Raw genomic sequence first — 113,870 nt, forward strand, 5'->3', positions numbered from 1 at the left:
CCGACATAGGCCAGCCTGCGTTCCTCCTCGAGCCCCTTCACACCGCTTTCGTCCATGCTGCGCTGGGACGGAAACAAACCATCCTCCCAGCCAGGCAGGAATACGGCAGGAAATTCCAGACCCTTGGCGGCGTGCAGGGTCATGATGCTGACCTTCTCGCCCTCTTGTTCCGTCTCGTTGTCCATAATCAGCGCGACGTGTTCCAGGAACCCTTGAAGGTTCTCGAAATTGTCCAGCGCCTTGACCAGTTCTTTCAGGTTCTCAAGCCGGCCCGGTGCCTCTGGCGTCTTGTCGTTCTGCCACATGCCGGTGTAGCCGGATTCGTCTAGGATCATTTCGGCCAGCTCTTGATGCGTGTCGGCTTCCGCCCGCACCTGCCCGTGCCAACGGTCCAGGCCGTCAACCAGAATGGCCAGTTCCTTCAGCCCCTTACCGCCCAGAAGTTTGGCCTGCACGACAAGCCGCGCGCCTTCGACAAGGCTGACGCCGTTGGTCCGTGCGGCCTTTTGAATGGTCTGTACTGCCTTATCGCCAAGGCCACGCTTGGGCGTATTCACGATCCGCTCGAACGCCAGATCATCATCCTGCGAGACCGCAAGCCGGAAATAGGCCATCGCGTCGCGAATTTCCAAACGCTCGTAGAATCGGGGGCCGCCGATGACGCGGTAGGGCAGACCGATGGTCAGAAAGCGATCCTCGAAGGCGCGCATCTGGTGGCTGGCCCGCACCAAAATCGCCATATGGTCAAGGCTGACCTTGTCCAGACCGCGCGTGCCGCGTTGCAACGCCTCAATCTCTTCGCCGATCCAGCGGGCCTCTTCCTCACCGTCCCAGTGCCCGATCAGGCGCACCTTTTCGCCGCCCGATGCATCCGTGAACAAGGTCTTGCCCAGCCGCCCTTTGTTTCCGGCAATTACGCCAGAGGCTGCGGCCAGGATATGTTCCGTCGACCGGTAGTTTTGTTCCAGCTTGACGACCGTGGCACCGGGAAAGTCCTGTTCGAACCGCAGGATGTTCCCGACTTCCGCACCCCGCCAGCCATAGATCGACTGATCGTCGTCGCCTACGCAGCAGATATTCTTGTGCGCCGCCGCCAGCAGCCGCAGCCATAGGTATTGGGCCACGTTGGTATCCTGATACTCGTCGACTAAAATATAACGAAAGCGCCGCTGATACATTTCCAGCACATCGTTGTGCGTCTGGAAAATCGTGACCATATGCAGCAGCAGGTCGCCAAAGTCGCAGGTGTTCAGGTCCAGCAGACGGCGCTGATAGGCCGCGTAAAGGTCGACCGCCTTGTGGTCAAAGGCTGCGGCATCCGCCAGCGGCACCTTGTCCGGTGTCAGCGCCTTGTTTTTCCATCCGTCAATAATTCCAGCCAGCATCCGCGGCGGCCAACGTTTTTCATCGATTCCGGCAGCCACGATCAACTGCTTCATCAGCCGGATCTGGTCATCCGTATCCAGAATCGTAAAGTTCGATTTCAGCCCGATCAGTTCAGCATGGCGGCGCAGCAGTTTTACGCAAATCGCGTGAAAGGTGCCAAGCCACGGCATGCCTTCGACGGTCTCGCCCATCAGACGGCCGACGCGGTTCTTCATCTCTCTTGCGGCTTTGTTGGTGAATGTCACCGCCAGCACGTCCTGCGGACGGGCGGTGCCTGTCACCAAAAGATGCGCGATTCGCGATGTCAGCGCCTTGGTCTTGCCGGTGCCGGCCCCTGCCAGCATCAATACAGGACCGTTCAACGCCATCACAGCAGTGCGCTGCGCGTCGTTCAACCCTTCCAGATAAGGGCCGGCACTGCGCTGCGGCATGGCCCGCTGGCTTAGGGGGCGGGCGGCGGCCTCAAAGGCGTCGTCTTCGGAATAACTGCTCATGCCCTTAGGCATACGCCTGAACGCGGCGCAGATAAACCCCTGTTCACGATCCGTTCACATCGCCGCGCGATTGATGGCACAGCACAATGTATCGCGCGCACAGCAGCAGCCATGATCGCACGGCACCTACTGGACATCCTTTGCGGACCGCTTAACAATGCTGCAACTGCATAAGGGATGACCATGGCCGACTTTGAAAAAATTCTGATCGCAAACCGCGGTGAAATCGCCATTCGCGTCATGCGTGCTGCCAACGAAATGGGCAAGAAAACGGTTGCCGTTTACGCCGAAGAGGACAAGCTGTCGCTGCACCGCTTCAAGGCGGACGAAGCCTATCGCATCGGTGAAGGCATGGGCCCGGTCGCGGCCTATCTAAGCATCGAGGAAATTATCCGCGTTGCAAAGGATAGCGGCGCTGACGCGATCCACCCCGGCTATGGCTTGCTGTCCGAAAACCCTGATTTCGTTGATGCCTGCGCTGCGAATGGGATTACCTTTATCGGCCCCAAAGCCAAAACCATGAGAGAGCTTGGCGACAAGGCCTCTGCCCGGCAGGTGGCAATCGACGCGGGAGTGCCGGTCATTCCGGCCACGCCTGTGCTGGGCGACGACATGGCAGAGATCAAGAAGCAGGCGGCAGAGGTCGGCTATCCCCTGATGCTGAAAGCGTCCTGGGGCGGCGGCGGACGCGGTATGCGCCCGATCAATTCGGAAAAAGAGCTGGAAGAAAAAGTCCGCGAAGGCCGGCGCGAGGCCGAGGCCGCCTTTGGCAACGGCGAAGGTTATCTGGAAAAGATGATTATCAAGGCGCGCCACGTCGAGGTGCAGATCCTTGGCGACAATCAAGGCAATATCTATCACCTGTGGGAACGCGACTGTTCCGTGCAGCGCCGCAACCAAAAGGTCGTGGAACGGGCACCTGCCCCCTATCTGTCCAGCGCACAGCGCGAGAAGATCTGTAATCTGGGTAAAAAGATTTGCCAGCACGTCAATTATGAATGTGCGGGCACCGTCGAATTCTTGATGGATATGGAAACGGGCCAGTTCTACTTCATCGAAGTGAACCCCCGCGTGCAGGTAGAACATACCGTGACCGAGGAGGTCACCGGCATCGACATCGTCCGCGCGCAAATCCTGATCGCAGAAGGCAAATCGCTGGTCGAGGCGACGGGCTGCGCATCGCAATACGACGTCAAGCTGGACGGCCACGCGCTGCAATGCCGGGTCACGACAGAAGACCCGCAAAACAACTTTATCCCCGATTACGGGCGCATCCAGATGTATCGCAGCGCGACCGGTCCGGGCATCCGCCTTGATGGCGGCACCGCCTATTCCGGTGCTGTGATCACACGGTATTACGACAGCCTGCTGACTAAGGTTACGGCGCGTGCGCCGACACCTGAAATGGCGATTGCCCGTATGGACCGCGCCCTGCGCGAATTTCGTATTCGCGGTGTGTCGACGAATATTGCGTTCGTGGAAAACTTGCTGAAGCATCCGACGTTCCTGAACAACGAATACCACACCAAGTTCATCGACCAGACGCCAGAGCTGTTCGACTTCAAGGCACGCCGCGACCGGGCGACCAAGATCCTGACCTATGTTGCTGACATCACGGTAAACGGACACCCCGAAACCGCTGGCCGCCCGCGCCCGGCGGCGGATGTGAAACTGCCGAAAGCGCCGGTCAAATCGCTGGAAAAGATGATTCCCGGCACCCGCCAAATTTTGAACGAACAAGGCCCCAAAGCCGTCGCCCAGTGGATGAAAGACCAGCCGCAGCTGCTGATTACCGACACCACGATGCGTGACGGGCACCAATCCTTGCTGGCGACGCGGATGCGGTCCATCGACATGGTTACGGTCGCCCCGACCTATGCCGCCAAGATGCATCAGCTGTTTTCGGTCGAATGCTGGGGCGGCGCGACCTTTGACGTCGCCTACCGGTTCCTGCAGGAATGTCCGTGGCAGCGTCTGCGCGATATTCGCGAAAAGATGCCGAATGTCATGACGCAGATGCTGCTGCGTGCCTCGAACGGGGTGGGCTATACCAACTATCCCGATAACGTCGTGCAAAGCTTTGTCGCGCAGGCGGCAACATCTGGCGTTGACGTGTTCCGTGTATTCGACTCGCTTAACTGGGTCGAAAATATGCGCGTTGCCATGAATGCGGTGATCGAATCCAACAAGGTGCTGGAAGCGTCTATCTGCTATACCGGCGACATGCTGGACCCAACCCGCGCCAAGTATGACCTGAAATACTATATCGCGATGGCCAAAGAGCTGGAGGCTGCTGGCGCGCATGTGCTGGGCCTGAAGGACATGGCTGGCCTTTTGAAAGCGCCGGCTGCAACCCAGCTGTTCAAAGCCCTAAAAGAAGAAGTCGGCCTGCCGATCCACTTTCACACGCATGATACATCGGGCGCTGCAATTTCCACCGTGCTGGCGGCTTCGGCTGCGGGGGTCGATTGTATCGATGCCGCGATGGATAGCTTCTCAGGGAACACATCGCAGCCGACACTGGGATCGATCGTCGAGGCGCTGCGCGGAACTGATCGCGACACGGGCCTTGATATCAAGGCGATCCGCGAAATCAGCAACTATTGGGAACAGGTCCGCGCGCATTATCTGGCGTTCGAATCCGGCCTGCAGGCGCCTGCCTCAGAGGTTTATCTGCACGAAATGCCCGGTGGCCAGTTTACCAACCTCAAGGCGCAGGCCCGCAGCCTTGGCCTAGAGGACCGCTGGCACGAGGTCGCGCAGACCTATGCCGATGTGAACCAGATGTTCGGCGATATCGTCAAGGTTACGCCGTCGTCCAAGGTTGTCGGCGATATGGCCCTGATGATGGTGTCGCAGAACCTGACCCGTTCGCAGGTCGAGGACCCATCGGTTGACGTATCCTTCCCGGATTCAGTTATCGACATGATGAAAGGCAGCCTTGGCCAACCACCGGGCGGCTGGCCTGCAGGCATCCAGAAGAAAGTGCTGAAAGGCGAAAAGCCGAACCTTGACCGCCCCGGCAAGCACCTGAAGCCTGTCGATCTGGAAGCTGTGAAGGCTGAACTGACCCAGAAAGTCGGGCATGATGTCGATGGTGAGGATCTGAACGGGTATCTTATGTATCCCAAGGTCTTTACCGACTATGCCGCCCGCCATGAAACCTATGGCCCGGTGCGGACGCTGCCGACCAAGACCTTCTTTTACGGAATGGAACCCGGCGAGGAGATCAGCGCCGAAATCGATCCCGGAAAAACGCTGGAAGTGCGCATGCAAGCCGTGTCCGACATGAACGAGGACGGCGAGGTGAAGGTGTTCTTTGAACTGAACGGCCAGCCCCGCACGATCCGCGTGTTGAACCGTCTAGCCGCTGCCGACCGCGTGCAGAATCGCAAGGCAGAACTGGGCAACCCGAGCCATATCGGTGCGCCAATGCCCGGTGTGGTGGCCACTGTTGCTGCGGTGGCCGGTGCAAAGGTGAAAGAAGGCGATCTGCTGCTGACGATCGAAGCGATGAAGATGGAAACCGGCATCCATGCCGACCGCGACGCTGTGATCAAAGCCGTTTTGGTAAGTGCTGGTAGCCAGATCGACGCCAAGGATCTGCTGATCGAGCTGGAATAAGGTGATCCGCCCCCCTGCCGGGGGCGGATGCCTCCGGCGGGAGTTTGTTTGGCCAGATGAAGAGATCGGGCCGCGAAATAAAATACGCGCCGGGCATATTTTCCTCTTGCGGCGGACGTGCAGTGTTTATAAGTCACGCCTACCGACGGGATGCGGGCGTAGCTCAGGGGTAGAGCATAACCTTGCCAAGGTTAGGGTCGAGAGTTCGAATCTCTTCGCCCGCTCCAGTCGGTATAAACGAAAAGGGTCGCCTTGTTGGGCGGCCCTTTCGCGTTTCAGGGCTTTGAAAAATCTTGTGAATTTTTCTGCGATTGCCCCTTGCCCCTGACGCGCGGCTTTTGTAAATCCCCATTCACCGACGGACGCGGGCGTAGCTCAGGGGTAGAGCATAACCTTGCCAAGGTTAGGGTCGAGAGTTCGAATCTCTTCGCCCGCTCCATCGGTCAAACGAAAAGGGCCGCCCCGTTGGGCGGCCCTTTCGCGTTTCAGAAGGCTTTAAAAGTCAGCGTCGTCAGGGTGCGTTCGATTCCCTTGATGCCGGCAACGCTTTCGTTGATGAAATGGCCCACGTCGCGGTCGGTGGGCACATAGGCCTTCATTAGCAGGTCGAAATCGCCGCTGGTGGAATAAAGCTCTGAATGGATTTCGCGCAGGGCGATCGCATCGGCGACATCATAGGTGGTGCCGGGGGTGCAGCGAATCTGAACGAAGACGCAAGTGGTCATGGGCGTAGCCTTTCCTTGGAATTGCGCCGAACTTGCACCACAGGGACGCGGCGCGCAATCGGTGCCTTGGCGCAGGCCCCGCCCCTGCCTATAAGGCCCCAAGACACAAGGGAGACGCCGATGCGCACCGCCACCATTACCCGCCAGACGGCCGAGACGCAGATCAGCGTCACGCTGAACCTGGACGGCACCGGAGTTTACGACAACCAGACCGGCATTGGTTTTTTCGATCACATGCTGGATCAGTTGTCGCGCCACGCGCTGATTGACATGACGGTCCGCACAACGGGCGATCTGCACATCGACGACCACCACACGGTCGAGGATACGGGCATCGCCATCGGGCAGGCGCTGGTGCAGGCGCTGGGTGACAAGCGGGGCATCAACCGCTATGCCGATTGCCACCTTGCCATGGACGACGCGCAGGTGCGCTGTGCGCTGGATCTGTCGGGCCGGCCCTATTTGATCTGCAATCTGGATTTGCCGTTTGGCAAGATCGGGCCCAGCTTTGACACAGAGCTCGTGCGCGAATTCTTTCAGGCCTTGGCCACCCACGGCGGGATCACGCTGCACATCGACCGGTTGCATGGCTTTAACGCCCACCACATCACCGAGGCGGCGTTCAAATCCGTTGCCCGGGCCTTGCGCATGGCGATCGAGGTCGATCCGCGCAAGGCTGACGCCATTCCATCGACCAAGGGTAGCCTGTGACCACCACCGTTCTGATTGACTACGACAGCGGTAATCTGCATTCGGCGCAAAAGGCGTTCGAGCGGATGGCACGGGAAACGGACGCCGGGCAAATCGTGGTGACGGGCGATCCTGATGTTGTGGCATCGGCGGACCGCATTGTGCTGCCGGGCGACGGGGCCTTTCCGCATTGCCGCAATTCGCTGTTTGAACATGGTGCCTTGGCCCAGGCCTTGACCGAAGCGGTAGAGCAGCGCGGCGTGCCCTTTATGGGCATATGTGTCGGGATGCAGATGCTGGCGGGCACGGGTTTCGAATACGAAGCCGTGCAGGGGCTTGGCTGGATCCCCGGCGAGATCCGCCGCATTACGCCATCTGACCCCGCATTGAAAATTCCGCATATGGGCTGGAACGATCTGATTATCGACCAGCCGCATCCGGTGCTGGCGGGGCTGGCGACGGGGGATCATGCGTATTTCGTCCACTCCTATGCGATGCAGGTCGCAGAGCCTGCGCATTTGCTGGCGCATGTCGATTATGCAGGCGATGTGACGGCCATCGTCGGCCGCGACAACATCGTCGGCACGCAGTTCCACCCCGAGAAAAGCCAGAATGCCGGCCTGCGGCTCATCGCCAATTTTCTGAACTGGAAGCCCTGATCCAAAGGACCGCAGCCATGGATATCGCCGCGATACTGGACGACATCAGCGCGGCCATGGCGCGGGCACCCGACCGGGGCCGCGTGGCCAGCTATATTCCGGAACTGGCGCGCGTCGATCCCGGCCGCTTTGGCATGGCGGTCGCCCTGCCCGACGGGCAGGTGTTCAGCACCGGCGATGCTGCCTTGCCGTTTTCGATCCAAAGCATCAGCAAGGTCTTTACCCTTGCGCTGGCGCTGGGGCGCATGGGGGATCAATTCTGGTCCCGCGTCGGGCGCGAACCCTCTGGCCAGGCCTTTAACTCTATCCTGCAGCTGGAACATGAAGGCGGGATTCCCCGCAATCCGTTTATCAATGCCGGTGCCATCGCGACCACCGATGCTGCGCTGGCGGGGCACGCCCCGCGCGAATTTCTAGGCGAATTGCTGCGGTTCATCCGCACCGCAGCGGGCGACGAATCAATCCACATCAACGAAAAGGTCGCCGCATCAGAGCAGGCGACAGGGGATCTGAACCGGTCTTTGGCCTATTTCATGGCCGCCCACGGCAATATGGTAAACCCGGTCGAACAGACCTTGGGTGCCTATTTCCACCAATGCGCGGTCGAAATGTCCTGCAACCAACTGGCCAAAGCGGCGTTGTTTTTGTCCGGAACCGAAGGTGCACCGCGGCTTGTGTCCCCTGCCCGCCGCCGGCGGATCAACGCGATGATGATGCTGTGCGGTCACTACGATGCCTCTGGCGATTTTGCGTATCGCGTTGGTTTACCGGGCAAAAGCGGCGTCGGCGGCGGCATCATGGTTGTGGCTCCTGCCAAGGCGGGTATCGCGGTCTGGTCGCCCGGGCTGAATGCGCAGGGCAATTCCAAGCTGGGGACCGACGCGGTCGAAATGTTCGCCCGCGCCACCGGCTGGTCGGTTTTCGACTAAGCGTCAAACCGCCCCGCGAGCGGCGACAATCTGCCGACGGCTTATCGTTTTGTTTACCACTTATGCGGCAGCAGGCTAAGCCGTTCGGCAGGGACAACATCAACAGGCCGAAAAAATGCTGAAACTGCTGCGCGGAACATGCGCGATGATGACTTTGGTGGGCCTGTCGGCCTGCATGAACGCCACCGCGACACCGCCAGATGCCATGTCCTTTATCGGAAATGCGCCGCAGTCCACATCGACGATCCCGATGCACCCGAACGAGACACGCGAATTGCGTGCACTTATCCAGAAATACGCTGACATTTACGACATTCCCGAAAGCCTGCTGCACCGCGTCATCATCCGCGAAAGCACCCACAATCCGGGCGCGCACAATGGCCCCTATTACGGCCTGATGCAAATCCTGCCCGCAACGGCACGAACTATGGGTTTCAAGGGCAGCGACCGCGAACTGCTGGATGCGGAAACCAACCTGAAATACGCGGGCAAATATCTGCGCGGGGCATGGCTGCTTTCGGACGGGTCAGAGGCGACGGCGGTCAAGTGGTACAGCCAAGGCTACTATTACGAAGCAAAGCGTCGCGGCATGCTGGTTGAAACAGGTCTGCGCAAGGCCTGACCCACCGCAACGGACACAATAAACACGCCGGTACCCAATGTGCCGGCATGTTTCGTTTGACCTACTGGATGCGGGCCCAGTTCTGGCTTGCGCACAGCAGTCCACCGGCAACGCACCCCTGCAAACGCAGCGCATTACCGCTGACCTGCATCTTGCCGACATAAGTCTTTCCGTTGGACGGACGATAGACCTGCCCTGCATAGGTCCCGTCACCGTTCGGCGCCATGTTGATGACAATCTGCCGCCCGATGTTTTCCGACTGATAAGGCGTGCCATCAGCGTTATACGTGTTGGTGATGGTGCCGCATACAGCAGCGCCGCAGGGGGCGACGGTCACATAGGCAAATGCGCCGTCATCGACTTCGGTCTGCCAGACGCCGACGGCCGCATCCTGTGCGGATGCCGCCGTAGCGAAGGTTGCGGCCAAAACGGCAGCGATCAGGTGTTTCATATTGGGTCTCCTCCCCGATTGAACTGCGCTACTTTGCAGGGCGCGCGCGATTCCACGCAAGACTGACGCCACGTCGGTTGCCTTTTCACCAAGATAGCCGCAAAACGCAGCAACCTGATGCGCCTTAAGGAGCCTGCCATGATCCTCTATCCCGCGATTGACCTCAAAGACGGCCAGGCCGTACGCCTGGTACATGGCGAAATGGATCAGGCCACGGTGTTCAACGACGATCCCGCCGCGCAGGCGCAGGCCTTTGTCGATGCGGGCTGCCAATGGCTGCATCTGGTTGACCTGAACGGTGCCTTTGCCGGCACCCCGGTCAACGCCGCCCCGGTCGAGGCGATCCTGAAGCGCTGCAAGGTCCCTGCCCAGCTTGGCGGCGGGATTCGCGATATGGCGACGATTGAACGCTGGCTTGATCTGGGCCTCGCCCGCGTAATCCTTGGCACCGTCGCTGTCGAAAATCCCGATCTTGTGCGACAGGCCGCCAAAGCATTCCCTGGTAAAGTCGCCGTCGGCCTTGATGCCCGCAATGGCCGCGTCGCGACCCGGGGATGGGCCGAAGAAACCGACGTGATGGTGACAGATCTTGCAAAATCCTTCGAAGATGCCGGCATCGCTGCCATCATCTACACCGACATCCTGCGCGACGGCGCGATGAAGGGGCCGAATATCGACGCCACAGCCGATCTGGCGCGCGCCGTCGACATTCCGGTCATCGCCTCTGGCGGTGTTTCCTCGCTGGCCGATCTGGCCGCGCTGCGCGACACCGGCGTCATTTCAGGCGCAATTTCGGGCCGCGCGCTTTACGATGGGGCCATCGATCTGCGCGCAGCCATGGATCTACTGGCTTAATTCGCAGCCTTGTCGGTCAGCATATCCAGCGCACCGGCCATTTTCGCCAGGTAATCTGCGTCTTCGGGGATATCCAGACCCGCAAACATATCCGGCACCGCCTCATAAGCGATCAGCGTCTGGCCGTCTTGTTCATAAACCAGCACCTTCAGCGGCAGAACCAGACCGGCCAGACCATCCGCCTGCAATGCCGGTGTGCCAAGCTGGGGGTTGCCGAAAATCAGCAATTCCATCGGCATCAATTCCATATCGACGCTGGCCGCACCAGTTGCGTGGTCAACGCGAGCAAATACGGTGGCACCTGCGTCGGTCACTGCAGTTTCCAGCGCGTTCATGGCGTCATAGACCGTGCGCTCTGTCGGCTTGGTGACGACCTCGGCCAGCGCCGGAGCCGCCAAGGCGGGCAAGGCCAGCGCAGCGGCGGCAAGTGTTGTGCGAATCATGGATATGTCCTTTGTGATGTGACCCTAGCCTAACTTAACATATGCGCTCAGGTTCCCCTTCCCCTGCCCAGCCTTGCGCGGTATCACGCCCATATGCTGAAAACCCGGATCATCCCCTGCCTTGATGTCGCCAACGGACGTGTTGTCAAAGGTGTGAATTTCGTCGGTCTGCGCGATGCGGGCGACCCTGTCGATGCGGCCATCGCCTATAACGCGGCTGGCGCGGACGAGCTTTGCTTTCTCGATATCATGGCCACCGAGGAAAACCGCGGCACCATGTTCGAACTGGCGACCCGCACCGCCGAGGCATGCTTTATGCCGCTGACCATCGGCGGCGGCGTGCGGACCCACCACGACGTGCGCGCCCTGTTGCTGGCGGGGGCTGACAAGGTCAGCTTCAACTCTGCCGCCGTCGCCAACCCCGATGTCGTAACAGAAGCAGCGCTGCGCTTTGGCAGCCAATGCATCGTCGTTGCAATCGATGCCAAAACCGTGGCCCCCGGCCGGTGGGAAATCTTTACCCACGGCGGGCGGCGCGCAACCGGGATCGACGCTGTGGAATTCGCCCGCACCGTGGTGGCAAAAGGCGCCGGTGAAATCCTGCTGACCGCGATGGACAACGACGGCGTCAAGACCGGCTACAACATCCCCCTGACCCGCGCGGTCAGCGATGCGGTCAACGTGCCCGTCATCGCCTCTGGCGGCGCCGGCACGCTGGATCACCTTGTCGAGGGCGTCACCGAAGGCCACGCCAGCGCCGTGCTGGCGGCGTCAATCTTTCACTTCGGCACCTACACCATACCGCAGGCCAAACAGCATATGGCCGACGCGGGCATCCCCATGAGGCTGTCATGACCCTTGATGATCTGGCCGCCACGATTGCTGCCCGCAAAGGCGCGGACCCCGACACCAGCTGGACAGCAAAACTGCTGGCCAAAGGCCCCGCAAAATGCGCCGAAAAATTTGGCGAAGAATCCATAGAGGCCATCATCGAGGCCGTGCGCGGCGACAAGGCGGCGCTGACATCAGAGGCAGCAGATACCCTTTATCACCTGCTCGTCATGCTGACCGCCTGCGACGTGCCCCTGTCCGACGTTATGGATGAGCTCGCCCGCCGCCAAGGCACTTCCGGCATCGTTGAAAAAGCGGCACGCCAGCCTTAACGGCGGTCCCATTCTTCTGGTCTTAAATATCCCGGGGTCCGGGGCTGGCCCCGGTCAACATATCCGTTGGTGCCCACGCCGCGGCTTCTGGTTTCGCAAATTCTGACGATCAAACCTGCGGCATCGCCTGCCAAGGCGCAGCCCTGCGCGTGCAAAGGCACTTCATAGCCTGGACGAAATCACGCCCGTGTTGAATCCGCCCATCCGAAGTTCTCCGAAAAGGCGCTGATATTCGATTTTCGGACAACGGTCCTGCACCACGGTAACACCACGCGCCGCAGCAAAAGCAGCCGCTGCGTCATGGCGCACCCCTAGCTGTAACCAGATCACATCCAGCTGCGGCCAGCGGGCCAGTGCTGCGTCCACGACATCCGGCACGGCATCAGACCGGCGGAATACATCGACCATATCCACATCACCCGGTACATCGGCAAAGTTGGCGTAAACCGGCTCGCCCAGCAGGTCCTGCCCGGCAAGCCCTGGATTGACCGGCACGATCTTGTAGCCTTTCAGCTGCAGATACCGCGCAACGTAATAACTCGGCCGGACCGGGTTTGCGGACACACCCACGATTGCAATCCGCTTGATGCGCGTCAGGATGGATTTTAGCTCTGCATCTGTCATATCACCACCATCAGGGCAAAAAAACGCCCGGGTCAAGCCCGGGCGCATAGGTGTGGAACGAGGGACAGTCAAAGGCGCGGATCGGTTCCAGTGATCCGCTCTGATCCCTGATATGGGGATGATCACCGCCATCCCCACCCGTACTCTCCAAAGTGTGAACGCGCGTTAGCCAGCCTTGCTTGCGTAAAGGGCGACAGCGGCAGCATTGGACACATTCAGGGACCCAAAGCCACCAGCGGCACCGATACGCACCAGCGCATCGCAGGTTTCCATACTTTTCTCGCGCAGGCCCGGCCCTTCGGCCCCCATCACCAGCGCCACCGGGCGGTCGTGCTTGCCGACAAGCGCCTCGCCGATCGTCTGTTCGGCCTCTCCGTCCAGACCCAGCACGATATAGCCCATATCCTGCAGTTGCGTCATTGCATCCGCCAGATTGCGCACCCGCAAATAAGGCTGCCGTTCCAGCGCGCCAGAGGCAGTCTTGGCCAATGCGCCGGTTTCAGGTGCAGCATGGCGCTGCACGGCGACAACGGCGCGCGCGCCGAACACTTCGGCAGAGCGCAAAATTGCGCCGACGTTATGCGGGTCGGTCACCCGGTCTAAAAGCACGATGCGCGGCGGCTGTGGGCCGTCACCCAGCGCGATATCCTGCAAGCTGCCCCAATCCAGCGGCTTGACCTCCAGTGCGGCCCCTTGGTGCACGGACTGCGGATCAATGGGGGCGGCGAATTTACGCGGATCGCTAATCTCTGGCTCGATCCCCGCCTCGGCCACGGCGTCGGCCAACTTATCCAGCGCATTGCGCGTCACGACCAGACGCAGCTTTTCCCGCTTGGGGTTCAGCAACGCATCGCGCACGGCATGCAGGCCGAACAGCCAGATCGTCTCTGCTGCGGCCAGCCGCTTGGCCTGTTCTTTTTCGATTACCCACTTCGGCTTTTGCATCTTCACGCTCCTGACTGTTGGCCCTCCGATACAGGGAAACGCCGCCCGTGTGAAGCAACCGCAAAAAGGTGCTTTTTTGCAGTTGACGCCCCCGTGGGCCAAGGTTATCTCGACCCCCAGTGGGCGACAGGCCGCAAGGTGTGGCAGGAGACTGTAACTCTCTCGCGGAGACGCACGCCTGGTTCGATTCCAGGGTCGCCCACCACTTCACGCGAGACAGTATTAATTAATTTATGATTTTTCGCAGAAAAATCACACGTTTCAGTTCTTTCAACAAATTGTTGGGTTAGTCGATTTTTCGTCGAAAAATCGTATGCCCCGTTGGCGGTGTAAAAGGGCTGCGTGATGCAGCCCCTTTACCCTATTCGGCCGGTGCATCCTGTGGTTTGTTCACGTTCAGGCCGCGCATCAACAGCCGCGACGCCCTGCTGCGGCCACCGTCAATCACTGAAAACAATGACGGGATAAAAATCAGCGATAGCAACGTCGACAACAGCAATCCGCCAATCACTGCCACCGCCATAGGAGAGCGAAATTCACCCCCGGCCCCAAAGGCCAGCGCCGATGGCACCATGCCTGCTGCCATCGCAATTGTAGTCATCACGATTGGCCGCGCCCTCTTGTGACCTGCATCCAGCATACCTTCGGTGCGCGTTGCCCCGCTCTTCATTGCCTCTAGGGCGAATTCGACCAGCATGATGGCATTTTTCGTGACGATTCCCATCAGCATCAGAAAGCCGATGACAACCGACAGTCCAATCGCTGATCCGGTCAGATAAAGCGCCAGAATCGCCCCGCCAATCGCAAGGGGCAGCGACATCAGAATTGTGAAGGGCGTCACAAAGCTGCCAAACAGCAGCACCAGCACGACGTAAACGAGCATCACACCTGCCCCCATCGCGGTTCCGAAAGATGCGAAAACCTCGCCCTGTACCTCTGCGTCACCGGTGGACTGGACACGCACACCGGGCGGCAGATCGGACCCTGCGCCGGGCAGCGCGAAAATGCTGTTTGTGGCCTGCCCCAACACCGCACCATCGGCCAAATCGGCCTGCAAGGTAATACGCGTTTCGCGGTCGTAGCGTTCGATGGATGATGGCCCGTTCGCCAGCGTGACATCCGCGACGACCGACAAGGGCACGGGCGCCCCCGTCTGTGTGGGGATGCGCTGACTGGTCAGCAGTTCCAGATTGCGGCGACTGTCTTCGGCAATGCGCACGACAACCGGGATCTGGCGTCCGTCGATACTGAATTTCGCAAGATTGGCATCCGTATCGCCAATTGTCAGAACCCGAATCGTCGACGCAAGGTCGGATGCGGTCACCCCCAGCTCTGCCGCGATTTGCGGGCGCGGCGTAAGGCGCAGCTCTGGCCGTTCTAGGCTGGCGGCATTGGTGATATTCTTGATCGTTGCGACGCCGGACATCTGGGTTGCCAAATTCTGCGCCGCCTGCGTGACGATATCCAGATCGTCGCCCAGCACGGCGACGTTGACAGCGCGCTGACCGTTGGCGGCCAGCATGTTGATCCGGGCATCGGGAATATCGGCCAGACGGGCGACCAGATCATCCTCGATATCGAACTGGCTGCGCTCTCGGGTGTCTTTGGCCCCGAGCGTGACAGTGATGTTTGCCTTGGCGACATTGCCCCCTGCGCCCCCTTGCACCAACACATTCTGCACCTCTGCGATGTCTTTCGCGCGGGCTGCAATGTCGTTGGTGATAGTGCGGGTTTCGGCCAAGGTCGCGCCGGGCGGCAGCTCTACACTGACTTGCAGGCGGCCCTCATCGGCTTCGGGAATGAATTCGGACGGAAGCAGGGTCGCGGAATAGATCGAGCCGGCGAAAATCCCAAGGCCAAGGACCATCGTGATCAGACGATGATGCAGCGTCCAAGCCAGCAGGCGCATATAACCGCGCATGATAAAGCCGTCTTTTTCCGCGACGTGGTTGGGCGCATCCTTCAGGATATAGGCTGCCATCATCGGTGTGATCAGACGCGCAACCAGAAGCGAAAACAGAACCGCAACCGCGACGGTCAGGCCGAACTGTTTGAAATACTGCCCTGCAATGCCAGACATAAAGCTGACAGGTGCAAAGACGGCGACGATGGTAAAACTGATCGCAATTACGGTCAGGCCGATTTCGCCTGCCGCTTCCTCGGTCGCCTCATAGGCGGGTTTGCCCATGTGGATGTGGCGGACGATATTCTCGATCTCGACAATCGCGTCGTCCACCAAGATACCTGTCACCAGCGTAATCCCGAGCAAAGACACGGTGTTGAGCGAAAACCCCAGCATCTGCATGACAAAGAATGTCGGGATAATCGACAGTGGCAAGGCCACAGCGGTAATCAGGGTGGCGCGCCAGTTTTTCAGGAACAGAAACACCACGATGATCGCCAAAGCGGCCCCTTCATATAGCGTTTCCATCGCGGAATGATAATTGCCGGCGGTATATTCGGTGGCATCGTCGATCAGCGTGATCTCTACCCCCGGATAGGCGGCGCGCACCTCGTCCAGCCGTTCGATGACGCGTTCAGCTACAGACAGGTCTGACGCCCCCGTTGCGCGAAACACGCCAAAGGCCACGACGGGCTGGCCGTCAAGGGTGGCAAAGCTGCGCGCCTCTGACGGGCCGTCAATAACCTCGCCCACGTCGGACAGGCGGATCGTGCGGCCATCCGCCAGCGACAGCGGCGTTGCCGCGAGCTGTTCAATCGTATCCGCCCCGCCAAGGGCGCGGATGGAAAATTCTTGCCCCCCGATATCGCCGCGCCCGCCGCCAAGGTCGATATTCGTGGCCGATAACTGACGGCTGATCGACGCGGCAGAAATTCCAAAGGCCAGCAGGCGCTGGGGGTCCAGTTCGACCTTGATCTCTCGGTCCGCACCGCCAAGGCGGGTGATCTTGCCTAGCCCGGCGACGCCCTGCAATTCGCGGTTTAGAACCTCGTCCACGAAATAGGACAGGTCTTCGATACTGCGGCTGGGGTCGGCGACGGCATAGGTCATGATTGCCTGCCCCGTCACATCCAGCCGTTGCACCAGCGGCTCTGTTATGCTGTCAGGCAGTTCGGCCCGCACGCGTGTTATCGCGTCCTTGACGTCGTTCAGGGCGCGGTCGCTGTCGGTCGACAGTTCGAATTCCACGGTTGTCACGCTACTGCTGTCCGTCGCGACAGAGGTGATATGCTTGACGCCTGTAATCGACGAAATGCTGTCCTCTATCGGTTTGGTGACCTGCGTGATTAGCTCTGACGGGGCGGCACCAGCCTGACCGACAGTCACGTCAATAATTGGCACATCGATATTGGGAAACTGTGTGACCGGCAGCGTGCGGAACGCGAACAGACCGACGATAACAAGCACAAGAAAGGCCGCAATCGACGGAACCGGGTTCCGGATTGCCCAGGTCGACATATTCATTCGGACACCTCGGCCGTGTCTGTGTCGGTGGCTGCATCTTGCTCTGGTGCCACAGGCGTCACCTTGTCCCCGGTGCGGAAAAAGGCCCCCGCCCGCAGCAGGACATTTTCCCCTTCGGCCAGACCGGCCGTGATTTCCCGCATGCCGCCCGACACGACGCCCAGTGCGACGCTGGTTTGCGCAACGGTGTTATCCACGACCTTTTGCACGACGCTGTCGCCGCCGGTGGTTGTTACCGCAGACACGGGCACGGTCAGCGCCATGCGTTGGTCGGTCTGGATATCGGCGCTGGCAAAGATACCCGCCCGCAGACCGGTTTGATCGTCAATGGACACGCGCACCGTGCCAAGACGACTGACCGGATCGACTTGCGGGCTAATCCGGCGCACGATTCCGCTGCGCGGCGGCAGACCTGCCACCTTTACGCTGGCAGTATTGCCGATGCTGACCTTGACCAAATCCGTTTCGACAATCTGGAACTCTGCCTCGATCACGCCGTCGCGGATCATGTCGAACATGGCCGTACCGGCAGCGGATAGTTCCCCCAGCTTGGCAGAGCGATCCGCAATGATCCCGTCCACAGGCGCGGTCACAGTGGCCCAGGATAGGTTCAGCGCCGCGATATCGCGGGCTGCTTCGGCCTGCGCCATCTGCGCATTCCCTGCCGCGATCGCGGCCTGCGCCGTTTGCACGGTCGCATTGGCGCTGTCGGCGCTGGCCTGCGCCTGATCCAGTGCCGACTGCGACACCGCACCGTCGCGGCGCAGCTGGGTGTTACGTTCCAGCGCGGTGGCCGCCTGTCTTGCCGTCGCATTGGCAGAGGCAAGCTGCCCTTCGCCCTGCGCAATGGTGGCCTGCGCGGCGGCCAGATTGGCATCCGCCTGCGCCAGTTGCGCGCGCAGTGTCTGGTCGTTCAACCGGGCCAGAATGTCGCCCTTGCTGACCGTGTCGCCAACATCAGCCAGCAGTTCCGTAATCTCTGCCCCCGACACGCGGGCAGAAACGACGACATCTTCGCGTGCCAACAGGTTGCCGGATGCGCTGACGATCTGCGTCACTTGGGTTTGCCGCGCGGGCACAACCGTCACCGTCGGCGCGGCGACACTTGCGGCAGCGGCGGCCCCTTGATCGGTGGCTGCCGTATCTTGCGCCAATGCCGGCGCTGCGGGCATGCCAGCAAGGGCCGCGACCAGAACAAGGCCGATCCCCGCCGGCCGCAGGATAGCCAGCGCCTTTTTCACAGCATCATTTTCCATCGCGCAGGGCCTTTTCATCCGTCAGGGGCCGTCTGCCAATGCCAGCGAAGGTGCACAGGATCGCGCCCGAGTTCATTCTGTTTCATGAAAGATCTGACAACAGCGCGCGTCCAAAGCAAGTGGGTACAAAATCGCGCTCTGCCATCTGTGATAGATTTATGCGCAACAGGTCATTGTTTCAGCGCCGCCATCCGCAAGGATACGACAAGCCCCGGCGCATTGTCCGACAAGGTCAGCGTGGCGTCATGCAAATCGGCAATCACCGCAACCAGACTCAGCCCCAGACCGCTGCCCGGCGTGGCACGGCTGCGATCCAGCCGGTATAGCCGTTGCAGCACGCGGGCGCGTTCGCCTTGGGGAATCCCAGGCCCCTGGTCGGCAACCGAAAGGATGACATCCCCCCCGCCCGGTGCAGACCGATGGTAATCGGCGTGCCTGCGGGCGTATGACGCAAGGCGTTTTCAATCAGGTTCGCAGGAATTTGACCAAGCAGGTCCTTGTCACCCAGCACCATCGCCGGCGCCGTATCCATATCAAGGCGCAGATCGCGCCTGTCTTCGGTCGCTGCGGGATCGTAAAGTTCTGCAAAGGTGGCGGCCAAGGCAGCCAGATCGACGGGAGCAAAGCGGGATTTGGGTGTGCCAGCCTCGATCTGGGCGATTTGCAGCAGGGCGTGAAAGACCGACACCACCCCTTGAACTTCGGCTTGGGCCAGATCGACAAGCGCCGCGGCATCATCCGGCAGCGGCAGGCCGGACAAATCGTCCAGATGCACCGAAATACGCTGGATCGGCGTTTTCAGATCATGTGCCACGTCCGACGACACCTGCCGCAATGTATCGACCGACGCTTCTTGTGCTGCGGCCATCCGGTCAATGCGGGTGCCAATGCGGCGAAAATCGTCGGACCATTGCGCCGTCGGCTGCACCCGCGCGGCCAGATCACCGCTAGTCAGCTGGTCCAGCGTGCGTCCCAAGGCATTGACTTGCCGGGCTGAACGGCGCGCCATGATCAGCCCCGCGCCCAGCGCAATCACCAGCGTCGGCAGCAGCGACAGCAGAACGATGTTGCGAAACACGGTCCAAAGCTGGTCAATCTCTGCCCGGCTGCGCGCGATGCTTAGCTGTCCGCCGTAAAGCGTGGTTGTCAGCGCAAGGTATTCACCGCCAATGCGTGTCCCCTCGCCGTCCAGCGTCGTCAGGTAATACCCGTTCTGATCCTGTGCCAGCACGCCGTTACCATAGTGCCGCCCCCGCGGCGTGACATAAGACAGCACAATCCGCGCCGGATCGCTGACCCGCGCCTCTGCGGCGACAAGGGCAGCAAGCGCTGTGGCCGAAGGTGCGGCACGAAAGCCGGCGACATCCTGCGTCAGATCGCGGCGCATGGTGGCATCAAGCGAGGTGCGGCTTGCGGTATAGCTTGCCGTCAGGCTGGCAATACTAATGAGGGCAAAGACCGCGACAAGCCCCAGGGCCAGTCGCACCGGGCTGGCCCGCAGCAGAGCCGTCAGGCGGTGCACAAATGACGTCATCCTTCGATCCGGTAGCCCGCGCCGCGCACGGTTTTGATCAGGTCAGACCCAAAGGGCTTGTCCACCTTGGCCCGCAGGCGGCTGATATGGGTTTCGACAACATTGGTTTGCGGATCAAACGAAATGCCCCAGACATTTTCCAGCAGCATCGTGCGGGTCTGGATACGCCCCTTGCGACGCAGCAGGTGTTCAAGGATCGCAAATTCGCGCGGCAGCAGATCAATTTTCTGCCCCGCGCGGGTCACGTCTCGCGTGACCAGATCCATGACCAGATCACCGGCCGTCAATGTCACATCCTGCGCCAGCGTCCGCGGGCGACGGCCAAGGGCGTTGATCCGGGCCGACAATTCGCCAAAGGCAAAGGGTTTGACCAGATAGTCATCCGCCCCGGCGTTCAGTCCGCCAATGCGGTCATCCACCGATCCCATCGCGGTCAGCATCAGGACCGGCGTGCGGTTGTCTGCCCCGCGCAGGGATTTCACCAAGGTCAGCCCGTCGATTTCCGGCAGCATCCGGTCGATGATCATCACGTCATGCTCTGCGCTTGTCGCCTGCACAAGACCGTCGCGGCCATTGTCAACAAGGTCGACTGTATGCCCTTCTTCGCGCAGGCCGCGGGTGATGTATTGGCCGGTCGTCCGGTCGTCTTCGACCACGAGTATTTTCATCGTGTTTCCATGCGTCATGCCTGATCCTTTGACAGATGGGGCGCGCGGGCCCGCTTGGCAAGAAAAGACCCCGCCGTCCCAAAGGGGAACCGCGGGGCCAGAGCTCTGTTGGTGCATCAACCAGAGCCAAGGACAGCGGCCCGGTGCATCGGGCCGTGCCTATCTGAATGGCCTAGACGGACTTTTTGGCCAGATCGCCGACGGTCACATCGATCGACATCTCTCGCCCTTGCCGCCAGATGGTCGCGGCCGCATCACTGCCCGGCGTCACATCCGCCACGGCGCGGGTCAGATCGCCGACGTCACTGATATCCTTGCCAGCAAAGGTCAGGATAATGTCACCATCGCGAAGTCCGGCCTTGGCGGCGGGGCTGTTCGCTGCGACATCCTCGATCACGGCACCTTTGGGGGTGTCATAGCCCAGCACATTGGCGATTTCATCGCTCATCGGGCCGATCTGCACGCCAAGCCAGCCGCGGGCAATAGAGCCGTCGTCCTGCAAATCGGCGACGATTTTCTGCACCAAATCCGATGGCACAGCGAAGCCGATGCCGACCGATCCACCGCCCGGGCTGAAGATCATTGTGTTTACACCGATGACCTCACCATTTGCGTTGAACAGTGGACCGCCGGAATTGCCCTTGTTGATCGCGGCATCGGTCTGGATGTAGTCATCATAAGGCCCCGAATGGATATCGCGCGAGACGGCAGAGACGATGCCGGATGTCACAGTGCCACCAAGGCCAAAGGGATTGCCGATGGCCAGCGCCTCGTCACCCGGACGCACGGCGGTGCTGTCACCCCAGGGCACGGTTGGCAGGTCGGTGCCAGTGTCAATCTTGATCAAGGCGATATCGGTCAGCGGGTCCACACCAATGACCTCTGCGTCGTATTCCTTGTCATCGCTTAATGTTACCTTGACCGTCTGGGCCCCGTCGACGACGTGGTTGTTGGTGACGATATACCCGTCCGCCGACACGATAAAGCCGGAGCCAAGCGCCTGTGACGGCTGCGCTGAGCCGCCTTGCGGGGTCTGGAACATAGGACCGAAGCGGCGTTCAAGCTCTTCACGCGGAAAGCCGGGGGGCAAGGCATCCGCCAGCGACTGTGCATCCTGTGCTTTCTCCGTCACCTCGATGAAAACAACGGCGGGGGACAGGGTTTCAACCAGATCGCCATAGCCGCCGGCAGGAACTGCCAGCGCAGCGGTGGGGGCAAGTGTCATGGCGGTGGAGCCGGCCAAAGCAGCTAACATCGTCAGCGCGGCGGCAGAGCGGCGGATCGCGGGGGTCATGGGCAGCATCCTTTGGTTGCGTCTTGATGCAGCCTAGATGCGCCCCTGCCCTGACGATTGCCTGACGGGTGCTATACAGATTTGTAAGGATTGAAATGGCCGCGCCGGTGGAGCCTTGATCATGCCGGCGCGGGTTCGGCCAAGTCCGGTTTTGAGTTTATTTGGCCAGATGAATGACAAGCCCCGTTATGCAACGCCCGGAATTGCGACGCGGCGGGCGCTGTCCTGGAACTGGTGCATCGACATTGGCCAGACGGTGCCGGGCCAGCGGACTTCCATTTCGCGCAGTCTGGGGCGGTATACGGTTGTGTAGAGCGTACCAAAGCCCTGAGCAAAGGCCGTGGAGTAGAGCGGCGGTTTGAGAAAAGCGTCGATAAACACGTCTTGCGGGTCACGGTGCAGGGTCAGGCGCTGCAGCAAGAACCGTTCGCGTTCGACTGTGGCGGTAAAGCGGGCATGGCTGACCCATTCGACCTGTTCCTGATGGTTGGTCGCAACGGCGTTGCGGGTCAGCAGCGTCTTGCGGTCCGGCCCCATCATCGCCGTCAGATAGTTGCGGTGCTCGTCCAGCACCGTGACGTTGTAAGACATGTGGGTCGGGATACGCATCAGCACCTCGCCCGCCTGTTCTGCCGTGGTGCAGGTTTGCAGGATATAGCGCAGGATCAGGGGAACGCCGAACCCCTGCCCCACGATGCGCCGTCCGCCAAAGGTCAGCGAAACGGCCAATCCGGCATCATTAATCCCGTCGACCAGCCCCCAAAGGCCGTCGCTGATGCCCATCACGCGGCGGCCCAGCCAGTTGGTGTTTAGGATCAGGCTATCGAAGGCGTTCGGGTTGTAGTCGTAGTTGCGCACCAGCACGGGTTCAGTGCCGGGCCAGATCGCCTGGCTGCAGCCGGTCAGATAAGGCGGCGGGTTGTAAAAGGACAAGAAACGAGCCGCCATATCCCCGCCCCCAGCCAATTCGCACAAGGAATCGTAAAGCGGCACCAGCTCTGGCATATTGGATGCCAGGGCGCGGTGACATTCCAGATAGGTCGGGCGCGCGCTTTCGCCGTCCCGCAACCACCACTTGCGATAGGCGGGCCAGTATTCGGCAAACAGCCCGGCCCACCGAGGACCGGGCTGTTCCTCTGATAACGCGCGCCAGAGCATTTACATGATCTTGAAGGCAGGTTCGGCCAGCGCAGGCCCCGCGGACGCGACGGGGAGCGGTTTGCCCGAAACGTATTGCTTGATACCGTGAATCCACTTTGATGCGCGGTCATTCAACTGGAACGACTTGGTCATGGACCGCCCCCGCGTTACAAGGATACCGATATCGGCCCCTTCATAGCGGTAATCGCCGGGCTGCAGGATGCGCAGAAAGAAAGCTTCGTTTTCCGATTCCACCGCCCGGCGGTGATAGTCGAAGCGGTCAAAGACGACGCGGCCGTCTTCCAGCATTTTGTAGATGCCGGTTTCGGGTGCATCGGTGCAGATATCAACGGTATCAGCGGTATGCTTGATGACCATCTGCGACCAGCTGTCGATCATATCCGGGTTGGCCCAGCGGTTGTTCAGCTCGTCCACGTCCAGCTGGAACTTTTTGCGGCTGAATTCCAGCAGGTGAAACAGGAACAGCGGTGCGTCGGCATGCGCAAAGGCGGCATGGTTCGTCATGGATGAACAGCCGGTAATGCGCGGGTTCAATTCGCCCAGCCACAGATCGCCGGTCTTTTTGTCGATCAGGAAATCGAGCTCGAAATAGCCGCGGTAGCCTTCTTTACGCAGCTGTTCGCCGAACTTAAAGGTCATGTCGCGTGCTTTTTGCCGCACCTTGGGCGGAAAGGCAGTGGCCAGAATTTCGTTGCCGCACCATCCCCCACGATAAGGCGTCAGATCTTTGAAACCGACAAGTTCCGTCATCAACGGGCCAACGATCGTGCCTTGGGACGTGGCGCAAGCCTCGATCGCAGAGCCACGGCAGTCGATCCGCTTCATGATCTTGATCTCGCCCTCGCCGACGATTTCGTGTTCGTGGCGGCGGAAATCCTCTTCGGATTTGATAAAGAATGTGGTGTGCCCGCTGTCGCCAAAAGCCGATTGCAGCACCAGATCGTGACCGATCCCGGCCTTTTCAGTGATGCGGCGCAGGTCTTCGTAGGATTTCACCTCTGCCAGGGTGTTGGGCACAGAGGGCACACCTGCCTTGTTGCCGATGCGCACGGTTTCAATCTTGTTGTCCAGCGACTGGCGCAGCTTGGCCTTGGGGAACCAGACATCCGCACCCAGTTCCTTGGACAGACGTTCGGTTTCTTCGTCGAACATCAGGAACACGAACTTGGGCTTGCCGCCGCGGCGCTTGATGAAGTCGATGACTTCCTTGTGCTGCAGCAGATAGTTGTTGATGTCCTCTATGGACTGGAATTCTGCATGGGGCTGTTCGGACGGGCAGAACACATTGGGGTGTTTGCCGCCGTAACAATCGATGTAGCAGATATACTTGAAGTTTTTGACCCACTCATCAAGGCCGAGCAGATTGAAGTTGGTCGCAGAGATAAAATAGACGGGCTCTTCGTTACGGTGAAAGAACCGGCGAATTTCGGAGATATTCTTGAGAACTGTCGTGGTCATGAATCGTCCTTTGTTATTCTGCGGCGGTTTTCTTTGCGGTCAGTTTCTTGTTTGCTGTCAGTCGTTTCTGCGGAGTTTGCGCTGCCAGCGCCTCTGGCGTGAAGACGCGAAGCCCCAGATCGGCGCGGTAGCCGTGGATTTCATTCACGTCCAAGGCGCGCATAAAGGCAAGAATTTCAGACGATATCACCTGCCCGGGCACGAGGATTGGAAAGCCGGGAGGGTAAGGGATGATGAAACTGGCGCTGACCACTTCCTGGCCGGCGTCAAGCGCGTGCTGAAGCGATCCGTCCAGATCCATGTAATCGCAGTTGTTTTCGTCATAGGCCATGTAATAGGCCGTGCGGATATCGCCTTCTGACGTGACATTGTCGGCACGGAACGCATCATGGAAGCGGCTGAAGTCGGGCAGCGGCGGATACTTTTCCGTCAGGTTGGACACGCGGCGTTCAAAGCCGAGGCGTTCCATTTTGGACGCATCGTCCAGCAAATCGTCCAACCCGCGGGCAATTTCGACCAGCACTTCGATCAGATAAGCAACAGAGGACCGCGTGGTGCCGATGTTCGTCATGAACAGCACCGAATTGCGTGAGGTTTTGTTGATCTGGATGCCGTATTTATCCATCAATATCTGCGTCTTAAAGGTATCGCCGTCCCAGCCGGTGCCGCCGACACCCAGCGTCACGCGGGTGGCATCAAGGACGAATTCGTCATCCTCCCACGCCTCTAGCATGTCGATCCATCCGCGATCGGGGTCGTAATAGCTTTCGGTGCCGCTTTCGCGGTATTCGGACGGGATCATTTCCGCGAGGCTGAGCACCTTAAAGTATTTTTTAAGCAGCGGATGCGTAGATATGGCGCGGCGCATCGACATCGCCGCCTCTAACTGGCGCTGCACGAATTCGAACCCTTCCAGTTCGACCTGGCGGCGCCCCACATCAAGGGAGGCGATAATCTGATAATTCGGCGATGTTGACGTGTGGGTCATGTAGGCTTCGTGAAAGGCTTGTTCGACCTCGCCTTTGAAGTCCTGATCGTTGACGTGGATCATTGACCCCTGCCGCAGGGATGTCAGCGTTTTGTGCGTTGATTGCGTGGCATAAACGCGGATGCGCGCCTCTGGCGGGGCGATCAAACGGGTGTTGAGGATGGTTTCCGTGTCGGCGTTTTTCAGCATGTCCTGCTGCGCCGCATAGGCGGCGGCGTGTTCTTCGGTCTTGAACCGGGCACGCATCTTGTTGGCGGTCCGCATCGCGGTGCGTTTGCGGTAGGTCGGGTTGAAGCGGGCAAAGGCGAACCATGCCTCGTCCCACAGGAAAATCAGGTCGGGCTTGATGGCCAGGCACTCTTCCATGACGCGGTCGACGTTATAGACGATGCCGTCAAAGGTGCAGTTCGTCAGCAGCAGCATCCGCACGCGGTCCAGCTTGCCAGCGGCCTTCAGGTCCAGCAACTGCTGCTTCATCTCGCGCAGCGGCACCGCGCCGTACATGGAATATTCGTTCAGCGGATAGCTGTCGAGGTAGCAAACCTGCGCCCCTGCCAGCACCATGCCATAGTGGTGCGACTTGTGGCAATCGCGGTCGACCAGCACGATATCTCCTGGCCGAACAAGAGCTTGCACGACGATCTTGTTGCAGGTCGATGTGCCATTGGTTGCGAAAAACGTCTGCTTTGATCCAAAGGCGCGCGACGCAAGTTCCTGCGCCTCTTTGATGGGGCCGTGAGGTTCCAGCAGGGAATCCAGCCCGCCCGACGTGGCAGAGGTTTCAGCCAGAAAGATATTCGGCCCGTAAAACGCGCCCATATCCTGAATCCAGTGGCTGCGCGTGATCGATTTGCCTCGGGAAATCGGCATGGCATGAAACACACCGGTCGGCTGTTTGGAATAGTTGACCAACGCTGTAAAAAACGGGGTTTTATAACGGGACTGCACACCGCGCAGGATGTTCAGGTGCAGTTCCATGAAGTCTTCTTGGTTATAAAAGACACGGCGGCAAACACCAAGTTCGGTGCCGGCGATATCCTCGACCGACCGTTCGGTTACCAGATAGGCATCAAGTTCCGGCCGGACGTCATCGATCAGACGGCACAGCGCCGGGCCGAAATCCTTGGCTTCCAGATCGTTAAGGCGATCCGTGCCGGCGATCCCTTCCAGGAAGCGCGCCAGGATCGGGTGGTCGGATTTTGACCGCAGCGTCACGCCGGGGCGCACGACGATAGCCTGAATGTTGTGGTTGAACAGCACGGCGATCAGCGCATCCTCGACGGACGGCACGACCAAAGCCTCGTAGATAAACGGATCTTCGGCGCGACGCATGGCGTGGACATTGGCCTTGAGCCAGTGTTCTTGCGCATCCGACACCTCGTCCACGATCAGCACCTCGAAATAGGGCTTGGTCATGGCGCGCACTTCGGGGGACAGCAGCGCCTCGTCGTCGTGTTCTTCGCGGTCGTCGCTGTCGTGATCCAGCGGGATATGGCGCCGGCGGTAAGCACCGGTCGTCAGGGCACGGGCAACGCGGTGCACGCTATAGGACAGTTCGGTAAAGCTGTTGTGTTCGAACTGGCGGCGCATCTGGTCAAAGACCTGAAGCCCGGGAAAGGCCCAATAAGCCTCAATCTCTGCCAGACCGTCGAACAGTTCAGAGGCAAGACTGCGCAGCGTGGGATCGATCTTGGCTGGTGCCTCTCGGGCAAGCTGCGCCGTGACCTCTCGTAATTCGCTCCAGCGGTCGGCACGTAGCTGGGTCGCGGAATAATAGTCGGTCACGGAATGCATTACGGTCGGTCCTCGGCAGTGTTACGCGGGACGCCGATTGGGCAGACCGGCCCGGACTGATCCGGGCCGATGCCAAGATGGCGTTTAGATAACGTCAGTGTGGGGGACGATGGGTGGGACTGCAACAGTCCCGCCAGGAGTTTTGTATTCGATTTCCATCTCTGACTCCGCAGGGCCATCGACCATCAGACCAGCGCGTGTGCCTTGATGGGGGATTTCCAGCGGCCCAAGCGTTTTAAGAAAGCTGTCCACACCGCTGTTGCGGTCATAGACGGAAAAATCGACATCGCGGTCGCGGAAGGATTTCAGGACCTGCCCCAACCCCTTCATTCCGGTTTCACGCTGGCGACGGACCATATCCAGATCAATCTCGATCGGGAACATATCTTCCTGGCCCTGGCTTTGGTGCAGAACCATCGACGTCGGATCAACGACGCAGGACCGGCCGATTCCGCCAGATCCCAGACCGTTAATGTCGATCACATAGCACTGGAATTGCGCGGCGGTGGCGCGTGCGATGGCAAGTTCGGCATCGCGGTCGGTGGTGCCTGTCAGCACGGGATGCAGCAATACTTCAACGCCCTGCGCCGTCAGCTGGCGGGTCGTTTCCGGGAACCACATGTCATAACAGATCGACAGACCGAAACGGCCCACATCAGGCACGTCGAAAACGCAAAATTCCGTGCCTGCGGCGATGCCTGCCTCGTAGGGGCGGAACGGAAACATCTTGGCGTAGCGTTTGACAATATTGCCGTCGGGGTCGATTACAAAGGACGTGTTCAGGATACGACCGTCCGCGTGGCGGATAAACATGGATCCGGGGATCAGCCATACCTTGTGCTTGCGCGCGGCTTCGCAGAACCGGTCAAGGGTTTCGTTCTGCGGCTCTTGCGCGAACTTGTCGAGCGGACCAAACGGCGCAAGTTCCGAAAACAGCACCATCTGGGTCCAGGGAAAGCGCAGCATCAGCACATCTAGGCGCTGCAGCATGCCTTCGACATTGGGCACAAGCGGGTTCACATACATCTGAACGCCGGCGATTGCGAAGGGAGTCATTTCAGTTTCTTCCTCAGGGCCGGGAAAATCCGGTGGCCTTCTGTCTAGCAGCTTCGGTCTTGAAAGGGAAAGTCGTTCGCCGCCCCCTGCCAATCAATTGGAAAAATGGCGAACCGGACGGCCCGCCATTTCTAGATTTATCCGCTCGTTCAGGCTTGATGCTGCTCTGCCACGGCGGCGGTTAGGGCAGCTTCAAAGATGGCAAGGCCTTCGTCAATCACTGCGTCAGATGCGGTCAGCGGCACCATGATCCGCAGGGCATTGCCGTGCAAACCGCATGACAGCAGGATCAGGCCCCGCTGCAAGGCATGGGCCACGACACGTTTGGTCAGGTCCGCATCCGGTGCCGCGGTTGAAAAGTCGGTCACGAATTCAACGGCAACCATGCCGCCAAGGCCGCGAATATCCCACAAGCGGAACGGCGCAGCGCGGGCACCGATTTCGGAAAAGCGGGATTTGAAATGCTCGCCGATTTGCGTCGAACGTTCCAGCAGACCTTCTTCCTCGATGACGTCAATCGCGGCCAGCGCTGCGGCGCAGGCGACCGGGTTACCGCCATAGGTGCCACCAAGCCCGCCCGGGATCATCGCATCCATCACATCGGCGCGGCCGATGACGCCGGCGATGGGATAGCCGCCCGCCATGGATTTCGCGACGGTGATGAGATCGGGCACAACGCCGGAATGTTCGATCGCGAACCATTTGCCGGTGCGGCCGAATCCGGCCTGAATTTCATCCGCAATCAACAAGATGCCATGCTTGTCGCACAGCGCCCGCAAGGCTTGCATCATTTCGAACGGCACAGGGGTATAGCCCCCCTCTCCCAACACGGGTTCGATGATGATGGCAGCAATGCGCTCGGGCTGCGCATCGGTCAACATCAGGTTGTTCAGCGCTGTCAGGGCGTCCTGCACGGTGATGCCGTCGCGGGCATTTGGAAAGGGCGCGCGAAAGATGTCAGAGGGGAAAGGGCCGACGTCCTTTTTATAGGGGCTGATTTTGCCGGTCAGGCCCAGCGTCAGCAACGTGCGGCCATGGTAGCTGCCGGTAAAGGCGATCACGCCGGGGCGGCCTGTCGCGGCGCGGGCAATTTTCACTGCGTTTTCGACGGCTTCGGCACCGGTCGTGACCAGCAGTGTCTTTTTCGGGTGATCCCCGGGGGCCAGCGCGTTCAGACGTTCAGCCAGCGCAACATAGGGTTCATACTGCACAACCTGAAAAGAGGTGTGCGTATACAGATCCTCTTGCGCCTTGGCGGCGGCGACAACGCGGGGATGACGGTGGCCGGTGTTCAGCACGGCAATACCGCCGACGAAATCAATAAAGCGGTTTCCCTCGACGTCCCACAGCTCTGCGTTTTCGGCGTAGCTGGCAAAGATCGGCGCGGCAGAGGCAACGCCGCGCGGCACAGCCTGTGTGCGCCGGCGCAGCAGGGCCGCATTCGACTGCTCTTCGACGGGCAGATCGGGCACAACGGTCAGAGGGGTGCGCGGTGCTTCTGCAGCAGCGGTCGCGGGCTTGATCTTGGTCTTGGTGGTCTTGCTTTTCTGGGTCATGCGCGCGGTCCTTTGCGAGCCAAGGGGTGTATAAAAAATCAGTGCCTTGTGTTTAATATAATTGTCAAACGATGTTTTCGTTCCAATTTGCGTCACCTTTTGTCGCGCAGCGACCTTTCGTTGATTTTGCTTGAAACTTTGGCTCGCGATGCCGCTTAATGCCGTGCGGCCCCTGCAACGGCGGGCTGCAATCATAAAGGGGGATTGCGGTGGACATCGGGGAACGGCTGCGCAGCCTGCGCGAAGAACATGGGCTGTCACAGCGTGAACTTGCCGCTAGGGCAGGACTGACCAACGGCACGATCAGCCTGATCGAAAAGAACAAGACATCGCCTTCGGTCGCCTCGCTGAAGTCGCTGCTGGACGCGATCCCGATCAGCATGGCGGACTTTTTCACGCCCCCAGCAGGGGCAGAGGAAAAACCCGCATACTTTTTCAAATCGCACGAGTTTCACGAAATCGCGCCGCAGGACGCCGCCCCCCGGCCACATGTATCGCTTCGCCAGCTGGGCCGCGCATCGGAACATGCGCTGCAGTTGCTGCACGAATCCTATCCGCCCGGCGCGGACACCGGGCCGGAATTTCTAAGCCATAACGGCGAGGAGGCGGGCATCGTCGTAAAGGGCCGGATTGAGGTGACCGTAAACGGAGAAGTTTCCGTTCTGCATCCCGGTGACGGATATATCTTTGACAGCCGACTGCCGCACCGTTTCCGCAACGCCAGCGACGATGTTTGCGAAGTCATCAGTGCCTGCACGCCACCGACGTTCTAGACCGGCGGCAGCCTATGCGTCGCAAAGCTTGATCTGCGGATCAAGTGCGGCATAGCGGCGGGCCGTGATCTTGTGGATTTCGGTCGGGGGAATGAACTGCCATTCCTGCACAAACATGCGCTTGGCCGCACCGCGCAGGTAACGGGCCATTTGCTGATTGCCGATCGGTCCCTGGTTCACATTGGATCCATGGAAGCCGATTACCGCTGCCGGCCCGACGCAGGCGTTCGGCAAGGTCGTGAAGATGACGCAGGCTGACCTGCAAAAGCCGCGCACCTCTACCCGGCCGCCCCAGGCCAGTAGGTCGGCGCGGTCCGCCTCTGCACTGATCAACTGACCGCCGCCATCATTGACGATCATGTAGGGCTCTGCCGTGGGTGGCGGCCTGCGGTCAGTGCACAGGCCCATTTGACAAGCGATCGCGAACCAAAGCATAGGACGGCCTTTCAAAGAAGGTATGCCCTATCATTCCCTCCGGCTGGATGGCAGGCAAGAGGTATCAGCCGTGGCCGGCGGCTTGGCGCGCAGCACAAAGCAAAGCGCCGGAGGCATGACGAGATGCCTCCGGCGGGAGTTTAACTTGCCAGATGAAGGCGCGGAGGCAGTTACTGCGACTGGCTCCAGGCAATGGTGTATTTCGACAGGACTGCAGATATTTCGTCTGCGGTGGCGGTGCCCGCGATATGGGCGACGAGGCCGAGCTTTTTATCCTCGATCACGGATTCGACCTGCGCATTGACACCTTCGTCTTTGAGGGCCTTGTCGTAAACACGGGCAATGGCCTTTTTACGCAGGTCGGGTTTGAAGATCTTGCCGACGGCGGTTTTGGGCAGCTCGTCCATGACTTCCAGATACTTGGGGTGCGCTGCGCGTTCGTGGATATGCGCTTTGGCGTAGTCCAGAAGTTCTGCTTCGGTAATTTTGGCACCGTTAACAAGTTCGACGTAGACGCAAGGCAATTCCCCTGCGTGGGCATCGGGCTGGCCGATCGCACCGGCAAAGGCGACAGCGTCGTGACCGGCGAGGGCCTCTTCGATTTCGGCGGGGTCGATGTTGTGGCCGCCGCGAATAATCAGGTCCTTGGCGCGGCCGGTAATCCAGACATAACCGTCTTCGTCGATGCGGCCCAGATCGCCGGTGCGCAGGAATTGGGCGGCGTGATCGTCGCCGGCGTAGTAAAGGTTCTTGTTCTTGTCAGCCTCAGTGTAGGTATTGCCGTTGAAGATACCGGGCGAGGAGACGCAGATTTCCCCGATCTGGTTCACACCGCATTCGACATGGCTTTCGACGTCCATGATCTTGATCCGGGTATAGGGGAACGGAATGCCGATAGAGCCGACCTTTTTCTGACCGCTTGGTGGATTGATCGACACAAGGCAGGTCGCCTCTGTCAGGCCGTAGCCTTCGCAGATCGTCACGCCGGCGGCCTCTTCGAAGCGACGATAGAGTTCGAGCGGAAGCGGTGCGGAGCCGCAGAACACCAGCTTGAGCGAGGAGATATCGGCATTGACCGGGCGCTGCATCAGGGCGGACATGGCGGTCGGCACGGTGATGACGAATGTCACCTTGTGGCGTTCGATCAGTTTCCAGAAGTTGTCGAACACCCCTGCCCCGCGATAGCCCTGCGGTGTCGGGAACACGACATGCGCGCCCGACCCAAGCGAAGCGCCCAAGGAGACGATGGTTGCGAAGACGTGGAAAAGCGGCAGCGGGCAGATCTGCACATCTTGTTCGGTGAAGAGCAGACGCGCGCCAAGGAAGTTGTTGTAGATGATGCCGGAATACAGATGTTGCACCACCTTTGGCATGCCGGTCGTGCCGCCCGTATGGAAATAGGCCGCGACGCGGTCCACAGGGCTGTCAATGAACTGCAGGGTTGTTGACTGCTTTTTCACCGACTTGTCGAAGTCCAAGATCGTCGCCTTGTGGTTTGCCACGTTTTTGGGGCGGATCCACGGCACGATCAGCTTTTTCGCGCCGGTCAGATAGCGGTGAAGATCCACTTCGATCACATGCCCCACATTGGGGGCAAGCGCGACGGCGGCGGCGGCTTTTTGCGCCACATCGGATTTGGGGAAAGACTTCATCGTGACCAGGACTTTTGCCCCGGTTTCGCGCAGGATGGCTGCGATTTGCTCAGGTTCCAGCAGGGGGTTGATCGGGTTGACGATACCGGCGATCTGCCCGCCCAGATAGGTCAGCACTGCTTCGGTGCAGTTCGGCAACATGAAGGCGACCACATCGCCTTCGCGGATGCCAAGGCTGCGGAACAGGTTCGCGCTTTGCGCGCTGCGCGCCAGCAGTTGCGACCAGGTCAGTGTTTCGGCGGGGTCCTTGGGGCCGGATTCCAACTGGAACGTCACCGCGGGGCGGTCCGGGAATTTACCGGCGGTCTGTGTCAGCTGCGCAAAGGTCGTAACGGGCACGTCACGATCGGCCCAGGTTGTTTCCGCTTCGATGGCTGCGGCGTCAGCCCGGCCTGCATATCCCATGATGTCCCTCCCAGAACGTCTGTGGCCGCTCTACGGCCTGTCATTACCTGTTAACACTGACCGGAAAAGACGCAGCGTCGCAAGACTGACGCCACGATATTTCCTATTCCGCAGCGATACCGTCGGTGAATTGAAGTCGCGCCAGCTGCGCATAAAGCCCGCCTTCAGCGACCAGTTCGTCGTGGGTGCCGGTCGCCACGATGCGGCCGCCGTCAAAGACGACGATGCGGTTTGCCTTTTTCACTGTCGCCAGGCGGTGCGCCACGATCAGCGTGGTGCGACTGCGGGCCAGATCATCCACTGCGGCCTGAACAAGCCGTTCGCTTTGCGCATCCAGTGCGCTGGTGGCTTCGTCCAGCAGCAGGATCGGCGCGTCGCGCAGGATCGCACGCGCAATGGCGATCCGCTGTTTCTGCCCACCGGACAGCATAACGCCGCGTTCGCCGACATAGCTGTCGTAGCCGTCGGGCAGCGCCATCAGGAAATCATGGGCGGCAGCAGCCTTTGCCGCGGCTTCGACCTGAGCATCAGTTGCATCCGGGCGGCCAAAGCGAATGTTTTCCCGCGCTGTATCGCCGAATACGACAGGGTCCTGCGGAACAAGCGCGATCATCTTGCGAAAATCGGCGCGGTCCATGTCGCGCAGATCGACGCCGTCTAGACGGATCGCGCCTTCTGACGGGTCATAGAACCGTTGCAAAAGCTGGATGATCGTCGTTTTGCCCGCCCCGGACGGGCCAACCAGTGCGACCGTTTCGCCCGGCTGGACGGTCAGGTTCACATGGTCAAGCGCCGCAACGCCAAGGCGCGACGGATAGCGGAACGTCACATCATCAAAGCTGATCTGGCCCTGCGCGACATTGGGCAGGGCAGCAGGTGTCGCCGGATCGCGCACGGCGTCATCGGCATTCAGCAGCTCTACCAGGCGTTCGGTTGCACCCGCGGCGCGCTGCAACTCGCCCCACACCTCGGTCAGGGCTCCGACGGCACCGGCGACCATGACGGCATAGATGACGAATTGCACCAGTTCCCCGACGGTCATATTGCCCGCGCGCACGTCATGCGCCCCGATCCACATGACGCCCACGACGCCCGCAAAAATCAAAAAGATCACGATGGCGGTCATCCAGGCCCGCACAGCGATGCGGCTGCGGGCCGCGTCGTAGCTTTTTTCGGTCACGGTACGGAATTTTTCGCGGCTCAGATCCTCGTGGGTGAAAGCCTGCACGGTCTGGACGGACAAAAGCGCCTCTGACGCATTGCCAGAGGATTGGGCGATCCAGTCTTGGTTTTCGCGGCTCAGCACGCGCAGGCGGCGGCCCAGCACCACGATAGGTACGATCACGGCCGGCACAAGCAGCAACACCAGCGCCGTCAGTTTGAACGATGTGACCATCAGCAGAATCAGCCCGCCTGCAAAGATCAGGACATTGCGCAGGGCGATGCTGACCGAACTGCCGATCACCGACAGGATCAGCGTCGTGTCGGTCGTGATGCGCGACAGCACTTCGCCGGTCATGATGTTTTCAAAAAAGGCGGGCGACATGCCGATCATGCGATCAAAGACTGCCGTGCGGATATCAGCCACCACCCGTTCGCCAAGACGCGTGACAAGATAGTAGCGCAGGGCGGTGCCAACCGCGAGCAGCGCCGCGATGCCAAGGGCTGCGGCAAAGTAGCGATCCAGTAGTTGCCCGGCCTGCACGTCAAAATTGTCCACCACCCGGCGCACCGCCAGCGGCAGAATCAATGACACGCAGGCCGTCAACGTCAGCGCGCCCAACGCCAGAGCCATCATCCGTCGGTACGGCGCGATAAACGGCCAAAGCTGGCGCAGCGCGCCCATATTCTTTGATTTGGCGCGTTCTGCGTCGGTGACTGGGGGCGCGTCGGCCATATCATTCATCCTGATTAAGCTGGGTCGCACATAAAACTGTGACAGCCGAGGCACAAGCAAAAGGCGCTGCGGCACATTCGTTCAACCGCGCCGCCAGGCAGCAGGATTAGAAAGAGGGAAAGGCATGGAGCGGGCGACGGGAATCGAACCCGTATCTTCAGTTTGGAAAACTGAGGTCTTAACCATTACACAACGCCCGCGCGCTTTGCAGGTTAGGGTATAGCCCTGCCCAGCGTTCGGGTGCAAGCCCATTTTCGCGCATCATTTTGCCTTAGTCGCGCCACCTTTTCACAGCAAGACACGGGGAACTAATGTGCTAATCCGACCGGAGGACGAGCCAATGCGCAAATTGCTGATCCATTCTTGCCTGACCATATTCGCCCTGCTGGCCCCCATGAAGGCGGCGGCTATCGGTTGCGGTGATGTGACAAAAATCATGCGGATCGAGCCAACAGGCTATGTGCCGGACATCCACTATATTTGCAGTGGTCAGTCGGTCGCGATCTATAACCAGACCGGCTATTATGTGACGTTCTATTATACCGATGTTTACGGTAGGACGACGAAATATTCTGATCTGCGGTCCGGTTCGTGGATCTGGCTTTCATCGGCTGTGACGATTACCAATTCGACATACACCAAAAGCCGTTCGACGGTGAAACTTGCCAATGCCGCTGTCAAAGTCGGCGTTGCGCCCGACAGCTACTAGGCCGGGTCATTCGACCGGCGTCAGCAAGTCCGGCCCGCTTGCACGGTTTGAATTCACGCGCTGCGAAACCTTAGTAAACCGCAGCAGGTCATCGGGCGCGGGCCGCATCAGAACGGCTGCCCCGTGCCCCGCCTCGCCCAGCCAAAGCGGCCAGTCCTGCGGCCTGATGATCACCGGCAGACGGTCGTGGATCGGGGCCATGGCGGTATTTGCCGCACAGGTCACGACAGCGCAGGATTGCACCGGCGCATCGCCCCTGTCCCAGGACTGCCAGATTCCCGCCATCGCCATCGGCGCGCCATCGTTGCAGTCCACGAACCATGGCTGCGGCGTCTGCCCTTTTTCCCGTTTCCATTCATAAAAACCGCTGGCAACGATCAGGCAACGCCGCGCGCGGGCCGCATCGCGAAAGGCAGGCTTTTGTGCAATCGTCTCGGAACGTGCATTGATCAGCAGCGGACCGTTTGTAAGGGTATCGTACCAATGCGGCACGAATCCCCAGCGCATGCCCCGCAGCCGCCGGCTGCCCTGATCTGACGTCACCACATGCACCGGCATGGTTGGGCAAACATTGTAGTTGGGGATTTGGGGAAGGTCATTGGCCGGCGCAGCCGAAAAAACCTGCGCCATTGCGTCCTGCGGAAGGGTGATTGCCATGCGTCCACACATGGCGAAAACATAAGGCAGATTGCAGCCGCTGGCCAGATGCGGCGCAAGGTCTGCAGCGGGCCAAGCGGACATCTTTCGTCCGATCAGCCGCCTGACGCTAACCCTGTGATGGAATTCCCGGGTCGCTTGGCGCACCGCCCCGACGCTGGTTCGGGGCGGTGCAGTCGTTTTAGTTCATGTTGATGCGGCCATCGGTGTAAGGCGTATAGGTGCCAACCTCGGCGATATATTCGGCCACGACATCGGCCAGATCGGGGCCGTAGTCATAGGCATTGGCCGCCGATACGAACATGGCATAACCGTCGCCGCCATTGCGCACAAAGTTGTTGGACACAACGCCATAGGTTGCAGCCGGATCAAGCGGCGCGTCGCCGACCATAACATTGGACACGCGGCTGCCAGGCTCGTTCGCGGCCGTCACGTCGAACGTGATACCAGCAACCTGAGGGAAGCGGCCATCGCCTTCGCCCACGGCGCTGACGCCGTTTTCAAGCGCTTGCAGCAGCACATCGCCGGTGACTTCGAAAGTGGACAGCGTGTTCTGGAACGGCAGCACGGTCAGGACTTCGCCTTTGGTAATCTCGCCCGCGTCGATGCTGGCGCGGATGCCACCAGAGTTCGAGATTGCAACCTGAATCCCCTGATCGGCCACGCGGGCCAGCATGGCGTCGGAAATCAGGTTACCGCCGGAACATTCCATTTCGCGGCAGACGTCACGGTTGCCTTCGATCGCCTCGGCGGCATTGCCGACGATTTCGGACCGGATGGCTTCCAGCGGTTCTGCCAGTTCGGCAATGCGGTCAACGGTCGGCTGGTCTTCGGCAACGGAGCCGTCCATGACCAGCGGCTGGCCAGACGCTTCGGTGATGACACCAGCGTCGTCGAAGGTGACGTTCAACTCTCCCAAGTATTTGCCGTAAGCATAGGCCTGCACAATGGCGGTATCGCCGACCATGGTCGGATACTTGCCCTTGGCCCCTTCCATGTCACCCAACAGCGTGTTGTCGTGACCACCAACAATGACGTCAACACCGGTCGTATTCGCCGCGACATCCTGGTCCACCATATAGCCCGAATGGGACAGCACGATGATCTTGTTGACGCCTTCAGCCGTCAGCTTGTCCACTTCGCCCTGCACCGCGTCTGCCGGCTGGGTAAAGGTGATGTTCGGGCCGGGGCTGGCGATTTCCGGCGTGTTGACAGGGGTCAGGCCGATCAGGCCGATCTTTTCGCCGCCGCGTTCGATAATCGCGGATTTTGCGATCTTGTCAGACAGCAGCGCCTCGCCCGAAATATCGGCGTTCGACATCAGGATTGGGAAATCAACAGCATCAACAAAGGCACCCAGCACTTCGGGACCGTCGTCAAATTCGTGGTTGCCCACGGTCATCGCGTCATAGCCCAGCTTGTTCATGAACTCGGCCGTCATGGTGCCTTTGTACTGGGTGTAAAACAGGGTGCCCTGAAACTGGTCGCCGCCATCCACAAGGATAGAGTTGTTGGTTTTGGCGCGCGCCTCTTCCAGTGCGGTAACCAGACGGGCAGAGCCGCCAAAGCATTCGCCGGCGGTATTGTCTTCGGCAGCGCAAGGGCCGTCGTATTTGCTGATCGGCTCAAAGCGGTCATGAAAGTCGTTCGTGTGCAGAATGGTCAGGCTGTAATCCGCGCTTGCGGTGCCGGCCAGAAGGGCAAGCGCGCAAGAGGTTCCCAAAATGCGAAAGTTCATGAGGTATCCCTGTCTTATTTTTAAACTGATGGTCAAAGATTGGCCGCAACCCGCACACGAGTCAAATGAAGCTCCTATGACAAACCGTCAGTTGCCGTTGGGTCAGGCGAGCCATTTCAGCAACTGACTACAAAACGGGCATCCGCGCAGGCCCCCGCAGCCCAGGTGCTTGCCTTTGGCCCTGCCCTGCGTCATTCAGTGATCATGCTGATCTATAAAATCTTTCGCGGCCCCGAATGGGACGCCCTGCGTGCGGACGGATCAACGGCAGGTGCGCCTGTCGATCTGGCCGATGGTTTCATTCACTTTTCAACCGCAGCCCAGGTGCCAGAGACGGCGGCGCGGCATTTCGCCGATGTCGCGGGTTTGTGGCTGATTGCCGTTGATGCACAGGCCCTTGGCCCGGATCTGCGGTGGGAGCCGTCGCGCGGCGGCGATCTGTTCCCGCACCTGTATCGCCCCCTGCTGGATGATGACGTACGCTGGGCCAAACCATTGCCCATCAAGGACGGTCTGCATCAATTTCCCGAACTGGACTAAACGATGTTTCGCCACCTTGATGATCTGGCCCTGACCCTTTTGCAGCAGTTCGATCCCGAACGGGCGCACGGACTGGCGCTGACAGCGCTGAAAATGGGGCTTGGGCCCAGCGACGGGCCTGTCACCTCTGCCCGGTTGCGCACAACGGTTGCGGGACTTGCCTTGCCGAACCCCGTCGGCTTGGCGGCGGGTTTCGACAAAAACGCGACGGTGCTTGCGCCTTTGTCGCGCTGCGGTTTTGGCTTTATCGAGGTGGGAGCCGCAACGCCCCGCCCCCAACCCGGCAACGCCAAACCGCGCCTGTTTCGCCTGACGCAGGACAAGGCTGCCATCAACCGGTTCGGGTTCAATAACGATGGTATGGAAGCAATTGCAGCGCGTTTGAAAGGTCACAAAGGTATCGTCGGCCTGAACCTTGGCGCGAACAAGGACTCGGGCGATCGCGCCGGCGATTTCGCACAGGTGTTGACCGCCTGCGGTGATCACATCGACTTTGCCACCGTGAATGTATCCTCGCCCAACACGGAAAAGCTGCGCGATTTGCAAGGCAAGGCTGCTTTGTCGGCCCTGCTGGCCGGTGTGGTTGCTGCGAACGATGCGCTGGCGCGTCCGGTGCCTGTCTTTCTGAAAATCGCGCCGGATCTGTCGCTGGACGAGCTGGCAGAGGTTGCCGAGGTCGCCAATACCGCCGGCATTGCGGGCATCATCGCGACAAACACCACGTTAGATCGGGTTGGCCTGCATGGCCCGCATAGCGCCGAGGCCGGCGGTCTATCCGGTCAACCGTTGTTTGAAAAATCAACGCGGGTGCTGGCGCATCTGGCTGGATTGACCAAATTGCCGATCATCGGCGTCGGCGGCGTCGGGTCGGCCCAGCAGGCCTATGACAAGATTCGCGCAGGCGCGTCAGCCGTCCAGCTGTACACAGCATTGGTGTATGGCGGCATCCGGTTGGCCGAAGATATTGCAAAAGGGCTTGATGCCTTGCTGGAACGCGACGGCTTTGCCCAGGTTGCAGACGCTGTGGGCACCGGACGCGGCGACTGGACCTGACGATAGCCACCACCGCCTGCGCAATTCCGGTTTAACGCTAGCAAATTTGCTGCGTCATGCGGCAGGCGCTGCGGGGTCGCCGCCACGCCTGCGCACAAGGTCAAAGCCCCTTGGCGCGGTAGCTGTCCGCCACCTTGCGAATGGACACCAGATAGGCGGCAGTGCGCAAATCAGGGACATCATCGCGGCTATGCCATACCTCGCGCATGGCCTGATAAGCCGTCCGCATAGTGTCATCGAGGCCGGACCGCACCAATTCAAGTTCGTCCGCACCGCGCAGATACTTTTCCTTGAAGTTGGGTGTCATCGACCAGCGGTGTTCCAGCATGTCGTCCAGTCGCTCCAGCTCTGCCACGATCAGCTCATGACGCGCTTCTTCTGCGCGCCGCTGCATCCGGCCGAAACGGATGTGGGACAGGTTTTTGACCCATTCAAAATAGGACACCGTCACCCCGCCCGCGTTGGCATACATATCGGGAATGATCACGGCACCCTTACTGCGCAGTACTTCATCAGCGCCTGCGGTGGTCGGGCCATTCGCCGCCTCGATGATCAGCGGTGCCTTGATCCGGTCGGCATTGGTCATGTTGATGACCCCTTCCAACGCAGCAGGAATCAGGATGTCGCAGTCATGTTCCAGCAAGGCCGCGCCATTGGCGTCATGCGTGGCATGGGGGTAATTCGCAACGCCGCCATGGCTCATGATCCACTTTTTGACGTCTTCGACATCCAAACCGGCTTCGGCGTAAAGCGATCCGTCATGTTCGATGATGCCGGTGATAATGGCATCGTCTTCTTCACTTAAAAATTTGGCGGCATGATAGCCGACGTTGCCAAGACCTTGCACGATGACGCGCTTGCCGGCCAGCTTGCCTGACAGTTTCGCCTTTGCGACATCATCCGGGTGGCGGAAAAATTCACGCAGGGCGAACTGCACGCCGCGCCCCGTCGCTTCTGTCCGGCCCTGAATACCGCCCGCGTTGATTGGCTTGCCTGTCACACAGGCTGAACCGTTGATGTCGGTCGTATTCATCCGTTTGTACTGGTCGGCGATCCAGGCCATCTCACGCTCTCCCGTGCCCATATCGGGGGCGGGGACGTTTTGCGCCGGATTGATCAGGTCGCGTTTGATCAACTCATAGGCAAAGCGGCGGGTGATCTGTTCCAGCTCATGTTCGTCCCAAGCGCGCGGGTCGATACACAAACCGCCCTTGGACCCGCCGAAAGGCGCATCAACCAATGCGCATTTGTACGTCATCAAGGCCGCAAGCGCTTCAACCTCGTCCTGATGAACGCTGAGGGCGTAGCGAATCCCGCCCTTGACCGGTTCCATATGTTCGGAATGCACCGACCGGTATCCGGTGAACGTATGGATAGCACCGCGCAGGCGAACACCGAACCGGACGACATAGGTGGCGTTACAGATGCGAATTTTCTCTTCCAGGCCGGGGCTAAGGTCCATCAGCTTAACCGCACGGTTAAACATGATGTCGACGCTTTCGCGAAAACCGGGTTCTGGCGCAGTGGTCTGCTGGTCCATCGTCGTATCCTTTTTCAATACGCCGCCCTTCGGCGGCCCGCATGAGTACGGTGTAAGTCGAAGCCTAGCCCGATTCGCGATAAGGCCCAACACAACACGCGCTGTCACAACAGATAGTTAACGCAGGCTTTCAAACGCTTGCCAAACAATCCGCCTGTATCGCCGATTTCGATACAATCGCCTGCCCGATAGGTGACTGTCATCGCAAGACTGCAATTTGGCCAGTTCCGCGGCTCAGTTCTGCCGCAATTTTGCCACCCCATCGGTGTCTATGTCGGGTTGGCGAAGTGGGATTCCGCGCGCGCCTTGCCCAGATGGCAATTGAAGGAAAAAGAATGATGCAAAAGACTGACCCGTCCCATAGCCCACGGTTCAACCGGATCCGGAGCTGGCTGTTGCATCTTGCCCGGTCCGAGGATGGCAATCTTTTCATCGTCTTTCTGCCGATGCTGTTTATCATGATGGTATGGGGCGGCATTGCGGTCGATCTGATGCGATTTGAATCCCGCCGCGCCACATTGCAGGGCGTGACCGACCGCGCCACACTGGCGGCGGCCAACCTGGACCAATCGCTGGACCCGGCAAGCGTTGTGCAGGATTATTTCGTAAAATCCGGCCTAGAAGACAGCATGGACGGTGCGCCGATTGTAACTGAAGGCTACAAAAGGCGTGAAGTTTCGGTCAAGGGCCGTTACGATCTTGATACCTTTTTCATGCGTCATCTGAATAACGTTTTATACGCCACCAAGAGTGAAAACGATTTCAAAACGCTGTCAGCGATTGCAAATTCGACTGCAGTTCAGGGCGTTGGCGCTGTTGAAGTCTCTCTTGTTCTCGATTTATCGGGTTCGATGTATTATTACATCAACGGCACGACGACCCGCCGCATCGACAAGCTACGCACTGCGGCAGTCAAATTCATCGAGACTTTGCTGGTCCCAGAATACGAAGACCGGATTTCGATTTCGCTCGTCCCCTATTCAGAACATGTCAATATCGGGCCAAGTCTATTTAATGAACTGAAAGTCAACCAGAATCACAATTTCTCTCATTGTATCGAATTGCCGGCCAGTTCGTTTACGACGACGTCGTTCAGCACCAGTACGACATATGACCAAACCCAGAATATCCAGACCAACGCCTATGGATTCGGTAGCACATCCAAAGCCGCATCGGGATATACGCGAAACACAGCTAACCCGGCACTGGATCAACCCGTCTGCCCGAAAGAAACATTCGAACGGATCATCCCGATCAGCCAAGACAGCGATGAATTGACAACCGCCATCAAGAAATTCCAGCCGCGCGCCGGTACGTCTATTTTTCTTGGCCTGAAGTGGGGTGCGACGCTGCTGGACCCATCGTTCCAGACGACAATTGCCAAGTTGCCGTCAGATATGATCGACGACGCCTTTGCCGGGCGCCCGGAACCTTATGAGGCCGAAGCCGGTGCCAATAGCAAAGTCAAATCGCTGAAATATATCGTGCTGATGACTGACGGATATAACGACCGGTCCTATCGTATGAACGACAGCTTTTACGATGATCCCAGCGAGATTTATTATTGGGCACACCATAACCTTGCCTGGGCTATGCAGAGCAGTAACAATGGTCCCGACGTATCGCAGTGCACCTATCTGAATTGCTCCGAGTTCTATACCGCAGCGCAGGGCGTCGGATATATGCAAAGCATGTGCACCGCAGCTAAGAATAAAGGCATTATCATCTATGCCATTTCCATGTCTGGCGATGACAATGATTCCGATGCGGTCGCAGGCCGGACGGAAATGGCAAAATGCGCCAGCACCACAAACCACTTCTTTGCAACTTCCGGCGCGGAATTGGACGAAATCTTTGCGAATATCGCAGAGCAAATTACAGATCTGCGGTTGACCCAATGATGCGCCGCATTTCCAAGATACGCAGGGCCCGCCCCTTGTCCTTTTGCCGACGAATGCGCCGGTTCCGTGCGTCAGAAGCCGGATCGTCGACGGTCGAATTTGTTATTCTGTTTCCAGTCATCTGGATGATGTTCGGCATGACGATCGAGGCGGGCATGTATTCCATGCAGCAGGTTATGCTGGAACGTGGCCTGGACCTGACCGTGCGGGAAGTGCGCCTAGGCATCATGGATAATCCGACCCATGACAAACTGGTGACGAAAACCTGTGAAAACGCCTTGATCATGGTGGATTGTGAATCCAGCCTTCGGCTGGAGATGATTACCTCTGGCCCGACAACCTTTGTCGCGCCATCACGCAAGATCGCCTGCGTCGACAAGGCCGCGGCCACGCCCGCCACGGTCAACATTGTGAACGGCGCCAACAACGATCTGATGATGCTGCGCGTGTGTATGAAGATCAAGCCGCTGCTGCCTTTTGCTGGTTTGGGAAAGGCCCTGATCGAAGACTCGAACGACTCTTATTATTCGCTGACCGCAACCTCCGCCTATGTGATGGAGCCGTTCCAATGACGATGACAACTCGCCTGCGTTTGGCGCTGCACCGCCTGTGGCGGCAGGAAGACGGCACGCTGACAATCGAATTCCTGATCCTGGCACCGATCATGTTCTGGACGTTTCTGGCGACGCTGGCCTATTTCGACGCCTACCGCGCCGAGGCAATCAGTGAAAAGGCTGCCATGACCATTGCCGACGTCATGAGCCGGGAAACAAATGGCATTTCAGACACCTATCTAGACGGTGTCTATGGCTTGCTACAGTTTTTGACCTATAGCGATGCGAATCCGGAAATGCGTGTCAGCGTATTGCGATATCACGATAAAACCAGTCTGACACCCGATGGCACCGACGACCATTTTCACGTGGTCTGGTCAGAGGTTCGCAACGACGAAAGCACCGGGAAACAGGAAAAGCTACAGACGAGTGACGCCAAAACGATGACTGCAAAACTGCCAAAGATGGGGAACGAAGATCGGCTGATCCTGGTCGAAACCTGGACCCATTACGATTCCGCCTACAACTTGGGTATGCGGAACGTCTGGGGCGGTAATGACGGCGACGGCGAAATCAAGGACATCGTGATGCAGACCTATGTTTTCACCGCACCCCGTTTCGGTCAAACTTGTTTTGACAACACGCCGGCCACCGTCGACGACCGGATCTGCTAGGCAGACAGTGGCCTGCCGTGGCACTTGGCTCGTCCTGACGAACCGTTAGGCAGACTTTGCTGGGCGTCAGATGACGCCCGCGATATCGAGCGCGATCCGGTCGGCCAACGCCTTTGACACGCTCGGCGGCGTCAGACCGCCGACGCCAATCCGCCGGCCCATGCGCCAGTAAAGCCCCGGCTGCCATCCGCGTGGTTGCGCAGTTTTCATCCGCAACGTGAACCCGTTCGACGGCTTTAGAGCCATCGGGCTGCGATCAACGCCGATGATATCGCCGCGCGCGGCAATCAGGTGGCCTGCCGCATCCGTCAGCCCGTCCTGCGTCCAGATCAGACTGTCGTCCCGCCCCTGCCACATCGCATAGCCAAGCGCCAGCGCGGCCAATCCTGCGGCAATCATCAAAGCCTGCGCAATCGGGCCTTGCGAGACGGCCGAACGCAGCAGCAGGGCGGCAACCGCCAGCATGACGCCAATGCCCGTCGCTGTCCGGATGGCTGTCGGTGCAAGGGTCGGCGGCGCGGCTTGGGTCATGAGGGGATGCTCCGGTGCAGGTTCATCAAGATTACAATTGGCGGGTGCATGAATCGTCGGGGACGGATCGTGCGTCATCGTCATGACACGGGCTGCATTGCAAACTCAATCCAATCTCGCGCCGACCGACTGGCAGACCAGCTTACAGTAATTTGCCTCGATCTCGGGCACAGTCAGGCGGCCATCCGGGCGATACCAGTTTGTGATTCCCGTCAACAGTGCAATCAGGCCCAGCGTTGCGACGCGGCAATCGGAAATGCTGAAATCCCCTGATGCAACGCCGTCGCGCAGAATGCTTTCAAGGCGGTCTTCGTATATGCGGCGCAGATCGGCAATCTGGGCAAAGTTTTCATCCGTCAGGTTGCGTAGTTCCATATAGCTTAGAAATACGGTGTCCCGGCGGGGCAGGTGAAACCGGATATGGAACCGCGTGAAGGCATCCAACCGGGCCAAAGGCGTTCCGGTCAAACCCGCGTCGTCAAGTGCGGCAATCAGATCCGTCATATTCCCGCGCAAAAGGTCGAACAAAAGCGACTGCTTGTCGGCGGTGTAATTGTAAAGCGCGCCGGCTTGTACACCGACCTCTGCCGCAATCTGGCGCATAGACACAGCCGCATAGCCGTGCCGGGCGAACAGCCGCAGTGCGGCGTCCTGCACCTTTGGTCCGGTAATCCCGGCATGAGAGCCTTGCTTGCGCGCCATGCCCCCCATTAACTGAACATGCGTTCAGATGAAAAGCGGTTTCCCCCGCAGCCTGTCCTGCTATGTTGCCTGCGTGTCCCAAAGGTAGCACCCATGCCCCCTGCCCGTCCCTTGTTTCTGACGTTTCTGCTGCTGGCCGGCTGCGCCGATGCGCCATCGCTTGACGGTCGCGTTTCCGCTGCCGCCGCCGCGGCACCCTATCCGCAATTGCAGCCCTTGGCCCCGCTGTTGGCGCAGGCGGCGCAGCCCGGCCGGATTACAGCTACGTCGACTGCGCAGATGGATGGCAGCACTGCCGGTTTGCGCGCCCGCGCCGCCGCCTTGCGCGGCCCGGTGATCGACGCTGCGACACGCGCCCGGATGCAGCAGGGCATCGCACGGGCCGCGTTGCGGTAGCCCACGCTTTTCGCTAGTACCGCCACAACTTATCGCCGCAATATCGGAGCCCCCCTTATGTCAGACCCCCTTCGCCTTGGTATCGCGGGACTTGGCACCGTGGGTGTCGGCATCTTGCGGATCGTGCAAAACCATGGCGATCTGCTGGCGGCCCGCGCCGGGCGGCCCATCGTGATTACTGCGGTTTCTGCCCGGTCGCAAAAGGATCGCGGCGTCGATCTGTCCGGCTACGCATGGGAAGACGACCCTGTCGCCCTTGCCGCGCGGGACGACGTCGACGTTGTGATCGAAGTCATGGGCGGCCATGAAGGGCCTGCCAAACATACCACCGAAGCCGCCCTTGCCGCTGGCAAGGATGTTGTCAGTGCCAACAAGGCGCTGCTGGCGATCCACGGTCAAGCCTTGGCAGAAGCGGCTGAGGCCACGGGCCGCGTCATCCGCTTTGAAGCCGCCGTCGCGGGCGGCATTCCCGTCGTGAAGTCCCTGATCGAAGGACTGGCCGGTAACGAGATTACCCGCGTGCTGGGCGTGATGAACGGCAGCTGCAACTATATCCTGACCCGCATGGAAGACGCAGGTCTGACCTATGCCGAGGTTTTCGAGGAAGCCAACCAGCTTGGCTATCTGGAAGCAGACCCGGAACTTGACGTAGGCGGTATCGACGCAGGGCACAAACTGGCGCTGCTGGCCGCGATTGCCTTTGGCACGCAGGTCGATTTCAGCGGTGTCGCGCTTGAAGGTATCGGCGCGGTCACGATCGAAGATATCCGCCAGGCCGCTGACATGGGGTACCGTATCAAACTGCTGGGCGTGGCGCAGATGACCGGTCGCGGGTTGGAACAGCGCATGTCGCCTTGCCTTGTGCCCGCCACGTCGCCTTTGGCACAGCTGCAAGGCGGCACCAACATGGTCGTGCTGGAAGGCGATGCGGTCGGCCAGATCGTGCTGCGCGGCGCAGGTGCAGGCGAAGGCCCCACCGCCAGCGCCATTATGGCCGATGTCATGGATCTGGCGCGCGGCACCCGCTATGCCACCTTTGGCCAGCCGGCGCACACACTGCGCCGCGCCCGCGCCGCGACGGCCGCTATTCCGGCACCATATTACCTGCGCCTGCAATTGTTGGACAAACCCGGCGCGCTGGCCAAGGTCGCTGCCGCTTTGGGCGATGCGGGTGTCAGTATCGACCGGATGCGCCAATACGATCATAACGACACCGCGGCCCCCGTGCTGATCGTGACGCATAAGACGACACGCTCTGCCTTGGACGAAGCTCTGGCGCGTTTCACCCAGACCGGCGTTGTGACCACTGCCCCTGTCGCAATCCGTATCGAAGCGGTCTAGCGAAAAGCGCCCCGCAATATGCGGGGTGAAAATCGCAAATCCTGTTAGCGATCACATGCTTGTCATGCCGCCCGGTTAAACGCTAGGCCAAGGCAACATGCGAAGGAGCTACCATGTCTACGATTCCCGACTTCAACGATCGCAGCCTGTCACTTGGTCTGGCGCGGGTGTCCGAAGCCGCCGCCATCGCCTGCGCCCCGCTGATCGGGCGCGGTGATGAAAAGGCTGCCGATCAGGCCGCTGTCGATGCCATGCGCACCCAGCTGAACAAACTGGACATTGCCGGCGTCGTCGTGATTGGCGAAGGCGAGCGGGACGAAGCGCCGATGTTGTTCATTGGCGAGGAAGTCGGCACGGGAAACGGCCCGGGCGTCGATATCGCGCTTGATCCGCTCGAAGGCACAACATTGACCGCCAAGGACATGCCGAACGCTTTGGCCGTCATCGCCATGGGGCCGCGCGGGTCCATGCTGCATGCGCCCGATGTCTATATGGACAAGCTTGCCATCGGGCCGGGCTTTGCGCCGGGCGTCGTGACCCTGGACATGAGCCCCGCCGACCGCGTTAAGGCGCTGGCAGAGGCCAAAGGCTGCACCAGCCGCGATATCACGGTCTGCGTGCTTGAACGGCCGCGCCACGAGGATATGATTGCCGAAATCCGCGCCACCGGCGCCGCGATCCGGCTGATCACGGATGGCGATGTCGCCGGCGTCATGCATTGCGCCGACGCCGCGCGCACGGGCATTGATATGTATATGGGCTCTGGCGGCGCGCCAGAGGGTGTACTGGCCGCAGCCGCGCTGAAATGCATGGGCGGGCAAATCTTTGGTCGCCTGATGTTCCGCAACGACGACGAACGCCGCCGCGCCAGCAAGGCCGGAATCACGGATTTTGATCGCGTCTATACGCGCGATGATATGGTCACCGGCGATGTCATCTTTGCCGCGACCGGTGTGACCGACGGCAGCCTGCTGCCCGGCATCAAGCGCGAGCCGGGGTTTGTGACGGCGGAAACCATGCTGATGCGGTCCAAGACCGGCTCTGTGCGGCACATGCGCTATCGCAATCCGGTCGCATAAGGGGCATCTGGTGGCCCATGCCTTTTGCAAAGGCGGATATGACCACAAGACACAGGTGACACGATGACAGATCAAGCGGCGTATTTGGGTGTTGGGGCTTCTCTGACCGGACGCCGCTGGATCGGCCCCACCGCAGAAGAAGATCGTCTGGCCGAAGCGATGGCGCAGGACACGGCATTACCGCCCGCCTTATGCCGCACCCTTGTGAAACGCGGCGTTCGCGCCAGCGATGCAGCCGCGTTTCTGGCCCCTACCCTGCGTGACTTGCTGCCGGACCCCCGCAGCCTGCGTGATATGGAAAAGGCGGCGACCCGGTTCCTGGCTGCCGTCAAAGCACGCGAGCGGATCGCCGTCTTTGCCGATTATGACGTGGATGGCGGATCGTCGGCGGCGCTTTTGCTGGTCTGGCTGCGCGACATGGGCCTGCGCGCGACACTTTATGTGCCGGACCGTATCGACGAAGGTTACGGTCCCAATGACGCGGCAATGGCCGCGCTGGCAAAGGATCACGATCTGATCGTCTGCGTCGATTGCGGCACGGTTTCGCACGGCCCTATCGCGGCCGCCGCGGCTGCTGACGTGATTGTGCTGGACCACCATTTGGGCGCTGAAACTCTGCCACCTGCGCTGGCCGTGGTGAACCCGAACCGTCAGGATGAAAACGGCGATCTGGGGCATTTATGCGCGGCGGGTGTCGTATTCCTGATGCTGGTCGAAGCGAACCGCCAGATGAAGACTGCCGGCAATCAAGGGCCTGATCTGATGGCCCTGCTCGATCTGGTCGCGCTGGCCACCGTGGCCGATGTGGCCCCATTGGTGGGCGTGAATCGTGCGCTGGTGCGTCAGGGTCTGACCGTGATGGCGCGGCGGCAGCGCGCCGGGCTGGTGGCGCTGGCGGATGTGGCGGGCATGGATCAGGCCCCGACATCCTATCACCTTGGCTTTTTGCTGGGCCCGCGCGTGAACGCGGGCGGGCGCATCGGGGCCGCAGATCTGGGCGCACGCCTGCTGGCGACCGCTGACCCGGTCGAAGCGGGCGCACTGGCCGAACGCCTAGACCAGCTGAACACTGAACGCCGAGAGATCGAGAACCGCGTGCGCGAAGCCGCGCTGGAACAAGCGACCGCGCGCGGTCTTGACGCCCCCCTGGTCTGGGCCGCCGGCGCAGGCTGGCATCCCGGTGTCGTCGGCATTGTCGCCGCTCGCCTGAAAGAAGCCACCAATCGCCCTGCCATCGTCATCGGACTGGAGGACGGCACTGGCAAAGGTTCTGGCCGGTCCGTCAGCGGCATCGACCTTGGCGCGGTGATCCAGCGTGTCGCTGCCGAAGGATTGCTATTGAAAGGCGGCGGTCACAAAATGGCCGCCGGCCTGACTGTGGCAGAGGACATGCTCCCCGCCGCAATGGACCGTATCGCCGCCCTATTGGACAAACAGGGCGCAGGTGCCCTTGGGCCGTCGGATCTGCGAATCGATGCGTTGTTAATGCCGGGCGCGGCAACGGTCGAGCTGATCGAAAAAATTGCGGCGGCCGGTCCTTTTGGTGCCGGCGCCCCCGCCCCGCGATTCGCCTTTCCCGATTGCCAGATTCTTTTCGCAAAACAGGTCGGCACGGGGCATCTGAAGGTGACTTTTGGCGACGGTTTGGGGGCACGCATCGATGCAATCGCTTTTGGCGCGATGGATGGGCCGCTTGGCGCACGTCTGACGCAGCACGGCGGCGCGCGTTTTCACCTTGTTGGCCGGCTGGAGGTCAACACATGGCAAGGCCGGCAAAGCCCGCAGTTGCGACTTGAGGATGCCGCACCCGCTTAAATTGCGAAAAATGGGGGGCGGCAACTTTTTTCCAAACTTAGGTGAAAATGTTCTTGCACCCCCCCAGCGCATTACTTAGAAGCCCCCTTACCAACAGTGGCCCGTTCGTCTATCGGTTAGGACGTCAGGTTTTCAACCTGAAAAGAGGGGTTCGACTCCCCTACGGGCTGCCACGGTTTCATTTTAGTTCTTTCCTTTCAAGGGCTTAGAATTAGAATTGTCCAACCTATCTTTTAGGTTGGTCACGTTTACCTTCGCAAAACCACTGTCAGACAGCCGCCCGCGATTGGCCTTTTTGGTATACGTCGCCGCCTCTTTTGTGTCCGTGTGAGCAAGGTAAGAAGCGATCTCCCATTCACTCGCGCCAGCGTTCGCCAAGCGTGTCGCACCGGCCTTACGCAGCCCGTGTAGTGACCCCGGAACGTTGGCCTCAGTGCAGCGGTCACGGAACCAGTTTCCGAAACCAGCGGGCGTATATGGCTTGTCTCTGCCGTCATGCGTGATGAAAAGCATCCGATCCGCCGCGACGTGCCGTAGCTCCTCGGCCAGTTCGGGCAAGATCGGCATATCTGCTGCGACAGATGTTTTCCCGCGCCGATATGCGATCCGATCAACGCCGTCAGTGCGGCTTACAAGCTGCCGTCCAGCGCGGGTTAAATCTTGCCGCGCCATGCCTGTATTTAGCGCCAGCAACAGCACCAGACGCGCTTTAGTGCCGGGTCCGTGCGTATCTAAAAATCTGTCAACTTCATCGTCGGTCCAAGTGTGGTATCCGTCTGGATTGATTGTGCGGCGGTCGGCATGTCGTGCGGGATTGGATCCGGCATAGCCCATCTTTTGCGCTGCAAAGTTGAATAGCATCGAAAGGTTCTTTTTGACGGTATTTGCCGCAACTGGCCCTGTCTTTTTGCCCATCAGGGCTTCGACGTGCCGCACTTGCAAACTAGCATATTGATATTTTCCCGCGACGCCGCGCAGCCAATCCAATTCAAGCCGGATCGTCCGTTTGCGACTGTCCGAAAGGTTCTTGAACCGTAAGCTGCCAAGGTATTGCTCTATCAGCCATGTGATAGTGCCATGATCGGCACGGGACCGCACCGGCACCTTTGCCCCCTGCACTGCCGCCTCATATTCGGAACGGAATTGCTCTGACCCGTAGGCCCCGCCGATGTATGCAGATAACCCACGCGACCGATACCGCCACCGCACCTTGCCATGGCGATCCGTCACGCGTGTAACGCCGGGAAAGGGGTTCTTGCGCTTCATCCTAGCAACTCATCAGGGTTCGGCCCACGCTGTGATGCTGGGGTTTTTCCAGCGACGATTGAAACCGTCCCATCGGGCAACAGGTCAACGTGCCATTCAGCAACGCCCGCCGCCTGCATCGCCTTTGCGTAGCGGGTAAGGTCAGACTGCTTAAGTATGGCGGAACGTTTGCTCATTGCTCGGTGTTCTCGATTTCAAGCGTGATCAATGGTAGAGGCGCAGCGGCTGCGATTATGTGGGCAATGCCGGTCAGGTCGATCACAATAGCGCACGGCCTGCCACGCATCCCGCCGTCTAACTTCCGTAGATCATCAGTGCGCCCCATAATCGGCTGACTTGAGCCAATGACAGCGAACAACCAATTGTCATCGTCGGACACGCCTTTAACTAGCCCGCTTAAAGCGCGGCCTTTTTCTTCATCGCTAATTGGGTCGCCAGCAAAAACGGTTACGTCGTCCTTCCATCTGGCAAAATTTGCGATGACAGGGAGGATAGCCAATGATGCAAGGTCAAACGCTTGCGGCAAAGGAATGCCACCAGAGGTTAGCGCGTGAACGGTAGTTAGCTCGATCAGGTCATCTAGGCTAAATTTGGCCCGCCCGCCGCCTTGGATCTTGCCGATGAAGTTTCGTCGCCGCCAGTCGCGCTGTGTAGCGCCGGACACGCCCGATATTTCCTCAACCTCTTTGGCAGAAAAGGTCCGTGTCGTGGTTTTGCAAGTGTAAAGTGTCATATGGACCACCTCCGTTTCGTGAGACGTATCACGCATCTATTTGCGTGGCAAGTCTCACGTTACGGGAAAAGTGGAATTTTATCCGGCGTTGTTTCGTTCAACTGCCGCAGCCTCCTTTGCAAACATTTCATCGCGGCCCACCAATCGCCCCATCGCGTTTGAAATGGCGCAGATCGCATCCCGCCGCATGCGTTGGTGAACGCCCTTGATTGATTCTTGAGCATAATCCCAAGCCAAGATTTCGAGCGCACTCGCCAGCCCGGTCATGTCTGCCAAGATGCTGTCGGCCTCGTCCAAACGGTCGCGCAGGGGGTTCTTTTCCTCGGTCATGCTGCGGCCCCCTCTTTGCGGTCTAGCCCCTCAAGGTCGAGCGTGAGGCGGTCAGCTTTGCCAATCAGTTCATGCACAAGCGCGTAGGCTGCGTTCGATGCTGGCGACGAATTCGAGTTGCTTTCGCTGATTAGGATTTCCAGACCTTGCAGCAATCCGTGAAGGAATGTTGCATCAGTCGCGCATTGTTGGATCGTCTTGGGTGTTGCGGTCATTGTCTTTGGCTCCCAGTGTGTGTATCAACAATTAATGTTGCTAACCTAGGGCCGACCGCCCGTCAATAAGAATTGTTGATATGACCCCAGCCCAAAGCCGTGCAGCCCGTGGAATGATCGGACTCTCTCAAACCGCCTTAGCCGAAAGTTCCAGCTTGGGGCTTTCGACCGTGGTGGACTTTGAGCGCGAACGCAGGGTCGTGTCGGATCAGGCAATAGCTGCGATGAAAGCCGCCCTAGAAGCTGCTGGCGTTGTGTTTCTGCCTGCAAATGGCAATGGTCCAGGTGTGGCTCTGCAAAAGGATTGGACCAAATGAAAGTCCGCAAACCAACGGCACAAGAACGTGCAGTATTGGAAGCTTTTTCTGGAACGCCAGAACCTTGGGAGCGATTTTCTGGCGCGGGAACTGTCACTAAGCAGAGCCTCTTGCAGATGAATTGGATTCGACCCAATACCGACCCCGATTATGACTCAAGCTGGTTTGAAATAACACCGGAAGGCGAAGAGGCGCTATATTAGGCTGGCCCCATCGGATCCTACCCCGACGTGCCAGCCTTGCACCGCGCCTGTGAAAGGATCAGGCCGTGCCTTGTCGGCGGTTTACCCACTCACCGACTAACGGGGATCGTTCGCGCAGACGGTGCGCAGGTGATACCAACCTATCCTGAAACTTTGGTATGCCGTGACACGATGCCGGGGACTTCCTTGCGTAGCTGGCCCATGCCTTGCTGCACGCCGTTGCGAGTGACGCTCTGGACGAACGGCATAAGGTTGCCGTTATTGTCTGCCGACACGCCGACCGTGACTTGCATCGCCCCGCCGCTGTCCCTACCGCCGCCCAGCTTGTTGTTCGGGATAATCTTGCCGCCGCTTGGTGGCGTGAACAGTTCCGGCCCGCGTTCGCCTACAACGTAGGATTTGCCGCTAGAGACAGACCCGCCGTTAGCCCGAAAGCCGCCGAAAGCGTTCATTGCCGCCCCGGCCAAACCGCCCAAACCACCACCGCCACCGCCAATGTTGGCAAAGGTGCCAGTGCCGAAAATCGCGTATTCAATCGCCGCCCGTTTGATTGCGTCCTTAAACTGGTCAAACGCATCAGCGCCGCCCATCGCTGCGTCAATGATGCTGTCTTTCCACGACTCGTTTAGGCCCTCCAAAGCTGCGATCTGGTCTTGCGCAGCCTCATACTCGCCTGTCAGCCGACCAACCTCTGCCGCCTCTGCATTGATCCGCTGCGTTAGTTCGTCGGTTACAGCAATGCCGCGCTTTTTCGCCTCGTCTAACAGGTCGTAGCGGGCCTTCATCTCGGCAATCTCTGCCGATGTTTTGCCAATCGTTTCGATCTGTCGTTCCAGCGCCTGAATGTCGCGCTCTACGTCGGCATAGAAAGGCGTTTCCGTCTTTGTGCTGCCGGAACCCTTCGACTTAGACCCGCCGCCGCTTGCCTTCTTCGGTGCGCTTGGGTTGAGGTAAGACGATGACCGGGCGTTCGCCACGCCAAGGTTCTGTTGCCCGCGAAACTCGCCCGCGCTCTGCACTTGGTCTGTCTGCGTGCCGCGCTCGTCGTCGCCAAGCGGGGCCAGCTTTGCAGCCAGTGCCGCCTTGGCCTCGGCGTTCTGTGCCGCTGTGAAGGCCGCAGCCGCGTCCCATGCCGCCCCGGCGACTTCGCGCATACGGATAAGCAAGGTGTCAGCCGATGGAAGGGCGCTGTATATGCCCTCGCCAATTTCATACGCGGCTAATACCGCATCGAGGGTTGAATTGTGGACCTCGCCAATCGCTGCGTCCAATTCCGTCGCGACCCGCGCCGCGTTCGCCGCCGCCTCTGCCATTGCATCGAATTGAGGGGGGATCTCCCAGGCTGAACCATAGATCGCAATGAGCATGTCATTAAGACGGGTTGAAGCGTCAGCGATCTCGCCCGGCCCTCTTGCCGCCCCAATGCTGTCCAAGGCGTCACGCAAGGACAACGCTTGATCCTTTGACAGCCCAAATTCGTCCGTCATCCGCGCAATCGCGTTGCGCCCGTTGTGGCCCCCTTGGTCAATCGCTGTAAACAGACCGCCAAACTCGTCTGTCAGTGACGCTGCCGCCGTCTGTGCGTCCTGTAGCGCCGCTTTCATGGCGAGTATGCGCAGCAAGTCCAATTGGCCCTGCAATGCGCTTGCACCGTCGCCAAAGCGGGCTGTCAGGTCATCGGTGGACATTCCGGCAAGGTCCGCAGCGGCCTTGTATGCATCTAGGGACGCCTGCAATTCTTCGATTGCGTCGCCGTAGGTTTCCGCCGCATCGCCGCTGCTCATAAAGCTGGCAATGACTGGTGCGCCAACAGCCAAAATAGCGCCAGCGATTGCACCGTATGCGCCAAACACCCCTAGCATCTGCGTTCCCTGCTGTGTGAAGGCCGTGATAGCGGACGTGCCGCCTTGCACCTGCACCGCGAAGTCTCCCACCTGATAGCCAAGCTGCTGCGCTACGTTCTTATTGCGCTGCAGAACGTTGGTCAGCCCTGCGTTCGAGTTGGCGAAGGCGGTCGCCCCTGCCGTTGCCTGCTGATATTCCGCGTTTAGATTGTCCATCAGCTTTGCAGCGCGATCAGCGTCGATCTTGCCAGCGGCCAATGCCCGGTTCACCTGTAGCTGTTCACGCTCAAAGCGTTGCGCCGCCTTGGCCAACGGGTCAAAACGCTGTTCCATGCGCTGAATAGATTTCGCAGCGGATTGTGCTTTTTTCTCGAATTGATCGTTTTCGAGTTGTAGCAGAATAGCGATCCGCTCTGTTTCCGTGACCATTTCTAGACCCCTTCAAATGTGTAGGCAGGCGAAAAAATAGCCGCCGCCCCTACGGTGTGATCGGTGGCGACATCAGCGCCGCCACCGATCGGTCAAATTTAGGCCACGTTGCCAAAGTCGCCGTATGCCAGCGCGTCGGACTTCTTCACCGCCAATGCGATGCGCTCCTCTGCCCGGATCGTCACAAGGTTGCGGGTGAAGTCGTCATTCACGTAGCCAACCTCGACGCGCGGTTGCCAGCGGTCGTAAAGGGTTGCCGCTTCCGAAAAGCTGCCGACAAGAAACTTGTCGACCGGCATTGCCTTTGTGGGGATGACCGGCAAGCCAAACAGGCTCGGGACGACATCGCTTTGCGGATTGCCCAGGATATAGCGGCCATCAGCATCTTTCAGCATCCGCATGCGCCACCAATCGGACGGGTGAATGATGATGCCGTCCGGCGCATGGTCTGCCAAGCCGACCTGGAGGATCGCGCTACCGATCATGTCGATCATATCCGGGTCAGAAGCTGCCAGAGGGTCAGCAAAGGCCGCAGCGTTCGGTACAAGGCCCGTCAGGTTTGCCCCGGTGCCGTCACCAAACAGAAGCTGCGCCTCCTCGGCCAGCACCAGACCATAGCGCAATTCGCTGTCGATCAGGCCTTGGATCTGCGGTGCATCGGAAAGGATCTGAACGGACGCCTTGACCCAATGCGCGATGACCCGCGTGGGAATGTTCTTCAATTCCCATTCATAGTTGCTTTCAGGTTTCACGCCGCCTTCTGCAACGGTCGAAGGATTGTTATTGCGGGTCGTTTGGTCGGCATATTCGACCGTTCCGCTTTCCGTCTGAATGACTTGCAACAGCGACCGAACCATCATGCGCCGTTTAGGCAAGCCGACCGTCGCATCGCGCATAGGAACGTCGATAGCGCCGCCAGAGGATGCACTCGTGGTCAGATTGGCCTTCACGTCCATCTGAACCTTGCCGCCGTTGGAACGGGAAAGGTCGGACAGTTCAGACGTTTTCTTGCCGATAAATTCGCGGCCCCAGGACTGCATAGGCTCACCGCCAAAGGCGCGTTGATTGGCCGCAATCTTGAGTGATTTTACTTCGTCGAACATTTTCTCGCCCTCTTCATCGGCCTTTGCGATGTGGCCTTCCATATTGCTAAGTCGCTGCTCAATGCCGCCAATGGACTTCGCAGCGTTCAGCAGTTCCTTGGTGGCTTCTGCCACGTCGATGTCGTGTGTGTGGTTTGTCATTGCCTTAGACTTTCCATTTTGCGGCATGCTGAATTGCAAGTGCCGCCGATTTCAGTTCAGTGATGTCGGGTGTTGCTTTTGACAGCGCGGCCCAGCCGCCCTTGACGACAAGTTCAGCCGCCGCCTTTGACAGGCCGATGTCGCGCAATGCCGCTTTCAGTTCGCTGCGGCTCTCAAACGATTTGACCTCTGTCACGCCTGCCCTGTCAGCGGCAGGAACGGTCACGATGCTAATTTCTTTGAGCGTCACCTCTGTCAGCATCCGAACGCCACCGGGCAATCGCTTCTGGCCTGTCGGTGATACCATGTAGCCGATGGACATACCTTTGATGTCGCCAGCCTTAAGGTGCGCAAAGGCATTGCGGCCTTCAGGCGTATCTAGGTTCAGCTGACCTTTGACCATCAAGCCTGCCGGGGTTTCAGTGAAGGTGTGCCAATGCCCGATGACCTGTGAATGGTCGTGCTGCCAAAGCATCGGGATCGTATCCGCGCCACGCAGAGAAGCGGCAAAGGCCCCCGGCGCGACGACATCGCCGTGGTTGTCAGGATCGCCGCCATACGGTGAAGCCAAGCCCGTGATCGAACCTGCGTTGCCGCTGGAAAACTTCGTGCTGATTTGGAGTGTGTCGTGCATGTTTACCCCGTCAAAATACGTTCAGAACAGCCAAGGCCGCTCGTGTGTCGCATCCGCCCAGCAAGCGCCGGTGGGGTAATACGTTTGTCCCGGCAATCGCCGGTAACGTCTGCATATTTGCATCTGAATTGCTCATTGTCAACCTAACTGTTCATTTGCGAACGAACCGCTGCCAATATCGTGCTGGTGTCGCGGTCTAATTCGGGTTTTCTGGTGATCTGCTCGATGCGCCCGCATCGCTTTCTGCGCTATTTTGCAGATACTTGCGGGCGCTTGTGTTGCTTGTGTGCGCCTTCGCACCCGTACCCCCCGTTTCAGGCCCATAAAAGTGTGAAAGAACCGGGCAACGGGTGAACGGATAGACAGGCCCTGCTTAATAAACCTAGGCGGGTGTTATCAGTGCGCCGTGCTGTCGTCGGTCGGCTCGATCATCGCCATTGCACCAGCGTCCAGCAGGTCAGCATATGTTCGCAGCAACGTAGCCGCCTTGAACGATCCTGCTTCGCGCACCGATGCCACGCTTGCCGCCGTCAACAGCTTCTCGATCACCATTGCCATCGTGGCACCATCGGTCAGCATCTGTTCCATCGTGGCTAATATAGCCTTGGTGCATCCCGCTCTGATCTCGTCCTCTGTCGGCTCTTGATAAGGCTGATCGTCAGGGTCTGGCTTGCCCAGATAGTCGAAGGCCCCGGCCTCTACGTGCGCAATCATGTAGTGCATCATCGAAGCCGTCTTATCCGCCCCGATGTCCATGCATGCCTGCGCTGCCGCGAAGGTGAACATGCGATCAACCACCAACGTCATGTCGCCGGTGCGCTGCATCATGTGCGCGACTGCCTGTTCAATGGTCAGGTCGCAGAATTGCGATTGGTTCATGTTGGTCATTTGGTAGCCCCTTGGTTCTGTATTTTAATTGGATTGGAAATGGTCAGACCACCGTGACAAGCCGTGACACCCTTTAGGTGTGTGTCACGTCTGTCACGCCTGATTGGTCCCGGCTCATTCCGTGACACGTCACGCCCTGTCACGCTTTGTCACGCTTGCTATCGCTCTCGTCACAGCGCCAAGCGTGGTCATCTAGCACTCGGATTAGGCCACGCTCTTGAAGCCCCTTCCACGCCCGACCAAAGGCCTGACGCGCCGCACTAGCGCTCTCCCCATCAGTCAGCTTGTGACGGTCGCAGTATTCCCGCCAGTGATCTAAAGAGACGCACTGTCGGTTCGACGGGAAAGCCTCGCCAGATTTACTGACGCCGTGATCTGCCAGTGCGTCTCCAAAGGCCTGCATGGCTATTAAGGCCTGACCTTTAAGCCGGGGTGCGCGTTTAGCTGGCGCTTCGGTTGGCTCGATCACAGCGGACTCGACATTTTCGCCGTGCGTATTCAATCCAATGACAACGGTTTTCAGGGTGAAGGCAAAAACAGCCCCCCCAACCTTGTCCCTTTGTTTTTTGGTTTCCGCTAAGATCACGCTGCCATCGCGCGTCAGTTCAATCTCGGTGTCGGTTGCGGCACGCAAGCTGCCGCTGCCCCTAGCACCTTTGCTGGAGTCCTTACCCGAGTGGTGAATGACCATGATGTGGCACTCATTGTTCGCACGGAGGTAGTCGATATTTCGGACGAAAGCGCCCATATCGCGGGCGGTGTTTTCATCGCCGCCGCCAAACGCCCGCGCCAAGGTGTCGATCACGACAAGCGAAGGCGGCGTCTGCAAGCTATCAAGTGCCGCATTTAGGGCGATTGCATCGCCATCGCCGCAAAGATCCAGCGCGGTAGGCAAAAGAAGGAAGTCGCCATTTTGTTCGGTGTGTTCCATCAGGTGCGGCTTGGCCTGTCTGATAGCGTCGATCCGGTTGTTGATACCCCCGCCACCTTCGCCCGCGACGTAGACAACCGGACCTGCATATTCTTCATTCCCAGGCACCCTGTGGCCATGCCAATTCTGGCCAGCCGCGATGTGCATGGACAGGTCCAACGCAAAGAACGTCTTGCCCACGTTTGAATCGCCATACACTACCGAAAAGGAGCCCCGATCTAGCCATTTTGCCACTAGTTCGCAGGCATCGAGAACGGGCTTGATCGCGCTCAACGGCACCATCTGAAATGCAAGGTCAGCAGCGCGGCCAGTCAGTTGTATCTTTTTGATCTGTGTTTCAGCGCGTGGAAAGGCAGATAGATGTGCCGCGTCCTGTGCGCCCATGCTGTCAAAATCATAGCTATGGTGTGTCACGCTGCGTCCCTCCGCTGTATGTAGTGAATGAAGGCCGCCTGCCGTGCCGGGGCCATGCGGTTGAACGATGCCAGCGCATAGGCGTCCAGTTCCGCAGGCTCGGCCATGTCGGCCCAGAAAGCCGCCTGATCCATGTGATTGAAAAGCGGTGCGCCGGGCATACCCGCGCCACCGACAAAAGCGCCGGCCACCGTTGCTGCGTTGTCAGCGTCCATCGACCGCAGCGACATATAAGCCAGCATCCCGCGTTCGCGCTCGTCCAGCCGCGCCCGCAGGATGACAGGCAAGCCCTGCCATGAGTCGGGGTTTTCCAGCGTCAGCGCGTAGCAGATCGAACGTGCGACCGATTGGTGCGCGGGGTTCATATGATTGAGGTTCATGCCAGCGCCCCCCGCATGTTTGCGAAGGTCTGAAAAGAGTTGCTAGACCGGTCCCAGACGAACAATCCAGTTGCCCGCGACCGCCGCTTGTGGCAATGTTGCTCTAGAAGGTCCGCACCTTTTTTATTCCCAAGCGCCGTGACCTTGCCCGAGGTCGCGGCGTTTCTCGTTTTGGGGGGCGGATTTGGGTTGGACAAACTGCGATATTTGCCAAAGTTATCAATGGCCGGTTTTGCAGTGGTTGGACAATCTAAGTCATTGACTTTGTAGGGGTTATTTCGCCCCCCTACGGGCTGCCACGGTAACTTCCTGAAAATGTTGATAGAAACATCGCCGCTGGGGTCATGGGTCTATTCACGCCGCCTGCGGACGGCACTTTATCTGATCAATACGCCTCTCCGAAAATCGCGCGCCAGTTGCCGACAAATATGCGGCGGCGTGCCTGGTCCATTGCGACCAAAAGTGTGGGTGCAATGGGGATCGTGCGCTGGATGCTGTCTTGCAGGACGGTTTGGTCCGCCTCGGCCGATTGCACCAAACGGTTGCGGCGCAAGATCGCCTGCCCTGCCGGTGACAGGATGTAATCCAGCAGCAGCGCAGCCCCTTCGGGGTGCGGCGCTGATTTGGGAATCATATAGGCGCGAGACAGAACAAGGGTATAATCCTGCGGAAACATGACCCCGACCCGTCCGTTTGCCATTGCGTCCAGATAGGACCCCAGCACGTTGTAGGCGATCAGAAATCTGCCGCTTTCGACCGATGAAATAATCTCGGCCGAGCAACAGGTCGCGACGGCATCGACGCGAGCAAAACCTTCGAGCAGACCGCCAAAGGTCGTGGCTTGCTGGCTGTCCATGAAGGCGAACAGATAGCCTAGGCCAGACGCCTCTATATCGTAGGTGGCGATCTTGCCGCGATAGGTGTCCGGCTTGCGGCGCAGCAGATCAAGCAGGTCAAATCGGGTGCGCGGCACGTCGATTTCCGGAACCAGATCTATGTTATAGATCGTGACAGCCGCCTCTGCGGTAATGCCCCAGACTTCGTTGCGCCAGCGGCGCGCCTCGGGCAGCGCAAGGGTCCGGCCAGAGGTATAGGGCCGCGCGCAGGACCGGTTGACCAAATCGACGATCTGATGAACCCCGGACGAGATGATGGCGTCGGGCTGCCCGCCGTGTCCGCCGTCACAGGTGCGCAGCGCGGCGGCATAAAGCGCGTTGGACCCCCATTGTTCATAGGTCAGTGTGATGCCCGGATTGGCCGTGACAAAGGCGTCCAGTAGCGGTGCAAGGATTTCGGTATCTGTGGTGGACCGGACGACAAGTGGTGTCGTCACGGCCGCGCCGGGGGCGGTGTAGGTGCTGACCGCCTCTTGCGCATGAGCAGCGGTGGACAGCAGCAGACTAAGCGCGATGGGACGGATCACGGCGTGTCACTTTCCTGTTGCGGCAAGGCCAGGCTGACACGAAAGCCGCCCGGCACGTTTGCCATGATCATCTGCCCGCTAAAGGCGCGGGCGACCGCAGCAACGATGGACAGGCCCAGCCCGGCGCTGTTGCCTTTGGATGCGGCGCTGCGTTCGAAACGCTGACCAAGCGTGTCGCGGACATCGGGCGGCGGACCGCCCCCTGAATCCTGCACCCAGATTGCGGCGGTATCGCCTTCGACCGACACGCCGACCAGAACCGGCGCAGCGCCATGGCGCAGGGCATTGCCCAGCATGTTACGCACCGCTTCAGTCAGCGAAATCTCGTCTGCAAGCACCATCACGGCATCTTCGCCTATGTGCAGCTGCACATCCTTACCGGGGGCCAGCAGTTCGTGATCCCGGCTGTCCAGCACCGTCAGGGCAATGTCGCGCAGGTCAATGGGCGTTGGTGCCGCATTGTCGATGCGGTGAATGACCAGCGCCCGCGACAGCATCTGATCCAGCAACGTGCCAAGCGACCGCGTCCGCAGCACCAGCCGTTCCAGCCGCTGCGGGCGGTGCGTTTCGTCCTCTAGCGCAAGTTCCGCCTGCGCACGAATGGCCGCGACGGGGGTGCGCAGCTGGTGCGCGGTGTCGGAAATCAGGTTTTTCATCGCGCCGACCTGACGGTCAAGGCGGCCCATAAACCGGTTCATTGCGCCGACCATAACCGTCACCTCTGCCGGGCCGCCGGCCCGCATGGGTGTCAGATCGTAAGGGTCGCGGTGCATCAGATCGCGGGTCAGGACCGCCAGCGGCCGCATGGCGGACCGGATCACCACAAAGGCGCTGACGATCAAGGCAATGCCCCCCAGCGCCGTCAGCAACAAGGCGCGGCGGGTCAGGTCCAGCGCCATGGCGCGGCGGGCCTGCATGGTCTGACCGACGGTCACATATATGCGCCCTGAATAGGCCCGTTCGGAAAACAAGCGCGAAACGGTGACAAAACGTGCGGGATCCGCTTGCATATGGCCATCGCGATATCGGGTCAGCGCGGGATTGCCGCTTTGATCCGGCAGATCCTGACCGTCATAGCCCGTCAGCAATGCGCCGTCAGGGCCATGGATCGCGTAAAATATTCGGTCGTCGGGGGCGAGCGACAACAGGCCGAACGCCGACACCGGCAAATCGATCACCGGTGCGCCATCGCTGATCGAAATTGATTCCGCGATATCCTGCGCCGCGCCCACCAGCAGCGGGTCAAACGCCTGTCGCGCGGCGCTGCGGCCATAGGCAAAGGACGCCAGCGCAACCACGATCCCGCCAAGCGCCAGAAGCGACAGCACGCCCACCATGACACGGCTGACCAGTGTCCAGCGGTGGTGCGGCGATCCACTAGGCATGCAGCCCGATCCTGTAACCGATACCGCGCTGCGTTTCGATCCTGACCGGTGATGCCGCGATCCGCTTACGCAGGCGCGCGATATAAAGCTCTATCGCGTTCAGGCCGACATCGGCATCGTCAAAGGCGAACAGCCCTTCGTACAGGCGCTGTTTACTGATCGCCTGCCCTTGATAGCGCAGCAGCAAGCCCAGTAGGGCCGCTTCACGCCGGGTCAGATCCATTGCGGCCCCGTCCAGCGTGGCGGTTTGGGTAGCGGGGGAAAAGGCCAGCGGGCCAAGGGTCAGCGCGTCGCTTTTCTGCTCTGCATCGCGCCGCATAAGGGCCCGCAGGCGGGCATCAAGTTCACGCTGATCAAAGGGTTTCACCAGATAATCATCCGCCCCAAGGTTCAGCGCCGACACGCGGTCATCGACTGAAAACAGCGCCGTCAGCATCAGGACAGGTGTGCGGTCACCCCTTGCCCGCAGGTCTTTGAGCAGGTCCGTGCCATGACGATCCGGCAGGTTGATATCCAGCACCATCGCGTCATAGCGTTGCACGCGCAGAAAATCCTCGGCGTCTGCGACGCTGCCAGCCACATCGCAGGCCATGCCGGATTTACCCAGCCGCGCGGCAATCGCATCAGCGACATCCGCAGCATCTTCGACGATCAAAACGCGCATAGTCCCCCCTGCGGTGCCGTGTTGCCGTTCCCCGTGACAGGTTCGCGACAGCTTTTGCGCCTAACCTCTTATCAGCCAAACGCGAGGAGACCGCAATTCTTGCGGTGCGTTGGCGCGGGCTACCGGGCGGCCATAAGCCCCGGCAAAACGAATCTGGAGGGATTTTCACATGACTATCAAGGCAACACGCCTGACCATCGCCGCAGTTCTGCTGGGCGCATCCACCGTGGCCGCATCGGCGCAGGGCTTTACCCCCGAAAGCCCCGAATGCATCGCTCCCGCCAACCCCGGCGGCGGCTGGGACTTTACCTGCCGCCAGGTCGGCAAGCTGATGCAGGACGAAGGCCTGATCGAAAAGACTATGCAGGTCGTGAACCTGGCCGGCGGCGGCGGCGGTGTGGCTTTTGCCGAAGTCGTCAACAAGCGGTCTGACAGCAACGATCTGATCGTTGCCGCATCCTCTGCGACGACCACTCGTCTGGCGCAGGGTGCATATCCCGGCAACACGATGGATCAGGTGCGCTGGCTGGCGTCCATCGGCGCTGATTACGGCGTCATCGCCGTTGCGGCTGATTCCGAAATCGCCGACTTCCCCGCGCTGCTGGAGCAGATGAAGTCCGACCCTGCGTCGGTATCCGTGGCGGGCGGCTCTGCTGTCGGCGGCTGGGATCACCTGAAAGTGCTGATTGCCGCTGACGCCTACGGTATCGACGATGTGCGTTCGGTCAAATACATCGCCTTTGATGGCGGCGGAGAGGCTGTGACCCAGTTGCTGGCTGGTTCCGTGCAGGCCTTTACCGGTGATGCATCCGAAGCCAAAGGCTTTGTCGACAGCGGTGACATCCGCGTGCTGGCCGTGCTGGCACCAGAGCGTCTGGAAGGCGACTTTGCCGAATATCCAACCGCAAAAGAGCAAGGTGTCGATGCAATCGGTGCCAACTGGCGCGGCTTCTACGCACCCGGCGGCATGAGCGACGAAGCCTATGACGCATGGTCGTCCAAGATCGCCGACCTTTACGCCTCTGACGCGTGGAAAGAGGTCATGGCCAGCAATGGTCTGGCACCGCTTGACCTGCAGGGCGCGGAATTCGAAGCCTTCGTGGCCGACGATGTCGCGCGGATCAATGCGATTTCCAAAGAAATCGGCATCATCCAGTAACTGGCCCCGCGCCGATGAACATCAGGGGCGCTGCAACTGCGTTGCGGTGCCCCGACCGTTCCCCCCCCCTTCCCCACATACCTGTCAAAGGATCCCACCATGACCGATCGCATTTTTGGCGTCGTCGGGCTGCTTCTGGCGATTGGCTTTGCGCTGGCTGCAATGACAATCAAGGAAAGCTTTTTGTCTGATGCCGTCGGCCCCAAAGCCTTTCCGCTGATCATCGCCGCCGTTTTGGGCCTTAGCTCTGCCGTCATTGCGCTGCGCCCGGACGAATCCCCGCAGTGGCCAGCCCTTTCCCGCCTAGTCGAGATCTTTGCCGCCGCCGTTGTCATGGTGCTTTACGCACAATTGCTGCCCGCAGTCGGTTTTGTCATCGCGACCTTTTTTGCCTCGGCCTACCTGACATGGCGTCTGGGCTCCGGGCTGGTTGGTTCGCTGCTAACCGGCGTTGGTACATCGCTCGGCATCTATGTCGTCTTTCACCTCGTGCTGGGCCTGTCGCTCGCACGCGGCCCACTTGGTTTCTAAGGACGCATCACCATGGACACCCTTGTTTCCCTTGCCGATGGCTTTGCCATCGCGCTGACCTGGCAGAACATTCTGCTGGCCTTGCTGGGCTGTTTTCTGGGCACGATCATGGGCGCCCTGCCCGGTCTTGGCCCATCGAACGGCGTGGCGATCCTGATCCCGCTGGCCTTTACCCTTGGCCTTGGGCCGACGGCATCCTTGATCCTGCTGACATCCGTCTATTACGGCGCGATGTATGGCGGGCGGATTTCGTCAATCCTGCTGAACATTCCAGGCGACGAGCCTGCGATGATGACCTGCCTTGACGGCTATCCCATGGCACAAAAAGGCATGGCCGGTCAGGCGCTGTCGCTATCGGGTCTGGCGTCCTTTGTCGGCGCGTTCTTTGCCACCTGGGGCCTAATCTTTTTGGCCCCCCAACTGGTCAAGATTGCACTGCTGTTCGGCCCCGCTGAATACTTTGCCCTATTCGCGCTGGCCTTCATGACGCTGGGCGGCGTGTCGTCCACGAACCAGGCCAAATCGGCCTTTGCAGCCGCCCTTGGCCTTGGCCTTGCGATGATCGGTGTGGACACGCAAACCGGTGTGCCGCGCTTTACCTTTGGCGAAGTCCACCTTTACGACGGGCTTGATTTCCTTGTCGCCATCGTGGGCCTGTTCGCCCTGTCAGAAGTGTTCATCTTTCTGGAACACCGCCATGGCGGTGCCACCGGCAGCGCCGAGAAAATCAAGGTCGGCCGCCTGACGCCGCCTGCCGCGATGATCAAGCAAACCACCCCGACGATGATCCGTTCGACCGTTCTGGGCTTTCTGGCGGGCGTTCTGCCCGGTGCCGGCGCATCGCTGGGATCATTCATCGCCTATACCTTTGAAAAGAAACTGGTCGACCCCGAAGGCAAAACCTTTGGCAAAGGCGATCCCCGCGGTGTCGCCGCGCCAGAGGCCGGTAACAACGCCGCTGCCGGCGGTGCGCTGGTGCCGATGCTGGCGCTGGGTGTGCCCGGGTCGGGCACTACGGCTGTGCTACTGGCGGTGCTGCTGTCGCTTAACATCACCCCCGGCCCGCTGCTGTTCAGCCAGAACCCCGACGTCGTCTGGGGCCTGATCGCCGCGCTGTTTATCGCGAACTTCATGCTGCTGGCGATGAACATTCCGATGGTTGGCATCTTTACCCGCGTGCTGATGGTGCCGCCGCGCATCCTGATGCCCGTGGTCGCGATGGTGTCCTTTGTCGGTATTTACGGCATTTCCGGCTCTTCGTTTGACTTGCTGGTCATGGTCGGCTTTGGCGTGATGGGCTGGGTGCTGCGCAAGCTGGATGTGCCGCTGGTGCCCATCATTCTGGGCACGCTGCTGGGCAACGCGATGGAAAACAACCTGCGCCGCGCGATCACCATCGACAACGGCAACTGGTTCACCCTGATCGACAGTCCGCTGGCCATCGGCCTGTGGACCATCGCCATCATCGGTTTTGTCATCCCGCTGATCGTCGGTCGCCGGGTCAAGGCGCAGATGCACGCGCGCCGCGACGAAGAAGGGTCGCTGTCCGACTGAACTGGACGCCTGACCAACAAAAGGGGCGGCGCGCCATCGGCACGCCGCCCCTTTTCATGTCTGCCCCATTCCGGTGCTTACGGACGCGGTGGTCGGCCCATCGCAGAGGCATCGCAAACGGCATCTGGATCCTCTGAAGCACAGCCCGACTGCGCCTTCAGGCAGGACAGGATCGCGTTCCCGCCTGCCTCGCCTGCATGATAATGATAGCTCATACCATCAGCCACGTGACCGTTGCAGGCATCAAGTTCGCCGGGCGCCGTGCCATCCGCCAGCGCATGGGCGAAAATAGCGTAGCCATCCATCGCGATCCCGATTTGCGAGGCATGATTTGCCACGGATGGGCCATCGTTCAGGCAATCCGTGACAGCGTGATAGTGATAGCCGACATGGGTATTCACATGGCCGCCGCAATCATCGAACGGTGCAATTGTATGGGCTGCCAGAATATCCTGCACAGGTGCAGGTCCGTCCAGCCGCACCCCGTTATAAGCCACACCCGAACCGGACATTTGCGTCGGGCTATCGCTTGTCGCCGCCTGCGGCACGAGCGGAATAACATAGGTGACCGTCGCATCATCAGGAAGATATTCCGGCAAACACTGAACGCAGTAATTGTTGTATGCAGGGTCCACATCCGGCCGCGCGGCAGCTTCGCAGGCCTCTTGTGTATCGGTCACACGCACCTTGCCAGTGGCTTCATCGAACAACTGCCATTCAGGGTCGTCGTAAAAGGTCGAAAGGTTGGCGACAAAGGCCCCGTCCACATCGTTGACCTGGCCGTTTTCCAACCAAATCCCGCCCTTGTCCGCGCTGTCGTTGATCGAGGTCGGGCACCAGGGGCCAGGCGTATAGCTTTGCGGCTCTGGCTTGACCGTAATAGAGAAACAGGTCGTCTTGGCGCCGCCTGATAAGGTGCAATCGACCACCTCTGGCCCTGAAACAACTGTCGCCGCGTCAAAAAGATGCGTGATGTCGTGAAGAACGGCATCATCGGATTCATGGGCAAAGGCCGGGATCGCAGTGCAACAGATCAATGTTGTCAGGACAAATGTTCGCATTCAGGGGCTCCAACTCAGCACAGGGGACGCAGACGCGTATGCTGGTTATACGCAGCACCAACGTCATTCCGTCGCGTAAAGCGCAAAAGCCTTTACTAAAGTCATCGGCGATCAGAAGGTTGCAGGAATTCAGCGCCAAGCATTCCGCTAGAACATTAACCCCAAGGCAGGCACAAACCGGATTAGCAGTGCGCACCTGCAGGGTGACAAACGCTATCAATATCGGAAATCATTAAACGCAATATAGCGTCAAAAATGGTGCCCAGGGGCGGATTCGAACCACCGACACGAGGATTTTCAATCCACTGCTCTACCCCTGAGCTACCCGGGCACCGGGATGGCCAAGGCCATCGGGTAGCGGCGTTCTAGGTCAGGCGCGCGGGCGTGTCCAGAGCCTTTTTTACGAAATCAGTGAGGTTTTTCGTGGCCTTGAAAATCTTCGTCGTCGGCCTGCTCTTCCGGGGCTGCCGGAATGGCGTAAGAGCCGGTCAGCCACTTGGCCAGATCGACATCGGCGCAGCGTTTGGAACAGAACGGGCGGTATTGCGGATCGGTGGGACGTTCGCAGATCGGGCAGCTCATGCAGGCAGACCTTTCCACGGCAAACGCTCGCGTTTGCGCTGCAATTCGAACAGACCCATTGTGGTCCAGCCCACCAAGGACGTTTCGACCGCGTCAGCGCGAAAGGCCGCGCGCAGCGATTGTTCGACCTGTTTGCGATGCGCCTTGGACATCGGCGCAAAATCGACAGCGATCTGCCCGCCAAAGCCACGCAGACGCAGCGCACGGGGCAGCACGCGGGCGGCGGCAAGATTCACCTTCAGCGCCGCAGCAGGCGAGGTGTCGCCGCCCGTGTTCACATCGACAGCCACCAGCGCACGGGTGGCTTCGACGTACATCGTCCCCTCTGCCAGCGTGATTTTGGGCCGCGCGATATCGTCAATTTGATCCAGTACACCAAGGCGCGCAAAACCGCCTGGTTCTGTCACGACTTCTGCGGGGATGACCCATTCGCGCCAGGCCAGCGTATGCGGGCCGTCGCCGTCGGTCAGGGCCTCTGGCTCGGTGCCGTCGGCCTCTGCCATGATTGCGGCAGCTAGGTCCTGCATCGCGATGATATCTTCGGTGATGTCAACTTCTGACGCATAGGCGCAAGAAGAGCGCAGAATCAGGCCCGTCTCTCCGTCCGCCTCGAACGCCGCATTGGCGACGCCAAGCAACGCGTCGCGCTGTTCGTCGTCGGTGATCTGGCGGCTGATGTTCAGGCCGGGTTTGCCAGGCGTTACGATGGCATAGCGGCTTTTGAACAGCACGCGGTCGGTGACAGGCACCGCCTTGCCGTCATCGGCGTATCCTGTGACCTGCACCAGCATCGGCTGACCGGGGCGCAGACCCTTGGCGCTGCGCAAAAAGGCTGTGCCGCCCTCTGGCAGGCGCAGCATCATGCCCCCCTGCCCTTTAAGAGGACGATCGCAAATGCCGCGATAAATTGCGCCGGGGCGCGGCGCGTCGGCGGCATCCACAAGCAGATCGTCCAGCTGGCCATCAACCAACAAGGCGGCGGCTTCGATCCCGTTCAGATCGTCTAGGATAATCGTGCGGCCCTTCATGCGGGGACTCCGTAAATGGGATAGCCAGCGCTGGCCAATAGGGTTGCGGTTTCCGCCAGCGGCAAGCCGACGACACCGGTAAAACTGCCGTTGATCCATGGGACAAAGGCACCGGCAGGTCCTTGGATGGCATAGCCACCCGCCTTGCCGCGCCAGTCACCACTGGCGATGTAACTGTCTATTTCAGGCTGCGACAAACGCTTCATCATGACAGTGGTCTGCACGTCGCGCGCCCATGTCTTGTCGCCGCGTTTGACGACTACGGCGGTAATCACCTTGTGACGGCGGCCAGACAGCAGCGACAGGAATGCGCGCGCTTCTGCTTCATCCACCGGTTTGCCCATGATGCGACGGCCCAGCGCGACTGTGGTATCGGCAACCAGAACGATATCATCAGGTGCGGCAGCAACGGCCGCGCTTTTCTGCGCCGCGATGCGCTTGACGTAATCGCGCGGCAATTCGCCCTTGGTCGCATCTTCGTTAATATCGGGCGGCGATACGGCGTCAGGCACAACGCCGATCTGCGCAAGCAATTCCAACCGGCGCGGAGAGCCGGAACCGAGGATCAGTTTGATTTTGTCAGTCATATCAGCACCCCGGTGCATGCGCAGGGTGTCGGTCGCGGTCTGGCAAGCAAACCGCAGGCCCGCAAAGGCGCGACACCGCGCCCTTGTTTATTTGAAACGATAGTTAATCCGACCCTTGGTCAGATCATAGGGGGTCATTTCGACCTGTACCTTGTCGCCCGCGAGGACACGGATGCGATTTTTGCGCATCTTGCCAGCCGTATGTGCGATGATTTCATGGCCGTTTTCCAACTCGACCCGGAATGTCGCATTCGGCAGCAGTTCCTTCACGACGCCCGGAAATTCGAGAAGTTCATCCTTGGCCATGTGGTCTCCTGTCTGTAAACTTGCCGCGCAAAGGCGGCTGCGGCGTGTAAATGCGCCTCATTCCCAAGATTTTCAAGGGCAAATGTCGATCCCTGCCCTTCATATCCCGCAGGCTTTGCAAAAAACCAAAGGCAAAACGGGTTATCGTCTGGCCCGGATGACAATCCCGCCGTTACAGCCAGGCCAGAACCAGCCCCGCCAGCACCACATAACGCAAACCCTTGGCGCATGTTACCAGCAGCAAGAACGGCAAAAGCGGCTCTTTCATTACGCCGGCGACCAACGTCAGGGGATCACCGACAACAGGCAACCAGGACCCCAGCAACGTCCAGCGGCCATAGCGGCGATACCAACCCTGCGCACGGTCAAGCTGGTGACCACTTACAGGAAACCAGCGCGCGCTTTGCCAGCGCAACACGGATCGCCCCAGCCACCAGTTTACCAGCGATCCCAGCACATTGCCAAAGGTTGCGACAGCGATCAGCACGGCGGCAGAATGTTTCCCCGATATCAGCAAGGCGGTTAAAACCGCCTCGGACTGCGCAGGAAGCAGCGTTGCCGCTGTAAAGGCAGCAAGCCACAGACCAAGATATGAAATCATATCAGCGCGTTAGTCCGCAGGTGGCGGGCCAAAGCGGTCGGTCAGCCGGGCGATGATCTGATCGCGGGTCTGGCGATACAGCGCAAGGCGCGCGTCCCGCTGGTCGACCATGCCGGTGGGGTCCAGAATGGGCCAATATTCCACGTCCAAATGATAGAACTGCGTCAAATCCAGCGCGCGGCGCTGACTGGCGGGCGACAATGCTAGAACCAGATCGAATGACGACAGATCATCACCCCATTGTTCCATTTCGTCAAAGCTACGAGACCGGTGCCGTTCCAGTGCGACGCCGATTTCAGCGCAGACTGCGACGGCAAACCCGTCGATTTCCATATCGTTATTCACGCCGACGGATTGAATGTAGGACCGTGTGCCATACAGCTTTTTCATGATCCCTTCTGCCATGGGCGAACGGACGGCATTATGGTCGCAGCAAAACAGGACGGACTGCGGCAAATCCGTCGCGATATGTCCGCGGTCATCCGCCAAAATGCAGCACACAGATCAGGGTAAACAAGCGGCGCGCTGTATCAATATCAACCTCGGCCTTGCCGTCCAGCCGTTCCTGCAACACCCGCGCACCTTCGTTATGAATACCCCGACGTGCCATATCGATGGTTTCGATCTGGCTGGGCGGCATGGTTTTCACAGCATCGAAATAGCTTTCGCAGATCTGGAAATAGTCTTTCACAACCTGACGGAACGGGCCAAGCGATAAATGAAACGCCCCCGCCTCGCCCAACTCAGCGTCGGTAATGTCAAACACAAGCCGCCGCTCGCGAATCGACAGCTCCAGCCTGTAGGGGCCGGGCGGCACGTCGCGCCCATCCCGGGCGGGCAAGGCAAAGGTATTGTCTTCCAACAGGTCAAAGATCGCGACCCGGCGCTCTTGCTCGATCTCCGCACTCGGCGGCGGCAAACCGCTGTCATCCAGCGCAATATCGACGATGCGGCTCATGATCTGTTCAACCGATCAAGACGGGCTTGGACGGACAACCCATGCGCTTGCAGGCTTTCAGACTGTGCCAGACGCGCCGCCGCAGGTCCGATTGCAGCCAAAGCATCAGGCGTCATGCGGGCCAGTGTCGTGCGTTTAACGAAATCCATGACCGACAACCCGCTTGAAAAACGCGCCGACCGTGCGGTCGGCAGCACGTGATTTGGTCCGCCAATGTAGTCACCGATTGCCTCTGGCGTCCAGCTTCCAATGAAAATGGCCCCCGCATGGGTGATTTGCATGCTCAGCGCCTCGGCGTCGGCAACACAAAGCTCCAGATGCTCTGGCGCAATTCGGTCGGACAGCGCAACAGCGGTCGCCAGATCGGGCACAGTGATGACCGCCCCGAAATCGCGCCAGCTTGCTTTGGCGATGGCGCGCCGTTCCAGCGTTTCCAAACGCTTGTCCACAGCCGCCGCGACCGCCTGACCAAAGCCGGCATCCGTGGTGATCAGGATCGACTGGGCGCTTTCGTCATGCTCGGCCTGGCTCAGCAAATCCAGCGCGATCCAATCAGGATCATTGTCCGCATCCGCAATGACAAGAATTTCCGACGGCCCCGCAATCATGTCGATCCCAACCTTGCCAAACACCCGCCGCTTTGCCGCTGCAACAAAGGCGTTTCCCGGTCCGGTAATTTTGTCTACCGGCGCGATGGTGTCCGTTCCATAAGCGAGCGCCGCAATCGCCTGCGCGCCGCCTATGCGGTAAATCTCGTCCACACCCGCAACCCGCGCCGCCAGTAATACCAACGGGTTCAGCACACCGTCCGGTGTGGGCACAACCATCGCCAGCCGCCCCACGCCCGCCACCTTTGCCGGAATCGCGTTCATCAGCACCGACGATGGATAGCTTGCCAGCCCGCCCGGCACATAAAGTCCCGCTGCAGACACGGGCGTCCAGCGCCAACCAAGGCGTGCACCGGCATCATCAATCCAGGTCTGATCGTCCGGCATCTGCCGCGCATGATAGGCACGAATACGCTCCGCCGCGAGCTCCAGCGCCGCCCGATCCTCCGTGCTGACCTCGGCGCAGGCGGCGTCCACCTCTGCCGTCGAAATCCGCAGCTTGTCCGCTGTTAGCGTCAGGCGGTCGAACTTCGCGGTCAGATCGATCAGCGCCTGATCGCCCCGCTCCCGCACATCGGCAATGATCGCAGCGACCGCGTCATCGACATCGGGGCTATCCTCGCGTTTTGCACTCAGCAGCGCTTGAAATTGCGCTTCGAAATCTGCGCTTTGCGCATCCAGAAACTGTGGCATATCTCGGCATCCTTGGTGGGGTGGGCCTTCATCTGGCCAGATAAACTCCCGCCGGAGGCATATAAATCATGATTGCAATCAGGCAATCAGTCCGGATGTCGCGGGACCTTGCGCGATGGCGCGATATACGGCCGCGTCACGTCGCGCAGCACGATTTCCAGCGCTTCGACTGCGCAGGAAATCACCCCGTCGCCGGCGAGGGTCATCACGACCTCTCCGGTGCCGTCGACGCCGGGGCGAAACTCCAGCGCCAGCAGCGACAGGATCGTATCCGCGTCGCCCTTGGGCACACCCTGCGACCGCACCCCCATGACGTCTTCGATCAGCAGAACGCTTTGCACACGCTCGAAATCGCGGCGGCCATGGGCCTTGGCCGCATCTTCCCAGCGAAACCGGTTCAGCAGGATCGCAAAGCGGCGGTCAGTCGGCGTCCAGCGCATTTCGGATGCGGGAAACACCGCGTCCTGCGCCAGGGCAGAAATGACCTGCAAATCCTCGGCATCCCGCGCCATCAGGGCAAGGGGTTTGTCGACCCCGTCTTCAAAGCGTGCATCTTCGTTCATACGCCAGTGACCCGCTCGATCTGCGCCCCAACGCCGCCCAGCTTGTCCTCGACATGCTCATAACCGCGATCAAGGTGATAGACACGGTTCACAATCGTCTCACCCTCGGCGGCCAGACCGGCCAGAATCAGCGACACGCTGGCCCGCAGATCGGTCGCCATGACAGGGGCACCTTTCAGCTTTTCAACGCCGTGCACGGTGGCGTGGCCGCCGTGAACTTCGATATTCGCGCCCATACGCACCAGTTCGGGCGCATGCATGAAGCGATTCTCGAAAATCTTTTCTTCCAGCACCGATGTGCCTTCGGCCAAGCACAGCATGGCCATCATCTGCGCCTGCAAATCCGTCGGAAAGCCGGGGAACGGTTCAGTCACGACGTCAACCGCACGCGGCCGGTCGCCGCGGCGCTTTACCTTCAGACCGTTCGGCGTCTCGGTCACATCAACACCTGCCGCATCCAGCCGTTCGGCAAAGGATTCCACCAGATCCATCCGCCCGCCAAGGCATTCGACTTCACCGCCGCAAAACACCGGGGCCAGCATATAGGTGCCCAGCTCGATCCGGTCGGTGACAACAGGATGCGTCGCAGCGCCCAGACGGTCCACACCCTGGATTGTAATGGTAGAGGTGCCCTCGCCTTCGATCTGCGCGCCCATGCTGCGCAGGCAGCGGGCCAGATCGACGATTTCCGGCTCGCGCGCGGCGTTTTCAAGAATGGTCGTCCCCTTAGCCAGGGTCGCGGCCATCAGAATATTTTCAGTCGCGCCGACAGAGGCAAAGCGCAGCGGCACCCGCGCGCCCTTGAGCCCGCCGGGGGCCTTGGCGTGCAGATAGCCGTCGCGCAGTTCAATCTGCGCACCCATCGCTTCCAGCGCTGTGACGTGGATATCCATAGGCCGCGCACCAATGGCGCAGCCGCCCGGCAGCGACACAATCGCCTGATGATGCCGCGCCAGCAGCGGGCCCAGCACGAGGTTGGACGCCCGCATTTTGCGTACGATTTCATAATCGGCGGTGGTGGATGTCATGGCGTGGCTCGACAGCACCTGCACCTTGCCGTTCTGCATGGATGTCACTTCGACACCTAAGGACTGCAGCAAGGCGGTCATCGTCTTGATGTCCGACAGGCGCGGCGCATTGGTCAGCGTCAACGGCTCTTCTGACAGCAAAGTCGCGGGCATCAGCGCCAGCGCGGCGTTCTTGGCCCCCGCGATAGAGATCTGACCTTCAAGCGGGCGTCCACCCTTGACGACGATTGAATCCATGGACCTGACCTTCCTGCTGTCGGCGTTGGGTGCCGTGTTACAGCGACCCGCCTGCAAGGTCCAGCCGCGCTTGGCTTAGTCGGTGGTATCAGCGCTACGTGCCTTAGCCTGCGCCTTGCGCTTTGCCATGTTCGCCTTCAGCGCAGCCTTCAGCCTGTCCTCACGGGTTATTCCCTTGCTTGCTGGCTTGGTCCGGGCGGCGGCGGTATCGGGTGTGATTTTGTCTGTCATAAAATTCTTCTACCCGCTGTGCATTTTTTGGTCCAGACAGGGCTTGCACCCCGCGCAAACGTCCGCTAATTCCCCGCTCACGGATGCTGTGGTAGCTCAGTGGCAGAGCACACCCTTGGTAAGGGTGAGGTCGAGAGTTCAATCCTCTCTCACAGCACCATCTGAACCCCTTGATAACAAAGAATACCCTTGTATCCAAAGCGCTTCGGTCGTTTTGATGTTACAAAGAGCGTTACAAAATGGTGCGTGATGGCGGGTAAAAATTTACACTTTATGAATCGCGACGGGCGATATTTCACACGATACGTAATCCCCATAACTCTTCGGCCCTTCCTCGACGGCAAGACTGAAATCCGTGTAGCACTGGGCGGCGACCGTAGCGTTGCGCTCCGGAAGCATCCTGCTGCGCTGGCTGCTGTGCTGGAGAAAATCGGGGCAGCCGAACGCCAACTCGCACTAGCATCAGGTAAGCCTGTCGTTCCTGGAAGCTACCCGCTGACAGACGCGCAGATCGCCCGTCAGTTCTATGACTTAAGATTGGCGCTGGACGATGAGGCCCGCAATACGACGCGAGGCTACGGGCTAGTTGGTATCGACGATGGATTCGTGGCCGACCTCAAGCGCGGTCTTGCTGGTCAGGCGACGGACGACGTGCTCGACCGATTAGTGGGTTCAGAGATCGACCATTTTCGCCGGAAGGGAAACACGACAGCGACGCGGGGCACTCAAGAATGGCGCTCACTCGCGCGGGCGCTTTGCCAGGCTGGCCTAGAAGCGCTTGAGCGTGAGTTTGAACGCGATGAGGGGGACTTCACCGGCACACCGAAGGCACCCTTGCTCAAAGACCAGCCAGCCGCTGCGCCCGAAGACGCTCCCGTCTCGCTTATGGGCTTATTCGAAGATTACGTTCGTTCGCGGCAAAAGCTCGGCGGCGGCAAGGAGATCGGCAACCGTTGGCTACCTGCCTTTAAAAGCTTCGTTTTGCACCTGAAGCATGATAACGCAATAAAAGTGACCAAGCAGAATGTGATTGCATGGCGGGATGATCTGAGCTCGAAACTCGCCCCAAGCACCATTAGTAAGGTCCACCTCACCGCGCTAAAGACAGTGTTCGAGTGGGCCGTGCGCGAAGACCGCCTGCCCCAAAATCCTGCCAAAGATGTCAGGCAAGACTTAGCCAAGCAGTCTCGTGCACGCGAAAAGGGATTCACTCTATCGGAGGCGACGGCGATTCTACATCTCGCCGCTGGCTACGTGCCAGCACCTTACAATGGCGGTCCCTCGCGCGAACTGCAACAGACATCGGCTGCTAAGAGATGGGTGCCATTTCTCATGGCTTACAGCGGCGCTCGTGTGGCAGAGCTTACACAGCTTCGAAAGGAAGATGTCCGGCACGAAGGCGGTATCCATTACATGCGCATCACGCCAGACGCCGGCTCCGTCAAGACAAATGACTATCGTGATGTTCCAATCCACCCTGCCCTTATTGCAGCTGGCTTCGTTGCATTCGTTGCTGCGTGCCCAGATGGTCCACTTTTCTATTCAGCGATCGGTCGTGGTGACCAATTGAAGCGAGCCCAGACGGTTGGGAACCGCATTGCCGAATGGCTAAAGAATGCCAAACTTGTGCCCGCTGATGTGGCACCCAACCATGGGTGGCGTCATCGGTTCAAGACAGTTGCTTTAGAGGAGGGGCAGTTGGGACGTATCGTGGATGCAATCTGCGGACATGCCGGGCGGACTGCAGGTGACTCATATGGGGACGTAACCATCAAAGCCAAATACAAAGTGATTGCAGCGATGCCTGAATATGACTTGGGCACGCGCAGCGCCAGACGTTCTCTGTCCCCTTTGACCACCAGCGATGAAACAAAGCTTAGCTAAGCTCCGCCGCGAGTGCCTCTGCCTGACGTAGAACAGTCTTGATGGCGTCCTTGGCCAAGTCAGGCGGGTAGCCGTGATGTAGAAGTATTTTCTTTACGGCGACCCGCATCTTTGCCCGAACATTCTCTCGGCGCCACCAGTCCGTGCCGGAATTACTGCGAACCGTTTGAACAAGCTCGGTTGCAATGATCCTCAGGCTAGCTTTGCTCATGATATCGACCGCACTGCTGTTGTGCGCTAACGCGTCGTAAAATGCGCGCTCTGCAGCGGTTAGGCCATCCTCTGGCTCATTCCGCAGATCTTTTGCTATGTTGTCAGTTCCTGCAGAATCTGCAGCGCGTCAACGCTGTCGAGTTCGTCTCCGACCTCAGGGAGGCCTGCGTTACACCCCATGTCGCGTAGAAAATCACGATACTTAGCGATTGGCGGGCGCACGACCCGACATCAGGGTTCCGCCTTGTCGATCAAGCACCAAAAGCGGATCGAGGAAGCCTTCGGCTGGGCTAAAACAGTCGGCGGCATGGCGCAAACCGTCTATCGGAGCGTCGAACGGGTGCAATCCCGCTTCATTCTGACGATGGCCGCGAATAACCTGGCCCGACTGCCCAGATTCTTTGGGAAATTGAAGCGGAAGGTGACTGCATGGGGACCGAAAATCTCGAACCTTTGTTGACGAGCGAAGTGCGCAATCACCACACAAACAGAACAACATTCCGGCGCGTGGGCTAATTCAGCGGCCTGCTCGATGAGATACTTCCGAAAATGAAAGAGGCTATGGCGGATCACATTCGTGGCCGTCTATCGGCAGCCGACTTTGTGGCGAGATCAATCCAGCGTAGCAAGGTATTTACGATGCCGTAGCTCTGTTCCTGCCGACTGACACGACAATTATGGCAGGAGCAGTCCGCGATCTCGATACGATCGGGGCTTGGGACCACAAAAGATTGGCCCGGACAGCTTTACCACCGCTTTGCGGTCTGGATCCAATTGCCGAGAAGCGCAGTATGACTGCCATAAACACCGGGCTGTAGACTTGCATATTTTGCTGAGCCTAGCCCCCTTGGCGATGAGTTGAATTTTAGTTGTTCCAAAATGCAGTGAGTCACCAGCTCTCATTAATTTCAGCAATTTTTCATGATTCTATTGTAAGCCAGAGGGGGCAGCGCCTATTAGAAGAGTGGATCAATTCGACCTTTAAGCTAATCGTTATTTATATATTTTCCGCTAAATGGCTCATAAAATTTTGGGCTACTTCTGAATTTTCGACAGATGCGCTACTTGAAATGATGCTACGCAATTGCCTCTTAATTTCCTCCACATTGAAATCATACTCTGTTTCTGACATTTTTAGCTCGTTTTTCATCTGCCTTGAAAGACGGAACTGATTAATCATTTGATTAAGAGATTGCATTTCTAAAATCTCCCGCTGCGCTCTTAGCGCACTTAAAGCAGAGTCTTCAAACTCCTTAACTAGTAGGCTTCCAAATAGTGCCGTGATTGCACCGAAAATCCATTTTGTTGGATCTGTATTTGACCAGTTACTAATGGTATAGCCTGATATACCAAGAATAATTGTTATGAGTATTAGTAAAGATAGTTCTGGCTTGGGCAACTGGTTGAGGTAGCAGAAATTTCGGCGAAATCGCACCGGCGGTTGTATTTCATCGCCATCAACTAAATCGCTTTCAATTACCACGACAAATGCCGCAGATTTCTGAGTTCCCAGCAAGTCTGATATATCTTTATTGAACTGGTGGTCCCGCGTAGCGAGCCCAAGACTATTTTTGACTCCAAGTCTAGCATTGTAGATAACAAGCTTTCCAGCAAAGCAATCTTCATCGCCTCTTTTGAAATTACGATCCAGAGTTATGGCACCATATGTGAGCGGATACAACGCAGATAGCACCCAACGATCAAAAGGAGAAACCAAAATTCTGCTAGTAGCGCGAAAAATTATTCCCCAAATCGTTCCACCCATCACAAGTCTCTCCCGTAAATATTTTTTGTAGCAGCGTCGCCATATTTTTCTTTGGTGTCTGATTTTTCACTCTGGTTAGGTCGGTATGCTTCAATTCTTGAGTCGACGCTCCGTAGGTTGAAAAATGCCTCAATCGCAACGCCGCAATGCGATACGCCTAGGCTCGGTTTAGGTTTGTGGATAGCATTGGCGTAATTTGGCACGTTCGGTTTCACCTGTGAGAAAGTAAATCGACCAAGTCCTGAAACAATTGCTGTGTGTTCAGACGCATTTATAAACCTCGGCAGGCCGATGCCCGCATTTTCCGAAAGTGACAAAGAATTTGTTGTGGATTCATTGAGCGTCGCCCATTTAATGGCAATGTCATCCCACGTGCTCTCAGGGAATTCTCCCTTGTCTAGCTCCTTCAACGCTGATTGAAATGACTGGGCGAAACCAACGCCGTGATCTATAATCAAAACAGTTGCAGTGAACGAAGTTCTAACGCAACTAACCTGGCCGACCTTGACGCCAGAGTGTTCAACGGAATTTCTCATTATCTCCAAGATTGCATCCCCGAATGCTTTCTGAACTGCACGAGGACGATCTTTCGCAATTGCACTCGTCAACTCCTCTGCAATTTCAGTGTAATTTTGAAAGCAGAAGTCTCGAGCTATGTAAGTATGAAATTCATTATTTCCGTTTTCCCCATGATAGTCGATATTTTTTCGAAACGATTCCCTTATGGCGCTCCCGCCCTGCAACGCTCCGCGCGCACTCTGCAGATGCATCCAGGCAGAGGTCGCAATCACGCCATAATTGTCAGTGGGGTTAGGTTCTGAAAAGTAATCGAGTATGTCTAGTATCACCGAGGGGGATCCTTTGCAGGTCTAGGTTAAATCAAATTTAGCTATAATGCCCGATGCAATAAGTTACAACTTGCCCTCACTTTCGCATTAAGCAATATTATCGAAGTGTTCTCAGCCTTTGTTAGTCCACATCTGTCAAAAGGCGCTAAATCCTAGTCAGTTTTGCTTTAGCCGAACGCCGCTACATATAGGGTTAGGCCCGTCGTCGGCACCGTTGCAGGCTATTCACTCATATTCTTTCGACGACGCACTTCTAATTTAAACTTACGGAGGGGCTTTGCATGATTTTGGTGAATTTTGATATCAGTTATATTTTCACTTGATAATAATTGACTCGTCCCAATCAGTGGATTCTTAGAAAAAAGTCCGGCGAATGCTGGGTCTGAGTAATAAACCGGTTTTCGAGCAATTACCGGCTCGTCCCCGTAGACGGAAAGTAGCATTTCGTCTTTCTCCAGATCAAGCACAGTTGAGGCCGGAACCATGAAGATATCCTCCATGGCCTTTGCCATCATCGGCGTCGCACAGCCAAATGCCTGAAACACCTTACAGTTATTGATAATCGTCGGCCATACGTCAGGATAAGCGGCTTGAAGTTGGGATAAGTCCTGCCAAAATGACCACACCTGCACCCCGTAACCTCGGAGTAGCGTTTTCGCCGCTACAAATTCATCAACATGACCAAGTTGAGCAACTTCATCCATTAAAAACAGCGTCGACTTCGCCGGCCGTGTTTTTCTGGTGACCAAAATATTGATCAGGCCTTTAAAAAGTGTTGATAGCAATTGAGAATGGGTCACCAAGCGGTGTGGGGGGAACACCAAGTAGATTGATGTTCCCTCCCCGTCCCTGAATTTTTTTAAGTTAAGACTGGATTGAGAGATCGATCGGCGAATGCCAGCGGAGTTCAGATAGCTTAGCCCATTGTGAAGGACTGTTATCATGCTCCCCCAAGTTTTGTCCGGCGTGCTAGCGATCATCGCCGAGACTCGCATTGGCAAGTCTCGGCGCGAACTCATCATGCGCAATATCGCCACTGGATAGGAGATATCATAGGTTTCGCCGGCTGATAGAAAGCGTCTTATCCTCGCTTGGACAGCGGTTTGGTCATCAATTGCCACAAAAGACGATTCTGCCGCTTCAAGTAATAATTTAAGTGTTCGATCATCTGGTTCCGCACCACTGAAAGACCGAATAGCAGTGCTAAAATCACGATTAGCGATTTCTACTTCCTTGTCGGAGAAGGGAAAAAGCGAATCCATTTCGTTATCAGACATCAGCCTTTGCTGTTCAATTGTCAAAATACGAGAAGTCGTTCTTTTGCCTCTTTGTAAGTCCCGATGTTCGCGGTAGGCTTCTTCAACTTGCCAAGGGTAGATTGAAAATCGCTCTAAAATGCTATTAAGCTTAGAGTCCTCTTTCAGTTTTATCTCTAAAGGAGTTTTCTGGGGGGTTATCCTATTGCGTTCGCTAGGAAATCGAAATAGATCACTTAAAAGATCCTCGACTGAGCCTCCGTCAGAATCATTCGCAAAAAAGTCGATGAGGCCGGCAAGAATGCTAGCCGCCGACATATCCCAAAACGGATCGGCATTTTTGCCTTTAGATGTCTGTAAAAGCATTCCGGCCAGCGCTTGCGCTGCAGTCGACTTACCATCGGCAAGATAGGGGAGGAGATCGAATACATTTATTCCCCCTGCTTCGACGCCATCAACGGTATTCGAATTGGTCACATTAAATGGATCAATCAGGCAGATATCTTGCCCAAGTGCGATGCGCCGGCCGGAAGTAACCGCAAAATTCTCTCCCTTTGGATCGACGACGACTAGGTCACCCTGATGCCTAAGTGCGGCTGGGATAACGCTTGCAACCCCTTTACCCGCTCCCGTAGGTGCGATGGTGATAAGGTGACCTTCACCATGAAATAGATAGGGGTCAAAATATCCGGTTTGGGGAGTAAAATCCTTATTCCCAAAGCTAAATCCAAACGGGACCTTCGCATGCTCATTTTCCAATGAGTAGCCAACAAGGAGGCCCGGTTCATCGATTTTTGGCGGTAGGCGGTTCGTTCGCATAATTTATCACTTCACTACGCGCAGTAGCGGCGGACAACCAAACCACTGTATCTGCAATTTTGTTAATTTCGGAGATTTCGTAGATTTCGACTCTGAACTGACTATGGTTCCAGTTAGGCGAACCCGGAAAAACAGGAATTGTTAAACCTTATCAAAATGGGTAAAGCCACCACCCACAGAAAACCACAAACAACCTTACTTCGAAACCCTAATCCTCTTTAATTTTAACTATTTTTCATGAAGTTGTCTGAATGATCCGTCGATGACCGTCAAGTCATCGACATGACATTTTTACCTGCTTTGTGAAGTCAGTATCTAAAATCCATTCACAACTCGATAAGAGCCCCCCCTTCCCAAACTAGAGCTAAGGTGTCTCGGGAAACGCTGATGGGCGAGGATTCCGCGCCGGACTTACAAACCAATTTCTCCGGCATCCGAAGATGACTAATCAACAAATATAGGCGCTGACTAGTGGTGCTCCGGCACCAAAACGTCCTGTTGTATCGGAGTGGAGATTCGACATATCAATTGGATCGCCATTCTAGGCAAGGATAGGGCTTTGCTGCACAAATCTGTAGAGGGATTCATATCGTAAATCCGGTGTATTAGCTGGGTCGCATGAGAAAACCGACACCTCCGATCTACAAAACTACGAACTGGGCTGATTACAATGCGGCGCTGAAGCGACGCGGATCACTGACGATCTGGTTCGATCCCGAGATGAACTGGGATGCCCCCCCCCCCCCCCGCACCTTGAACGAGCGGCGAATGGCAGTAGTGGGCAGCAAGCGACTGGCTTGATTTCCGTTTATGCTGGAAATGGTGCAGTAATGTTTGGCAAAGGTCGGCGTGAGAAAAACCCACATTGCAGCTCACACTCGGTCATATCTGGGCTGTTCTCCTCTATGGCTCGTGTTCGATCGCGTCTTCTCCACGATCTAGCTTAGACGGGCAGAATTAAGTGTCCCCGCTTGCTCGGCACCCTAAAGCATCCCCATCAGCATAGGTGCATCTTCTAGGACTTCGATGTGTTACCCGCCCCATTCCTTTCCGCGTATTTGACTTGGAGGGTGGTCGCGAAACTTATAGAACGTAGGCAACAGCTTCATAAGGCGGCATCAGTGTCGCGAAGCAAACGCTGCAGGCCTTGCGTGGTCTTGAGAGTTAAGATTGGTAGGGAGCCTCCGCTGGCGGCACGCAGCACCTCAATCCAGCGCCATTCCTCTTCGCTCAATGGGCCGCGGTCAGACAGGGTAAAGCAATGTCCTTTACGACCGATCATTTTGAAAAAATTCCACGGAGCGCCGAACGGCTGCGTGTCGTCAGCGCGGGGTCTGCTCCGCCGGACGCATCACGCAGTTCTTTAAGCCAGATGGTCTCGTTCGTGGTGACGATCGTTCCGAAGATCTGCGCTATAGCCGCCGACTCCGTTTCATACCCCGCCTGCCCCATTGCGAGGAGAAAGAGATGACGCGGGTCACATTCTAGCGCGTTCGCCAGCCCGAGAACGCGGTCGAGTGGAAGCTTCGTCGCGCCGCTTTTGATCATCGACAACACGTTGGCGTTTACGAAACCCGCTTCGCCCGCGATGTCGATCTGAGACTTCGGCCGCAGCTGCAACGTGCGTTTGGTGACGTAGGCCGCAAGGGCGCTGTTAACGTAGGGTCGCTTCATCTTGATTATTCCATAAGATCACGCAGCTGATTGCTGCACTTTCTTTATAGCGTCGCGCAGGTAGGGGCTGATTGGGAACTGCTAGTGTTGAAGCTCCGTAAGTCACACAAAAGCCTGTCGCTTAGTTTGATCAGGTCACATAATTGACCAAGTTGGCCAGCACACCTTAACGTTGTGTTAACCCCTAAGGAGGAACTGTCTTGTTCGCCCGTCAGATTTGCGCATTTGCATTTATACTCGCTTTCCCGACGGCTGCATTGGCGGACTTCGTTAAACCCGGCGACTGCGCGATCATCGTTGCATCACGCCAGTCAGTGCCAGAAGCCCTTAACTACATCCGCGACAACGCTATAAACGCGGATACGATTTTTGCCTCTCGCAACGGGTGGTATGCGATTTCCGTAGGGACGATCCCGAATGCGGGATCGAGCGATTTCGTAGCCTCCTTGGCAGCGCGTGCTACCATTCCTCCAGATAGCTACTGTTCTACTGGTGAGGCCTATGTCAGCGTTGCGTGGAGCCGACCTGTCAGCTCAGCCATACCAAGCACATCTGGCACAAATACTAGCCTTGATGCGCCCTTTGATGCTCGTCCGCTGACGACACAGGAGAAGCGATACCTACAAGCCGGACTGACGCTACAGGGCACCTACAGCGGGCTGACAGACGGTGAATGGGGCCGTGGCAGCCAGACGGCATATGAAGCCTTCCTCACGGAAGAAGGCTGGATGGACACCAACCGTAGCGCCGCCATCCTTGCAATCCTTACAGCCGACGTCATCGAGGAGGACCGCTGGACCAATCTCTACATGCCGGCGATAAATGCCAGCCTTTATTATCCGGCAGCCACCATGTCTGCGCTTGATAACACCGAGACCCGAACAACAGAAATCGATAGCTACGATGGGTCTATCGCAACGCGTTTTTATGTTGGCAACCAGACGGATGTAGTGGACTTCCATCTCAACATCCGACGTAACTCCGACAACTGGGGGCCGCTCTATGAAAGCCAGTCTGACGGGCTGATCGTCACCGGAACAAAGTCCGGCAGCTTTTACGCCTATGCTCGCTCCCTACGCGATCCGGCGGATGGGCTGTGGTCGACGGTTTACATCGTGAACCAGCTTGAGGATAAAAGTAACCGCCCTGCCCTAATGGCTTCTGGCTTTCAGATCGGCAGAGCTCCATCGCTAGACGTTTCGAATAGCGGCTACCTCATGAAGCTAGTTGAAGCCGCGGTTTCAGAATATGAAGCTGGTCGCAGCGCTGATGTCGCTGCCACGACCAACCCGCCACCTGTGGCACCACCCCCACCTGCTGCAGCGCCATCGCCGACAGAACGTTTCTCTGCGACCGGGTCCGGCTTCTATATCAATGCCGATGCGGCGATCATGACGAATGCCCACGTCATTAAAGATTGCGACACGCTGACGGTCGAAGGAGAGGCCCTGCGCGTGATCGCTGCGTCAGATACCTTCGACTTGGCCCTACTTGCTCCTGTGGTTCCTCATCAAACTGAACACTTCTTGTCATTTGCAGCGAAGCCCGCTCGGCTCAACAGCGACATCACTATTGCAGGTTTTCCCCTTCAAGGGATCCTAAACGGACTGAACATTACCCGCGGCAGTGTTTCATCAATGGAAGGGCTGGAAGATGCCACCCGTATGCAGATCTCTGCGCCCGTGCAGCCTGGAAATTCTGGCGGGCCTATTGTCGACCGCTACGGCCGGGTGGTGGGCATTGTGGTTGCTAGACTAAACTACGAATACACCAAGGAGCGATCCGGTGCAGAGCCCCAGAATATCAACTTCGGGATCCGAGGCGCTATGGGTGCGATGTTCGCTGGCCTGAACGACGTCGTCATCAGAACGACAGAACTGTCAGAGGAGATTACACCAGAAGACCTAGCGGACCAATTACGCGATGCGACGGTGCTGATCCAATGCGAGGGTTCAAATTAGCCTTGCGACCTGATTTTCAGAAGCATCTTTACTTGGGGCTAGTTCGGCAAAGAAATGTTCGACTAGGTGTGGCTGTCCAACATATCTGCAAGCGAGGGCCGGATGGGCGGGAAGCGGTCGTTCGCTGCGCAGGCCCCTAGCGACCGCAATGCGAAGCGGAGCAGTTAGGTCTTCTTGAAGAGATCACGTCAGTCGCCGCGGTGTCGGCCGGGCGGTTATTTCCTTTAATCGGCGGGTCCGGCAATGAAAACTGCCTGCAGGACGCCTGTTCTTAACATGCGGTTTTAGGCTACAACCTTTCGGACAAGGCAATTCAGATAGACTGCCTTAAAGGCAATTTGAGTCGGGTGTGAAGCACTGAACTTGGGAGTAAAGATGGCTTTCTTGGCAAAAGATACAAAACTTCTGTGGGGACGAGCCGCTGGCATATGTAGCAATCCCGAATGTCGCGCAAAATTGACCGCAACCGGGGCCGATCGGAAGAGCTTCTTGACCGGCGAAATGGCACATCAAATTGCACAAAGCCCTGACGGGCCGCGTGGCACCGATGGTGGCGGGGACGACACTTATGACAATCTGATACTTCTTTGTCCAACGTGCCATCGCACTATCGACAAGGCACCAGAAGGGACATTCTCTGTAGAAGCCCTGAGAAGTTGGAAAAAGAACCACGAAGACTGGGTTGATGGGTGGGCAACAGAAGGCAAGTATTCAACGGCATTGGAAGTCGCACAGGAGGTGCAGCGCCTTTTGCTCGAGAACCGCACGCACTTTGAAGAGTATGGCCCCAAATCTAAAACGGCTACGGAAAATCCCGCGTCCACTGCCCAAGCGATATGGAAGGCTCGAAAGCTGGACACCCTTCTTCCCAACAACCGAAGGATCATATCTTTGATGGAGCGGCACTCAAAACTTATCCCCGCTTCGGCAGCCCCCAGCTTTCCGAGATTCAAAATGCACGCTGAAGCTTTCGAAGGAAATCAGTATGATAGAGTCGAACATTACCCGCTATTTCCGGAGAAGTTTTCCGAAGATATTGAGGGGATGACAAGATGACAAACGGTTCAAACGACTTCGGCGTGACGCTTCCTCAAATAAGTTTCCTTTTACAAATTCTTGACAGCCACAAATCCGTTGAGAGTGTTGAGCGTAAAAAGGATATTCAGTTCGATATAGCAACAAGTTTGGGTGACAAGTTGCGAGTCGTTTGTATAAACGAATACACTTGTGGGTTGGCAAAGGTTCTGGAGGTCTTGGAGACCTTCCCGGGGACAAACATTATTTATGTAGGCGGTGCGTGGAACGGATACACAATGGAAGCTAAGGAATACTGCATTGAATCAGGTATCGGTCTTTTTAACTCAACCGAAATTAGCGGAGCGCTTTTCCGCGAAGACTACTGGAGATATCACAAGAGGGATAAAGAGGGAAACCCGCTGTATTCAACGAGAAGTTCCTGAGGTCCTTGGCATTTACGGATTTGGGTCCTTCTTTAGGGGGCAAGAATTCAATGATATCGATATTCTATTTGTGCTTCGCTGTGAGTTTGGAAGAATTCTTCCAGCTTCAAAGAAGTTGATGGGGATGACTTTATATCTATCAGAGGTTTTTGGTGAAACATTTCATCCTTTAGTTTTGACAGAGGGAGAATTTGAAGAACGCCCTCTGCGAGACATGCATGAACTCATTCGGATAAGTTGAGCATTGAATAGCTGCTTTGGAGAAGTGAACTGATGTCGGCAACTAATTTTTAGCCTACTTGGGCGCCGGGAGCGGTCATCCTGCGCCTAACGTTCATATGGCCGTTAGGTGCCGTTAGGTTTCGCGATACCTCGCAAAGATCGTGAGGGCTGAACCAACAACGAAGAAGGTTCCGAAGACGTAACTGAGAAAGCTGGATTGTCTGTCTAGGGTGTGAAGTCTGCTTATAGCTTCATCATAATAGGTTGGTCCATTTTCAGCCAATCTCGTTGTATCAATTTCTTGACCAACGTTTTCAGCTAAAGCGCCCTCGTAGATGGCAGTGTAAATTCGCGCTTGGTTCTCCATAATGTCTATTGTGAAGGAAAGTCGTTTATCTTCGGCCATAGGCGTCAGCAAAAAGAACTGGCAAACAAAGCCTAAGGCCATGAGAATAGAGCCCAACATCTCAATCTTCTTGTATTTGGTCATATAACTGCCTTTTGGCTTTTCTAAGGAGCGTGACTGGATCACGGAAATCGATTGCAACCGCCATACGGGTTCTGGTGAGTGCCCTCAAGAATGACGGCCTTGGTCAACCGGGCACCTAAATGACAGCTTTTCGCGATCCACTACAATTTGAAAGCTTAATCTGGATGTCTCCTTTGGGCCGGATGAAGCGAGTAAGAACTCTTTGGCTGTGGGAGAAAATATTTTCTTGCCCGCCTGCCTACCTTACCACAGGCAAATCGCTCATACGCGTTGTGTAGCGCGGACTACGGTGATCGGCCCGCAACTGCCATGATTTCGTCATCCCCTCACTGGCCAAAACCATTGTCTTCTTCCCAAACCGCCCGTTCACCTCATCCAAAGCATGCATCAGCGCTGGCGAACCCTCCCGATAAACATCGAATAAGGTCAGCGGCCGCTGCTCATAGGGCAGCAAATCGTCGAGCATGACGCCCGCCTTAGTGAACCCGTAGGACGTCGCGCCAATTTTCGGCCACGCCGCCAAGGCACACCGCTTCGCCGCCCCGACAAGATCGAACGTGTCCGACGACATCGGCGTCAATCGTGTCGATCGTGAGCCAGCATACTGCGGACGATCCTGAAGGTGGCGGTTTGTGTGGAAAAACACTGTGAGTGTTCCCGCCACCAGGCCATGCTGCCTTAACTTCTCTGCAGCACGGGTCACATGCGCAGTGATTGCCTGAAACAGCGTATTGAAGTCCGTCATCGGCGTGCCTGAAGACCGCGTGACAGCCATACCCTTGCGCTGTGGCTCCACGTCATCGAAAGCGATGCAGGGTTCCCCTTGTAGCTCCAACACAGTGCGCTCCAATACGACGGTGCCAAGTGCGCGGGCTTGCCGCAGCGGCATGTCTCGCAACTCAGCGGCCGTGCCGATGCCGAGGCCTTGTAACTTGGCTTGCGTCTTGCGGCCGATGCCCCAAATGTCACCGACAGGCACAAGTGGTAGCAACCAATCAGCCAGCGATTGATCCATCATGTCGAGCACACCCGCAAAGATGGGGTTCTTCTTTGCAATGTCGTTGGCGCATTTCGCCAAGGTCTTTGTTGGTGCGATACCCACACGCACCGGCACCCCTACCCTGCGTAGCACATCTCGACGGAGTGCCTTGGCGTGAGCAGTGCGATCCTTAAACCCGGTAAAATCCAGAAAGCATTCATCGATCGAGTAGACCTCCACGGTCGGTGTATAGTCCTCGTAAACCTCTACCACCCTTCTGCTGATATCGCCGTAGAGAGTGTAGTTTGACGAGAAAACGCGGATACCATGGGCCTTAACCTTGTCACGGATCAGGTGCAGCGGCTCCCCCATCTTGATGCCAAGGGCCTTTGCTTCATCGCTGCGGGCCACGGCGCAGCCATCGTTGTTAGACAGAACAATGACGGGAACGTTCTTCAGCGTGGGGTCGAAGATCCGCTCGGCACTCACATAAAAATTCGCACTGTCACTGATTGCAATGGGCCGCGTCACGCCAAATCATATCGCCGCACAATGCCGGCAATGACTCCCCAAATCTCGCTATCCTCAGTCAGCTCGATGTCCGGATAGGACTCCCGACTGTTGGCCGGTGCTAGGTAGAACCTGCCATCCCGTTTGCGCAGGATCTTCGCTGTCACCGCACCCTCGACCACAGCGAGAACAGCACGACCAAGCCGCCGCTTGCCTGCGCGATCGACAGCAATAATGTCACCGTCGCGGATGCCGACATCCCAAAGGCAATCACCTTCCACGCGCCACCAGAACGTAGAGGCGGGGTGACGCACAACCCAAGCGATAGGATCAATCTCGTCTTCGAGATCATCACCTGCGGGGGACGGAAACCCTGCACTAACACGCATGGCAGGCATGCCAATGATGTGTCGGTCTGCCAAAATGGGGGCTTCGATGGGATGGAGGGGCATCCACGACTCCTGCGTTGTTCTTGTTATGTTCCGCCTCTATCTGATACCCGTGTGTTACCTGTCAAGCTACACCAGTGAAACGATCTTGGCTTTTTCTGTGCCCAGCCATCCGACATGTCGCATTGTCTGCCGGGTCCCAAAAAGCTAAGATGAACACTCTCGTCCGGAGCCTCTCATGACACAGCATTCACGCGGCCAGGCGCGCGGCATCGAGCGGCTCTACTTGGATTTCGACAGCTTCTTTGCCTCTGCCGAACAGCATTTCAATCCAGATCTCCGCGGCCGCCCAGTTGGTGTTGTGCCCTTAGATTCGCCTCACACCGGCTGCATTGCGGTTAGCCGGCAGGCCAAGGCACATGGCGTAAAATCAAATACGCCAATCTCAAAGGCCCGTGAGATTATTCCGGACATGATCTTCGTTGTCGCACGCCATGACGTCTATGTCCGCCTACACAAACGCATTTTGGATGTGATCGAAACAGTCGTGCCCGTCGCTCACGTTAGATCGATTGACGAGGTAGTCTGCAACCTACTGCCGTCGGAAGGAGCGCGCGCTGAGGATCTTGCCCAGCAATTGAAGACCGCTCTCTCCACCGCGTTCAGCGACGTGCTGACCTGCTCAATCGGCATGGCACCGACCGAACTTCTGGCCAAAATTGCGGCTGAATTGCATAAGCCGGACGGTTTCAAGCTTATCGAGGCCGAGGATCTGCCGCAGGCTCTGTCCGACATAGACCTTGGTGATCTACCGGGCATCTCGAAAGGCATGCGCGCGCGTCTTGAGGCAGCCAAGGTTCACAATTTTAATGACCTTTGGGCGTTGGCCCCCAAACAAGCGCGGGCCATCTGGGGCAGCGTAGAGGGCGAAAGGTTCTGGAACGGCCTCCACGGCTACCATACCGAGCGCCCAGCCACGACGAAGAGCATGTTCGGTCATAGCCGGATGCTGCCGCGTGACTGGCGAAATCCGGAGAAAGTAAAGATCTGCGCAAGGCTCCTGACAGAGAGTGCCGCTCGCCGTGTGCGCCGCGCCGATGTCCGCGCAACCAAGCTAACGCTGAGCTTCAGAGGTGGCGGAGCTCGTAACTCATCTGGCCGGCGATCGGACGACAAGCACTGGAGTTGGGAAGGATCATTTGCACCGGCTCGCGACGACCACACGTTCATGACTGCTCTCGACGCAGGACTCAAAGAGGCCGAGCGCAGGCTGCCCTTTCAGCCACGCTCTGTGAGCGTGATGATCCACGGCCTGATTGGCACCACCGAGGTGATGGGCGACCTTTTTGCGGCGTCACTGGGCGTATCTGGTGGCGCATCGGAGACGGCAGATCGCGCCAAATGGGAGAAGGTCAGCGATCTGATGGATGGGTTGCGCGCAAAGCTTGGACCGCAGGCACTATCGTTGGGACCACAGACAGAAGTGCCCGGTGGCTATGTCGGTGCCAAGATTGCCTTCGGGAGGATTCCGGACAAGGAGGACTTCAGTGGGCCGCCAGTCGCTGATGAAGACACCCACTTCGTCACGTTTTGAACAATAGTCAGAAAACACTATAATTAAACATCAAGTCGCATTCGATAAAGAATGTTCAGCATTACTCACGCCTACGATTGGAGATAACCTATTCGGAAAGATGGCGAACCTTTACTAGGACTAGGCTATCGGCTTGTTCCTGAATGGCGACCCTACAAAAGAGTCCCCGGCAAATCTGGCGACCTTCGAACGAAAATACTGAGCGCGCAAGCGGGCCGATCTGGGGCCGGACCTTGCCGCATAGACCTATTCGCCGACACCATCAAAGGCCCGATCTTAGCTTAGTCTTTGCTTCATTTTTAAGCTAAGAGTTTGAGTAGATGAATAAGGCCCTTTTCCCGCACGTCAGGCGCAGGATCCCAATTACCGCCACCCCTCTTAAAGATTTATACGAAGCGCTTCAGTAGGCCCTTCCAGGGCCTCTGAGACCCACTCTAAAGATGCAGCCCCCTTTGAAGGATAAAGTCGAAGGGACCTTGCCAGAATTTGTAATATATCAACCAAAGCCGCCTGCGTTATCCCAATCGTCCAACTCCAACTGTTCTTGTAAGTGCTGCCGGTAACGCTGTCGCAAACGGCCGACAGACCGTTCGGTCCACGGCTCTTGACGATCAAACTGATCTACGATGTTGAAGTTGCCGGAAATGTTCAAGGCCTGCGCCAGATCCTTTCTGCTGGCGTCCAGAAGAACGGGGTTTACGTCAAAAATGCCGAACATTTTCATATCGCGTTCTTCAGCACGACCCGCGTTTATCAAGGTCCCACGCCGGCGAGCGTGCGGAAGATTAGGAACGGATTTCTTACGCTCCGCCGGGCTTTTCTTCACATTCGCCGCAATTGCTTGGAGCGCCCTCCGAGCCAACCAATCACGCGCGGCACGCAAACGTGCCTTTAGTTCAGAACGGTCAATTTTGCCCTCGCCAACCACCCACACCGGAATTCCTCGCTCAACCAAGATATCGTAAACCCGCAGATCCCGGCCTAACCGGCAAACACTTGTAACAAGGATGGCGCACTTCAGATGCTCGGCATTTTTCAAAGCATCACGCAGGTCTGGCCGCAACATAGGATTCCCTGCGCCACTTTTGATATCCTCGTGCAAGGAGATCAGGCCTTTGCCTCCAACCCGTGCATACGATCTGATCGCGTCCTGCTGCCCATCGAGGCTAAGACCTTTGTAAGATTGCTGCAAAGTAGACACGCGCGAGTAGCCAACGAAAGATGGAAGTTGAGGGCGTCTGGGCACGGTGGAGGCCTTTCATGCTGAGATCGAGTTTCAGGGAACAAAACGTCTTGTTTAAAAATGAGGCAAGACGGTCGTTTTTTCTATAAGTCCCAGGCGTCTGGTGTGGGTTATGACATGTGACCAATGGCTCGTGTGAGCGCAGTCAAAAGACCGCCGCAAGCGCTCATGCGCCGATCGTGCGCTCCCGCTGGTAAATAATAGTGGCTCTCTCTCAAATGGTCGGACAAGTCGGACAGCTTGTGCGGATTTGGCTGTCCGATCTGTCCGAGTTGTCCGACCGCTTTTTGTTTTAGGATCCGAGTATAGACTTGTTCACGACATACAGGCGCGGGCGACCGGGAATAGCTATGGGCGCTTTCGATTTGAGATTTGATCCATCTGTGCCTGTAAGAATACCATAGCCTCGTGCGGCTCTTGCCACAGCTTTCAGATCCAAGCCTTCATGAATCTCCGCCCATCCCTGGTCGTCGAACATCATCCGGATTGCATCCTGCCACCCGACTTGATCGGGCACATGCGAGCCGCCAACCCACTGAAGCCGCGCGGCCTCGCTAGACACAAAGCCTTTTAAACGACGAACAATTTCATCTTGAGAATAGGGATCCAATTGCCCAATTTTCCACTGTTTGAAAAGCTCCGCAGCCGCTTGCATTGCTGTGCCAGCACTCCATCCTGTAAGGCCACACTTCGTCGCCATCTCGCCTGCCAATGCAATTAGTGCGAACTGCGTAGCGACCCGAATTGAGAGCTCAGTTTGGGGCCCGCCTTCTGACTTCAGGAGGTGATCTTTAATTCTTTCAAGAACTTTTTCACGGTTCTTGTGCTGGTCTGCGGTTGAGGCAATCAGCTTTTCAACGAATGCAGATCCTGCAGTGCCACATGTGTTTGCGCAGCATTTTTTCAGCCGATTGGAGAAATCGGCCGCACAAGGTTCTCCGTGCAGATCGTCGAAAATGCCATGATTGCGGCCATCCACCGTAATGTCCATCACCCTGACAATTTGCCCACCCATTGGAGTAATGCCGGCTTCGCCCAGCTTTTCTGCAATGCTTACTTCTCCGGTCGACAAAAACACCATTCGCCATTCAGGCAATGTAGCTGCCGCGCCGCGAGACGTAGCGCGCCCTTTACCTTGACCATTTGCGAGCATGTATGCCGCTAATGAGGCATCCTTCGCAGAAATTTCGCCCAGCTCGTCTAAGGCTAAGAAGCTATCGTCCGCTGACACTGCTGCACCTTCAAGAGCATTCGCGGTGGTGCGGCACGTTTGGATCAGACTGCGACCCCCCCATACAGAAGTTGCAACGTGAAGTGCCGTCGTTTTGCCAGTAGAGGACTGACCTTTAAAGTGCAGCCCGAAGCCGTCACGGCCCATAATACGAAGGAGTGGTCCACTAAAGGCGAGCGAGATCGCTACTACTAAAACAGGATTGTTTTCGGCCCGCTGCGCTACCTCTTTTGTCCAATCGCTAGGGGTGCCATTTTGAATTATCGGCCGTGGCTGAAACAACGATTGCCGCGGCGCATAGATTGCTTCCATTTGGCCAAGCGCTGTGCCGTCGCGTAGAATAAAGGTGCGGAAGCTCGCATCCGCCCAGCCTACCTTCTCTGTTAAGAGGGTGGCTTTTGCTGGTTTCCAGTCAAGAAGAAAAGTCGACAGGACTTTTTGTGCAGAGCGATCACGGCTGACTTCGATGCCTCGGTGGAGCAATTCCTTAAAAACCAACTTAAAATCAGAGATTTCGACGGCGCTCATGATCCATGTATGAGAATTGCCTAAGGCATCTGTTGCCACAAGCTTTCGTCCCCAGCGCTGGTTACCTAAATCATGGGTTACTGCCTCCACTCGAATAGGTCCGCAGAGCCACATGGGAGCACCGTTAATATTGTCTGCTTCGGGTAGCATGAATATCCCATCGTCCCGGACTTCAAACCCGTCTGGCAAATCGGAAAGATTGGTATTACTCGCATTCATCATCGTTGGTCTCCATACAAGGGGGGGGCAGTCCGGCACCACGCTATGAAAGCGAAGGCTGCCGGCTAGGGTTGGTTTGGGCGAAATTATGTGCAGGAAGGCGCTAAGCTCGCCGAAATTAATTATCTCAGCGAGGGAAAGCCGCTTTTGCTTAGCGGGTAATGTTGGAGATTAAGTTACTAACCGGTAGAAAGTGCTGTCTGCCAATTAGGCACTGTCCAACGGACACTATGTTGTAGATCCTCGCGCATCTTTACTAAATTCGCCAATTGTTGAGCAATTGTAGGTGCCGCCGAGGGATTGAGAACAAGCTCCTTTTCGAAATCCTTAATGCGAGCATCAATCTCACGAAGTTTGTGCCGCCGAACCATCTCCGCCAAGGTCGTAGCGGCATCGAGAAGACACCCTACCATCACTTCGGCACGACCGAGCGAACCATGTGCTCCATCGTATGGATCAGCGTTATCGCCGGCGTCTTCCACAAGTCCAAACATACTCTTTGGCCCGCTATCGTCTTTAAAGTCAGGGGCATCGATGCACATAATGTCGAAATATAGATGAAAGTCGCTCAGATTTCCGTCGTCCTGAAAGCTTTTAAAAAAGGGGGTGCGATTTACAGTTTCACCGAAGAATTGGTCAGCAGTTTTTAGCTCCTCAGCACGCTTCGCGCGCTGCCGCTCCCGATAACGGCGCTGCTTTTCAGTGTTAGAAAGTGCCATTCAAACCTCCAGCTATGGTTACTGGTTACTAATACCCATAACCAAACCAAAATGTCAACAAAATTTGTTTTTGGAGCGACAGAAAGCAGATGAGACGACTGGTCCGTCATCGAGCGCTGACAGTCCGAGGTGACCAAGATCCCGCCCTTGTTTGGAAAGGGCCATCTGATAGATACAAAGATGACTTCCCACATGAGCAAAAAAGGCTCGAAGGGGCGAGTCGACATTTTCGACTGATTTGGACGTTGAAGCGGCACCCATCGTATCTGGGCTGAACGGTTGGGCCCGTGGGCATGTTTGGTCCGAGCCCCAGTTGTTTGAAGATTGAGCGACGCAGACTAATGTTGCCTTTCAGGTTCTGTATCCCAGTTCATCATTGGCAAATCGAGATGTCATGACGCGGTGCAATACATGTGCCTGCTTCATATAGGGACCTAGGCAATCCAAGCTTCGTTTGCCCTAGTGCCCCCCGGTGCGCTGGACCCCAACTAAAACGGCTAGGCCTACAAGCGGTTCCCCGCAGGTCAGTTAACCTATTCGCAACAGCGCGTTCTCTGTGTTGTCTGCGTCAGATGCGATCTCAATAGACGGATAGCATCTGGTGAGCTTCACAGTGTGCAGGCGGGGTGTCTGTGGTGTATTCCGGATCTTCTGATCTGCTTTATGTCAGCCTGCCTGAGACAGCCGGATCCCGACTAGCATGGCAATGCGCAACCTTGTCGAACCTTTACATTTTGGCAAAAAACGCCTTTCGCCTTGCATGCAAGGTTGGATCGATCAATAGCCTTATTTTGTTGGTGATTTAAAAAATCGTCAGGTTGGCATTGGTTGCTTGCGCAAGGCTGAACGTTTACATTTCTGGTAACAGACGCGTGAAGTGTAAAGGTTACGCAAGGCGCATGCAGGGCAGAGCGCAGCCCTAGAAGCGCCCCCACAGCGGGTTGTCCTTCATGAGTTCATGCTCGGCCATGGCTTCAATCTCCGCAGCATCAAGACTGCCGGGTGTATCGCATAAGGCGTCCACATCACCTACTGCTTGCCCTTCAGAGTCGATAAGAGAGCCGTAGGACGCTGAGGTCTGAGCCCCCTTCGCGTTACCCATCAAGATAGCTCTTGCTGCTCCTAGGGGCTTCGTAATGCTTCCTTTGGTCCATGGCTTTGGGCGTTCATTTGTGCTTCGTGCCGGATGAATTCCTACTGCTGTAAACATTTCCCCGATCTGCATTCGGCTGAGCAGATCTTGGTTAGGCACAATCGCGAGATAGTCGGCCATCCGCTCTACAAGCGACCTGCTTTTCTTCGATCGAACAAGAGCTGACGCTTCATTCCCGGCCTTACCACCATCTGCCGGACCAAATTCCTGACCAGCGCGTTTCAACTTGTCGATCGCGGACTTTGTGCCAATTCCAACTAACGTCCGAAAGTGTTCATGATGCTCAGCTACTTCGATCCACCATGGCTGGCCTTCATAGGCTGAAAGGCAGTCATCGAACACAAACATGTCGGGATACGCATCATGAAGTTGTTTGGCGTGTTTGCCGTTGCGAGAAATACGTGATGGATCTGCAGCCAGTATTTTGTAGCCGTTCTCTTTGGCCCGCCGAAGGCAGCTATGCAGAACGGGGCGATCATCTGCTGACGACAAAGTGCCCTGCTGCACTTCTGTCTCGAACGGCAGCAACGTGTAACCATCTTTGGCAGCCAAGATCGCAAGACGCTCCCATTGGCGTCCGAGTTCACCTTCTTGTCCAAGCGTAGAAACCCGGCCGTAGGGGATGGCTATCTTAATTGCTGAAGTGGCTAGGTCGCGTGCGGTCGTCATTGGCTTGTGGCTCTTGTGTTGGGGTCAGATGGACTGACTGGCTTAGGGATTAACCAGGTGTATAGGGGGTGTGTGTAGTTACTGAGGGCAACGGGTAAGCCCCTGTCTATTAAAGAGAAAAAAATTTAGATAATAGCATAAAATGCGGCCAAATGGCGTCTAGCGAGCCTTACGCGGTGCGCTTGTTCAAGTTGATAGACATGCCGCCTCTAAGATTCCTGCACTTATTGCTCGTTGTGCTTTCGTTATAGCCAGCCTCCGGATCAGATGCGAAAAACTTCGGACATATTTCCCGTCGGCAAACAGTATGACTGCCTATCAAACAACGAATGGCGGAATGAACTCTTACCATTCTAGATTATTAGGCTCACCGCCTAGATCAAGCTCAGCCACCAGCTTTCTAAAACTCAGTGGCAGTGCTGACAGCGCACTATCGTCGATAGCTAAGCCCTAAGTTCCGCACCGCGATGCTCACAACAAGGCGGCCTTGCTGTTCATTACGCCGCCGCTTTGCAAGATCACTTGTTGCAAGGGTCTGGACTTACGTCAAAGTTGAGTTTGAGCCCTACTAGCGATTCCATGCCGGTGGCGGCTATCACATTGGGATAAGGATTATCATGACTGCTGCAGAGTTCGAAGCGATTTTGGAAATAGTGGCCGAACGCCTGAACCGAGACGTGACCACAGATAATTCGATGCACAAGCCAGCAATCTTTGAAGCGCAAGTCAGGCACCGGATCTCTGAGCGCCTGGTCGAACTGGGCCTTGACCCGGCCCGGGATGAGCAAGTCCAGGCGTTCCCTGATATTGTGATCGGGAATTTTGGTGTTGAGGTCAAAGCCACCGAAAGCGACAGCTGGCGTTGCATCGCAAATAGTGTATCCGAAGGAAAGCGCAGCGCAGCCGTCGACAACATATATATCATGTATGGAAAAATGGGCGGCACGCCGCAGGTTATGTTTGCAGACTACGGCAACAGCATCATCCACGTTCGCACGTCCCATGTTCCTCGTTTCGAGATCGAGATCGGGTCTGAACGTTCTCTATTTGATCAGATTGGCACGACTTACGAAGATTTCCGCAAGCTCGACATGCACGATAAGATGACGCACATTAGGGAATATGCACGAGGTAGGCTAAACGAGGGGGAGCGGCTGTGGTGGCTTGAAGACAAGCCAGAGGATGAGCAAACCCATACACTCTCCATGGAGATCCGGCTCTACATGGACCTGCCTCAAGATGAAAAGCGTGCGATCCGCGCAGAAGCGGTTCTACTTTGCCCCCAGGTCTGCGGCGGCGGTCGGCAACGCCGGAAATATACCGACCCGGTTTCATACATGATGTCTTACCGAGGCGTCCTTTGCCCTCAAGCGCGTGACCTGTTTTCTGCCGGCAGTGTCGCCGGGCCGGCACGCGGCGGGCATTATGTCGAGCGTTCAATCATGGCGATACAAGATGAAATGCGGGAGGCGGCAGCCTATCTCGAGCCGGCACTGTTCGTCGAATATTGGGGGTCCGACGTTCCGCAAGATCAACGTATTATTGAATGGCTGAAGCGCGCGGATGGTTACGCCGTAGACTTTACACCGTCACAAAACTTGTTTTTAACGGAACAGAGACTAGAACAGTCAAAGAACGTTTTTGGGGTTTAAGATGAAAAAGCATACCGTCGTATCGATGTTTAGCGGATGCGGCGGCATGGACCTTGGCTTCTTGGGTGGCTTCGACGCCAGTGGGAAGCACTACGCCAAGAACCCTTTCGAAATTGTATGGGCAAATGATCTAAACCCGAATGCATGCCGAACATACGAAGCCAATCTGGGTCATCAGATCCACGTTGGAAGTGTCTGGGATCACATCGACAGCATGCCTGAAAGCTGTGACGTCGTGATCGGCGGTTTCCCGTGCCAGGATATCAGTATTAATGGAAAGCGGGCCGGCGTGGCCGGTGCACGGTCAGGCCTTTACAAAGCCATGGTCGATGCAGTTGAAAAGATGCGGCCTCGTATCTTTGTCGCTGAGAATGTCCGAGGCCTACTTTACGCATATAACAAAGACTCGCTTGCGAAAGTTCTGAGCGACTTCAAGGCCATTGGCTACGAGGTCAGCATCAAGCTTTACCATGCAGCTGCATACGGCGTTCCGCAGAAGCGCGAGCGTGTGATGATTGTTGGCGTGTTGAACGGATCGGTGCCGTTCGAGCACCCTACCCCGCTGCTTGAAAAGCCTGACTGGATCTCTTCTCGGGCGGCAATTGAAGATCTTGAAGGCGCAGAACAAGATCTCGAATTCAGTCACGTCTGGAGCCTCGCCCGGGCGTCAAGCGATCAAGGCAGCCGCGTTCTGAACCCTGACGTTCCAGCACACACTATCCGTGCGGAATGCCACGGGAACAACCAGTTTCATTACAAGCTGCCACGTCGGATCTCGATGCGTGAAGCCGCCCGCTTTCAGACCTTCCCGGACGAATTCATATTTCACGCAAAGTTGCGTGAGACTGAGCGCATGATCGGAAACGCCGTGCCACCCGTGCTGGGCTGGCATGTTGCCGGTGCCGTTCTTGAATGCCTCACGAAGGCGGATGGAGCCGCGTCGATCGCTGCGGAATAACGCTGCCCTCCGTCAGTTTCGAAGCCAAGCCGGCTTAGAAAGAGCGCGATTTCAGGACCTATTCCTTGCAAAATCATGACATTCGATTAATAAACAGAAAATTATTATACTTATATAGAACCGCCAGCTTTTGCCGGCGGGCCTGTGACTGATAACATTGCTAAAACCGCAAGGTTCAGACTGCGGGGGTTTTTATCATGCTCAGCACTCACTGCTTATATGCGTAGCACCAAGGTGCGACCCGGGGAACGAGAGCATGCAGGTTGCTAACCAAACCTTCATACAAAATAATGTATTGTTCATATGATGGAGCCTAAAAATTCACGACTAATCACGAAATGGGGAAACTTGACACCGGGCCGGACGTAAATACCGATCATCTAGCCGTCAGTGTATGCCGCATTGCAGATCTCGAGAATACAGTGCGGCCGCAACTCGTCGATCGACGGCTGACGCGTCGCGGTTACGCGCTCACGCATGAAGCAATTCCGGACGAAAGGAATGTCAGGCTCACGGTCGAAGTCACGAATGACGAATTCTAAGTTCCCGTTGTAGCGGATGAGGAAATTGAGCAAATGCTACCGGCGCACCTTAAGCACCTCAGCAGCGGCCTAAGCGGCTTCATGAAGCGTCGCATGGAAGTCATAGACCGCGTTGCCGCGCAAGACGAAGACGATGACGATGACGATGACGATGACGATCTTACGCGACCTTTCGTAGTCGTCAGGCAATTCGGCGAAGAACTTTACCCCGTTGCTCATGGTCAGTATTTATAATAGCCTTTAACAAGAATGCGGCTCTCTTCGATCATCGCAAAACTCTTGTTCTGTTCATCAAGCAACGCCGCGCCTAATGCAGTAATTTAGTAGCCACCGGGATTCTCAGCGACGTTGACGCCGATATGCCCTGTCCCGAGTGCGAGAGCGGCACCGCAGTTGACAGAGGCCAGACTGGTCGTTCGGTCCTTCTTGCGAAATGGGTAAGGCCGCCTGTTAGGGTAGTCAGCCACACCGCGGCTCTCGAACTTCATCGACCCGCCGTAGCTGTGACGGGCTTCCAGTTCTGCTTTAAGAAGGAGGGTGTATCGATCACGCACATCTACAAAATCGCGGATGCTGTCACCGTCGAGAGATGTATATGCGCTCATTTTGCCAATTTAGGTTTAATATCGAACGAGTATTGGCAAAACACTAATAAATCAGGCCATTAGCTTGCAATAACTCCTCGTAGCCCGCGAATGTGCGGGCTATTGCACCCGAGTCGCGTTCACTACAGGATCAGACGTGACGTGCACCAACATGGCGGATCAAAAGCAAGGCTCAAGAAAGAAATTTCGGTCAGAAACAGGTCCGTTACAACGTTACAAATCCATGCGTAAGTCATTGTTTTATATAGACCATACGAGAGTTCAATCCTCTCTCACAGCACCATCCGAAACCCCTGAAATGGTTATCCTTCTCGCGCGGCTGCGCTTCAGAATTTGTTGACAGGAATTTTCAGGTATGCCGCACCGTCTCCCTCGGGCAGGGGCAGTTGTCCGGCGCGCAGGTTAATTTGCAGGGCCGCCAGCATGCGCTGCGGCAGGGGCAAGGTCGCGTCCCGGTCCTGACGGGTCTTGATATAGTCGGCCCGGGACGTGCCATCACGGACATGGATGTTGTGTGCCTTATGCTCTGCCACCGTCGCTTCCCATTCGGGGGCGTCGCGTCCAGCCGCACCGTAATCATGCCCTACGAAAAGGCGGGTATCGGCGGGCAGAGCCAGAATGGCCTGCAGCGATTCCCACAGATCGGCAGCGCTGCCACCGGGAAAATCGGCGCGCGCCGTGCCACTGTCGGGCTGCATGAAAGTGTCGTGAACAAAAGCTGCGTTGCCGCAAAGATATGTTACCGAGCCAAGCGTATGCCCGGCAGACAGCATCACCTGCACCGTCAGGTTGCCTAAGGCAAATTGATCGCCGTCCGCAAACAGATGGTCAAAATCTGCTTCAGGGTCAAATGAATCTGGCATATTATAAATGTCACGCCAAAGTTGCGCGATATCCCGCACTTTTTCGCCAATGCCGTTGGGTGTCCCGGTGCGGGCCTTTAGCAGGGTAGACGCCATAACGTGATCCGCATGCGGATGGGTATCGAGGATACGATCAACCACAAGCCCGTTCTTTTTCACAAGGTCCAGGACCTGATCGATACTGTCTGTGCCTGTCGCGAAGCTGGCGGGGTCAAAGTTCCGGACCACATCGATCAGCGCCGCCTTTTTTGTTGCCGGATCAGCGCAGATATACTGGATTGATCCGGTATCGGGCTCGTATATGCCCCAGACGTCAGGCTTGTCTGCTCCGGTGGACGGCGAATGCCGCACGACAGCTTTTTTCAGCATACTGGTTTCGGGCATTTGCAGATCCTTCGCGGCATGGGGATTTCGACGTGGGCCTTGTCGGTATCTGAAAGATAGGTCTGTCTTTCGCTGCGGCAAAGCCGCTGTATGCACCGGCCGCTTTTCGAGGTTGGCCGTCCAGACCCCCTGCCCCCGCACATACATAAGCTAGTAGCGCCGCGTCAGCCGCCAAGCTGGGTGCGCATAGCCTGATAAACGACAGCCGTCGCGACGTTGGCAAGGTTCAGCGACCGCACAAGCGGATTGCGCATCGGCAGACTGAAAACCCGGTCATCCATGCCCGCCAGTATTGCAGGTGATAGGCCAGCGGATTCGCAGCCAAAGACCAGATAGGCATCCGGCTGATAGACCGGATCAAAGACGCTTTGCGCGCCGTGTTCTTCAAAGAAATACAAGCTGCCGCGCGGCGGCTGGCGTGCGTCCAGAAAGCCCTGCCAGTTTTCGTATTCGGTCAGATGGACATGTTTCCAATAGTCGGTTCCGGCGCGGCGCACGGATTTTTCATCCAGCGAAAAGCCATAGGGCTTGATCAGGATCAGTTCCATATTCAGTGCAACACAGGTGCGGCCGATGGCTCCGGTGTTGAACGGAATCTCGGGCGTGACCAGAACCACCTTCATACTTGGATTGGGCATAGGGCTATCAGCTTTCGATTTTATGCCGGCTTTGATGCGCGCAACGGCCTTGCTTTACCGCTGCGTCAGAAATGCTGTTGCCTGCACAATGGCATCGGTCAGTCCGTGGAAGAAACCGGGGTGCGTGACATCCACCAGTCCGGCGGGACGATCGGCGTCAGCGGCATTTTCCATAGGTATTGCCATATCCGGCGCAGACCGCAGAACGATCAACGGCGACGGATCTTTGACCAGCGCGCGATAGCTGTCTCCCTTGCCGTGTTTGAGCACATTTACCGCCAGATAGTATAAATTGATACGGTCGGCCAAATCATCCTCTCCGGCTTCGATCAGCAGCGCCTTTAGCTTGCGGGAAAACGGGCCGCGCCGGAAGTGGTGCTGCATCCGTGCCTCGAAGGCGGTATAGATGTCGATCGCTTCGCGTTCGAGCGTGACAATCGCCGCGTGCAGCGCCTGCGCCTGATCGTCGCCAGCGGCCGCGCCGCCACCGCGCGTGATTTCGTCAATCGTATTCTGCGCCGCCAGCGCATTTGCACGTGCGGCAGCGACCAGTTCGGTCACGGTCGTGGACGAGGTCATCATTCACCCTCCATAGGTTGCCGCAGCCATAAGCGATCTGGCCCCGAATGGGAGGGGCAGAATCGCAATTGCGCCTATGAAAGTGCCCCGCGCCACGGCGATCTGGCCCTGATCCAGCTCTGTTCGCGTCTGGTCAGCCTGATGCGCAGCCGTTATGGTCCGCCCAAAGGCCAGATAGGACGCGACAACCATGGTAGGGATGCAAGCGGGCGGACAGCCCTTCAACATCATGATCGTGGGGCAAGGCGGACGCCTTCAGTACGAAGCTCTGGTCTTCGTGGCCTCGCTACGCCAGATGTCGCCGCAGTTTGCCGGTGGTGTTTTTGTCGTTGAACCCCAGCCTGGTCCGAAATGGGACAATGATCCCCGGATGAGCCAAGACATACGTGACGCCCTGCTGGAACTTGGCGCGCAGGTCGTGCCGTTCGACAGCCAAGTTTTTGGCAGCAGCTATCCATATGGCAACAAGATCGAGGGGCTGGCCGCCCTGCCTGCGGGCGAGCCGTTCATGTTCTTTGACACCGACACATTGATTACCGGCGAACTGTCGGACCTGCCATTGGATTTCAACCGCCCCGCCGCCTCCATGCGCCGCGAAGGCACCTGGCCGCAGGAAGAGCTGTATTGGCCGGGCTACACGGCCGTCTGGAAATCGCTCTATGACCGTTTCGGGCTGGATTTTGCCTCCAGCCTCGATTTGTCACATCCCGATGACTATTGGCAGCGGTACCTTTATTTTAACGCAGGCTGGTTTTTCGGTGCGGATCCGGCCGCCTTTGGCCAGCGGTTTGTGGACTATGCCAAGGCCGTGCGCGACGATGCGCCAGAGGAGTTGGTGATCCAGCCACTTGACCCGTGGCTTGACCAGATCGTCCTGCCACTGGTGATCCACAGCTTCGGCGGCGGTCGTCCTGGGCCGGAACTGAAGGGTCTGGACGGCGATGTGACCTGTCACTACCGCCTGCTGCCGCTGCTGTATGCCCGCGAAAGCGATCATGCTGTACAGGTCATGGAAGCCGTGACCGCCCCCAACAAGATTAAAAAACTGCTGAAGGGTCACGAAGCCTTTAAGCGGATGGTCTATCAGGGGCGCGGGCAAAAGGTGCGGGCGATGTTTGATCGCAATGATCTGCCAAGCCGCGAACAGCAGATCCGCAATCAGATCAAGGCCAAGGGATTCTGGATACGCTAGGGCCAGCGCCTGTGTGAGGGCGCTTCCGATTTTTCGAAGAAAAATCGGATGTTGGGGCGCTGCCCCAAACCCCGGGATATTTATAACCAGAAGAAGAGGACCGGGTTATCTGGCGAAGATGTCCGCATCAGCGGCGAGGCCTTTGACTTCAATCGGATTGCCCGAGGGATCGCGAAAGAACATGGTCCACTGCTCTCCCGGCTCGCCTTTGAAGCGGACGGAGGGGGCGAGGATAAAGTCGGTCTGACGCTCTTCCAGACGGCCTGCGAGTTTGTTCCATTCATCCAGAGGCAAGATGATGCCGAAATGCGGCATGGGCACCATATGATCGCCAACCTTGCCCGTTGCGGCATGGGCGAAAGGCGTACCCAGATGCAGCGATAATTGGTGGCCGTAGAAATCGAAATCGACCCAGGTGTCCGTCGAGCGCCCCTCTACCGCGCCCAGCGCGCCGGTATAGAAGTCGCGTGCTTCGTCCAGATCGGTGACATGATAGGCGAAATGGAACGGATAAGGCATTGGCGGCTTCCTTGGTCGTTGAGTGGTGGGTTGAAACCTCCTAAACCTGAAGCAAGGCATTGCAAAGGGAGAGAGACATGTCCGGCGAACCGACCTACGGTTTTGATACGCTACAGATTCACGCGGGCGCACGGCCCGATCCGGCCACGGGTGCGCGGCAGGTGCCGATTTATCAGACGACGGCCTATGTGTTCCGCGATGCGGACCACGCCGCAGCATTGTTTAACCTGCAAGAGGTTGGTTACATCTATTCGCGCCTGACCAACCCGACAGTTGCAGCCCTGCAAGAACGTATCGCAACGCTTGAAGGCGGTGCGGGCGGTGTGTGCTGTGCGTCCGGTCATGCGGCGCAATTGATGGCGCTGTTTCCGCTGATGGCCCCGGGCAAGAACATCGTCGCAAGCACGCGGCTTTATGGCGGCACGGTCACGCAATTCACCCAGACGATTAAGCGTTTCGGCTGGTCCGCGACCTTTGTCGATTTTGACGATCTGGACGCGGTAAAAGCCGCGATCAATGACGACACGCAGGCCATTTTCGGCGAGGCAATTGCCAACCCCGGCGGCTATATCATGGACGTACGCGCGATTGCCGATATTGCCGATGACGCAGGAATCCCCCTGATCATCGACAACACTACCGCCACGCCATATCTGTGCCGCCCAATCGAGCTTGGTGCGACACTTGTCGTTCATTCCACCACGAAATACCTGACCGGCAATGGCACTGTCACCGGTGGCTGCGTTGTGGATTCGGGCAAATTTGACTGGGCCGCCTCGGGCAAATTCCCGTCCCTGACAGAGCCCGAGCCTGCCTATCACGGCCTTAAGTTCGCCGAGACCTTTGGCCCGCTGGCGTTCACCTTTCACGGGATCGCTATTGGTCTGCGCGATCTGGGTATGACCATGAACCCACAGGGCGCCCACTATACCCTGATGGGGATTGAAACGCTGTCCCTGCGTATGGAACGCCATGTACAGAACGCGCAAAAGATTGCAAAATGGCTAGAGGACGACCCCCGCGTTGACTACGTCACCTATGCTGGTTTGAAGAGCAGCAAGTACTTTGACCGCGTCGAAAAAGTCTGTCCCAAAGGCGCGGGCGGCTTGTTCACCTTTGCGGTCAAGGGTGGCTATGAGGCCTGCATCAAATTGATCGACAACCTAGAAATATTTAGCCATGTGGCAAACCTTGGCGATACGCGCAGCCTGATCATTCACCCTGCATCCACTACCCACCGCCAGTTGGACGAAAACCAGCAACGCGCGGCGGGTGCAGCACCGGAAATCGTGCGCGTGTCCATCGGGATAGAGGATGCAGATGATCTGATTGCCGATCTGGATCAGGCATTGGCCAAGGCAACCGCCTAGGTATCATGGGCGGGGTTTCGGCCCCGCCCCGATCGCGTTACTCGGCAAAACCCCAAGTGACGGTGACATCGGCGTTGACTGTGATCTGGCCTGCCGCCACGGGCACCTTTTCGGCGCTATCCATTGCCATACGCATATAGGGTTGCGGCGCGCCGCCAGATGCGCCGCCTTCGGTCAGCGACTGCACCGGCCCCAAGGCCACGCCTGCAGCTTGTGCGTAAAGCTCTGCCTTGTTCATTGCATCCGCGACAGCAGCGCGGCGGGCATCGGCAAGTGCGGGCTGCCGGTCCTGCAGATCGAACGTAAGCCCATTCATCTGGTTCGCGCCCTCTTGGACGACGGCGTCCAGCGTTTGCCCGAGATTGGCCAGATCAAGCACCTGCACATTGACGTCGGTTGCGGCAATATAGCCAGTAATGCGGGATGACTTCGTCGCCTCGTCATAGGTCTGCTGCACATCGACGCGCAGCCCACTGGTCTGGATATCCTCTGGCGCAATTCCGGCAGCTGTCAGGCTGGCCATGACCTTGTCCATATCCGCGCTCATGTCGCGGACAGCCTGTGCTGCGGTCGGGGCCTGCGCCAAAACGCCAAGTGACAGGCTGGCCATATCGGGGCTAACCATCACCTGCCCTGTTCCGGTTACGGTCAAACCGGCATCTTGCGCTACGGCTGGCATGGCCGCACTGCAAAGCAGCAGGCTTGCGATCTTCAAAGATTTTCTCATGACCCAACTCTTTCCAAATGATTTACAACAGGCGAGTGCACGCCAACGCCGTGTCGAACGCCTTGGCCCCGGCCCGGTTCTGCGTTAGCCTGCGCACAAGAATACCGAACATTTCCAGTATTGCGCACGGACGTATGGCCAATCGATGACACCTAATTTCGCACTCTCGCTTTCATTCGACGGTATCGCCCTTCTGCAGCAGGTGCCAGACGGCTGGCACCTGGTGGGCGAGGTGCCGCTTGAGACAGCAGATCTGCCTGCCGCGTTGTCGGACCTGCGGGATCAGGCCCTTATGCTGGACCCGTCCGGGCTGCGCACGAAACTGGTCATCCCTAGCGATCAGATCCGGTACATGACGTTGCAGGGCGAAGATACGACAACGGACGATGTGCATCACGCGTTGGAAGGTACGACACCCTATGCGTTGAACGAGCTGGTGATCGACACGGTGCGCGCAAACGGCAACACCTATATTGCTGCGGTTGCGCAGGAAACGCTGGTGGAGGCGACAGCCTTTGCCACAGATCACCTGTTTAATCCCGTTGCCTGCGCCGCCCTGCCGGAACCGGGTACCTTTGACGCCGAAGTCTTCTTTGGTGCCCTGCCTGCTGGCCGGAAAATGGATATTGTCCGGGCGGACAAACCCACTATGCAAACCGGCGTCGTCGTTTTGCCGCAACGTGAAGTGCTAGCAGATAACGCCCCAGCCTCTGCCGCCGACGCCCAACCAGCCGACGTGCCCGTCAATAAGGCCGCATCAGAAGACCCGGCCGCGCCTGCCGCCGATACAGAATTAGAGGTCATTTCGGAAACGGATGCTGTTGCTGAAGCGCCGCCATCCGATGATGCCCAGCCTGACCTTGCGGAGCCAAACCTTTCCGAGCAAGCCAATACAGCAGCGCAAGATGCAAAAGTATCTTTGCCGGAAAATGATCTGCCTGCCGCGACGGCAGCGCCGGATGCGGCCCGCGATGAACCGGAATTCGCGTCGCGCAGCAAAATTGTACCGCCGACGATCAATGCGGCCACCAAGTCCGCGCCATCGGTGCAACCGTCTGACAACGCTATTGCATCGGCATTGGCAGCCCGCCGCGCCCCGGCCGAACCCGCTGCGGATGGCGGCGCGCGACCGGCGGCACAAAGCCCGCGCATCGCACAGCCCATCGCCGGACATGCGCCTGCAATCCAAGGCAGCACCGCCCGCGCCGGTGTGACAGCCACGCCTTTGGCAGCCCCGGCGCAGGAACCGTTGTTCACCCGCCGTAAAGAGCCGCCCGCCCCCGTGGCAGGAACCGCCCGCCCGAAAGAGCCGGTATCCGCGCTTGCCGCCGCCATTGCGGCCCAGTCCGGCCGGCAGATCATTGACGACCGGCCCGCGGCGCAGCAATCGACGGCACAGCCCGGCGCAGCGGCGACAGCCACACCCGCAGCGGGCCGCGTGCGAGAGCGGGGAAAGATCCCGTTTTTGGGGCTGATTCTGACGGCAGTCCTGCTTTTGGTCATGTTGCTGGTCGGCCTGTGGTCCCTGACCCTGCCAAGCGGCACCGTCAGCGGCTGGTTCTCTGGCGCGGATACAGAAGACACGGAGCTTGCCGCGCTGCTGCAAGAGCCTGCGCCAGCAGCACCTGTCGAAGATGCGGTCTCGCAAGACAGCCCTGCGCAAAATGACGAACTGGTCGCAGCGCCAGATGTCACCTTGGAAGAGCTGCCGGCAGCAGAGGTCAATGACATATCAGAGCCCGCCCCTTCGGCAATCGTGCCGCAGACGGTATCAGCTGTCGCGCCGCCTGCCCCCATCGTCCGCGCCCCTGCGGGACGTGTGCTGTCACCCGATGAAGCGGATCGCATCTATGCCGCGACCGGCGTTTATCAACGCGCGCCCCGCATCGCGGCAACGCCGGTCAGCACCGCGCTGGAAGGGGTTGATCCCGTCGCCACTGTCGATGTGCCAGAGGCGCTGGACCAGCCGGACATGCCCGCCCAGGACGCAGCCGCGCCCGATGCGGTCATCGCAGAGCAGCCGGTTCCACCCGCTGCGGATGTTGTCTTTGACCGCGACGCGCGCGGGAATATCGCCGCCACGACAGAAGGCGTTGTGACGCCGCAAGGTGCCTTGGTGATCGCCGGCGCACCAGAGCTGCGCCCGATCCTGCGTCCCGGCACGCCGCGTGTTGAAATCGCACCGGTGGCACCGATTGCGCGACCTGGCGATTTAGTGGATGCGGCAGAAGACGCCCAAACCACCCAGCCGGCAGGCAATCCCGCCTTTGTTGCCGGGCCCCCGCCGCTGCGCCCGGTTCTTCGGCCCGGTGACGCCGCGGCCTTGACCTTGCCATCCACCGATGTGGCAGAGGCCCCTGACCTGCCTGTATCCCCGCCCTATACCGGCGTCCGGCCGCGTCTGCGGCCCGGCGGCCTGATTGCAACTGCAGCCACGCCGGACGAAGCCGAAACCGTTATTGCCGCCTATACCGGATCGCGTCCCGTCCTGCGCCCCGCTGGCATCGCCCCTGACGTCGAAGCAGAGGCAGAGGACACAACGCCGGCAGAAGAAGAAGCTGTCGTTACCGCCGATATTAACGCTGTCGCTGCGGCCATTGCCGCCGCTGCCCCCGCGTCGTCCTTTAGCAATCGCACCGCGCTTGCGGTCAGTGTCGCCCGCCGCCCCGATGCGCGTCCTAACAATTTTGCACAGGTCGTCGCCCGCTCTCGGCAGGCGGCAGCGCCGCCGCCCGCGGCTGCCGCACCTGCACCCACACGCACGGCAGCAGTCGCAGCCACCCCTGCCCCGCCAACCATCGTCGCCCCCAGCGGCAATGTCCCCGGGGGCGTGGCGCAGGCCGCCACAGTCGATAATGCGATGAACCTGCGGCAAATGAACCTTGTGGGCGTTTACGGTAAACCCAACGCCCGCCGCGCCTTGGTGCGTCTGGGCAACGGTCGCTTCGTCAAGGTCGAGGTCGGCAGCGCACTTGACGGCGGTCAGGTCACCGCAATCGGCGACACGGCCCTGAACTTCGTCAAGCGGGGCAAAACCTATGCCCTTGTGTTGCCAGGCTAAGGCATTTGCCGCGGATTTGTGTCGGCTTCGAAACCTTGTGTGATTGCGCCGCCATTGCGTAACGCCATTCGCCTTGTATGACAGGCGCATGGAAACATTTCTTCTTCAGGCTACAATCTATCTGGGCGCTGCTGTCATCGCGGTGCCTTTTGCCGCCCGCCTTGGTCTTGGCAGCGTGCTTGGCTATCTGGCTGCCGGCATTGTCATCGGCCCCCTGACAGGACTGGTCGGGACAGAGGCGAAAGACATCCAACATTTTGCCGAATTTGGCGTCGTGATGATGCTGTTCCTGATCGGTCTGGAGCTGGAACCCCGCGCCTTGTGGGATATGCGCGGACGCCTGATCGGTCTTGGCGGCTTGCAGATCACCCTGACCACGGCCATCGTCACCGGCGCAGGCATGTTTCTGGGCTATCCCATCCAGACATCGTTGGCGATCGGTCTGATCATGGCGCTGTCATCCACCGCTATCGTACTGCAAACCCTGTCGGAAAAAGGTCTGATGCAAACGGGGGGCGGGCGATCCGTCTTTTCGGTCCTTCTGACGCAGGATATCGCCGTAATTCCAATGCTGGCGCTACTGCCGCTTCTGGCAGTTGCCGGCAACAAACTAAGCATCGCGCCCGATGGATCGCTGGTGCGCAATCTGACCGAGGATCACCACGCCACCCTATCCCTGGTCGATGGCCTGCCCGGCTGGGGCGTCACGCTGGTGACCATTGCCGCCGTGGCCGCCGTGATACTGACCGGTGTCTACCTGACGCGCCCCGTCTTTCGCTACATCCACCACGCCAAGTTAAGAGAGATGTACACCGCCCTTGCCCTGCTGATGGTGACAGCCATCGCGGTGCTGATGGGAACGGTCGGACTGTCGCCTGCGCTGGGCACCTTTCTTGCGGGGGTCGTGCTGGCAAACTCCGAATTCCGGCACGAGCTGGAAAGCGATCTGGAACCCTTTAAGGGTCTGCTGCTTGGCCTGTTTTTCATTACCGTGGGGGCAGGCATCAACTTTGCGCTGCTTGCGTCGCAGCCCGCGCGGGTCGCCAGTTATGTCATCGGTATCATCGTCATCAAAGGCGCTGTGCTTTATGCCCTATCCTACCTGTTTAAGATGCGTGGCAAGGATCGCTGGCTGTTCACGCTCGGCCTTGCGCAGGCCGGGGAATTTGGCTTTGTGCTCATCTCCTTTTCTGACCAGCAGGGCGTGTTGCCGGGCAATCTGTCGGAAATGCTGCTATTGGTGATCGCCCTTTCGATGCTGGTCACGCCGGCGCTGTTTATCGGCTACGACTGGCTGTCCCGCCGCATGGACGACAGCGAAGAGCATGAACACGACGAAGTCAACGAACAGGGCGCGGTCATCATCGCGGGGATCGGCCGCTTTGGCCAAATGGCGAACCGGCTGATCCAGTCCGCCGGCTTTTCAACCGTTGTGATCGACAACGACCTGCCCGCGGTCCAGATGATGCGCAAGTTCGGCTATCGGGGTTTCTTTGGCGATCCGACCCGCCCCGATCTGCTGGCCGCAGCCGGGATCGACGACGCGCGTGTCATGCTCGTCGCCATTGACGACAAGGATATGGCCACGCGCCTTGTGGCCTATGCCCGCAAAGTGCGCCCCGATCTGCACATCATCGCCCGTGCCCGCGACCGGGTGCATACCTACGAACTTTATGCCGCCGGTGCCGACGATATCGTCCGCGAAATGTTCGACAGCTCCCTTCGGGCCGGCCGCTATGCGCTAGAAAATCTGGGCCTGACAGAGTTCGAAGCGGCAGAGGCGGAAACCCTGTTCTATCATTCCGATCGCAAGATGGTCCGCGATCTGGCGAAACTCTGGAAACCCGGTGTGCCGATCGCCGACAATGCCGACTATGTCACCCGGGCGCGGCAGTTGAACAACGACCTAGAAACCGCATTTGCATCCCGCGCTCAAAACCGAGAAGCGGAAGAAAAAGAACGTCTTCAGCCCCGCCGCCCCGGCGACACCTCTGCAAGCAACAACAACTAGCTTGCGCTGACTGCCGCTTCGGCAAAGGTCGCCATATCCGAATGACAGGCGGCAGCAGCCTTGACGATGCCGATAGCCAGGGCCGCCCCGGATCCTTCGCCCAAACGCAGGCCAAGCTGCAACAGCGGCGGCTTGCCCAAACGGTCCAGCAGGGCGGCATGGGCCGCCTCGGCACTTTGATGCCCTGCCACCGCATGATCCAGCGCACCAGGCACCGCAGCGGCAAGCGTGGCAGCAGCCGCGCAGCAGATAAACCCGTCAAGGATCACCGGAACGCCGTCCACCCGCGCCCGCGCAATGGCCCCCGCCATGGCAGCGACTTCGCGTCCGCCAAGGCATCGCAGCGCCTGTAGCGCGTCCGTGCCCGCCTCTGGATTGGCACCAAGGCCGCGGGCAACAACATCGGTCTTATGCGCCAGTCCCGCATCGTCAACGCCTGTCCCGCGCCCGGTCCAGTCACCGGGATTGCCACCATAAAGAGCATGGGCAATCGCCGCCGCAGAGGTCGTATTACCGATCCCCATCTCGCCCACCACCAGCAGATCCGTGGCCGTATCGACCGCGGTCCAACCGGCAGCCAGGGCTGCGACAACTTCGGCTTCACTCATGGCAGGGCCTTGGGTGAAATCTTGCGTCGGGGCATCAAGGTCCAGCGGCACGACATCCAGACGCGCGCCGTTGACTTTGGCAAGCTGATTGATCGCCGCGCCGCCGCCTTGAAAATTACCAACCATCTGCGCCGTCACCTCTGCCGGAAAGGCGGAAACACCCTGCGCACAAATGCCGTGATTGCCGGCAAAGATCACGATCTGGGGCGCAGCAATGCGCGGGCGGTCCGTACCTTGCCATCCCGCCAGCCAAAGCGCCAGTTCCTCTAGCCGGCCAAGGGCACCGGGTGGTTTGGTCAGTTGACCGTTTCGCGCCGCTGCTTTGCCGATCGCGACCTGATCGGCAGAAATTGCAGCACAAAGGCAGCTGCGGAATTCTTCAAGCGTCTGAAACGGAAGGGTCATGGTCGTCCTCGTTGCGGTTCGGTTCCGACCTGTCTAACCATAAGCCGACGAAAGAAAACCCATCTAATTGGACAGGCCCTTGCCCCGCACAACTGCCCTTATGACCCTTGGCGATCTGCCTGCTGCCTTTGGCCTGCTGACCCGCCTACCTGTGCGCGTCGATACAGCCCATGCCATGGCCCGCGGCGCGCGGGCCGCATGGGCTTGGCCGCTGGCCGGACTGGCGATCAATGCCCTGGCTGCCGGCGTTGCTATGGCAGCAATATGGTGTGGTCTGCCCGCCCCAATCTGCGCCCTGCTTCTAATCACCGTCCAGATGATCATAACCGGCGCGATGCACGAAGACGGGCTGGCCGACAGTATCGACGGGCTTTGGGGCGGCTGGGACAAGAACCGCCGCCTTACCATCATGAAAGACAGCCAAATCGGCACCTACGGCGTGCTGGCCCTGCTTATATCGGTCCTGCTGCGCTGGATGCTTTGGATCACGCTTCTGGATACCGCGCTTTGGCCTGCCGCACTTGCGATCGGCGCTTTATCCCGCCTGCCCATGATCGCCCTTGCCACAGCCCTGCCCCATGCCCGCAGCAACGGGTTAAGCCATGCCGTTGGCCGCCCGCCCCTGCCGACATGCCTGCTTGCCGCCGGCATTTCGCTTGGTCTCGCACTCTTCTGCCTTGGCTGGATGATCTTGCCAGTCATCACCGTC

At 58.2% G+C, this 113,870-nt stretch carries 105 protein-coding genes, 7 tRNA genes and 2 pseudogenes (2 of these 114 cut by a window edge); 43 read left to right on the forward strand and 71 right to left on the reverse strand.

The window, feature by feature from the left end; genetic code table 11:
* A protein-coding gene (locus SJY10_RS12025) for an ATP-dependent helicase (protein WP_386682891.1) crosses the window boundary here: on the reverse strand, nucleotides 1-1,880 show its 5' portion. It extends 517 nt beyond the left edge of the window; 1,880 of the gene's 2,397 nt are visible here — the first part of the coding sequence; its start codon is at nucleotides 1,878-1,880; the stop codon falls past the left edge of the window.
* Nucleotides 1,881-2,063: 183 nt separating this feature from the next.
* Between SJY10_RS12025 and pyc the strand changes: the two genes are divergently transcribed.
* The 3 genes from pyc (at nucleotide 2,064) to SJY10_RS12040 (ending at nucleotide 5,943) form a co-directional block, all read left to right on the forward strand.
* A complete protein-coding gene (pyc, locus tag SJY10_RS12030) occupies nucleotides 2,064-5,504 on the forward strand; it encodes a pyruvate carboxylase (protein ID WP_386682893.1) in 3,441 nt (1,146 codons plus the stop codon).
* Nucleotides 5,505-5,656: 152 nt separating this feature from the next.
* Nucleotides 5,657-5,731: transfer RNA gene (locus SJY10_RS12035), tRNA-Gly, on the forward strand.
* 137 nt (nucleotides 5,732-5,868) lie between these two features.
* Nucleotides 5,869-5,943 (forward strand) — tRNA-Gly (locus tag SJY10_RS12040).
* 46 nt (nucleotides 5,944-5,989) lie between these two features.
* Here the strand turns inward: SJY10_RS12040 and SJY10_RS12045 are convergent.
* Complete coding sequence (locus SJY10_RS12045; RefSeq protein WP_090184460.1) at nucleotides 5,990-6,229, reverse strand: Lrp/AsnC ligand binding domain-containing protein; 240 nt, start codon at nucleotides 6,227-6,229, stop codon at nucleotides 5,990-5,992.
* Nucleotides 6,230-6,349: 120 nt separating this feature from the next.
* Between SJY10_RS12045 and hisB the strand changes: the two genes are divergently transcribed.
* From hisB to SJY10_RS12065, 4 genes are all read left to right on the forward strand, one after another.
* Nucleotides 6,350-6,940: an imidazoleglycerol-phosphate dehydratase HisB gene (gene hisB, locus SJY10_RS12050; RefSeq protein WP_386682896.1), complete on the forward strand. Its 591-nt coding sequence runs from the start codon at nucleotides 6,350-6,352 to the stop codon at nucleotides 6,938-6,940.
* Nucleotides 6,937-7,578: an imidazole glycerol phosphate synthase subunit HisH gene (hisH, locus tag SJY10_RS12055; protein WP_386682898.1), complete on the forward strand. Its 642-nt coding sequence runs from the start codon at nucleotides 6,937-6,939 to the stop codon at nucleotides 7,576-7,578. Before hisB ends, hisH begins: the two co-directional genes overlap by 4 nt.
* Nucleotides 7,579-7,595: 17 nt before the next feature.
* The gene (locus SJY10_RS12060; RefSeq protein ID WP_386682900.1) at nucleotides 7,596-8,507 is read left to right on the forward strand and encodes a glutaminase; all 912 of its coding nucleotides are present in this window, start codon (nucleotides 7,596-7,598) and stop codon (nucleotides 8,505-8,507) included.
* Between the two features lie 115 nt (nucleotides 8,508-8,622).
* Entirely contained in the window at nucleotides 8,623-9,129 is a 507-nt protein-coding gene (locus SJY10_RS12065) for a transglycosylase SLT domain-containing protein (RefSeq protein WP_386682902.1), read from the forward strand.
* A 61-nt stretch (nucleotides 9,130-9,190) separates the two neighbouring features.
* Here SJY10_RS12065 and SJY10_RS12070 read toward each other — a convergent pair whose 3' ends face one another.
* Nucleotides 9,191-9,580: a DUF2147 domain-containing protein gene (locus SJY10_RS12070; RefSeq protein ID WP_386682904.1), complete on the reverse strand. Its 390-nt coding sequence runs from the start codon at nucleotides 9,578-9,580 to the stop codon at nucleotides 9,191-9,193.
* A 138-nt stretch (nucleotides 9,581-9,718) separates the two neighbouring features.
* On the opposite strand from SJY10_RS12070, the gene hisA reads away from it, so the two are divergent.
* Entirely contained in the window at nucleotides 9,719-10,435 is a 717-nt protein-coding gene (hisA, locus tag SJY10_RS12075; RefSeq protein WP_386682907.1) for a 1-(5-phosphoribosyl)-5-[(5-phosphoribosylamino)methylideneamino]imidazole-4-carboxamide isomerase, read from the forward strand.
* Here hisA and SJY10_RS12080 read toward each other — a convergent pair.
* Entirely contained in the window at nucleotides 10,432-10,878 is a 447-nt protein-coding gene (locus SJY10_RS12080; protein WP_386682910.1) for a DUF302 domain-containing protein, read from the reverse strand. The genes hisA and SJY10_RS12080 overlap by 4 nt on opposite strands.
* A gap of 93 nt (nucleotides 10,879-10,971) precedes the next feature.
* Between SJY10_RS12080 and hisF the strand changes: the two genes are divergently transcribed.
* Complete coding sequence (hisF, locus tag SJY10_RS12085) at nucleotides 10,972-11,733, forward strand: imidazole glycerol phosphate synthase subunit HisF (protein WP_386682912.1); 762 nt, start codon at nucleotides 10,972-10,974, stop codon at nucleotides 11,731-11,733.
* Nucleotides 11,730-12,041 carry a phosphoribosyl-ATP diphosphatase gene (locus tag SJY10_RS12090; protein WP_386682915.1) on the forward strand — a complete coding sequence of 104 codons (312 nt, stop codon included), beginning with the start codon at nucleotides 11,730-11,732 and terminating at the stop codon, nucleotides 12,039-12,041. Before hisF ends, SJY10_RS12090 begins: the two co-directional genes overlap by 4 nt.
* Nucleotides 12,042-12,203: 162 nt before the next feature.
* On the opposite strand, the gene SJY10_RS12095 is transcribed toward SJY10_RS12090, so the two are convergent.
* Both SJY10_RS12095 and rlmB read right to left on the reverse strand, forming a co-directional pair.
* Nucleotides 12,204-12,665, reverse strand: a complete 462-nt coding sequence (locus tag SJY10_RS12095) for a CoA-binding protein (protein ID WP_386682917.1) — start codon at nucleotides 12,663-12,665, stop codon at nucleotides 12,204-12,206.
* Between the two features lie 165 nt (nucleotides 12,666-12,830).
* Nucleotides 12,831-13,610: a 23S rRNA (guanosine(2251)-2'-O)-methyltransferase RlmB gene (gene rlmB, locus SJY10_RS12100; RefSeq protein WP_386682919.1), complete on the reverse strand. Its 780-nt coding sequence runs from the start codon at nucleotides 13,608-13,610 to the stop codon at nucleotides 12,831-12,833.
* 121 nt (nucleotides 13,611-13,731) lie between these two features.
* Between rlmB and SJY10_RS12105 the strand changes: the two genes are divergently transcribed.
* Nucleotides 13,732-13,815, forward strand: a tRNA-Tyr gene (locus tag SJY10_RS12105).
* A gap of 156 nt (nucleotides 13,816-13,971) precedes the next feature.
* On the opposite strand, the gene SJY10_RS12110 is transcribed toward SJY10_RS12105, so the two are convergent.
* The 11 genes from SJY10_RS12110 to gabT form a co-directional block, all read right to left on the reverse strand.
* Nucleotides 13,972-17,037, reverse strand: coding sequence for an efflux RND transporter permease subunit (locus SJY10_RS12110; protein ID WP_386682921.1), 3,066 nt, complete (start codon nucleotides 17,035-17,037; stop codon nucleotides 13,972-13,974).
* A complete protein-coding gene (locus SJY10_RS12115) occupies nucleotides 17,034-18,293 on the reverse strand; it encodes an efflux RND transporter periplasmic adaptor subunit (protein WP_386682923.1) in 1,260 nt (419 codons plus the stop codon). Before SJY10_RS12115 ends, SJY10_RS12110 begins: the two co-directional genes overlap by 4 nt.
* A gap of 170 nt (nucleotides 18,294-18,463) precedes the next feature.
* A complete protein-coding gene (locus tag SJY10_RS12120; protein WP_386684658.1) occupies nucleotides 18,464-18,655 on the reverse strand; it encodes a hypothetical protein in 192 nt (63 codons plus the stop codon).
* Complete coding sequence (locus SJY10_RS12125) at nucleotides 18,568-19,827, reverse strand: sensor histidine kinase (RefSeq protein ID WP_386682925.1); 1,260 nt, start codon at nucleotides 19,825-19,827, stop codon at nucleotides 18,568-18,570. Before SJY10_RS12125 ends, SJY10_RS12120 begins: the two co-directional genes overlap by 88 nt.
* Complete coding sequence (locus tag SJY10_RS12130; protein ID WP_386684660.1) at nucleotides 19,824-20,495, reverse strand: response regulator; 672 nt, start codon at nucleotides 20,493-20,495, stop codon at nucleotides 19,824-19,826. Before SJY10_RS12130 ends, SJY10_RS12125 begins: the two co-directional genes overlap by 4 nt.
* 172 nt (nucleotides 20,496-20,667) lie before the next feature.
* Nucleotides 20,668-21,798 carry a Do family serine endopeptidase gene (locus SJY10_RS12135; protein ID WP_386682927.1) on the reverse strand — a complete coding sequence of 377 codons (1,131 nt, stop codon included), beginning with the start codon at nucleotides 21,796-21,798 and terminating at the stop codon, nucleotides 20,668-20,670.
* A 177-nt stretch (nucleotides 21,799-21,975) separates the two neighbouring features.
* Complete coding sequence (locus SJY10_RS12140) at nucleotides 21,976-22,947, reverse strand: C45 family autoproteolytic acyltransferase/hydolase (RefSeq protein ID WP_386682929.1); 972 nt, start codon at nucleotides 22,945-22,947, stop codon at nucleotides 21,976-21,978.
* On the reverse strand, nucleotides 22,948-24,408 hold the full coding sequence (locus tag SJY10_RS12145) for a biotin carboxylase (RefSeq protein WP_386682931.1): 1,461 nt from the start codon (nucleotides 24,406-24,408) through the stop codon (nucleotides 22,948-22,950).
* 13 nt (nucleotides 24,409-24,421) lie between these two features.
* On the reverse strand, nucleotides 24,422-27,190 hold the full coding sequence (locus SJY10_RS12150; RefSeq protein WP_386682933.1) for an aminotransferase class I/II-fold pyridoxal phosphate-dependent enzyme: 2,769 nt from the start codon (nucleotides 27,188-27,190) through the stop codon (nucleotides 24,422-24,424).
* An 84-nt stretch (nucleotides 27,191-27,274) separates the two neighbouring features.
* A complete protein-coding gene (locus SJY10_RS12155; protein ID WP_386682935.1) occupies nucleotides 27,275-28,246 on the reverse strand; it encodes a carbon-nitrogen hydrolase family protein in 972 nt (323 codons plus the stop codon).
* Nucleotides 28,247-28,395: 149 nt separating this feature from the next.
* A complete protein-coding gene (gabT, locus tag SJY10_RS12160; RefSeq protein WP_386682937.1) occupies nucleotides 28,396-29,802 on the reverse strand; it encodes a 4-aminobutyrate--2-oxoglutarate transaminase in 1,407 nt (468 codons plus the stop codon).
* A 209-nt stretch (nucleotides 29,803-30,011) separates the two neighbouring features.
* Here gabT and SJY10_RS12165 point away from each other — a divergent pair, with 209 nt between their 5' ends.
* On the forward strand, nucleotides 30,012-30,575 hold the full coding sequence (locus SJY10_RS12165) for a cupin domain-containing protein (protein WP_386682939.1): 564 nt from the start codon (nucleotides 30,012-30,014) through the stop codon (nucleotides 30,573-30,575).
* 12 nt (nucleotides 30,576-30,587) lie between these two features.
* Here the strand turns inward: SJY10_RS12165 and SJY10_RS12170 are convergent, their stop codons facing one another.
* From SJY10_RS12170 to SJY10_RS12185, 4 genes are all read right to left on the reverse strand, one after another.
* On the reverse strand, nucleotides 30,588-31,010 hold the full coding sequence (locus SJY10_RS12170) for a hypothetical protein (protein WP_386682941.1): 423 nt from the start codon (nucleotides 31,008-31,010) through the stop codon (nucleotides 30,588-30,590).
* Nucleotides 31,011-31,180: 170 nt separating this feature from the next.
* A complete protein-coding gene (locus SJY10_RS12175; RefSeq protein WP_386682944.1) occupies nucleotides 31,181-33,067 on the reverse strand; it encodes an acyl-CoA synthetase in 1,887 nt (628 codons plus the stop codon).
* A gap of 103 nt (nucleotides 33,068-33,170) precedes the next feature.
* A complete protein-coding gene (locus SJY10_RS12180) occupies nucleotides 33,171-34,964 on the reverse strand; it encodes an ABC transporter transmembrane domain-containing protein (RefSeq protein WP_386682947.1) in 1,794 nt (597 codons plus the stop codon).
* 125 nt (nucleotides 34,965-35,089) lie between these two features.
* A tRNA-Gly gene (locus tag SJY10_RS12185) sits at nucleotides 35,090-35,164 on the reverse strand.
* A 140-nt stretch (nucleotides 35,165-35,304) separates the two neighbouring features.
* On the opposite strand from SJY10_RS12185, the gene SJY10_RS12190 reads away from it, so the two are divergent.
* Nucleotides 35,305-35,673, forward strand: a complete 369-nt coding sequence (locus SJY10_RS12190) for a hypothetical protein (RefSeq protein ID WP_386682949.1) — start codon at nucleotides 35,305-35,307, stop codon at nucleotides 35,671-35,673.
* Between the two features lie 6 nt (nucleotides 35,674-35,679).
* Here SJY10_RS12190 and SJY10_RS12195 read toward each other — a convergent pair whose 3' ends face one another.
* Nucleotides 35,680-36,342 carry an SOS response-associated peptidase gene (locus SJY10_RS12195; RefSeq protein ID WP_386684663.1) on the reverse strand — a complete coding sequence of 221 codons (663 nt, stop codon included), beginning with the start codon at nucleotides 36,340-36,342 and terminating at the stop codon, nucleotides 35,680-35,682.
* Between the two features lie 169 nt (nucleotides 36,343-36,511).
* Entirely contained in the window at nucleotides 36,512-38,068 is a 1,557-nt protein-coding gene (locus SJY10_RS12200; protein WP_386682952.1) for a bifunctional metallophosphatase/5'-nucleotidase, read from the reverse strand.
* Between the two features lie 204 nt (nucleotides 38,069-38,272).
* On the opposite strand from SJY10_RS12200, the gene SJY10_RS12205 reads away from it, so the two are divergent.
* Both SJY10_RS12205 and SJY10_RS12210 read left to right on the forward strand, forming a co-directional pair.
* The gene (locus tag SJY10_RS12205) at nucleotides 38,273-38,608 is read left to right on the forward strand and encodes a DUF952 domain-containing protein (RefSeq protein WP_386682955.1); all 336 of its coding nucleotides are present in this window, start codon (nucleotides 38,273-38,275) and stop codon (nucleotides 38,606-38,608) included.
* A 3-nt stretch (nucleotides 38,609-38,611) separates the two neighbouring features.
* Nucleotides 38,612-39,661: a quinone-dependent dihydroorotate dehydrogenase gene (locus tag SJY10_RS12210; RefSeq protein ID WP_386682958.1), complete on the forward strand. Its 1,050-nt coding sequence runs from the start codon at nucleotides 38,612-38,614 to the stop codon at nucleotides 39,659-39,661.
* A 100-nt stretch (nucleotides 39,662-39,761) separates the two neighbouring features.
* Here SJY10_RS12210 and SJY10_RS12215 read toward each other — a convergent pair whose 3' ends face one another.
* A complete protein-coding gene (locus tag SJY10_RS12215; protein ID WP_386682961.1) occupies nucleotides 39,762-41,201 on the reverse strand; it encodes a Glu/Leu/Phe/Val dehydrogenase in 1,440 nt (479 codons plus the stop codon).
* Nucleotides 41,202-41,536: 335 nt separating this feature from the next.
* On the opposite strand from SJY10_RS12215, the gene SJY10_RS12220 reads away from it, so the two are divergent.
* The 3 genes from SJY10_RS12220 to SJY10_RS12230 are packed head-to-tail and all read left to right on the forward strand — an operon-like array spanning nucleotide 41,537 to nucleotide 44,330.
* Complete coding sequence (locus SJY10_RS12220; RefSeq protein WP_386682963.1) at nucleotides 41,537-43,102, forward strand: pilus assembly protein TadG-related protein; 1,566 nt, start codon at nucleotides 41,537-41,539, stop codon at nucleotides 43,100-43,102.
* 53 nt (nucleotides 43,103-43,155) lie between these two features.
* Complete coding sequence (locus tag SJY10_RS12225; RefSeq protein WP_386682965.1) at nucleotides 43,156-43,674, forward strand: TadE/TadG family type IV pilus assembly protein; 519 nt, start codon at nucleotides 43,156-43,158, stop codon at nucleotides 43,672-43,674.
* Nucleotides 43,671-44,330 (forward strand): TadE/TadG family type IV pilus assembly protein, encoded by a 660-nt coding sequence (locus SJY10_RS12230; RefSeq protein ID WP_386682968.1) that lies wholly within the window; start codon nucleotides 43,671-43,673, stop codon nucleotides 44,328-44,330. The genes SJY10_RS12225 and SJY10_RS12230 overlap by 4 nt, the downstream gene beginning before the upstream one ends.
* Before the next feature lie 66 nt (nucleotides 44,331-44,396).
* Here SJY10_RS12230 and SJY10_RS12235 read toward each other — a convergent pair whose 3' ends face one another.
* Nucleotides 44,397-44,861, reverse strand: coding sequence for a hypothetical protein (locus SJY10_RS12235; RefSeq protein ID WP_386682970.1), 465 nt, complete (start codon nucleotides 44,859-44,861; stop codon nucleotides 44,397-44,399).
* A 105-nt stretch (nucleotides 44,862-44,966) separates the two neighbouring features.
* Entirely contained in the window at nucleotides 44,967-45,563 is a 597-nt protein-coding gene (locus SJY10_RS12240; protein WP_386682972.1) for a TetR/AcrR family transcriptional regulator, read from the reverse strand.
* A 93-nt stretch (nucleotides 45,564-45,656) separates the two neighbouring features.
* Here SJY10_RS12240 and SJY10_RS12245 point away from each other — a divergent pair, with 93 nt between their 5' ends.
* The 5 genes from SJY10_RS12245 (at nucleotide 45,657) to SJY10_RS12265 (ending at nucleotide 50,367) form a co-directional block, all read left to right on the forward strand.
* Nucleotides 45,657-45,959 (forward strand): hypothetical protein, encoded by a 303-nt coding sequence (locus tag SJY10_RS12245; RefSeq protein ID WP_386682974.1) that lies wholly within the window; start codon nucleotides 45,657-45,659, stop codon nucleotides 45,957-45,959.
* A 57-nt stretch (nucleotides 45,960-46,016) separates the two neighbouring features.
* A complete protein-coding gene (locus tag SJY10_RS12250) occupies nucleotides 46,017-47,300 on the forward strand; it encodes a homoserine dehydrogenase (protein ID WP_386682976.1) in 1,284 nt (427 codons plus the stop codon).
* A 113-nt stretch (nucleotides 47,301-47,413) separates the two neighbouring features.
* Nucleotides 47,414-48,379 carry a class II fructose-bisphosphatase gene (gene glpX / locus SJY10_RS12255; RefSeq protein ID WP_386682978.1) on the forward strand — a complete coding sequence of 322 codons (966 nt, stop codon included), beginning with the start codon at nucleotides 47,414-47,416 and terminating at the stop codon, nucleotides 48,377-48,379.
* Nucleotides 48,380-48,442: 63 nt separating this feature from the next.
* On the forward strand, nucleotides 48,443-50,194 hold the full coding sequence (gene recJ, locus SJY10_RS12260) for a single-stranded-DNA-specific exonuclease RecJ (protein WP_386682980.1): 1,752 nt from the start codon (nucleotides 48,443-48,445) through the stop codon (nucleotides 50,192-50,194).
* 98 nt (nucleotides 50,195-50,292) lie between these two features.
* Nucleotides 50,293-50,367: transfer RNA gene (locus SJY10_RS12265), tRNA-Glu, on the forward strand.
* Between the two features lie 10 nt (nucleotides 50,368-50,377).
* Here the strand turns inward: SJY10_RS12265 and SJY10_RS12270 are convergent.
* The 4 genes from SJY10_RS12270 to SJY10_RS12285 all read right to left on the reverse strand — a co-directional run bounded on the left by SJY10_RS12270 (nucleotide 50,378) and on the right by SJY10_RS12285 (nucleotide 52,738).
* Nucleotides 50,378-51,292 (reverse strand): tyrosine-type recombinase/integrase, encoded by a 915-nt coding sequence (locus tag SJY10_RS12270; protein ID WP_386682982.1) that lies wholly within the window; start codon nucleotides 51,290-51,292, stop codon nucleotides 50,378-50,380.
* 340 nt (nucleotides 51,293-51,632) lie between these two features.
* Nucleotides 51,633-52,193: a MerR family transcriptional regulator gene (locus SJY10_RS12275; RefSeq protein WP_386682984.1), complete on the reverse strand. Its 561-nt coding sequence runs from the start codon at nucleotides 52,191-52,193 to the stop codon at nucleotides 51,633-51,635.
* A gap of 78 nt (nucleotides 52,194-52,271) precedes the next feature.
* Nucleotides 52,272-52,523: a hypothetical protein gene (locus SJY10_RS12280; protein ID WP_386682986.1), complete on the reverse strand. Its 252-nt coding sequence runs from the start codon at nucleotides 52,521-52,523 to the stop codon at nucleotides 52,272-52,274.
* Nucleotides 52,520-52,738 carry a hypothetical protein gene (locus SJY10_RS12285; protein ID WP_386682988.1) on the reverse strand — a complete coding sequence of 73 codons (219 nt, stop codon included), beginning with the start codon at nucleotides 52,736-52,738 and terminating at the stop codon, nucleotides 52,520-52,522. Before SJY10_RS12285 ends, SJY10_RS12280 begins: the two co-directional genes overlap by 4 nt.
* 80 nt (nucleotides 52,739-52,818) lie before the next feature.
* Here SJY10_RS12285 and SJY10_RS12290 point away from each other — a divergent pair, with 80 nt between their 5' ends.
* Together SJY10_RS12290 and SJY10_RS12295 are read left to right on the forward strand one after the other, a co-directional pair.
* Entirely contained in the window at nucleotides 52,819-53,055 is a 237-nt protein-coding gene (locus SJY10_RS12290; RefSeq protein WP_386682989.1) for a transcriptional regulator, read from the forward strand.
* The gene (locus SJY10_RS12295) at nucleotides 53,052-53,258 is read left to right on the forward strand and encodes a hypothetical protein (protein WP_386682991.1); all 207 of its coding nucleotides are present in this window, start codon (nucleotides 53,052-53,054) and stop codon (nucleotides 53,256-53,258) included. Before SJY10_RS12290 ends, SJY10_RS12295 begins: the two co-directional genes overlap by 4 nt.
* Nucleotides 53,259-53,398: 140 nt before the next feature.
* Here SJY10_RS12295 and SJY10_RS12300 read toward each other — a convergent pair whose 3' ends face one another.
* From SJY10_RS12300 to SJY10_RS12340, 9 genes are all read right to left on the reverse strand, one after another.
* Nucleotides 53,399-55,531 (reverse strand): hypothetical protein, encoded by a 2,133-nt coding sequence (locus SJY10_RS12300; RefSeq protein WP_386682993.1) that lies wholly within the window; start codon nucleotides 55,529-55,531, stop codon nucleotides 53,399-53,401.
* 98 nt (nucleotides 55,532-55,629) lie between these two features.
* Nucleotides 55,630-56,775 carry a phage major capsid protein gene (locus SJY10_RS12305; RefSeq protein ID WP_386682994.1) on the reverse strand — a complete coding sequence of 382 codons (1,146 nt, stop codon included), beginning with the start codon at nucleotides 56,773-56,775 and terminating at the stop codon, nucleotides 55,630-55,632.
* Between the two features lie 4 nt (nucleotides 56,776-56,779).
* Entirely contained in the window at nucleotides 56,780-57,409 is a 630-nt protein-coding gene (locus SJY10_RS12310) for an HK97 family phage prohead protease (RefSeq protein WP_386682996.1), read from the reverse strand.
* Nucleotides 57,410-57,805: 396 nt separating this feature from the next.
* Nucleotides 57,806-58,297 (reverse strand): hypothetical protein, encoded by a 492-nt coding sequence (locus tag SJY10_RS12315; RefSeq protein ID WP_386682998.1) that lies wholly within the window; start codon nucleotides 58,295-58,297, stop codon nucleotides 57,806-57,808.
* A gap of 139 nt (nucleotides 58,298-58,436) precedes the next feature.
* Nucleotides 58,437-59,612 carry a helicase RepA family protein gene (locus tag SJY10_RS12320; RefSeq protein WP_386683000.1) on the reverse strand — a complete coding sequence of 392 codons (1,176 nt, stop codon included), beginning with the start codon at nucleotides 59,610-59,612 and terminating at the stop codon, nucleotides 58,437-58,439.
* Between the two features lie 26 nt (nucleotides 59,613-59,638).
* Nucleotides 59,639-60,022 carry a hypothetical protein gene (locus SJY10_RS12325; protein ID WP_386683002.1) on the reverse strand — a complete coding sequence of 128 codons (384 nt, stop codon included), beginning with the start codon at nucleotides 60,020-60,022 and terminating at the stop codon, nucleotides 59,639-59,641.
* Between the two features lie 385 nt (nucleotides 60,023-60,407).
* Nucleotides 60,408-61,445: an ABC transporter substrate-binding protein gene (locus SJY10_RS12330; protein WP_386683004.1), complete on the reverse strand. Its 1,038-nt coding sequence runs from the start codon at nucleotides 61,443-61,445 to the stop codon at nucleotides 60,408-60,410.
* Nucleotides 61,442-62,830 (reverse strand): sensor histidine kinase, encoded by a 1,389-nt coding sequence (locus SJY10_RS12335; protein WP_386683006.1) that lies wholly within the window; start codon nucleotides 62,828-62,830, stop codon nucleotides 61,442-61,444. The genes SJY10_RS12330 and SJY10_RS12335 overlap by 4 nt, the downstream gene beginning before the upstream one ends.
* Entirely contained in the window at nucleotides 62,823-63,494 is a 672-nt protein-coding gene (locus SJY10_RS12340) for a response regulator (protein WP_386683008.1), read from the reverse strand. The genes SJY10_RS12335 and SJY10_RS12340 overlap by 8 nt, the downstream gene beginning before the upstream one ends.
* A 169-nt stretch (nucleotides 63,495-63,663) precedes the next feature.
* Between SJY10_RS12340 and SJY10_RS12345 the strand changes: the two genes are divergently transcribed.
* The 3 genes from SJY10_RS12345 (at nucleotide 63,664) to SJY10_RS12355 (ending at nucleotide 66,738) form a co-directional block, all read left to right on the forward strand.
* The gene (locus tag SJY10_RS12345; protein ID WP_386683010.1) at nucleotides 63,664-64,653 is read left to right on the forward strand and encodes a Bug family tripartite tricarboxylate transporter substrate binding protein; all 990 of its coding nucleotides are present in this window, start codon (nucleotides 63,664-63,666) and stop codon (nucleotides 64,651-64,653) included.
* Between the two features lie 99 nt (nucleotides 64,654-64,752).
* A complete protein-coding gene (locus SJY10_RS12350; RefSeq protein ID WP_386683011.1) occupies nucleotides 64,753-65,184 on the forward strand; it encodes a tripartite tricarboxylate transporter TctB family protein in 432 nt (143 codons plus the stop codon).
* A gap of 12 nt (nucleotides 65,185-65,196) precedes the next feature.
* Nucleotides 65,197-66,738 (forward strand): tripartite tricarboxylate transporter permease, encoded by a 1,542-nt coding sequence (locus SJY10_RS12355; RefSeq protein ID WP_386683013.1) that lies wholly within the window; start codon nucleotides 65,197-65,199, stop codon nucleotides 66,736-66,738.
* A 77-nt stretch (nucleotides 66,739-66,815) separates the two neighbouring features.
* On the opposite strand, the gene SJY10_RS12360 is transcribed toward SJY10_RS12355, so the two are convergent.
* The 13 genes from SJY10_RS12360 to SJY10_RS12420 form a co-directional block, all read right to left on the reverse strand.
* Nucleotides 66,816-67,799, reverse strand: coding sequence for a YHYH protein (locus SJY10_RS12360; protein WP_386683015.1), 984 nt, complete (start codon nucleotides 67,797-67,799; stop codon nucleotides 66,816-66,818).
* Between the two features lie 256 nt (nucleotides 67,800-68,055).
* Nucleotides 68,056-68,130, reverse strand: a tRNA-Phe gene (locus SJY10_RS12365).
* 77 nt (nucleotides 68,131-68,207) lie between these two features.
* Nucleotides 68,208-68,381 carry a DNA gyrase inhibitor YacG gene (locus tag SJY10_RS12370; RefSeq protein ID WP_386683017.1) on the reverse strand — a complete coding sequence of 58 codons (174 nt, stop codon included), beginning with the start codon at nucleotides 68,379-68,381 and terminating at the stop codon, nucleotides 68,208-68,210.
* On the reverse strand, nucleotides 68,378-69,409 hold the full coding sequence (locus SJY10_RS12375) for a ribonuclease E/G (RefSeq protein ID WP_386683019.1): 1,032 nt from the start codon (nucleotides 69,407-69,409) through the stop codon (nucleotides 68,378-68,380). The genes SJY10_RS12370 and SJY10_RS12375 overlap by 4 nt, the downstream gene beginning before the upstream one ends.
* On the reverse strand, nucleotides 69,406-69,996 hold the full coding sequence (locus SJY10_RS12380; RefSeq protein WP_386683021.1) for a Maf family protein: 591 nt from the start codon (nucleotides 69,994-69,996) through the stop codon (nucleotides 69,406-69,408). The genes SJY10_RS12375 and SJY10_RS12380 overlap by 4 nt, the downstream gene beginning before the upstream one ends.
* Nucleotides 69,997-70,083: 87 nt before the next feature.
* Complete coding sequence (gene infA / locus SJY10_RS12385; RefSeq protein ID WP_056038395.1) at nucleotides 70,084-70,302, reverse strand: translation initiation factor IF-1; 219 nt, start codon at nucleotides 70,300-70,302, stop codon at nucleotides 70,084-70,086.
* 172 nt (nucleotides 70,303-70,474) lie between these two features.
* Nucleotides 70,475-70,903 (reverse strand): YqaA family protein, encoded by a 429-nt coding sequence (locus SJY10_RS12390; RefSeq protein WP_386683024.1) that lies wholly within the window; start codon nucleotides 70,901-70,903, stop codon nucleotides 70,475-70,477.
* 9 nt (nucleotides 70,904-70,912) lie between these two features.
* Complete coding sequence (locus tag SJY10_RS12395) at nucleotides 70,913-71,371, reverse strand: low molecular weight phosphatase family protein (RefSeq protein ID WP_386684666.1); 459 nt, start codon at nucleotides 71,369-71,371, stop codon at nucleotides 70,913-70,915.
* A gap of 10 nt (nucleotides 71,372-71,381) precedes the next feature.
* On the reverse strand, nucleotides 71,382-71,861 hold the full coding sequence (locus SJY10_RS12400; protein ID WP_386683025.1) for a UPF0262 family protein: 480 nt from the start codon (nucleotides 71,859-71,861) through the stop codon (nucleotides 71,382-71,384).
* Entirely contained in the window at nucleotides 71,858-73,162 is a 1,305-nt protein-coding gene (gene hisD / locus SJY10_RS12405; RefSeq protein ID WP_386683027.1) for a histidinol dehydrogenase, read from the reverse strand. Before hisD ends, SJY10_RS12400 begins: the two co-directional genes overlap by 4 nt.
* An 86-nt stretch (nucleotides 73,163-73,248) precedes the next feature.
* Nucleotides 73,249-73,725 carry a DUF2948 family protein gene (locus tag SJY10_RS12410; protein WP_386683029.1) on the reverse strand — a complete coding sequence of 159 codons (477 nt, stop codon included), beginning with the start codon at nucleotides 73,723-73,725 and terminating at the stop codon, nucleotides 73,249-73,251.
* Entirely contained in the window at nucleotides 73,722-74,990 is a 1,269-nt protein-coding gene (gene murA / locus SJY10_RS12415; protein WP_386683031.1) for a UDP-N-acetylglucosamine 1-carboxyvinyltransferase, read from the reverse strand. The genes SJY10_RS12410 and murA overlap by 4 nt, the downstream gene beginning before the upstream one ends.
* Before the next feature lie 75 nt (nucleotides 74,991-75,065).
* The gene (locus SJY10_RS12420; RefSeq protein WP_386683033.1) at nucleotides 75,066-75,221 is read right to left on the reverse strand and encodes a hypothetical protein; all 156 of its coding nucleotides are present in this window, start codon (nucleotides 75,219-75,221) and stop codon (nucleotides 75,066-75,068) included.
* 85 nt (nucleotides 75,222-75,306) lie between these two features.
* On the opposite strand from SJY10_RS12420, the gene SJY10_RS12425 reads away from it, so the two are divergent.
* Nucleotides 75,307-75,381, forward strand: a tRNA-Thr gene (locus SJY10_RS12425).
* A gap of 29 nt (nucleotides 75,382-75,410) precedes the next feature.
* Nucleotides 75,411-77,105 (forward strand): tyrosine-type recombinase/integrase, encoded by a 1,695-nt coding sequence (locus tag SJY10_RS12430; protein WP_386683035.1) that lies wholly within the window; start codon nucleotides 75,411-75,413, stop codon nucleotides 77,103-77,105.
* Here the strand turns inward: SJY10_RS12430 and SJY10_RS12435 are convergent.
* Nucleotides 77,098-77,415, reverse strand: a complete 318-nt coding sequence (locus SJY10_RS12435) for a type I restriction enzyme endonuclease domain-containing protein (RefSeq protein WP_386684669.1) — start codon at nucleotides 77,413-77,415, stop codon at nucleotides 77,098-77,100. The two genes, SJY10_RS12430 and SJY10_RS12435, sit on opposite strands and share 8 nt — an antisense overlap.
* A gap of 32 nt (nucleotides 77,416-77,447) precedes the next feature.
* Here SJY10_RS12435 and SJY10_RS12440 point away from each other — a divergent pair.
* Nucleotides 77,448-77,778: pseudogene (locus SJY10_RS12440) on the forward strand (transposase); the annotation flags it as partial.
* A 537-nt stretch (nucleotides 77,779-78,315) separates the two neighbouring features.
* On the opposite strand, the gene SJY10_RS12445 reads toward SJY10_RS12440, so the two are convergent.
* From SJY10_RS12445 to SJY10_RS12455, 3 genes are all read right to left on the reverse strand, one after another.
* On the reverse strand, nucleotides 78,316-79,083 hold the full coding sequence (locus SJY10_RS12445) for a hypothetical protein (protein WP_386683037.1): 768 nt from the start codon (nucleotides 79,081-79,083) through the stop codon (nucleotides 78,316-78,318).
* Nucleotides 79,083-79,931 (reverse strand): hypothetical protein, encoded by an 849-nt coding sequence (locus SJY10_RS12450; protein ID WP_386683039.1) that lies wholly within the window; start codon nucleotides 79,929-79,931, stop codon nucleotides 79,083-79,085. Before SJY10_RS12450 ends, SJY10_RS12445 begins: the two co-directional genes overlap by 1 nt.
* A gap of 221 nt (nucleotides 79,932-80,152) precedes the next feature.
* The gene (locus tag SJY10_RS12455; RefSeq protein WP_386683041.1) at nucleotides 80,153-82,006 is read right to left on the reverse strand and encodes a type IV secretory system conjugative DNA transfer family protein; all 1,854 of its coding nucleotides are present in this window, start codon (nucleotides 82,004-82,006) and stop codon (nucleotides 80,153-80,155) included.
* Nucleotides 82,007-82,624: 618 nt separating this feature from the next.
* On the opposite strand from SJY10_RS12455, the pseudogene SJY10_RS12460 reads away from it, so the two are divergent.
* Nucleotides 82,625-82,747, forward strand: a pseudogene (locus SJY10_RS12460) (IS5/IS1182 family transposase); the annotation flags it as partial.
* A 537-nt stretch (nucleotides 82,748-83,284) separates the two neighbouring features.
* On the opposite strand, the gene SJY10_RS12465 reads toward SJY10_RS12460, so the two are convergent.
* Nucleotides 83,285-83,680: an XRE family transcriptional regulator gene (locus SJY10_RS12465; protein WP_386683043.1), complete on the reverse strand. Its 396-nt coding sequence runs from the start codon at nucleotides 83,678-83,680 to the stop codon at nucleotides 83,285-83,287.
* A 200-nt stretch (nucleotides 83,681-83,880) separates the two neighbouring features.
* On the opposite strand from SJY10_RS12465, the gene SJY10_RS12470 reads away from it, so the two are divergent.
* The 3 genes from SJY10_RS12470 to SJY10_RS12480 all read left to right on the forward strand — a co-directional run bounded on the left by SJY10_RS12470 (nucleotide 83,881) and on the right by SJY10_RS12480 (nucleotide 87,101).
* On the forward strand, nucleotides 83,881-85,641 hold the full coding sequence (locus SJY10_RS12470) for a serine protease (RefSeq protein ID WP_386683045.1): 1,761 nt from the start codon (nucleotides 83,881-83,883) through the stop codon (nucleotides 85,639-85,641).
* Between the two features lie 384 nt (nucleotides 85,642-86,025).
* Nucleotides 86,026-86,697, forward strand: coding sequence for an HNH endonuclease (locus SJY10_RS12475; protein ID WP_386683047.1), 672 nt, complete (start codon nucleotides 86,026-86,028; stop codon nucleotides 86,695-86,697).
* The gene (locus tag SJY10_RS12480; RefSeq protein ID WP_386683049.1) at nucleotides 86,694-87,101 is read left to right on the forward strand and encodes a hypothetical protein; all 408 of its coding nucleotides are present in this window, start codon (nucleotides 86,694-86,696) and stop codon (nucleotides 87,099-87,101) included. The genes SJY10_RS12475 and SJY10_RS12480 overlap by 4 nt, the downstream gene beginning before the upstream one ends.
* A 355-nt stretch (nucleotides 87,102-87,456) precedes the next feature.
* On the opposite strand, the gene SJY10_RS12485 is transcribed toward SJY10_RS12480, so the two are convergent.
* The 3 genes from SJY10_RS12485 to SJY10_RS12495 all read right to left on the reverse strand — a co-directional run bounded on the left by SJY10_RS12485 (nucleotide 87,457) and on the right by SJY10_RS12495 (nucleotide 89,754).
* Entirely contained in the window at nucleotides 87,457-87,813 is a 357-nt protein-coding gene (locus tag SJY10_RS12485) for a hypothetical protein (protein ID WP_386683051.1), read from the reverse strand.
* 238 nt (nucleotides 87,814-88,051) lie between these two features.
* Nucleotides 88,052-89,323 carry a Y-family DNA polymerase gene (locus SJY10_RS12490; protein ID WP_386683053.1) on the reverse strand — a complete coding sequence of 424 codons (1,272 nt, stop codon included), beginning with the start codon at nucleotides 89,321-89,323 and terminating at the stop codon, nucleotides 88,052-88,054.
* Nucleotides 89,320-89,754 carry a LexA family transcriptional regulator gene (locus tag SJY10_RS12495; protein WP_254248363.1) on the reverse strand — a complete coding sequence of 145 codons (435 nt, stop codon included), beginning with the start codon at nucleotides 89,752-89,754 and terminating at the stop codon, nucleotides 89,320-89,322. The genes SJY10_RS12490 and SJY10_RS12495 overlap by 4 nt, the downstream gene beginning before the upstream one ends.
* A 175-nt stretch (nucleotides 89,755-89,929) precedes the next feature.
* On the opposite strand from SJY10_RS12495, the gene SJY10_RS12500 reads away from it, so the two are divergent.
* Nucleotides 89,930-91,285, forward strand: coding sequence for a Y-family DNA polymerase (locus SJY10_RS12500; protein ID WP_386683056.1), 1,356 nt, complete (start codon nucleotides 89,930-89,932; stop codon nucleotides 91,283-91,285).
* Between the two features lie 496 nt (nucleotides 91,286-91,781).
* Here SJY10_RS12500 and SJY10_RS12505 read toward each other — a convergent pair whose 3' ends face one another.
* From SJY10_RS12505 to SJY10_RS12520, 4 genes are all read right to left on the reverse strand, one after another.
* Entirely contained in the window at nucleotides 91,782-92,531 is a 750-nt protein-coding gene (locus SJY10_RS12505; protein WP_386683058.1) for a recombinase family protein, read from the reverse strand.
* A 289-nt stretch (nucleotides 92,532-92,820) separates the two neighbouring features.
* Complete coding sequence (locus SJY10_RS12510) at nucleotides 92,821-94,509, reverse strand: DUF927 domain-containing protein (protein WP_386683060.1); 1,689 nt, start codon at nucleotides 94,507-94,509, stop codon at nucleotides 92,821-92,823.
* Nucleotides 94,510-94,685: 176 nt separating this feature from the next.
* A complete protein-coding gene (locus SJY10_RS12515) occupies nucleotides 94,686-95,225 on the reverse strand; it encodes a hypothetical protein (protein WP_386683062.1) in 540 nt (179 codons plus the stop codon).
* A 919-nt stretch (nucleotides 95,226-96,144) separates the two neighbouring features.
* Nucleotides 96,145-97,047, reverse strand: coding sequence for a recombinase family protein (locus SJY10_RS12520; RefSeq protein WP_386683064.1), 903 nt, complete (start codon nucleotides 97,045-97,047; stop codon nucleotides 96,145-96,147).
* Between the two features lie 617 nt (nucleotides 97,048-97,664).
* On the opposite strand from SJY10_RS12520, the gene SJY10_RS12525 reads away from it, so the two are divergent.
* Complete coding sequence (locus SJY10_RS12525; protein WP_386683067.1) at nucleotides 97,665-98,699, forward strand: hypothetical protein; 1,035 nt, start codon at nucleotides 97,665-97,667, stop codon at nucleotides 98,697-98,699.
* 1 nt (nucleotide 98,700) lies between these two features.
* Nucleotides 98,701-99,657, forward strand: a complete 957-nt coding sequence (locus SJY10_RS12530; protein WP_386683069.1) for a DNA cytosine methyltransferase — start codon at nucleotides 98,701-98,703, stop codon at nucleotides 99,655-99,657.
* A 611-nt stretch (nucleotides 99,658-100,268) separates the two neighbouring features.
* On the opposite strand, the gene SJY10_RS12535 is transcribed toward SJY10_RS12530, so the two are convergent.
* The 4 genes from SJY10_RS12535 to SJY10_RS12550 form a co-directional block, all read right to left on the reverse strand.
* Complete coding sequence (locus SJY10_RS12535) at nucleotides 100,269-100,418, reverse strand: hypothetical protein (RefSeq protein WP_386683072.1); 150 nt, start codon at nucleotides 100,416-100,418, stop codon at nucleotides 100,269-100,271.
* A 712-nt stretch (nucleotides 100,419-101,130) separates the two neighbouring features.
* Entirely contained in the window at nucleotides 101,131-102,051 is a 921-nt protein-coding gene (locus tag SJY10_RS12540) for an MBL fold metallo-hydrolase (protein WP_386683075.1), read from the reverse strand.
* Nucleotides 102,052-102,215: 164 nt separating this feature from the next.
* Complete coding sequence (locus tag SJY10_RS12545; RefSeq protein ID WP_386683077.1) at nucleotides 102,216-102,689, reverse strand: tRNA (cytidine(34)-2'-O)-methyltransferase; 474 nt, start codon at nucleotides 102,687-102,689, stop codon at nucleotides 102,216-102,218.
* A gap of 54 nt (nucleotides 102,690-102,743) precedes the next feature.
* Entirely contained in the window at nucleotides 102,744-103,271 is a 528-nt protein-coding gene (locus SJY10_RS12550) for a hypothetical protein (RefSeq protein ID WP_386683080.1), read from the reverse strand.
* Nucleotides 103,272-103,458: 187 nt separating this feature from the next.
* Between SJY10_RS12550 and SJY10_RS12555 the strand changes: the two genes are divergently transcribed.
* A complete protein-coding gene (locus SJY10_RS12555) occupies nucleotides 103,459-104,460 on the forward strand; it encodes a hypothetical protein (RefSeq protein ID WP_386683083.1) in 1,002 nt (333 codons plus the stop codon).
* Nucleotides 104,461-104,565: 105 nt separating this feature from the next.
* Here SJY10_RS12555 and SJY10_RS12560 read toward each other — a convergent pair whose 3' ends face one another.
* Nucleotides 104,566-104,979, reverse strand: a complete 414-nt coding sequence (locus SJY10_RS12560; RefSeq protein WP_386683085.1) for a VOC family protein — start codon at nucleotides 104,977-104,979, stop codon at nucleotides 104,566-104,568.
* Between the two features lie 77 nt (nucleotides 104,980-105,056).
* Here SJY10_RS12560 and SJY10_RS12565 point away from each other — a divergent pair, with 77 nt between their 5' ends.
* Nucleotides 105,057-106,349, forward strand: coding sequence for an O-acetylhomoserine aminocarboxypropyltransferase/cysteine synthase family protein (locus SJY10_RS12565; RefSeq protein ID WP_386683088.1), 1,293 nt, complete (start codon nucleotides 105,057-105,059; stop codon nucleotides 106,347-106,349).
* Nucleotides 106,350-106,386: 37 nt separating this feature from the next.
* On the opposite strand, the gene SJY10_RS12570 is transcribed toward SJY10_RS12565, so the two are convergent.
* The gene (locus tag SJY10_RS12570; protein ID WP_386683091.1) at nucleotides 106,387-107,076 is read right to left on the reverse strand and encodes an SIMPL domain-containing protein; all 690 of its coding nucleotides are present in this window, start codon (nucleotides 107,074-107,076) and stop codon (nucleotides 106,387-106,389) included.
* A 145-nt stretch (nucleotides 107,077-107,221) separates the two neighbouring features.
* On the opposite strand from SJY10_RS12570, the gene SJY10_RS12575 reads away from it, so the two are divergent.
* Nucleotides 107,222-110,137: a hypothetical protein gene (locus tag SJY10_RS12575; protein WP_386683093.1), complete on the forward strand. Its 2,916-nt coding sequence runs from the start codon at nucleotides 107,222-107,224 to the stop codon at nucleotides 110,135-110,137.
* Between the two features lie 88 nt (nucleotides 110,138-110,225).
* The gene (locus SJY10_RS12580) at nucleotides 110,226-112,148 is read left to right on the forward strand and encodes a cation:proton antiporter (protein WP_386683096.1); all 1,923 of its coding nucleotides are present in this window, start codon (nucleotides 110,226-110,228) and stop codon (nucleotides 112,146-112,148) included.
* On the opposite strand, the gene cobT is transcribed toward SJY10_RS12580, so the two are convergent.
* Complete coding sequence (gene cobT, locus SJY10_RS12585) at nucleotides 112,145-113,161, reverse strand: nicotinate-nucleotide--dimethylbenzimidazole phosphoribosyltransferase (RefSeq protein ID WP_386683099.1); 1,017 nt, start codon at nucleotides 113,159-113,161, stop codon at nucleotides 112,145-112,147. The genes SJY10_RS12580 and cobT overlap by 4 nt on opposite strands.
* A 79-nt stretch (nucleotides 113,162-113,240) precedes the next feature.
* Between cobT and cobS the strand changes: the two genes are divergently transcribed.
* Nucleotides 113,241-113,870: the 5' portion of an adenosylcobinamide-GDP ribazoletransferase gene (cobS, locus tag SJY10_RS12590; protein WP_386683102.1), read on the forward strand. 132 nt of this gene lie beyond the right edge of the window; the window shows 630 of its 762 coding nt (coding positions 1-630); its start codon is at nucleotides 113,241-113,243; the stop codon falls past the right edge of the window.

The organism is Loktanella sp. R86503, from assembly GCF_042466455.1.
Classification (GTDB): domain Bacteria; phylum Pseudomonadota; class Alphaproteobacteria; order Rhodobacterales; family Rhodobacteraceae; genus Loktanella.

Bases quoted from the DNA above. Each gene is read 5' to 3' on its own strand.
- SJY10_RS12200 (WP_386682952.1), bottom strand. From the start codon at position 38,068: ATGAACTTTCGCATTTTGGGAACCTCTTGCGCGCTTGCCCTTCTGGCC.
- SJY10_RS12280 (WP_386682986.1), bottom strand. From the start codon at position 52,523: ATGACCGAGGAAAAGAACCCCCTGCGCGACCGTTTGGACGAGGCCGAC.
- infA (WP_056038395.1), bottom strand. From the start codon at position 70,302: ATGGCCAAGGATGAACTTCTCGAATTTCCGGGCGTCGTGAAGGAACTG.
- murA (WP_386683031.1), bottom strand. From the start codon at position 74,990: ATGGATTCAATCGTCGTCAAGGGTGGACGCCCGCTTGAAGGTCAGATC.
- SJY10_RS12245 (WP_386682974.1), top strand. From the start codon at position 45,657: ATGCCCCCTGCCCGTCCCTTGTTTCTGACGTTTCTGCTGCTGGCCGGC.
- SJY10_RS12210 (WP_386682958.1), top strand. From the start codon at position 38,612: ATGTTTCGCCACCTTGATGATCTGGCCCTGACCCTTTTGCAGCAGTTC.
- gabT (WP_386682937.1), bottom strand. From the start codon at position 29,802: ATGACCCAGAAAAGCAAGACCACCAAGACCAAGATCAAGCCCGCGACC.
- SJY10_RS12305 (WP_386682994.1), bottom strand. From the start codon at position 56,775: ATGACAAACCACACACACGACATCGACGTGGCAGAAGCCACCAAGGAA.
- SJY10_RS12380 (WP_386683021.1), bottom strand. From the start codon at position 69,996: ATGACTGACAAAATCAAACTGATCCTCGGTTCCGGCTCTCCGCGCCGG.
- SJY10_RS12250 (WP_386682976.1), top strand. From the start codon at position 46,017: ATGTCAGACCCCCTTCGCCTTGGTATCGCGGGACTTGGCACCGTGGGT.
- SJY10_RS12060 (WP_386682900.1), top strand. From the start codon at position 7,596: ATGGATATCGCCGCGATACTGGACGACATCAGCGCGGCCATGGCGCGG.
- SJY10_RS12340 (WP_386683008.1), bottom strand. From the start codon at position 63,494: ATGCGCGTTTTGATCGTCGAAGATGCTGCGGATGTCGCTGATGCGATT.
- SJY10_RS12300 (WP_386682993.1), bottom strand. From the start codon at position 55,531: ATGGTCACGGAAACAGAGCGGATCGCTATTCTGCTACAACTCGAAAAC.
- SJY10_RS12500 (WP_386683056.1), top strand. From the start codon at position 89,930: ATGACACAGCATTCACGCGGCCAGGCGCGCGGCATCGAGCGGCTCTAC.
- SJY10_RS12390 (WP_386683024.1), bottom strand. From the start codon at position 70,903: ATGATTTCATATCTTGGTCTGTGGCTTGCTGCCTTTACAGCGGCAACG.
- SJY10_RS12345 (WP_386683010.1), top strand. From the start codon at position 63,664: ATGACTATCAAGGCAACACGCCTGACCATCGCCGCAGTTCTGCTGGGC.
- SJY10_RS12215 (WP_386682961.1), bottom strand. From the start codon at position 41,201: ATGGACCAGCAGACCACTGCGCCAGAACCCGGTTTTCGCGAAAGCGTC.
- SJY10_RS12510 (WP_386683060.1), bottom strand. From the start codon at position 94,509: ATGATGAATGCGAGTAATACCAATCTTTCCGATTTGCCAGACGGGTTT.
- SJY10_RS12520 (WP_386683064.1), bottom strand. From the start codon at position 97,047: ATGACGACCGCACGCGACCTAGCCACTTCAGCAATTAAGATAGCCATC.
- SJY10_RS12575 (WP_386683093.1), top strand. From the start codon at position 107,222: ATGACACCTAATTTCGCACTCTCGCTTTCATTCGACGGTATCGCCCTT.
- SJY10_RS12455 (WP_386683041.1), bottom strand. From the start codon at position 82,006: ATGCGAACGAACCGCCTACCGCCAAAAATCGATGAACCGGGCCTCCTT.
- SJY10_RS12555 (WP_386683083.1), top strand. From the start codon at position 103,459: ATGGTAGGGATGCAAGCGGGCGGACAGCCCTTCAACATCATGATCGTG.
- SJY10_RS12070 (WP_386682904.1), bottom strand. From the start codon at position 9,580: ATGAAACACCTGATCGCTGCCGTTTTGGCCGCAACCTTCGCTACGGCG.
- SJY10_RS12310 (WP_386682996.1), bottom strand. From the start codon at position 57,409: ATGCACGACACACTCCAAATCAGCACGAAGTTTTCCAGCGGCAACGCA.
- glpX (WP_386682978.1), top strand. From the start codon at position 47,414: ATGTCTACGATTCCCGACTTCAACGATCGCAGCCTGTCACTTGGTCTG.
- SJY10_RS12235 (WP_386682970.1), bottom strand. From the start codon at position 44,861: ATGACCCAAGCCGCGCCGCCGACCCTTGCACCGACAGCCATCCGGACA.
- SJY10_RS12125 (WP_386682925.1), bottom strand. From the start codon at position 19,827: ATGACGTCATTTGTGCACCGCCTGACGGCTCTGCTGCGGGCCAGCCCG.
- SJY10_RS12350 (WP_386683011.1), top strand. From the start codon at position 64,753: ATGACCGATCGCATTTTTGGCGTCGTCGGGCTGCTTCTGGCGATTGGC.
- SJY10_RS12205 (WP_386682955.1), top strand. From the start codon at position 38,273: ATGCTGATCTATAAAATCTTTCGCGGCCCCGAATGGGACGCCCTGCGT.
- SJY10_RS12315 (WP_386682998.1), bottom strand. From the start codon at position 58,297: ATGACCAACATGAACCAATCGCAATTCTGCGACCTGACCATTGAACAG.
- SJY10_RS12580 (WP_386683096.1), top strand. From the start codon at position 110,226: ATGGAAACATTTCTTCTTCAGGCTACAATCTATCTGGGCGCTGCTGTC.
- SJY10_RS12565 (WP_386683088.1), top strand. From the start codon at position 105,057: ATGTCCGGCGAACCGACCTACGGTTTTGATACGCTACAGATTCACGCG.
- SJY10_RS12525 (WP_386683067.1), top strand. From the start codon at position 97,665: ATGACTGCTGCAGAGTTCGAAGCGATTTTGGAAATAGTGGCCGAACGC.
- SJY10_RS12290 (WP_386682989.1), top strand. From the start codon at position 52,819: ATGACCCCAGCCCAAAGCCGTGCAGCCCGTGGAATGATCGGACTCTCT.
- SJY10_RS12370 (WP_386683017.1), bottom strand. From the start codon at position 68,381: ATGAGCTGCCCGATCTGCGAACGTCCCACCGATCCGCAATACCGCCCG.
- SJY10_RS12485 (WP_386683051.1), bottom strand. From the start codon at position 87,813: ATGACCAAATACAAGAAGATTGAGATGTTGGGCTCTATTCTCATGGCC.
- SJY10_RS12355 (WP_386683013.1), top strand. From the start codon at position 65,197: ATGGACACCCTTGTTTCCCTTGCCGATGGCTTTGCCATCGCGCTGACC.
- SJY10_RS12285 (WP_386682988.1), bottom strand. From the start codon at position 52,738: ATGACCGCAACACCCAAGACGATCCAACAATGCGCGACTGATGCAACA.
- SJY10_RS12065 (WP_386682902.1), top strand. From the start codon at position 8,623: ATGCTGAAACTGCTGCGCGGAACATGCGCGATGATGACTTTGGTGGGC.
- SJY10_RS12110 (WP_386682921.1), bottom strand. From the start codon at position 17,037: ATGAATATGTCGACCTGGGCAATCCGGAACCCGGTTCCGTCGATTGCG.
- SJY10_RS12225 (WP_386682965.1), top strand. From the start codon at position 43,156: ATGCGCCGGTTCCGTGCGTCAGAAGCCGGATCGTCGACGGTCGAATTT.
- SJY10_RS12220 (WP_386682963.1), top strand. From the start codon at position 41,537: ATGATGCAAAAGACTGACCCGTCCCATAGCCCACGGTTCAACCGGATC.
- SJY10_RS12545 (WP_386683077.1), bottom strand. From the start codon at position 102,689: ATGCCCAATCCAAGTATGAAGGTGGTTCTGGTCACGCCCGAGATTCCG.
- SJY10_RS12155 (WP_386682935.1), bottom strand. From the start codon at position 28,246: ATGACTCCCTTCGCAATCGCCGGCGTTCAGATGTATGTGAACCCGCTT.
- SJY10_RS12445 (WP_386683037.1), bottom strand. From the start codon at position 79,083: ATGGGTGGAACGATTTGGGGAATAATTTTTCGCGCTACTAGCAGAATT.
- SJY10_RS12150 (WP_386682933.1), bottom strand. From the start codon at position 27,190: ATGCATTCCGTGACCGACTATTATTCCGCGACCCAGCTACGTGCCGAC.
- SJY10_RS12115 (WP_386682923.1), bottom strand. From the start codon at position 18,293: ATGGAAAATGATGCTGTGAAAAAGGCGCTGGCTATCCTGCGGCCGGCG.
- SJY10_RS12515 (WP_386683062.1), bottom strand. From the start codon at position 95,225: ATGGCACTTTCTAACACTGAAAAGCAGCGCCGTTATCGGGAGCGGCAG.
- SJY10_RS12465 (WP_386683043.1), bottom strand. From the start codon at position 83,680: ATGAAGCGACCCTACGTTAACAGCGCCCTTGCGGCCTACGTCACCAAA.
- SJY10_RS12495 (WP_254248363.1), bottom strand. From the start codon at position 89,754: ATGCCCCTCCATCCCATCGAAGCCCCCATTTTGGCAGACCGACACATC.
- SJY10_RS12560 (WP_386683085.1), bottom strand. From the start codon at position 104,979: ATGCCTTATCCGTTCCATTTCGCCTATCATGTCACCGATCTGGACGAA.
- SJY10_RS12375 (WP_386683019.1), bottom strand. From the start codon at position 69,409: ATGAAGGGCCGCACGATTATCCTAGACGATCTGAACGGGATCGAAGCC.
- SJY10_RS12230 (WP_386682968.1), top strand. From the start codon at position 43,671: ATGACGATGACAACTCGCCTGCGTTTGGCGCTGCACCGCCTGTGGCGG.
- SJY10_RS12570 (WP_386683091.1), bottom strand. From the start codon at position 107,076: ATGAGAAAATCTTTGAAGATCGCAAGCCTGCTGCTTTGCAGTGCGGCC.
- SJY10_RS12550 (WP_386683080.1), bottom strand. From the start codon at position 103,271: ATGATGACCTCGTCCACGACCGTGACCGAACTGGTCGCTGCCGCACGT.
- SJY10_RS12335 (WP_386683006.1), bottom strand. From the start codon at position 62,830: ATGCCTAGTGGATCGCCGCACCACCGCTGGACACTGGTCAGCCGTGTC.
- hisB (WP_386682896.1), top strand. From the start codon at position 6,350: ATGCGCACCGCCACCATTACCCGCCAGACGGCCGAGACGCAGATCAGC.
- SJY10_RS12540 (WP_386683075.1), bottom strand. From the start codon at position 102,051: ATGCCCGAAACCAGTATGCTGAAAAAAGCTGTCGTGCGGCATTCGCCG.
- SJY10_RS12420 (WP_386683033.1), bottom strand. From the start codon at position 75,221: ATGACAGACAAAATCACACCCGATACCGCCGCCGCCCGGACCAAGCCA.
- rlmB (WP_386682919.1), bottom strand. From the start codon at position 13,610: ATGCAAAAGCCGAAGTGGGTAATCGAAAAAGAACAGGCCAAGCGGCTG.
- SJY10_RS12530 (WP_386683069.1), top strand. From the start codon at position 98,701: ATGAAAAAGCATACCGTCGTATCGATGTTTAGCGGATGCGGCGGCATG.
- pyc (WP_386682893.1), top strand. From the start codon at position 2,064: ATGGCCGACTTTGAAAAAATTCTGATCGCAAACCGCGGTGAAATCGCC.
- SJY10_RS12135 (WP_386682927.1), bottom strand. From the start codon at position 21,798: ATGCTGCCCATGACCCCCGCGATCCGCCGCTCTGCCGCCGCGCTGACG.
- SJY10_RS12090 (WP_386682915.1), top strand. From the start codon at position 11,730: ATGACCCTTGATGATCTGGCCGCCACGATTGCTGCCCGCAAAGGCGCG.
- SJY10_RS12410 (WP_386683029.1), bottom strand. From the start codon at position 73,725: ATGAACGAAGATGCACGCTTTGAAGACGGGGTCGACAAACCCCTTGCC.
- SJY10_RS12170 (WP_386682941.1), bottom strand. From the start codon at position 31,010: ATGCTTTGGTTCGCGATCGCTTGTCAAATGGGCCTGTGCACTGACCGC.
- SJY10_RS12145 (WP_386682931.1), bottom strand. From the start codon at position 24,408: ATGACCACGACAGTTCTCAAGAATATCTCCGAAATTCGCCGGTTCTTT.
- SJY10_RS12480 (WP_386683049.1), top strand. From the start codon at position 86,694: ATGACAAACGGTTCAAACGACTTCGGCGTGACGCTTCCTCAAATAAGT.
- SJY10_RS12130 (WP_386684660.1), bottom strand. From the start codon at position 20,495: ATGAAAATACTCGTGGTCGAAGACGACCGGACGACCGGCCAATACATC.
- SJY10_RS12175 (WP_386682944.1), bottom strand. From the start codon at position 33,067: ATGGGATATGCAGGCCGGGCTGACGCCGCAGCCATCGAAGCGGAAACA.
- SJY10_RS12045 (WP_090184460.1), bottom strand. From the start codon at position 6,229: ATGACCACTTGCGTCTTCGTTCAGATTCGCTGCACCCCCGGCACCACC.
- SJY10_RS12190 (WP_386682949.1), top strand. From the start codon at position 35,305: ATGCGCAAATTGCTGATCCATTCTTGCCTGACCATATTCGCCCTGCTG.
- SJY10_RS12320 (WP_386683000.1), bottom strand. From the start codon at position 59,612: ATGGGCGCACAGGACGCGGCACATCTATCTGCCTTTCCACGCGCTGAA.
- SJY10_RS12360 (WP_386683015.1), bottom strand. From the start codon at position 67,799: ATGCGAACATTTGTCCTGACAACATTGATCTGTTGCACTGCGATCCCG.
- SJY10_RS12080 (WP_386682910.1), bottom strand. From the start codon at position 10,878: ATGATTCGCACAACACTTGCCGCCGCTGCGCTGGCCTTGCCCGCCTTG.
- hisA (WP_386682907.1), top strand. From the start codon at position 9,719: ATGATCCTCTATCCCGCGATTGACCTCAAAGACGGCCAGGCCGTACGC.
- hisF (WP_386682912.1), top strand. From the start codon at position 10,972: ATGCTGAAAACCCGGATCATCCCCTGCCTTGATGTCGCCAACGGACGT.
- SJY10_RS12295 (WP_386682991.1), top strand. From the start codon at position 53,052: ATGAAAGTCCGCAAACCAACGGCACAAGAACGTGCAGTATTGGAAGCT.
- hisD (WP_386683027.1), bottom strand. From the start codon at position 73,162: ATGCCACAGTTTCTGGATGCGCAAAGCGCAGATTTCGAAGCGCAATTT.
- SJY10_RS12275 (WP_386682984.1), bottom strand. From the start codon at position 52,193: ATGACACTTTACACTTGCAAAACCACGACACGGACCTTTTCTGCCAAA.
- cobT (WP_386683099.1), bottom strand. From the start codon at position 113,161: ATGACCCTTCCGTTTCAGACGCTTGAAGAATTCCGCAGCTGCCTTTGT.
- SJY10_RS12325 (WP_386683002.1), bottom strand. From the start codon at position 60,022: ATGAACCTCAATCATATGAACCCCGCGCACCAATCGGTCGCACGTTCG.
- SJY10_RS12180 (WP_386682947.1), bottom strand. From the start codon at position 34,964: ATGGCCGACGCGCCCCCAGTCACCGACGCAGAACGCGCCAAATCAAAG.
- SJY10_RS12095 (WP_386682917.1), bottom strand. From the start codon at position 12,665: ATGACAGATGCAGAGCTAAAATCCATCCTGACGCGCATCAAGCGGATT.
- SJY10_RS12195 (WP_386684663.1), bottom strand. From the start codon at position 36,342: ATGTGTGGACGCATGGCAATCACCCTTCCGCAGGACGCAATGGCGCAG.
- SJY10_RS12535 (WP_386683072.1), bottom strand. From the start codon at position 100,418: ATGAGCAACGGGGTAAAGTTCTTCGCCGAATTGCCTGACGACTACGAA.
- SJY10_RS12240 (WP_386682972.1), bottom strand. From the start codon at position 45,563: ATGGCGCGCAAGCAAGGCTCTCATGCCGGGATTACCGGACCAAAGGTG.
- SJY10_RS12140 (WP_386682929.1), bottom strand. From the start codon at position 22,947: ATGCTCTGGCGCGCGTTATCAGAGGAACAGCCCGGTCCTCGGTGGGCC.
- SJY10_RS12400 (WP_386683025.1), bottom strand. From the start codon at position 71,861: ATGAGCCGCATCGTCGATATTGCGCTGGATGACAGCGGTTTGCCGCCG.
- recJ (WP_386682980.1), top strand. From the start codon at position 48,443: ATGACAGATCAAGCGGCGTATTTGGGTGTTGGGGCTTCTCTGACCGGA.